Raw genomic sequence first — 115343 nt, 5'->3', positions numbered from 1 at the left:
CGAAGGCGACGCCCGCCGCAGATCTGCGGCTGGCCGTGGAAGTTCTCCGCGCCGACCTGGCTCTGAAGCTCAGCGACTTCACGCCGCTGGTGCACCAGGGCTTCGTCCGCACGATGGTGTCATTCCGCGGGCTGTTCCGGCCGGCGGTGATCGACTACGCCGCGGGCGAGAAGACGCTCACGGGCGGCAAGCTGTTCGTCGGCGCCATCTGCGTCACGAGCTATCTCCGGGGCCGCGTCGGCGACGCGCCGAACGTCGGCGTCTGGCTCCCGACCTCGCTCGGCGGGGCGCTGGCGAATCTGGCCATCGCCTTCCTCGGCCGGGCGTCGGTGAACCTGAACTACACCGCCGGCGCCGGCGCGGTCGCGTCCGCGGCCCGGCAGGCGGGGCTGAAGGTCGTCGTCACCTCGAAGCGCTTCCTGATGCGGTTCCCGCTGGAGCTACCCGACGACATCCAACGCATTTACCTGGAGGACGTGCTGGCCGCGGTCACGAAGGGGCAGCAGACGCGCACGTTCCTCATGGCGCTGCTCCTACCGGCGTGGGTCATCGAGCGGTTCGTCCTGGGCCTGCACCGGCACAAGACGGACGACGTGCTCACCATCGTGTTCAGCAGCGGCAGTACGGGTGAGCCGAAGGGCGTGGTCCTGACGCACCGCAACATCGCGTCGAACGTGGACGCCGCGGTCCGCACCATCCGCATCGAGCCGACCGACACGCTGATGGGGGTGCTCCCCTTCTTCCACAGCTTCGGCTACACGGTGTGCCTGTGGGCCCCGCTGGTGGCGGGGGCCGCGGTGGTTTACTCGCCCGACCCGCGGGCCGCGAAGGACGTGGGCGCGATCGTGAAGAAGCACGCCGTGTCGATCCTGCTCAGCACGGCGACGTTCCTGCGCCTGTACCTTCGCCGCTGTGAACCGGACGACTTCCGTTCCATTCGCCTCCTCATCTGCGGCGCCGAGAAGCTGCCGGTGAAGCTCCAGGACGAGTTCCACGCCCGGCTCGGCGTCCTGCCGATGGAGGGCTACGGTTGCACCGAGCTGTCGCCGGTGGTGTCCACCAACCTGCCGGCCGTCACAGTCGGCGGCGAGACCCAGGAGTGCAACACGCGGGGGACGGTGGGCCGGCCGGTCGTTGGCGTCGCGGTGCGGGCGTTCACGCAGGAGGAGCGCGAGCCGCTGCCGCCCGGCACGGAGGGCGTGCTGTGCGCGAAGGGGCCGAACGTGATGGCCGGGTACCTCCACCAGCCGGAGAAGACGAAGGAGGCCGTGCGCGACGGCTGGTACAACACCGGCGACGTGGGCCTGGTTCGCGCCGACGGGTTCATCCAGATCACGGGGCGCGTCAGCCGCTTCGCCAAAATCGGCGGCGAGATGGTGCCGCTAGAGCGACTCGAGGACGAGCTTCACGACCTGTACGGCGGTACCGACCGCGTGTTGACCGTGACCGCGGTGCCGGACGAGAAGCGCGGCGAGCGGCTGGTGGTGCTGGTGGTCCCCGAAGCGGCCGGCGGCATCGGGGCGCTGCTGGGGCAGCTCCGGGCCCGCGGGCTGCCGAACCTGTGGGTGCCGGACGCCCGCGACTGCTACACCGTCGAGGCGCTGCCGACGCTCGGGAGCGGCAAGCTCGACCTCAAGCGCGTCGGCGAGCTGGCGCGGGAGTTAGCGAAAGTGTAGTAGCGGCTTCGCGTCGAGCGATTCGATGCGCCCGACGCGAAGCCGCAAGCGGCAACTGCCGTTAGAACTGCACCGCCATCTGCACGAACAGCCCTTCCAGCGACAGGTTCGCGGGCGTCGGCACGAACCGCCCGCGGCCCACGTCGTCGGAGAACCGCGGCTGGTCGATCAGCCCGAACCAGTGCGTGATCTCGTAGCCCGCCCGGAACGTGAACGTGCGGTACTGCCAGCCGCCGCCGACGCCGACGGAGGCGAACGGCACCACCTTCTGGATGTCGTAGCGGGTGTTGGCGAAGACCGCGCCGCCGTTGCCGTTCGCCTCCAGCAGCGGGTTCTCCGAGTTCCCCGTCAGCAGGCCGCCGTTGGCCCGGCCGTACAGGTGGAGGCCGTTCCACCCGGCCCACACCGCCTCGCCGCCGACGACCGGGCCGAAGCCCTGGAACTGCGACTCGGCCCGCACCTGCGCCTGCCGGGCGTCGATGCCGTCGTAGTAGGCGTTGAAGCTCTGCTGGATGTTGGCGAACCGCATGCCGCCGAGCATCCGCAGGGCCACGTGCTCGCCGACCACGAACCGCCGGGCGACCAGCGCGTCGTAAACGTTGTAAACGAGGTTCGCGTCGGCCGCGGCGAACGACACCGTGTCGGTGAGGCCGGGGCGCGTGAGCGTCGGCAGGAGCGCCTGGCCGGGGCCGGCGGTGACGGCGTCGAACGCGCTGCTGCGGAAGTAGGTGTACCCGGCCAGGACTTCCCAGTGCGAGTGGCCGAGGCGGTAGCCGAGCTCGGCGCGGACGCCGGTGCGCAGCTCGTAGTTCAGGCTCTGCACGGGGCCGTTGGTGACGAGCCCGCCGGCCGTGCTGGGGATGGCGAAGTCGAACGCCCCGCGCCGCGGCCGCAGTAGCAGGAAGTCGGCGCTGGCGTACCAGCCGCCCTCCTCGGGGTACGACGGCAGCAGGTTCCCCGGCGTCTCGTGGTGCCCGTCGTGGCCGCCGTGCCCGGTCGCGCCGTGGGCGGGTTCGTGGTGCTCGAAGCCGGGCGGCGTCAGGTCTTTGACGCCCGACAGGTTCGGCTCCGCGTGCGCCGGCGGCGCGGGCGGTGGCACGAGCGGAGCAGCGGGGAGCGTCTTGATCGGTGCTGCCGGGATGGTCGGCAATTCCTTGGGCGGGTCGGCCTTCGCGCCCGCCGGCATTAGCGGTTCGTCGGGGACGCCGACCCGCGCCGCGCCCGGCGGATACGCCCCCGGCGCGTGCGGCGCCTGGGCGTGGGCTTGCGCGCCGGCCCAGAGCAGCCCCGCCGCGACGACCAGCACCCGACCGTTCTCCCACGGCATGGGCCGCCCCCCGTCCAGGCACAGTTCCGACAGTTGAACCCCGCCCATACCGCCGGCCGGGAACGAATCAACCCCACTTCGGAAACGTGAGCCGCGAGACGCGGCGAACGCCAACCGGCGGTCGTCGGCCGCGCGGGAACGCGGTGCGACGGCCGCCGGCGGCGGGGTGTCGGGTTTCGGCACAGACGCGCCCTCCGGGCCGCACCCGTTAGCCAGGGGGTTTGCAGGTTCGACCCTGCGGCCAGTCGCCCGGACGACCGGCGCCCCCCGGCACCTCCTGAAGGAGGCGTACCGCGCGGCTCGCGTTGGGACCCACGGGTCGAGGCGGGGTTGACCGGCCACTCTTGTTGCGCGGTCCGGGCCGCGACGAACTCAGGCTTGAACCCCACCCGACACCTCATCCCCTACAATACGGAACGCCCGTTCACTATTCAAGCCCCGTCGCAACTTTTTCGACGCGCCGGTTCGCGCCAGCACTGATTCAGCCCCCGCCGCAGCGGCGGCGCGAAATCGGACCAAATCCGGGCCAGTCGTGGAACCCGGACGCGGGAGCTCCCACAATCGAGGTGCCATTCGCGCCAGGGATGCCGCCATGTCGTTCAGCGACCCGTTCGGAACGGGCCGGCCGCCGCCGCCCCCGCGGTCTGACCCCAACGCCACCCGCCGCGACGCCGACCCGGAACGGACCGTCCGCCGGCCCGGCAACGACACGCCGAGCCCGTTCCCCGGCCTCGGCGGGTTCGTCGTCCCCGGGTTCGAGGTGCTCGGCGAGATCGCCCGCGGCGGCATGGGCGTCGTGTTCGCCGCCCGCGAGTTGGCCCTCGGCCGCGAGGTGGCGATCAAGACGCTGCTGCCCGAGTTCAGCGGCGACGCGCTGGCCGCGGCCCGGTTCGCCGCTGAAGTTCGCACGACCGCCCGGCTGCCGCACCCGGGGGTGCCGCCCGTGTACCGCCTCGGCCTGCTCGCCGACGGGCGGCCGTTCATGGCCATGAAATTGATCCGCGGCCGCACCCTCGCCGCGGTGCTGGCCGCGCGCTGGCAGCGGCCGGCGTCGCGCTCCACCGACGACCTGGACATCACCGCCCCCGACTCGCCGGGCGCCCTGCAAATCCTGGAACAAGTGTGCCAGGCGGTCGGGTTCGCGCACGCCCGCGGCGTCGTCCACCGCGACCTGAAGCCGGCGAACGTGATGGTCGGCCCGTTCGGCGAGGTGCAGGTCATGGACTGGGGGCTGGCCCTGGACACGACGGCGCGCCAGCCCGACGACCTGGACCCCGTGCTGAACGCCGCCACCGGGCCGGACCAGGTCATCGTCGTGCACCGCTCGATGTTCGTGGCCGAGGGAACGCCCGCGTACATGGCCCCGGAACAGGCACGCGGCGGAGCGGTGGACGCGCGGGCCGACGTGTTCGCGCTCGGCGGCGTGCTGTGCGCCGTCCTTACGGGTCGCCCGCCGTTCACCGGCCGCGACGCCGACGACGTGCTGCGCCGCGCCCGCCTCGCCGACCTGTCCGACGCCTTCGACCGCCTCGACCGCTCGGACGCCGCCCCGGAACTGGTCGCGCTGGCGAAGTCGTGCCTGGCCGCGGACGCCGACGAGCGCCCGCCGGACGCCGGCGTCGTGACGAGCATCCTGATCGCCCACCGGACGGGCTGGGAGGAGAAGTTGCGCGAGTTCGACCGCGAGCAGGCCGCCGCAGTCGCACGCAGCGGCGAGGCGCGGAAGACGGCGTGGGCCGCCGCGCGGGCGGAGTACGAGGCGGCCGCCCGCGGCCGGATGTGGCGGGCGGTGGTGGCGCTCGCGGTACTCAGCAGCGCCCTCGCCGCCGGGTTGGCGCTGACGCACATGGCGCCCGAAGCGCCGAGCCGCGGCGCCGGGTGTTCGCCTTGACACCCGCACGACTACGGGTATAGGCGCCGGGTTCCGTGGGCTCTTGCCGCGGGTCTGGGGGTGCCGCATGGACGCGGGCGACAAGCCAGTTTCGATCCGCTCGGCCGTCGCCGGGCTGGCCGTGTTCGCCGCGCTCGTGGGCGGGCCGCTCGGCTTCTCGCTGTACGTCGCCGCCGCCGACGCGCCGCCCGGCAGCGCGCGCGTCGGCGGCGACGCTCCGCCCGGTGCCGCCCGCATCACCCCCGACCACCCCGTGACGCCCGCCGCGGCCGCCGTGCCGCGGCCGGTCGTGCCGCGCAACGTCATCCTGCCGCACGGCGACGGCACCCGCGACCTGCAGAACCCGAACTGGTCCACCGACCCGACCGACCCGTTCCCGATGCCGCCGGAGTGGGCCAACGTTCGGCTGATGGAGCAGACGGCGGCGGAAGCGGCGGCCAAGTCCGCCGGCTGCGTCGGCTGTCACCAGACGGTCGGCGACCCGCACTGCAAGCCGACGCTCCGCATCGGCTGCACCGACTGCCACGGCGGCAACGCCAGCTGCGCCGTGAAGGAACTGGCCCACGTCGCCCCGCGCAACCCGCACCTGTGGCCGGCCGGCGGGGCGAACCCGGTGCGGTCGTACACGCTGCTCAACCACGAGTCGCCCGAGTTCATCCGGTTCGTGAACCCCGGCGACTTCCGCGTCGCGCACATCGGCTGCGGCACCGCCGGCTGCCACCCCAAGGAAGTGCAGACGAACCGCAAGCAGATCATGGCCACCGGCTGCATGCTGTGGGGCGCCGCGGCTTACAACAACGGCACGCTCCCCTCGAAGCCCGCGCTGCTCGGCGAGGCCTACGGCATGGCCGGGGCGCCGCTGATGCTCAAGACCCACCCCGCGCCGTCGGAAGAAGAGCAGAAGCGCGGCGTGATCGCGGCGCTGTACCCGCTGCCGCGGTTCGAGATGAGCCAGCCCGGCAACATCCTCCGCATCTTCGAGCCGGGCGGCCGCTTCCTGCCGGAAATCGGCAACCCCGAGCGGATGGAAGAACCCGGCCGCCCGCGCACGCGCCTGAGCCTCCGCGGGCTCGGCACCAGCAACCGCACCGACCCCGTGCTCGTGAGCGCGAACAAGACGCGCCTGTTCGACCCGACGCTGAACATGCTCGGCACCAACGACAACCCCGGCGACTACCGCAGCAGCGGCTGCTCGGCGTGCCACGTCGTGTACGCCAACGACCGCTCGCCGGTCCACTCCGGGCCGTTCGCCAAGTACGGCAACCGCGGCATGACGGCGAACACCGACCCGATGATCCCGAAGAACCAGTCGGGGCACCCGATCGACCACAAGTTCACCAACAGCATCCCGGTCAGCCAGTGCATGGTGTGCCACACGCACCCCGGCACCACGGTGATGAACACCTACATCGGCTACATGTGGTGGGACGAGGAGAGCGACGCCCACCTGATGTACCCGGCGAAGCAGAAGAACCCGACCGGCGAGGAGCTGGTCCGCTCCATGCTGCGGAACCCGAACGAGTCCGCGGCCCGCGGGAACCTGTCGGACCCCGAGTTCACCGCGGAACTGTCGCAGCTGAACAAGCACACGAGCCGGCAGTTCTTCGGCGACTTCCACAGCCACGGCTGGGCGTACCGCGCCGTCTTCAAGCGCGACCGGCACGGCAACCTGCTCGACCACAAGGGCGCGTTCGTCGGCCCGCCGTCGCCCGAGTTGCTGGCCGCGGGCGTGGACTGGCCGAACAAGGCGCGGGAGTTCCACAAGGAGGAGAAGCAGAAGGAGTTCGCCGACCCCGTGGCCGGGCCGAAGGCGGCGGTGAAGGCGGAGGCGGCGCACAACGACTGCCGCAGCGGCATGCCCGTTCACCTCATGGACATCCACATGGAGAAGGGGATGCACTGCGTGGACTGCCACTTCTCACAGGACATGCACGGCAACAACCGCCTCCACGCCGAGGTCCGCGCCGCGACCGAGATCGCGTGCATCGACTGCCACGGCACCGTGGGCAAGCACGCCACCCTCAAAACGAGCGGCCCCGCGTCGTACACGTCGTCGGAGGAAGGCGGGCGGAACCTGCTGGCGATGAAGACGCCGTTCGGCAAGCCGCGGTTCGAGGTGCAAGACCTGCCCGGCGGCGGGAAGCGGTTCTTCCAGAACTCGTGCGTCGAGCCGGGTCTGCGGTGGGAGGTGGTGCAGACCCGCGACGTGATCGACCCCACGCACGCGCGCTACAACGCGAAGGCGGCGCTGGCCAAGACCGTCCGCTTCAACGCGAAGACGGGCCAGCTTGAGTGGGGCGACATGGACGCGCTGGAGGGCGGGGCCGAGTGCGCCGCCCACGGCAACAGCAACATGAGCTGCATCGCCTGCCACTCGGCGTGGAACCCGAGCTGCTTCGGGTGCCACCTGCCCCAGCGGGCCAACATCAAGGCGCCGAACCTCCACGCCGACGGCGACGTGGGGCGGAACTACACCGCGTACAACTTCCAGACCCTCCGCGACGACGTGTACATGCTCGCCCGCGACGGCGACGTGACCGGCAACAAGATCAACCCGAGCCGCTCCAGCTGCGCGATTCACGTCTCGTCGCAGAACGGCAACCGCGAGACGATCTACATCCAGCAGCAGACGGTGAGCGCCGAGGGGTACAGTGGCCAGGCGTTCAGTACGAACGTGCCGCACACGGTGCGCGGCAAGGGCGTCCGCGAGACGAAGCAGTGCAGCGACTGCCACCTGTCGCAGCGGAACGACAACAACGCCTGGATGGCCCAGCTGATGATGCACGGCACCGGCTTCGTCAACTTCGTCGGCAAGTACGCGTGGGCGGCGGCCGGCGAGGAAGGCTTGTTCGGCGTGAACGTGGCCGAGTCGAGCGAGCCGCAGGCGGTGTACGGCACCGACCTGCACCGCTACGCCTTCCCCGACCACTACCGCAAGCACGTCGAGCGCGGCGGCCTGCTGGAGTTCTCGCACGAGCACCCGGGCCGCGACGTGCTCACGGGGTTGGTGCGGCCGTTCAAGAAGTCCGAGGTGCTGATGGTGCAGAATCGCGGCGAGTTCCTCTACGCCGCGTGCGGCGACGCCGGCGTCCGCGTGTTCGACATCGCGTTCATCGACCACAAGGGCTTCGCCGAGCGCATCACGACGGCCCCTGTGTCGCCGGCCGGGCAGCGATTCTACTTGCCGTCGCGCTACGCCACCTACGTGGCGGCGCCGTGTACGCCGGCCGTGGACCCGACCCGCAAGATGAGCCCGGCGAACAAGGAGCAGCCGATCCACCCGCTGTTCGGCTACCTCTACATCTGCGACAAGTACGAGGGGCTCATCGTCACCGGCGCGGCCGCGACGCTCGACGGCAACCCGGTGAACAACTTCCTGAAGCGGGCGGTGACGTTCAACCCGAACGGCCTGCTGTGCGGGGCGCGGCACGCCCACGTCCACGGCACGCACCTGTTCGTGTCGTGCGACGCCGGGCTGGTCGTCATCGACATCGACAAGCCGACCGAGCCGCGGGTGGTGAACGTGGTCGGCGAGCCGTTCCTGAAGAAGCCGCGGATGGTGGCGACGCAGCTGCGCTACTGCTACGTCTGCGACGAGGAGGGCGTGAAGGTGCTGGACATCACCGACCCGGCGGCGCCGCAGCCGAAGTCGCTGATCCGCATGGGGGCCGACGCCCACAGCATCTACCTGGCCCGCACGTACGCCTACGTCGCCGCCGGGTCGCGCGGGCTGGTGATCCTCGACATCGTGAACGCGGCCGAGCCGAAGGTGGACCAGGTGTTCAACGCCGGCGGCTGCATGAACGACGTGCGCGACATCAAGCTCGGGATGACGTACACGAGCCTCATCGGCTACGTCGCCGACGGCAAGAACGGGATGCGGGTGGTGCAGATCACGTCGCCGGAGACGCCGGGCTACGAGGGCTTCAGCCCCAAGCCAACGCCGCGGCTGGTGGCGACGTTCAAGCCGCACGAGGGGAAGATTCTGAGCATCGCCCGCGGCCTGGACCGCGACCGCGCCGTGGACGAGGCCGGCAACCAGATCGGCGTGTTCGGCCGGGTGGGCGCTCGGCCGCTGAACGGCGCCGAGCAGCGGAAGATGTACCTGCGGAACGGCGTGCCGTGGTTCGTGAGCGACGAGCCGACGACGCCGGGGCTGTACCAGGAGCGCCGCCGGGTGCGTTGACGCAGTAAAGCCGGATCAACCACAGAGTCACAGAGGGCACAGAGGAAAGACACAAGACTGAGACAGTACATGATTTCAAACCATGTTTCGTCTCGGTCTTCTGTCTTTCCTCTGTGCTCTCTGTGACTCTGTGGTTAATCCGATTTCCGCCGCCTATCGCGGCCGCATCGGGTTCACCGTCACCGGCGTCAGCCCCGGGTCCGCGGCCGGCGGCACCACCGGCCGCACCTGCGCCGCCAGTTCGAACGGGTCCGGTAGCACCATCCGCCAGAACTCGGCCCGCACGACCGCCGGGTTCACCACGCGGTTCACGATCACCGCCCCGGCCGGCTCCGCCGACGGGTCATCCAAACTCGCCCGGTCCGGCACCTGCCTCGCCAGCGACGCCAGCGGCGGCGGCTGGGTCACGTCCGGCGCCCGCACCACCTCGACCGGCGGCACCGCGAACGACGGCCGCGCCGGTACGGCGTCGGCGCCCACGCCCAGGTCGAGCGGCACCCGCTCGGCAGGGGCGTGCGGCGCGAACCCGGCGGGCCGCTTCGGCAGCGCCGGCGGCGGCACGGCAGCCAACTTGCCGAGCGAATCCGGGCGGACGGCGGCCGCAGGAGCGCGCTCCTTCGGGGCGGCTCCGAAGCGATCGACCGGGAGCGGCGCGGGCGGCTGCGGGGCGACCACCTTCGGCAACTCCTTCCCTGCGGTGTCGGTCGGGAACGGGAACACCGGCGGCGGCGCGGGCGGCTGAGGTAGCGGCGCGGGCGGTTGCGGCGCCTGCGCCGCAACCGCAGCCGGCGCGGGTGCGACGGGTGCCACCGCCGGCTCCGCGACCGCCACGGCGGGCGACGGCGCCTCGCGACCGCACCCCAACGCGACGACGCCGACCGCAGCCGCCAACCAGTCGCGCGAACGGATCAAACGCATCTCGCCCTCCCGGGTCACGCAGTCGTCACATCTTAACCGGCGGGGGCGGGTCGGTGCCAGGGGCCGGCCGACAGTTCCCCCGTCAGCCCGGCTTGAATCGCCCCGCACCCCGGCCTATACGCCGCTGCTCGATCGACTCCCGACGACATCGATGCGACCGCGGCCGGGGGGCCGCGCGACCTCGGAGGCGCCGTGGTCAGGCGTTGGCTGGCACTCTGTTTCGGGGCGGTCCTCGCCGCCCCCGCCGCGGCGCAGCCCGGCACCGCCCCGGCGTTCCAGCCCGGCGCGGTCCGCGGGTTGCCCGTCGCCGCGCAGCCGGGCCAGGACTTCCCGCTGCCGACCGACGGCCTCATGGCGCCTGCCCCGGCCGTGCCGCCGCGCACCGCCTACCAGCTGCCGCCCGCCGTGCAGCCGCCGCCCGGCACGCCGCCGCGCACACGCGTCCCGGACCTGAACCTCCCCGAGGGGATGACCATTCCGCTCCCCGGCACCCCCGGGCGCAGCTTCCAGTTCGCCCGCCGCTACGGCCGCCTGTTCAACATCAGCAGCGAACAGCTCGACGCCAGCACCCAGCGCATCGTCTTCACGGGCGGCGTAATCGTCTCCGTGTCGCCCGGCACAGACAAGGGCGGCAAGCCGCAGCCGGCGATGGAGTTCGCCACCGACTCGGCCGTGGTGTGGGTCACCGGCACGAAGGTGAACAACGTCGCCGAGGGCTTCGAGGCCAGCCCCGAGACCAAGCGCGAGGTCGAGATCTATCTCACCGGCAACGTCGTCATCCGCACCGTGTCCGCCGCCGCCAAGGACACCGTCGGGCAGACACTGCGGGCCGAGGAAATTTATTACGACGTGGCCCGGAACCGGGCCGTGGCGGTGAACGCCGACCTGGAGATGGCCACCCGCCAGGCGCCCGACGGCGTCCACCTGACGGGCAAGGAAATCCGCCGGCTCGACCGCGAGAACTGGGAAATCCTCGACGGCTCGGCCTACTCCAGCAAGCTGCCGTCGGACCCCGGGTTCCAGCTCACCAGCACCCGCGCCGCGCTCCGCGAGCGGACCGTGCAGCCGACCAACATCTTCGGCATCCCGTACCGCGACTTCGACGGCAACCCGGTCGAGGCGCCGGAGCGCATCCTGACCATACGGAATGCCGTCACCCGGCTGGCCGACGTGCCGGTGTTCTACCTGCCGTACCTGAAGGTGGACGCGAACGACCCGCTCGGGCCGCTCACGGCCATCGGCCTCGGCCAGGACCGCATCTTCGGCACGCAGGTGTACACCACCTGGGACGTGTACAAGCTGCTGGCGCTGCGCCCGCCCGCCGGTCACCGGTGGCGGATGGACCTCGACTACCTCAGCGACCGCGGCCCGGCCGCCGGCACCAACTACGACTACACGCTGCCGCCCGACCCCGACCGCGGCTACTCGCCCGGCCGCGGGTTCTTGCGGCTCTACGGCCTGTCCGACGGCGGCGTGGACGTGGTCGGCGGCGGTCGCGGCGTGGAGCCGACGCACCCGGACTTCCGCGGCCGCGGGCAGTGGCGGCACCAGCAGGAGCTGTTCGGCGCCGACACCTACTTCCAGGGGCAGCTGTCGTACCTGAGCGACCAGAACTTCCTCGAACAGTTCTACAAGGCGGAGTTCGACCTCGGGCCGAACCAGGACACGTTCGCGTACCTGACGCACCGCTACCGGAACATGTGGGCCGCGGCGCTCCTGCAGCCGAAGATCGACCGCAACTGGATGACGCAGACGATGTGGCTGCCGCGGGTGGACGGCGCCATTACCGGCGAGTCGTTCTGGGACCTCATCAACTACAACGCCCGGGCCAACGCCGGGTACGCGATGCTGCGGCCGTCGCAGCAGAACCCGTTCGCCGTGCTGCCGACCGACCGCTACGTGGACACGGGCCGGTTCAACCTGAACCAGGAGGTGAGCGTCCCGTTCGACCTCGGCCCGGTGCGGCTGGCCCCCTACGGCACCCTCGACCTGGCGTACTACACGCAGGCCCTCACCGGCGACGACCTCGGCCGGGTGTACGGCGGCGGCGGCCTCCGTGCGAACCTGCCGTTCTCGCGGCTGTACGAGAGCGCCACCAGCGAACTGCTGAACGTCCGCGGGCTGTACCACAAGGCGAGCGTGGGGGCCGACTACTACTACGCCCAGTCCAGCACGGCATACACGAACCTGCCGCAACTCGACCGGCTCAACGACGACACCACCGACTACACCTACAACTACGCCCGCACCTACTTCCCGCAGAACCTCCCCGGCGCGGAGGGGTTGGCCCTGGCGTACTCGCCGGTGTACGACGCCCAGCGGTACGCCATCCGCCGCGTCGTGGACAACCGCACCGACACGCTCGACGACATGCACGTGCTGCGGCTGGAGAACCGCAACCGCTTCCAGACGAAGCGCGGCTACCCGGGCCTCGAGCACACGGTGGACGTGTTCAGCCTGAACCTGGGGGCGTCGTTCTTCCCGAACCCGGCGCGGGACAACTTCGACCACCCGTGGGCGTTCCTGGAGTACGACGGGCTGTGGAACGTCGGCGACCGGGTGGCGCTGATGTCGGCCGGGTGGGTGGACCCGTTCGACCTGGGCGCCCGCTACTGGAACGTGGGCGCCAGCCTGGACCGCCCGGACCGCACGAGCTTCTACGTCGGCTACCGGCAGACGGACCCGCTGAACAGCAAGGCCGTGACCGGCTCGGTGACGTACCAGCTCAGCCGGCGGTACTTCACGAACGTGGGCGTGAGCTACGACTTCGGCATGCAGCAGGCGCTGACGAACTCGTTCAGTGTGACCCGCACCGGGTCGGACATGACGTTCACGCTGGGGGTGACGTACAACGCCCTGGTGAACAACTTCGGCGTGCAGTTCCTGCTGGTCCCGAACCTGGTGGCGTACTCGGCACAGAGCCGGCTCGGCGGCGGCATCGGCGGGCTCAACCAGCGGTGACCGGCGCGGAGGGGCGGATGGAGCCGACCAGGCGCCGGCGGGCGTGGCGCGACAAGTTCCGCGAGGCCGCGCGCGGGGTGAAGCTCGGCGTCCGCGGGCACTCCAGCTTCAGCGTCCACTTCTTCTTCGCGGCGCTGGCGCTGACCGCCGCCGCCGTCCTCGGCCTCGACGTGTGGGAGTGGTGCGTCGTGCTGCTGTGCGTCGGCGGCGTCATGACCGCGGAGTTACTCAACAGCGCGATCGAGACGCTGTTCCACGGCCTGGACGCCGACGCGAAGAACCGCATCGTGGGCTGCCTGGACATCGCCGCGGGGGCGGTGTTGGTCGCGGGGGCGACGGCCGCGGTGGTCGGCACGCTGGTGTTCGGGCGGAAGCTGCTGGTCCTGTTCCACCTGCTGCCGGGGTAACGAAAAAGCCCGGGGACGGCCGTCCCCGGGCTTTCGTCCGCGGTCCCTTCCGGTCACCACGTCCACTGCATGCCGAAGTTGATGCCCTGGGCGAAGAAGTCGGTCGTGGTCAGTTGCGGCTGCGGCCGCGGGTACGGCAGGGGGGCCGGGTTGCCGGGCACCGCGAAGTTCGGGATGCGGGCGGCGTCGATGTTGGTGTCGATCACGTTCGCCGGCCGCAGCACGCTGCTGAGGTACAGGACGTTGTAGCCCACGAACACCCGCCAGCCCGGGGTGATGTGGTAGCCGAGGTTGATCCCCGCCTCCGGCATCACCGCGAACTTGTTCTGCGTGTACGTGCCGATGTTCGCCCCCGGCTGCGCGTACAGGCCACCGGCGTACTGCCCGACCGTGCCGTTCGGCAGCAGCCGCGACTGCCCGCCGTTGATCTCCGCCGTCTGCTGCACGGTGCCTAACGCGACCGTCGCCCGGCCGTCGACAAACCACCGCCCGCGGCGCACCTCGCCGGTCATCCCGAACTGGCCGCCGTAGAAGTTGTTGTCGGCGCGGAACCGGTCGGTAATCGTGCCCGGGGCGCCGGTGAACGGTGCCGTCGGCAGCAGCGCCGCAGTCTCGTTGATGGTCAGCGTCTCGGTGAAGTTCATGTACCGGAAGCCGGCCAGCCCGTCGACGCGGGCGCACGCGTTCCCGAACAGGAAGCGGCGGTAGTTCACCTCCGCGCCCCACAGCGAGTTCTCCAGCGTGACCGCGATGCCGCCGGCGGCGATGCCCGGGGCGGCGACCACGTTGCCGGTCGGGCCGACCGGCGTGTTCACGTTGTTGAACGGCAGGAACAGCGTCGGGTACTGCACCGAGTTGGCGGTGAACGTGCTGCCGTTCTTGAACAGGAAGAAGAACCGGGCGTCCACGCCGCGCCGCTGCTCGTCGGTGAACCAGTGGCCGATGCCGAAGCGGGCACCGCCGTGGAGCGTCTCGCCGAACGACCCGGCGAGGAGGTTCTGCTGCGCGAGGATGCCGCCGTTCCCGGACGGGTCGACGATCCCGGTGGCAGCCAGCGGCGGCAGCTGGGTGCTCTTGGTCCACCACATCAGGTACTCGCCGCTGACCCAGGTGCGGTCGCAGCCGAGGCCGAACAGCCGGCCGAGCGCCGGGAACGCGGGGCCGCCGGCGGTCAGCGGGGCGTCCATCACCGGCGTCGGGCAGCCCATCGGGCCGCAGTCGCCGGGCACTACGCCCTCCGGCCCCACCACGACCGGTGCCCCTTGCCCCACAATGAACGGCGTGCCCTGCCCGATCACGACCGGGTTCGCCGCCGCGCCGAGCCCCGCCGTCGGCAGCTGGTCGCGGCTCATGGTGATGCTGGGCGGGCCGCTCGTCTTCGGGGCGGCGCCCATCGGGCCGGGCATCGGCGCCGGGATGGCCGGCGCGCCGATGGGCGCAGGCGCCTGCCGGGGGATGAGCACCGCCGAAGCCGGGGTGATGCCCGGGTCGCCGACGGGCGCCCCGGCGACGCTCGGCCGGCCGAGGCGGGCGGCCCGCTGCACGGGGTTGGGTGAGGCGGCGGGGTTGCTGTCCTGGGCCAGCGCCGGGCGGCCGAACACTCCGAACGCGAGCCCGAGCCCGCCGAGCAGAACGCGGCGCATGTGAGCGGTCCTCCTGACACGTCCGCGGCCCCGGGGCTAGCCCGCTACCGCAGCGCGGGCCGTCCGCCCGCGACACGTCTTGTCGAGGATTCTTTTCGACCGCCGGACGTGGCTTCCCCCGCACATGGGGCTGGCCCAAATGCGGCTTCCTGGCGCGGGCGCCCTCCCAACCCGCACGACCTGTCCGACCCGGCAGGGTGGGGGGGCGTGGCGGGGGGCGCAACGGGCGCGATCGGCTCAAGCGGCGCGGGCGGGGCGGCCGAAGGAAGGGGCGTAATCCGCGAGACCGGGGCGACCGCCCCAAAGGAGGAGGCCATGGCCCCCCGCGCCGGCTGGAAAAAGGTGGCCGCGACCGTAACGGTCACGGCCACGTCGTTCACGTTCACCGCGAGCGCGGCCCAGGCGTTCTTCCCGCCGTGGTGGCCGACCAACCCGCCGACCACGATCTCACCGCCCGTGGTTCCGCCGCCTGTCGTGGTGGTGCCGCCGGTCGTCCCCCCGGTAGTCCCGCCGCCGTCGATCGTCCCGCCCACGGTCCCGCCCCACTGCGAGCCCAAGTGCTGGGACCCGTGCACGCCGAACGGGGTGCCGGAGCCGTCGACGCTCGTGGCCGGGCTGGCGGGCATGGCCGCAGCCGCCGGCTGGGCGGCGCGGCGCCGCAAGGCGGCGCAGTGATTCAGCACTCTGAGCCGGCCCCGTCCGGGACCGGCTCAGAGCGTCGACGTTCGCTACGCCAAGTCGAATAGCAGCACGGTGCCGTCTCCGGTCACCTCGACGGCGGCCTCCCCCTCCACCGTCACGGCGTCGCCGGCGGCCAGCGCCTGGCCGTTCACCGTTGCCGTGCCCGTCGCCAGGTGGACGTACGCGCCGCGGCCCGCGACCAACTCGTGCCGCACCTGCTCGCCCGTCAGCCTCGCTTGATAGAGTCGGGCGTCGGCGTGGATCGGTAGCGACCCCTCGGCCCCGTCCGGCGATGCCACCAGTTGCCACGCCCCGGCCGCGCCCGCGAACGGCTTCTGCCGGTAGGCCGGGGTGTGTCCCTTGCGGTCGGGCGTCAGCCAGATCTGCAGCAGGTGCGTCGGCTCGTCCGCAGACGGGTTGAACTCGCTGTGCAGAATACCGGTGCCGGCCGTCATCCCCTGCCACTCGCCGGGGCGGATCACCTCGCCGTTCCCCATGCTGTCGCGGTGCTGAAGCTGCCCCGCGAGCACGGTGGTGAGGATTTCCATGTCGCGGTGGCCGTGCGTGTCGAACCCGCCGCCGGGGGCGACGCGGTCCTCGTTGAGCACGCGCAGGGCGCGGTAGTGGTGGCGGGCGGGGTCGAAGTAGTCGCCGAACGAGAACGAGTGACGGGCGTCGAGCCAGCCGACCCGGGTGACGCCCCGGTCGGCGCCGCGGCGGAGAGCGGTCATCGCTGTGTCCTGGGAACGCCGCCCGAGACGGTGGACGGCACCCGAGGATACCGCCGCCGGGCCGCGCCGTTACACCACGAACGGCGTCAGCTGCTCGTCCGTCAGCGCCTGGTCGAAGTGGGCGCCGACGAAGTAGTCGCCGGTGTCCAGTTTCTTGACGTGGATCACGGTCATGCCGACGCGGAGGGAGTGGGCGTCGGTCAGCGTTTCGAGCAGGCCGGTGACGTGAGCGCCGGCCGCGGGCGGCTCGTTCCGCAACATGCTGACGCCGGTCCGCGAGATGTTCCAGATCAAGCCGATCTCGGGCGGGCCCTCAGAGTCGAGGCGGAACAGCGTACCCATGGCGGGCTGCCGGCGCGGGGCGATGCGGCGCTCGGCGGACGGGGGGGCGGCGGTCATCGGTGGGCCTCGGGGGTGCGCTGGTACTATCGTGACGGGTCGCGGCCGGACTGTCCAGCCGTGGCACGACGGATACGAAGCCTTTCCCGGAGGCCGCCGCGTGAAGTCCGTCGCCGTCGTGTTCCCGTTCGACCTGTTCGGCTCGGCCGGCACCGGCGCCGGCGCGCAACTCCTCGGCGACGCCGTCCGCGAGATCCTCGACGACACCGCCGCCGAGTCGCGCCCGTGCCGGGCCGCGGCGCTGACCGGAAAGGTGACCGTGCGCGAGACCGCGTTCGAGACGGTCGAGCAGGTGAAGGGCTGGCGGAAGCGCGGCCGGCAGCTGGCGCGGAAGGCGCTGGACGCCGGCGAGTTCCTCCTGTGGCTGGGCGGCAACCACCTCAGCGTGCTGCCGGTCCTGGAGGAACTCGGCCCGGAGACGCTCGTCGTGCAGCTCGACGCCCACCTGGACGTGTACCGCTTCCACGACACGACCGCAGAGTTGTCGCACGGGAACTTCCTGAAGCACGCCGACGGCCCGCTGCCGGCGCTCGTGAACGTCGGCCACCGCGACCTGTTCCTGACGCCCGCCGAAGTCGCCGAGACGTTCGCCGCGGCGCACTCCGCTGTGGACGTGGCGACGAAGCCCGAGCGCGTGCTCGCCGACGTGCGGAAGCGTGCCGACAAGGCGAAACGGGTGTGGATCGACCTCGACTGCGACGCCGTAGACCCGGCGTTCCTGCCGGCGGTGGGCCAGCCGCTGCCGTTCGGGCTGACGCCGCCGGCGCTGCTGGCAGTGATCGAAGCGGTGTGGTCGGAGAAGGTGGTGGGGATGTCGGTGAGCGAGTTCAACCCCGGCCGCGACGTGCGCGACGCGGGGCTGGAATTACTCGGCTGGCTGGTCGAGTACCTGCTGCTGCGGCGGCACGGCGGCTAGGGCACGTCCGGTACCAGCCCGCGCAGCTGGTATAGCTGGATGAGTGCCCGGTCGGCGACGCGCTCGCCCGCGCCGAGCTCCGCGACCGACACCGGGATGCCGGTGCCGTATCCGCCCTCGCTCACGGCCTGGACCGTCGGGAAGTACTGGTGGTAGTCGTTGCAGTACCCCAGCACGAACAGGTGCGGCAGCCGCGCCCGCCGCTTCAGACTCAGGGCGTGCTCGCAAAAGAACTCGCCGCTCAACCCCACGAACCCCACCCGACCGTCCAGCACCGCCGCCGACACCGACGGCCGCACGCCGTCGGCGTACTCGCGCTCGAAGAAGCTGATCAGTTCCGGGAAGAAGGCGTTGCCCAGCGCGCCACGGACGAACGGGTTCCGCACGTCCAGCACCGCCTTGAACCGCAGTTCTTCCCGCCGGGCGACCAGCCGCTCGCCCGGCTTCTCGAAGCGAACGTCCTTGAGAAGCGACAAGACGCTGTCACCAATCAGCCGGCCGAACTTGTCGCCGTCGGGCGCGTCCGGCGACAAGTTTGGGGACAGGTCGCCGGCCGCACCCTGGAGGAACAGGCACGGCGCGCCGCCGGTCGCGGCTTCGACGTGCCTTGCCATCGCCCCGGGGAAGTCAGCCGAGAAGCGCATCAGGCTCGCCGGCAGCGTCGTCGGGTGGGCCGCAAAGTTGACCGCGGTGGCGATCGGCTTCCCGCTCGTGTCTACCACGTGGAGCACCAGCAGTTCGCGGTCGACGGGTGCGTCCTTGCGGCGGCTCTGGCGGTTGCGGTTGAGCGGCACCTCCTCCGAAGTCAACGCGTACCGCGCCGGCACCCGCGCGGCGTCGGCCGCCTTGACGAGTTTGACGAGCGTGCCCTCCAACTCGCGGACGTAGGGGCGGTCCTTCGGCCAGGTGTCGAGTTCGAGGACGGGGCCGTGGTGCGTGTGCGACGCGACCAGGAACAGCTCGGCGAAGCTGTCCGTCTTCAGGCCGTCGCGGATTCGCGCCATCGACTCGCGCGTCGGCGCCCGACCCATGTCGAGGCTGACCAGCGCGATCTTCCCCTCGCCAGACTTCAGCACCAGCGCCCGAGCCTTGAGCGGGTCGCGGACGCCCTCCGACGGCTTGTCCTTGCGGCTGGCGTAGCCCCACATCGGGTAGCCGACCGGCGGCGTGACGTCGGCCGTCGCCGCGCCGGCCTCGAACCCGGCCGGCGCCGGGAGTGTTGTGCCGATCAGTACGGCGGCCGCGAGTGCGTTTCGCATCATCCCTCCGGGGCGGTGCCCGTCGTAGAACATACCCCGTTCCCTCTCCCGAGTGCCAGGAGTCTCCATGCCGGATGCGATCGTGTTCGAGGCCGCCGCGTTCGCCGCCCGCGCCCACAAGCACCAGCTCCGCAAGGACCGCGACACGCCCTACGTCAGCCACGTGTTCCGCGTCTGTCTGGTGGTCCGGCACGTGTTCGGCTTCGACGAGCCGGAGATGCTGGCGGCGGCACTCCTCCACGACACGATCGAGGACACCGCCACCGACTGCGACGACATCGTGGAGCGGTTCGGCCCGGTGGTGGCGGGCTGGGTGGCGGCGCTGACGAAGGACATGAGGCTGCCGCACGAGGAGCGCGAGGCCGAGTACGTGGCGGCACTGGCCGCGGCCCCGTGGCAGGTCAAGGTGTGCAAGATGGGCGACGTCTACGACAACCTCAACGACTGTGCGCACCTCAGCGCCGCGGGCAAGCGGCGGACGTGTAGCAAGTCGCGGACGTACCTCGACGCGGTGGCCGACGGGCTGCCGGAGAAGGCCCAGGCCGCGTTCGGGCTGTGCGAGAAGAAGCTCGCCGAGGTCGAAGCGGGGCTCGACGCCTCCCCGGCATGAGTCGCGCGATTCCGCGGCCGGCACCTTCCCCCCGCCCCGCCGGCCGGGGATAATGCCATCGCCCACCGGAGCCCCCGCATGACCCGCGTCACCCCCGCCGTGCTCGCCGCGGCCCTGCTCGCCGCCCCGGCCGCAGCGTGCCCGTTCTGCTCGCCGGCCGGCGAAACCCTCGCCGGCGAGGTCGGCCAGGCCGACTTCATCCTGTTCGGCTCGCTCGGCAACCCGCAGCGTGATCCGGCCGACCCCACCGCCTTCAACAAGGGGACGACCGACCTCACCGTCGAGCTGGTCATCAAGGACCACGAGTCGGTGAAGGGGAAGAAGGTGGTGACGCTGCCGAAGTACATCCCGGCCGACCCGAAGCAGCCGAACCTGAAGCACCTCATCTTCTTCAAGCTCTACAACGGCGTGCTCGACCCGTACCGCGGCGAGGGCGTTCCGGCCAACAGCGACCTGCCCAAGTACCTCAAGGGGGCCATCGCGGTCCGCGGCAAGGCCGCCGGCGACCGCCTCGCCTACTTCTTCGACTACCTCGAAAACCCCGACCTGGTCATCAGCTCGGACGCCTACTCGGAGTTCGGCTACGCCGAGTACAAGGAGGTCCGCGAGCTGACCGACCGGTGGAAGACCGACGCCGCGAAGCCGGCCCAGCTGCTGACCTGGCTGAAAGACCCGAACACCCGCGCTACCCGGTTCGGCCTGTACGGCCTGCTCCTCGGCCACTGCGGCAAGCAGGACGACGCCAAGGCGATCCGGGCGCTGCTGGACGACCCGATGCGGTCGTACACGAGCGGTCTCGACGGCGTACTCGCGGGCTACGTCATGCTCGACAAGCAGGCCGGGTGGGACCACCTGATGCGGCTCGTCGGCGACCCGAAGAAGGACTTCTCGGAGCGGTACGCGGGCCTCCGCACCGTCCGCTACTTCTGGGAGAACCGGCCCGACATCATCCCGAAGGAGCAGGTGCTGGCCGCGATGCGGGTGCTGATGGACCAGTCCGACCTGGCCGACCTGCCGATCGAGGACCTGCGCAAGTGGCGCACGTGGGAGCTGACGCCGGCGGTGATCGGCCTCGCGGCCCGGGAGTCGCACGGCGGCATCCCGATCGTGCGGCGGGCGATCCTGAAGTTCGCGCTGGCCGCCCAGAAGGCCGACCCGAACAACAAGGCCGCCGCCGACTTCGTGGCCGCCGCCCGCCAGCGCGACGCCCGGCAGGTCGAGTTCCTGGAGACGCTCCTCCGCGACGAGGAGCGGCCGGCGAACCCGAGCCCGGCCCCGGCTCCCAAGTCGTAACCCCGGCTTGACCGCGCCGGCCGGCCGGCGGTATGGCCGCCCCGATTCTACCCCGGGGTTGCCACCATGACCGCCCGCCGCGCCGCCGTCCTCGCCGTGCTGCTCGTCGCGTCGCGGGCCACCGCACAGCCCGTCGCCCTCGCCGAAACTCCCCGCCCCGGCGACGCCTGCCGCTACACGCTCGACCTCAAGCTCACCGGCCAACTCGTCCTCACCGAGAACGGCACCAAGCAGGCCGTGCCACTGTCCGCCACCGCCCGCCACCGCTTCGCTGACAAGACCCTCGCCGTCGCCGACGGCTTGCCCGCACGTTCCACCCGCTTCTACGACGAGGCGAACGCCAGCGCCACCGTCGGCGGCGAGAAGTCGGACCGAGCCCTGCCCGCCGACCGCAAGCTCGTTGTCGCCCGTCGCACGCCGGACGGAGTGTTCGCGGTCGCCCCCGCCGGGCCGCTGACCCGCGACGAACTGGACCTCGTCGCCGAGCACTTCGACCCGCACTGTCTTCCCGGCTTGCTCCCGGGGAAGATGGTGACCGTAGGCGACACCTGGGGTGTGCCCGACGTGGCGGCCCACACCGCGGGTCTGCTCGACAAACTCACCCGCCACACGCTCCAGGGGAAGCTCGTGTCCGTCGGGAACGGCACCGCCGCGTTCGCCATCAGTGGCACGATCGAAGGCGTCGAGAGCGGGGCGAAGGTGAGTCTGGTCGTGGACGCCACCGGTTCGTTCGACGTGTCGGCGGGTCGCGTGACCGCCCTGACGTGGAAGCAGACCGACGACCGCGCCGCCGGCCCGGTCACCCCCGCGGCGAAGGTCGAAGCGACGATCACACTGCGCCGCGAGTTCAACGGCGGCGTCCCGGCCGAGCTCGGGGCCGAGCTTCCCGCCGAGGTGCCGGCCGGGGCCACGAACCTGCGGCAGCCCTGCCCCAGCGGCCGCTACGAGGTGCTCCACCCGCGCGACTGGCACGTCACCGGGGCGACCGACACGCACCTCGTGCTGCGGCTCCTCGACGGCGGCGAGTTCGTCGCCCAGGCCACGCTCACGCCGTGGGCGAAGGCCGCCGCCGGGCAGCACGCCGCGGCCGACGACTTCAAGAAGGCGGCGGCCGCCGCCTCCGGCTGGGTGCCCGCCCGCGTCGTCGCCGACGGCGAAGTGCCCGCCGCGGAGGGCTATTGGGTGTACCGGCTGTCCGCCGAGGGGAAGGCACAGGAGGTGCCGGTGCTGCGGGCGGTGTACCTCGTGGCCGGGCCGACGGGCGATCAGATGGTCGTGACCGTCGTCGCGCCGGCCGATCGGGCACGGCTGTTGAACGGTCGGGACGCGGCGCTGGCGGGCGGCGTCCGGTTCGGCCGCTGACCGCTGCCATACCCGCGGCGCGGCCGGGTTGTTAAGGTAGAGGGAACGGGGTTCATCGGGCGCGACCGGGGCGGGCACACGATGCGGATCGGGGTCGTCAGCGACACCCACGACCGGGGGGAGGCGGTGAGCGAGGCCGTGCGCCTCCTCCTGGAGCAGCACGTCGAACTCGTCCTCCACTGCGGCGACATCGAATCCCCGGAAACGATCCGCCTGTTCAAGCCCGTCCCCACGCACTTCGTGTTCGGCAACTGGGACAAGGACCGGGCCCGGCTCGCGGCCGCGATCAAGGACGCCGGCGGCACCCACTACGACTCGTTCGGGTTCCTGGAGTTGGCCGGCAAGCGGCTCGCGTGGGTCCACAGCCACGAGCGCCACCAGCTGCGGCAGCTCGAGCACTCGGACTACTTCGACTACGTGTTCTACGGCCACACTCACGTCCGCGAGCAGCACCGCACCGGCAAGACGCTCGTCGCCAACCCCGGGGCGCTGTTCCGCGCAAACCCCAAGACGTGCATCGTACTCGACGTGGCGACCGGCGAGATCAAGCCGATCATCGTCCCCGTCCCGAAGCCGCCGATTCCGGTCATCGACGACCCGCACGGGTCCGTCGTCGCGCCGCCCGATTCCAACCCGGCTTGACCCCTCTCGAAAATCCCGCGTACCATCCGCCCCTGTTCCGGCGGCGGCCCCGGCGCCTTGCGCCACGGGCCGCCGACACGCAGGGAGGTGGTCATGTTCCGTCGGTTCGTCCAGCTCGCCGTTCTCCTGGGGCTCGTCGCCCCCGGCTCGGCTGAGGCCGGCCTGCTTCCTACCAAGGTGTCGGTCACCCCCGAGGGGCCGAACCAGTTGTGGATGTACGCGGTGATGCTCCCGGGCGGGTCCATGCTCAAGACCGGCGACTACTTCACCATCTACGACTTCGCCGGGCTCGTCGGCGGCTCGAACGGCCAGCCCGCGGGCTGGGGCTTCAGCACGGCCGCGGTCGGCCCCACGCCGGACCGCCTCGCCCCCGACGACAGCGCCGGCATTCTCAACCTGACGTGGACGTACACAGGGCCCGACTACAGCCCCGGCCAGACCGGCCTCGGGAACTTCTGGGCGGCCTCCGAATACGGCAGCAGCGGCGACGGGTTCTTCACCGCCACCACGCACCTGACGGAAGGCCCCCGCACCGACAACAACGTCACGTACACCGTGGTCCCGGTGCCGGCCCCGCCGGCCGTTCCGGAGCCGACCACGCTCGTCCTGGCCGGGCTCGGGCTGCCGTTCGCGGCCCTGGCCCGGAAGGTCGCCCGCCGCACCCCCGGCCGTTCCGGGGTTGTGGTTGACACGAAAGACGACCGGGTCTAAAAGCCCGCCGTCGTTAGGGGCGGTCGCCGGCGGACGGAGGGTATCCGGCCGCCGCCCCCGGCCGGGGATCGTTTCCCGGCCGACGCACGAGTCGCCTGTCACGGAGGGTTCTGCATGAGTCGTCACACCTGGATCGCCCGCCTGTTCACTGCCGCCGCCGCGGCCGTGGTCGCAGCCGGCACCGCCGCCGCCGGGATCATCCCGGCGTCCGTCACCGTCACCCCCGAAGCCGGGAACTTCCGGTGGCAGTACGCAATCGTGCTGCCGACCGACATGAAGCTCCAGGCCGGGGACTACTTCACCATCTACGACTTCGGCGGGCTGGTGAGCGGGTCGCAGTTCATCGACCCGACCAACTCGTCGGCCGGGGACTGGTCGATGGAAGTCCAGAAGGCCGGCCCGATCCCGGCCGGGCTCAGCCCGGACGACGACGCGAGCATCGACAACCTGGTTTTCCGGTACAAGGGCGGCAGCGCGCTCACCGGGCAGACCGGGCTGGGGAACTTCGGCGCCGTGAGCACCGTCGGGACCAGCACGAAGACCGACTTCACCGCCCAGAACCCGCAGTCGACGACCGGCGACCTGGACCGGAACATCATCGACACGATCGCCCCCGGCGTCCCGCCGGTGGTCGAGAACCCGACGGGCGTCCCGGAGCCGACGACGCTGCTGCTGGCGGCGATCGGCATCCCGGCCGCCGGCGCCGCCCGCGCCCTGCGGAAGCGGAAGGCGTGAGTCGTGAATCGGCTCGCCCGCGGAAGCGGGCGAGTGTCGCCCCGTGGAACCCCGCCCGTCCGGCGGGGTTTTTCGCGTTTCAGGATTACGGCGGCGCCCCGGACCCACTACCGCCGCCCGCGTTGGATGCACGGATTCCAGAGATTGACGACAGGGCGAGCGGCCGGCTCGATTTGGGATAACGTGGCGGGCACCGGCCCGTCGGGGCTGCCGAAGTTCCGCGACACGATCACGGGCGTGAAGCAGCAGCTAAAGCCCGGGGAGAACGACCTGACGTTTGATCTGGCGAAGTGAGGCGTCTGACCCGCCGCTGCGAGCGGCATGTCAACAATCGGGGCCGTCGAGGACGGCGGTCACCACCTGCTCCTGGCGGAACGGCTTGAACAGCACGTACCGCAGGCCGTCGCCGCGGGCCTTCACGATCGAGTGGGCCACGTCGTAGCCGAAGCCGGTCGTTAGCGCCAGTACGCTCCGCGGCCGCGCCGCCTTGAACCGACGGTAGCAGTCGTAACCGCCCATGTCCGGCGGCTTCACGTCGAGAAAGACGGCGTCGTAGGGAATGTCGCCGGCCAGGGCCAGGCCGGCCGTCGCGGTGCCGGCCGTCTCCACGGTCGCGCCGAGCCGCGTCAGCAACAGGTGCGCCTGTCGGCGGACGCGCTCGTCCGGATCGACCACCAGCACGCGACGGCCGACGAGCGGCGTCGCGTCGGGGGCGGGCACCGGGGGCGGCTCGGCCGGCGGCGCGGGGCGCGGCGTCATCTCGCGGCCGACGCGGCCGACGCTCTCCTTCACCAGCCGGGCGTTGTCGAGGATCTTCCGCAGGTGCGCCGCCGTCTCGGGGTCGGCGAACGGCTTGCCGATCAGCAGGCTGGCGCTGGCCAGCACCTCGTCGATCGGCAGCGCGATCTCCTTGTTCACCGCGGCGATCGACTGCGTCGCCGTGCACTCCTCCTGCGCCGTGAGCAGGTCGAGGGTGTTGAGTGCGGCGGCGACCTCGCGGCTGAACAGCTCGGTGAACTGGAGGTCGTCCGGGCCGAAGGCGTTCGGCCGCGGGCTCTCCACGTTCAGCGTGCCGACCACCTCGCCGCCGGGCACCTTCAGCGGCACCGTCATCGAGCTGCGGGCGCCCTCCGCCCCGCGGATGTACAGCGGGTCGTCCGCGGCGTCGTGGCACAGGTAGCTGGTGCCGGTGAACGCGACGTGCCCGGTGACGCCGTTGCCGGTCGGCCGGGCGTACAGCACGCGGCCGGCCGCCTCGGCCGTCATCCCGTCCTCGATCAGCGGCCGCAGCTCGCCGGTGCGGCGGTCGAGCAGCCGGACTTCGATCGTGTCGTAGCGGAGGAGGTCGTGGATCAGGCGGCGGAGGTTCAGCTTCAGCAACTCGGCCCGGCTCGGCGTGTTCATCTCCGCGAGCTGGTCGGGGTCGAGCGCGGCGAGCTCCTGGCCGGCGGCGTGGAGGGCGTCGAGCTTCTGTCGTTGAACCACTTCCTCGGTGACGTTCCGGATGACGACGACGAGCAGCGGCGGCTGGGAGTCGGGGACGGGGCGGACGTCGGCCTCGTAGTACCTCGGGTCGGGGTCGGCGGGGCAGCGGAGGCGGAACGACAGCGGCCGGCCGGCGCGGGCGGCGGCGAACGGGTCGGCGGCCGGGTCGGCGGGCCGCGTCAGGTCGGGGCCGACGACGCGGGCGCCGCCGAGCGCCTCGAACAGCGGCCGGCCGACCGGATCGGCGGGGCACGCCGCCGACACGGTGAAGGCGGGGTTCGCCCACACCACCGTGCCGCCGAGGTCGAGGACGGCCAACCCCTTGTCGACGTGGGTGAGAACGAGTTCGTCCCTGCGGACGCGCTCCAGCAATCCGGCGGCCGTCGCGGCGGAGGCGACGATCGCCTCCACGCCGCCGGCGCGGATCCGCTCGGCGACGAGGGCGGGGTCGTCGGCGATGGCCTCCACGTCGGCCCCGTCGAGGGTGCCGTTCAGGTGGGCCGGCTCGGGGCCGATCAGGAGCAGTCGCGGGCGGGGGCTCAACGCGGCCTCGGGACGGGACGCAGGCGTGCGGGACATTATACCGGTAACCGAGGGAACGGCTCAACCCGGCGGCGGCGGCGAAACCGCGGCGGGCGGCCGCCGCGGTTACCCAACCCATACACTCACCCGGTCCCTCCCGGAGGCGTGATGCCGTCCCTCGCCCGCCGCGAGCGCGTCCCCGAGCTGATGGACGACCCGGCGCTCGACCCGGCCGAGCACCGCCGCGCCCTCGCGGGGCTGGCCCGGTTGAACCGCGTCAGCGACTCGCCCGGCGTGCTGTGGCCGGCGGTACGGGAACTCGCCCGCGGCGGCCCCTTGCGCGTGCTCGACGTGGCCACCGGCTCCGGCGACGTGCCCCGGGCGCTGGCGGCGAAGGCGGTGCGGGCCGGCCTGCCGGTCGAGGTCGCCGGCTGCGACATCAGCGCGACCGCGATCGACGCGGCGAAGCAGGCCGCGCCGGGGCTGACGTTCTTCGTCCACGACGTGCTACGCGACCCGCTGCCGGCCGGGTTCGACGTGGTGACGTGCTCGCTGTTCCTGCACCACCTCTCCGACGACGACGCGGTGACGCTGCTGCGGCGGATCGCGGCCGCGGCGGGGCGGCGGGTGCTGGTGAACGACCTGGCCCGGTCGCGGTTCAACTACGTGTCGGTGTGGGCGGCGAGCCGGCTGCTGACGCGGTCGGCGGTGGTGCGGTTCGACGGGCCGGCGTCGGTGCGGTCGGCGTTCACCGCGGCGGAGGCGGCGGGGCTGGCGGCGCGGGCCGGGCTGACGGGGGCTGCGGTGCGGGGGCGCTTCCCGTGCCGGTTCTTGCTGCAATGGGAGCGGACGACCCCGGCATGACAACGCTCGACGTTCCCGTCGTCGTGATTGGCGCCGGCCCCGCCGGCAGCCTCGCCGCGCGCGAGCTGGCCCGCCGCGGCACCCGCGTGTTGCTCGTCGATCAGGCGACGTTCCCGCGGCCGAAGGTGTGCGGGTGCTGCCTCAACGCCGCGGGAATTGCCGCGCTGGACGCCGTGGGGTTGGGCGGTGTGCTGAGCCAACTCGGGGCGGTGCCGCTGCGGCGGGTGAAGCTCGCGGCCGGCCGCGCCGACGCCGACGTGCCGCTGCCCGGCGGTGTGGCCGTGTCGCGGGACGCCCTCGACGTGGCCCTGATACGCGAAGCGGAAGCGGCGGGGGCGACGGTGCTCACCGGCGTGCGGGCGAAGGTGGACGACGACGGGCGGGTGACGCTCGACGGGTCGCGCACGGTCGCCCCCGAAGTCGTCGTGCTCGCGTCCGGCCTGCCGACGCGCACCGACGCCGCCGCCGGGTCGCGGCTCGGCGCCGGTGTCGTGCTGCCGGCCGACGCGGTGCCGGCGTTCTTCGCCCCCGGCACGATCTTCATGGCGACCGCCCGCGGCGGATACGTCGGCCTCGTCCGCCTCGAAGACGGCCGCCTCGACCTCGCCGCCGCGTTCGACCCGGCGTTCGTGAAGGCCACCGGCGGTGTCGGCCCGGCCGCGGCCGACGTGCTGAAGACGACGCGCTGGCCGCTACCCGCCAGCGTCGCGGACGCGGCGTGGAAGGGCACCCCGACGCTGACGCGAACGCCGAGCCAGGTCGCCGGCCGGCGGACGTTCGCGGTCGGCGACGCGGCGGGGTACGTCGAGCCGTTCACCGGCGAAGGAATGGCCTGGGCGCTGGCGGGGGCCGCGGCGCTGGCGCCGATTGTGCAGGAAGCAGCGAGCGGGTGGACCGAGGCGCATGCCGCGGCGTGGCGGGCGGCACACGCCCGCGTGGTCCGCGGCCGGCAGGGCGTGTGCCGCGCCGCCGCGCGGGCGCTCCGCTCGCCGACGTTCACCCGCATCGCCGTCCGCGCCCTGTCGCTCCTCCCCGTGCTGGCCCGCCCCGTAACCGCCGCGCTGAACCGACCCACCGGACGCCCCGCATGAGCTTCGCCATCCACGGCCTCGGCACCGCCAACCCGCCGGACGCCGTCACGGCCGCCGACGGCCTCGGCCTCGCCCGGAAGCTAGCCGGCGCCGACGTGCGCACCTCGACGTGGCTCGTCCCCGTCTACGAGAAATCCGGCGTCGAGCGGCGGTTTCAGGTGATCGGCGGGGCCGTGGTGCGCGACGTACTCGACGGCGAGGACCGCGTGAGTTCGCCGTTCTACCCCACGCCGGCGCGCGACAACGTCGGCCCGACGACGGCCGAGCGGATGACGATGTACGCCGCCGAAGCCGGCCCGCTGGCGCTGCGGGCGGCGGCGCAGGCGGTGGCCGAGAGCGGCTTCGCGCCGGACAGCTTCACACACCTCGTCACGGTGTCGTGTACCGGCTTCGGCGCCCCGGGCGTGGACCTGGCGCTGATCCGCGGGCTGGGCCTGCGGCCGACGGTGGAGCGGACAAACGTCGGCTTCATGGGCTGTCACGGCGCGCTGAACGGGCTGCGCGTCGCCCACGCCTTCGCGGCGGCGCACCCCGGAGCCCGGGTGCTGGTGACGGCGGTGGAGCTGTGCAGCCTGCACTACTACTACGGCAACGAGGCCGACAAGCTGATCGCCAACGCCATCTTCGCCGACGGCGCCGCCGCGGTCGCGGGACAGTGGGAGGCGAGCGGCCCGCGTGAGCGGGCTGTTCCCCTGCAACTCCGCGCGTCGGGCTCGTGCCTCATCCCCGAGTCGGCGGCGGACATGGCGTGGACGGTCGGCGACAACGGCTTCGCCATGACGCTGTCGCGCCGCGTCCCCGGGCTGATCGCCGCCCACCTGAAGCCGTGGCTCGACGGCTGGCTGCGTGACAACGGGCTGTCACTGGCCGACGTGAAGAGCTGGGCCGTCCACCCGGGCGGGCCGAAGATTCTGGTCGCGGTGGAGGAGGCGCTGGGGCTGCCGCCGGCGGCGCTGGCGTCGTCGCGGGCGGTGTTCGCCGACCGCGGCAACATGTCGAGCCCGACGGTGCTGTTCGTGCTCGACAAGCTGCGCCGCGAGGGCGCCCCGGGGCCGTGCGTGGCGCTCGGGTTCGGCCCGGGGCTGGTGGCGGAGGCGGCGCTGTTCGCGTAGCGGCTGGAAGCCGGCCACACGTCAGCCGCCGCCCGTGATCTCCACCGACTTCTCGGTCGTCACCGGCCGGTCGCCGAGCGCGTCCGCGGCCAGCCGGAAGCGGAACCACGCCTGCCCCGGCCGCTCCGCCTGGTACGTGATCGTGTACACCCGCTCGCCGCCCGCCGACACTGCCTCCGGGCCGAACACCACCTTGCCGTTCTCCGCCCGCACCTGCGGCGTGGACTGCACGTAGCCCACCTCCGGCGGCAACTCCACCTCCAGGCGCACGTTCCGCGCCTCCTCGCCGCCGGTGTTCCGCACCCGCACCGTGACCGTGCCGTTGCGCCCCTTCGCCAGCGCCGCCGGGTCCGGCGTCTGCTCCCACACCAGCGCCGCGGTTCCCTGGAACACCGTCGCCAGTTCCTGCGAGTCGCGGGCCTTGCGGGCGTCGGCCGCGCTCGCCACCACCACCCGCCGGCCGCTCGTCGCCGCCTTCAGCCCGTAGCGCAGCGTCATCGCCTCGCCCGGCTCCAGCTTCGGGACCGTCCACACCACGGCGTCGCGGTACAGCTGCCCGCCGTCCGTCTTCATCGTCGGCCGGCAGTCCGCCGGCACGCTCCCCGTCACCCTCACGTTCGTGCTCGGCAGCGTGCCAGTGTTCCGCACCGTGATCTCGTACCGCGCCGATTCACCGGGATTCACGATCCCCTTCGGCCCGTCGAGCCGCACGCTCAGGCCCGACACCAGCACCTGCGTCCGCCCCTCGGTCTTTTCCAGAATCCCCTTCTCGGCGGTGACAACGGTGGTGCCCGCGGCCTCGCCGGCCTGCTGCGGGCTGACGCGGAACTCGACCACCTTCCGCTGTCCCGGCAGGAGCGTGCCGAGTTCCCACTGCCACTGGTTGTCCTCGGGCCGCGTCCGCTTCACGCCGGTCGTCACCGCCTGCACCTGGGCCGTGGCGGTGAGCGTCTCCACGATCTTCACCTTCTCGGCGGGCACCTTGCCCGTGTTCTCCACGAGCACGCGCACGGTGAACGGCTCGTCCTTCACCGACTGCTTCGGCGCGCTGCGGGTGATTTTGAGGCCCGGCCGGGCGATCCGCGTCGTGGTCGCCTCGCCGTGCTCGAAGCGAACGTAGGCGAGGTTCTTCACCTCCTTCGCGTCGGCCTTGGGCTTCAGCACCAGCTCGATCGTCTTCGACTCGCCGCCCTTCAGGGTGCCGAGCGACCACGTCAGCTGCTTGTTCTTGTCCGGCGCCTCGTCGAACTGCGGCGCCGCCTTCACCACCTGCTCGATGCCGTCCGGGATCGGGTTGCGGATGGTGACGCGGTGGGCGTCCGCCGCGGAGCTGTTGGTGACGGTGAGGACGTACTTGATGTCGTCGCCGGGCGGCGAGTCGGCGGGCACGCGGACCTGCACCCGCACGACGGGCGGCGGCGGGTCGGCGACCGGCCGCGGCAGCGTCACCGGCTGCGTCTTGTCGAGCGACACCGGTTGCTGGAACTGCGCCGGCACGACGTTCGGGTCGGTGATGATCGTGGCGGGCTCTTCGGGGAGTTCGAGCGGCGGCACGTCGGCGGGGCGGACGGGGAACGGTTCCGGCTGCGCGCGGAGCGTGGTGGCGAGGAGTGCGAGGGCGGCGGTGGTGGCCGCGAGTCGCCGCAACGTGGGTGCCGTCATGGTCTTCCTCCGCCGCCCGGCCCGCCGGGGTTTCCCGGTCGCGGCGGGGGTATAGCGTCCCGTGGGGAACTGGGGAAGACGAGTTGCCGGGGGCGGCGGAACGCTCAAAACTCGGGCCGATTCCATTGTGTGTACGGCTCCCCCCTGGGGGGTCGCGGCACGCATTGAGTCTGTGCCACAAAAGAGCGTTGGAGCCGGCCGCCGCGGCCGTGCTGAACGGCGGGCCCGGCGGCGGCGTATTCGTTTGTAGGTTTCGCAGGAGGCAGTGATGACAGACCACCTTCACGACGCGGACGCGCCCCGCGCCCACGCCGCTGGCGAATTCCTAACCGTTCTCACGGTCGGCGTGCTCGGGTTAGTCGCGCTCCAGATGTCTCACAACGGCCAGCTTGGTTACCTGCTCGCCTCGCCTTTCCACCCGCTCGTGACGGCGAGTGGGTGGGCGCTCCTCGGCCTCGCGGCGGTGCGGGCGGTGGCCATCCGGCACGACGGGGGTGGGCACCACCACAACTCCGACTGGACCTACACCCGCCTCGCGGTGCTTTGCCTGCCCGTCGCGTTGTTCCTGTGCGGCGTGCCGTACTCGGGGTTCAGCCAGGCGCGCATTCAGAAGCTCCTCGGCGGCGACGACGCGGTCACGGGTTTCCTGTCGCCGCCCTACACGGACGGCACCGTGACGGCGTTCAACGAGTTGGCCGCCGGCGCCTCCGACGAGGCAGAACGGGAGCGCCTGCGCGGGCGGACGGCCGTCGTATCCGGGCGCGTGTCGCGGATCGACGACCGGCAGTTCACCGTCTACCGGCTCAAGATGACGTGCTGCGCCGCGGACGTGGTACCGGCTAAGGTGCGGGTCGTGCTGGAGCGCGGCACGCTGGGCGGCTTCGGCGAGGGCGACTGGTTCGAGGCGACGGGGCGGGTTCAGTACGTGCCGGCGCCTAACTCCAAGCACTTCATTCCGGTGGTTCTGGTGGCCGACGCCGCGGGGTTCCGCCGCGTCGCGCCGGCGGGTGAGTACGACTGACGAGCGGGTCACCCCGTTCGTCCCCGCGTCAGCCAGTACAGCAGCGTCTTCATCTCGAACGGCTTCAGGTCCGGCTTCAGCGACAGGATGCGGGCCGCGATGCCGGACAGGTGCGGCGTGGCCCAGCTCGTCGCCGGCTCGCGGGCGAACGGGCCGAGGTAGCCCTTGCCGTGCGCCTGGAACTCCACGTGGTCGCGCAGCCGGTACGCGAACCCGAGCGGGTCGTCGAACACGCCCTTGTCCACGGACACCAGCGGCGTCGTGAACACCGCCGGGTAGCTCCGCGTCAGCGGGTGCTCGTTGTGCGCCGCCGCGAACACCAGCACGTCGCGGAAGTACGCCTCCTCGATCGCCCGCAGCAGCGCCTGCCGCCGCGGCAGCTGCTGGAGCTTGTGCTCCGGCACCCCGAGCGACAGGTTGATGACCTTCACCTTCCACACCTCGATCGCGTGCCGCAGGGCGTGGATGACCGTCTCCACCTCGCACGTGCCGGCCGGGCCGAACACGTCGGCGGAGTACAGCTTCACCCGCGGGGCGACGGTGAGGATCACGTCGGCGACGGTGGTGCCGTGCGGGCTCGACTGGTGGCCGGTGTACGGCAGCGGTGCGGCGGAGTCGGCGCGAAACAGGGCGCCGTCGATGGGGTGGATGGGGGTGCCGGCGGCGCGGAACTTGTCTTCGAGGACGGCCCGCTCGACGCCCGAGTCGATGACGGCGACGGCGACGCCTTCGCCGGTGGCGCGGGGGTCGCGGAGGAGCCGGTCCGGGGTGATCCGGGCGAAGATTTCGTCGAACACCGTGGGTTCCCCGCCGGCCGCCATGCGGGAATTGTAGGGGCGGCGGCGGGCGCGGAGTTTTGCCGCTTGCGGCTTAGCGCTGGGCAGCGCTAAGCCGCAAGCGGCAACTGGTCAGAACAGCTCCTCGATCACGCGGCCGACGGGCGTCAGGCCCAGGCCGGTCAGCTGCTCGCTCGTCAGGCCCACGAGGTGCTGCACCGTCGCGTTCAGGTCGGCGGGCGTCAGCGGGGTGTCGGCGGGGCGCGCGGCGCGGGCGTCGCTTGTGCCCACGGTGCGGCCGCCGGCCACGCCACCGCCGGCCAGCACGGCGCTGTAGCAGCCCGGCCAGTGCTCGCGGCCGGCCTTGTCGTTCACCTTCGGATCGCGGCCGAACTCACCCACCGCCACCACCAGCGTGCTCCCCAACAACCCGCGCTCGCGCAGGTCGGTAATCAGCGAGCTGAACGACTGGTCGAGCCAGCCGGCGTGGCGGTCCTGCATGATCTGGAAGTTGCGGTAGTGGTGGTCCCAGCCGCCGTCGCCGGCGTCCTCCTCGGCCTCCACGTGGTCGCTCCAGTTCACCTGCACGAACGGCACGCCGCCCTCGACCAACCGCCGGGCTAGCAGGCAGCTCTGGCCGAAGCGCGTGCGGCCGTAGCGGTCGGCGAGCGCGGCCGGTTCCTTCGACACGTCGAATAGCGCCGCGGCGTCGGGGCGCGTGAGCATCGCCAGGGCGCGGGTGCGGTACTCGTCGAAGGCGCCGGCCGCGCCCAACTCCTGCGCGCGGGATTCGAGCCGACCCATGCCGGTGAGCAGCGCAGCGCGGTCGGTCATGCGCTCGGGCGTGAGGTCGGGCGGCAGTTGCAGCGCCGGCACCTTCGTGCCGGTGGCCGGGTCGTAGACGAGGCGGAACGGGTCGAACGCGGCGCCGAGCGGGCCGCCGCCCTCGCCGATGATCGCCTTCTTCCCCTGGTGCAGCTTCCCGCCGACGACGAAGAACGGGTGCAGGTTGGCGGCGTCGGCGCGGCGGCCGACGGTCCGCGCCTTCGCCACCACGGAGCCGAGCGCCGGGCGCGGCGAGCCGCCGAGGGGCTTGCCGTCGAGGCCGGTGCCGCCGGCGCCACTGCCGGTCAGGCCGATGGTGCCGGCGATGCCGTGGTCGGTGGACTGCGTGGTGAGCGTGCGGACGACGGCGAGGTGGTTCGACACCGCGGCCAGCTGCGGGAACAGCTCGGTGAAGCGGCCGCCGGGGATGCGGGTGGGGATGGTGCCGAACGGGCCGCGGTACTCGAGCGCGGCGTTCGGCTTGGGGTCGAACGTGTCGAGCTGGCTCGGCCCGCCCCACAGCCACAGCAGGATGACGGCCTTCGCCGCGCCGGGGGTGTGGCCGGAGGTGCCGGGCGGCCGGGCGCGGAGGAGGTCGGCCCACGACAGGCCGAGCGCGGTGCTGCCGCCGACCTGGAGGAACGCCCGGCGGTGCAGCGTCTGGCACGTCCGGGCGGTCTGGCGGCCGACGAGGAGCATGGAGAGGACTCCGGCGGGGTCGTTTCATTATCCCGATCCGCGGCGGGGGAACAAGCGCGACCCTGTTGCGTTCCGCGCCGGATCGCGGATGATGGCCGGCAACCCCTCCCGAGGTGTCCCATGTCCGGCCCGTACCAGCCCGACCGCCGCCAACTCCTCGCCGCCGCCTGCGGGGCCGCCGCCACCAGCGCCGCCGCCCAACCGCCGGCCCCCGCCAAGAAGTACCCGTTCAAGAAGTCGATCAACCAGTGGGCGTTCCCGTACCCGGAGCGCATGAACCTCGAGGCCTGCCTCCGCCTCGCCAAGGCCGCCGGGTTCGACGGAATCGAGCTGAACTACGACCTCGACAACGACCTCTCGCCGAAGAACGGCCCCGCCGAGTTCGCGCAGGTCCGCCGGCTCGCCGAGAAGATCGGTATCAGCATCAGCGGCGTGTGTTCGTTCCTGTTCTGGCCGTACCCGCTGAGCAGCAACGACGCCGCCAAGCGCGCCCGCGGTCTGGAACTCGCCGGGAAGATCGCCGAGTGCGCCCACCACCTCGGCACCGAGAACGTGCTGGTAGTGCCGGGCGCCGTTCACATCCCGTGGCGGACCGACCACGAGCCGGTGCCGAACGACGTGTGCGACCGGCGGGCGAAGGAGGCCGTGCGGGCGCTGCTGCCGGCGGCCGAGAAGCTGCGGGTGTTCCTGAACATCGAGAACATCTTCTTCAACGGCTACCTGATGACCCCCGGCGAGATGAACGCCTTCGTGGACTCGTTCGGGTCGGAGCGGGTGAAGGTCCACTTCGACACGGGGAACATCATGATGTACCAGTTCCCCGAGCACTGGGTGGCCCAGCTCGGCAACCGCATCAAGAACGTCCACCTGAAGGAGTTCACGAAGAAGGGGACCGACGTGAGCCTGGAGGCGTTCCGCCCGCTACTCGACGGCACGACCAACTGGCCGGCGGTGCTGGAGGCGCTCGACAAGACCGGCTACCGCGGCTACCTGACGTTCGAGTACTTCCACCCGTACCTGCACTGGCCCGAGGCGCTGATCCACCAGACCGCCGACTCGCTCGACCGGATGCTGGGGTTGAAAGGGTAGCTGGCGTCGCCAGTGTCCCGCTGCCCAAAAAGAAGGACAATACACCCGCCGCCACTTCACGCTGAACTGCCGACCGAAGCGGCCGAAAGGCTAGTATTTTAAGGGTTTTCGAGCTGTTGATTGGCGAGTTGAGCCCCGAGCCACTTTCAAACCACCGGTCTTTTTTCGGCCTCGCTGTCACACTTATTCGCAGCGAGGCGGTGTTACTCTGCAGCCACCGTCGCGGCGGGCTCCGTTAGACCGCCGCCCTGGACCGGGCCCGCCGTTCGTGCCGGCCAGCCGCGAGTGCCCGACACCGGGGCGGGCGGGGCTGCGCGTTCCACGGACCCGTCGCGGTGAGTGGACCCCGTCCGATCCGCCTGTCCCCGGCGGCCACCCCGGGGCTGCGGGCGTCTTCCCCCTCGCCGGTGGCCACAGAGGTGTCCCCATGATCGTCGCCCTGCTCCGCCGCCTGACCGGCGGCCGCCCCGCCCGGACGCGCCTCGCGCCGGCTCGATTTACCCCCGCCGTCACCGCCCTCGAAGGCCGGGATGTCCCGTCCGCGGCGGCCGTGCCGTTCCACGAGACCCTGACCCTCACCGGGGTCAGCCCGGCCGGCGTCGCCCACTACGAGGGGCGGGCCTCCCACCTCGGCCGCGTGTCCGCCGACCTGAACCTGGCCGACGACTCGTTCGTCAAGACCGTCGCCAGCGGCGACACCCTGGTCGGGTTCGCCACCCACGCCAGCGAGACCACCGGCACCATCACCTACACCGGCGGAACCGGCCGGCTGGCCGGGACCACCGGGCTGACCTCGTACGTCATCTCGGCCAACCCGACGACCGGTGAGGTCACCGTCGCCCTGACCGGCACTCTGTCGCTCGGCCATGCCGCCAACGCCGCGGCCGGGACGCACACCGTCCCGTTCCGGATCAACGGCACCGGTCCGGCCTTCCAGGGCGTGCCGCTGTTCCCGGGCGGGTCGGCCGACCACGAGATCACCTCCGGAACGGCCACCCGGCTGGGCCAACACACCGGGAGCGGGTCGTTCACCCTGGGGAGTCTGGCGGTTTCCGGGACCGGGGCGGTGACGGGCACCTTCCAGGGGTCGTTCGTGTTCGTGGCGGCGAACGGCGACCGGCTGGCGTTCACCTACGGGGACGGGTTTACCGGGGTGGTGACGGGCCAGATCTCGGCCGACGGCTCGGCCATCGAGGGGGTGGTGTTCGACGCCGTCTTCGCCTACGACGCGGCCAACAGCACCGGCCGGTTCTCGAACCTGTCCGGGGGGAGCTTCCGGATGATCGCCCAGTCGGACTCGATCCCGTTCGCCGGGGGCGCCCCCGGGTACACCGGCCCGTTCGTCTATTCCTGGACCGGGGAGGGGACGCTGGACTTCACCTCTGGCAAGAAGAAGTAACCCGGCCCCTCCGGCGCCCGTCCTGATCCGGGGCGGTTCTCGCCGGAAGGCGCACCTCATCACTGTCCGCGAGGCGCGGGTCCGGATCTCCCAGCAAGGGTTCCGGACCAAGTCGGTGGGGGTGACGACCCTCCGGGACCCGCGGCAGCCGACCAAGTCTCGACGAATTTCCCCGGCCGGCTGGGGGTGAGACCGAACGGCCGCGCCGGATCGATCACGCGGGCCAATCGCAATGCTGATGCTGTTCGTAGCCTGGTGAGCAACTTTCTCGCCTTCAGGGGGATAGCGTCTGGCACGAGGTTCGTGTGGGGGTATAGTGGAGCGATTCTGTATACCCCGCCCCGTCCGGGCGGGTCCAGGCTCACACTTTCCCCGCCGCGGAAGGTAGCGGTATGGCCGCTGCGCACCCACAGCCCGACTCGGGCGACACCCTCGGCCTGCTCGGCCGGGTCGAGGCCGGCGACGCCGCCGCTGCGGGCGAACTCCTGGCCCGCCACCGCCCAGCCCTGGTGGCGTTCGTCGGCGGCCGCCTGGACCCGGCCGTCCGGACCCGGGTGGACGCGTCCGACGTCGCCCAGGAGGCCCTGGCCGAGATGGCCCGGCGGCTGCCCGACTTCCTCGAGCGGCGGCCGATGCCGTTCCACTTGTGGGCCCGGAAGACGGCCTACGAGCGGCTTCTGAAGATCCGCCGGGCCCACCGAGCCGACTGCCGGGACGTCGGCCGGGAGGAGGGCGGGCTCGCCCCGTCGGCCGTCGCCCTGGCCCGGTCGCTGGCCGCCCCCGAGCCGACCGCGAGCGAGGCGGCCGAAGCGCGGGAAGTGGCCGACCAGGTGGCGGCGGCCGTTAAGGGGCTCGCGGAGGCGGACCGGGAGATACTCGTCCTGCGGCACGTCGACGGGCTGTCCCACGTCGAGGCCGGGTTGCTCCTCGGGGTCGACCCGGCGGCCGCCCGCCAGCGGTACGGGCGGGCGCTGTTCCGCCTCCAGCGGGCACTCCGGGAGTCGGGGGTCTTGGAGAAATGCGATGAGTGACCGCGCGGGCGACTCGGGCGAGTGTGGGGACGAGGTCGCCGACCTGCTGGCCGGGGTGGCCGACGACTACCTGGCCCGGCGGTCGGCCGGGGAGGATCCGGATCCGGAGGAGTACGCCGCCCGCCACCCGGCGCTGGCAGACGACATCCGCTGGACCCTGGCGGCCCTCCGGCTGGCCGCCCCCACCCCACGTCCCGAACCGCCACACCCGCCGACCGGATCGGCTCCCCAACGCCTCGAAGAGCTCGGGGACTTCCGCATCGTGCGGGAGGTCGGGCGGGGCGGGATGGGAGTGGTGTACGAGGCCGAGCAGGTGTCCCTCGGCGGCCGGCGGGTGGCCCTGAAAATCCTCCCGTTCGCGGCCGTGGCAGACCCCCGGCAGCTGCAGCGGTTCCGGAACGAGGCCCTGGCCGCGGCGTCGCTCGACCACCCGCACGTGGTCCGGGTCCACGGAGTCGGGTGCGACCGCGGGTTCCACTACATCGCCATGCAGTTCGTCGACGGCCGGACCCTGGCCGACCTCGTCCGCGAGCGGCGTGGGGAGGCGCCACCGACCGGCACACCGCAGCCGGCGGCCGCGGCGCAGGACCCGACCCGAAGTTTTGCCCCGGACACCACCGACGACACCCCAGAAGATCGTCCGCAAACCCCCGGCACGGCGTCATCCCGACCGCCGGCGGATGCGGCGTACGTCCGGCGGGTGGTGGAGTGGGGGATCCAGGCGGCGGACGCCCTGGAGCACGCCCACGCCGTGGGGGTTGTGCACCGGGACGTGAAGCCGGGGAACCTGCTGGTGGACGGCAGCGGGCACCTGTTCGTGGCCGACTTCGGGCTCGCGAAGCTGGCCGCCGATCCGGGGATGACGGGGACCGGGGACGTGATCGGCACCCTGCGGTACATGAGCCCGGAGCAGGCCGGGGCGAAGCACGACCTGGTCGACCACCGGAGCGACGTGTACTCGCTCGGGGCCACCCTGTACGAGTTGCTCACCCTCACCCCGGCGTTCGCCGGGCGCGACCGCCACGAGGTTCTGGCCCGGGTTGTGTCGGCCGACCCGGTCGCCCCCCGCAAGGTGGACCGTTCGATCCCACGCGACCTGGAGACGGTGGTCCTCAAGGCGATCGAGAAGGACCCGGCGCGCCGCTACCCGTCTGCCAAACAGTTCGCCGCCGACCTCCGCTGCGTCCTGGAGCAGAGGCCGGTCTGGGCGAAGCGGGCCGGGACGGCGGAACGCGTCGGCAAGTGGGCCCGGCGGAACAGTGCCGTCGTGATGGCAGCGTTCGCCTCGTTGGCGGTGGCTCTGGTCGTGCTGACGGGGGCGCTGGTCATCGTTCGGGGCGAGCGGGACGAGCGCGACCGCGCGCTGAAAGACCGGACCGACGCGCTGAAAGACCGGACCGACGCGCTCGCCGCCGAGCGTGAGGCCCGGAAGGCCGAGGCCGCCGCGTTGGGCCGCGCACAGGCCGACTTCCAGCGGTCCGATCGGGCCCTCACGATTTCGCTCGGCGTGATCGCGAGGCTCGGAGGTGCAAACGATCAAAAACTAGAAAAATTATTTGCAAATCCGCGCACGGCCCTCGACCTCAACTTGCAGATGGCTGCCGCACTGGAGGAGGCAGTCAGCGCCTACCCGGATAAAAGCGAGTATCCACAGAAGTTGGTGGCCTTATACAGCCAAATAACAAACACGTGCCGTGACCTGCGTAAGTTTGAGACCGGGGCGGAGGTCGGTAACAAAATGGCGGCGATGAGCGTTCGAACGCTGGCCGCGTGCCGACCCGGCGATCGTTACACTTACCTCCTCTCGGCATATTTGGGAGAGAACAACGTCGGAATGTGTCTGCACCAGCAAGGGCGTGGCGCCGAGGCCGAGGCGGCATTCCGCCGGGCACTCGCCCACCTCGAGCGAGCGGAGGCGGATATTACCAAGCCGGGGATGGAGACTAAGGTTAACAAGGCGGGGACGGAATGGTTCATGGTCCTGTTGGCTGGGCGGAGTAAGCTCGGGCTCGCGACCCTGATGGCCGAGCGCGGGGCGGCCACCGATGCCGACACGGCTTGCCGGGAAATCCTCGAGCTGATCAGCACCCAAGCAACGCGCCCGAAGGGTTTGGATTCGCAACTCTACCAGCTGAAGGCACAGACCCTGAATCTGATGGGCGAGATGTACACCTTACACGACCGGTACGCCGACGCGGCGGGGGCCTTCCGGGACGCACTCGAGAGCTTCGAGAAGACCCCCAATTCCGCGTACGGGCTCGGGTGGTTTCTGGCGACCTGCCCGGACCCCTGCTTCCGCGATCCCTCCCGTGCGATCCAACTGGCGAAGGCCGAGCTCGCCCGGGAGCCGGACAACCGTGTGGCTCGCCGGGTGCTCGGAGTTGCACTGGCCCAAAGTGGGGACTGGGCCGGGGTACACGAACTGTACGAATCCAAAGGAAGTAGCCACCTGAGTATGCCGTTGGATAGCGTGGAACTCTTTCTCCGTGCGCGGTGTCTCGAACGCGTCGAGCCGGATCGGTCGTTGGACGCGCGTCGTGCCTACGACTTCGCACTCGAGGACGCGGAGAAACACAACGCCCGCGACCCAGTACTGATCCGGGTGCGCGCCGAGGCGATCGAGGACTTTCGCGTCGCGGTCGCCCCGCCCCCGCGGCGGGTCATGGCACGCTTCACGCCGCCCGCCCCCGAAAAACTCCATCCGACGGCCCGCCAACTCGTCGGCGTCTGGTTGCACCAGGTCGTGGACGGAACACCCGTCCCAATCACCCTGCGAGCGGACGCGACGTCGATCATCGGACGGGCGACGGACCCGATGGGTCAGGGAAGTTGGTCGTTCGATGGCAAAACTCTGATCATGCGGTGGCCTGATGAGACCGCTCCCGGTGGGGAATGGGTCGACACCTGCCAGCTATCCGAAGACAGGAGTTCCTATAGCGGCACGAATCAAATCAACATCCCGGTCAGCGGGCGGAAGGAGGTCCCTCGTCCAAACAACTGATGCGGTGGGGCCGTGGGGTCGAACCCACGGTTCCCCCGGCAGCGACCACGGTGGAGACGCCACAGTTATCGAGGGCAGCCACGTTCCTCACCCGGAGCAGAGCGACGGCCGGGTTCCCACCGGACGAGGCCACCACTTTCCCGGACCAGGCCATTCACGGTGTGAGACTCACGGATTCCGGCTGACTTTCGCCTGACGGGTCTTCTTCCCCTCGTCGAGCAACCGGGCCGTGGAAACATGTGGGCTCTTGTCCTTGATCCGTCGGGTCGCCGTCCTCGTCGGCTTCCGGGGCGGCGCTTTCTTGATCCTCCCAAGGTCGACCTTGCCCGCCCACTCGCGGAGGTGGCCGGCCAACTCCGGGCTGGGCATCGGACCGAACGCCTCCCATTCCGACGCGGGCAGGGCGATCATCATCCCCGCGTACACCATCGCCCACTCCAGCGCCAGGTAATACCCCGACACCTCCTCCTGCACCTTCTTCTCACCATGCACCGCCCGCAGGGCCGCCTTCAGTACGGCCAGCACGTTGTACGCGGCCACCGCCACGCAGAACCCGAACAGCGCGGCCCTGGGGTACCCCAGGGTGTTCACCTCACAGTTCAAGGCGACTGTCAACTCGTGGAAGGCCCCCTCGATCTTCCACCGCTTGAGGTAGATCTCGGCCACCTTCTTGGCCGGCACCTTCGCCGGCAGGTTGGTCAGGATCTCCACCTCCGCGTCCCCGTCCGCGGTCGGCGCCCGCAGCCGCACCCGCACCTGCCGCAGGCGCACCAACCGCGCCCCACCCCAGCAGACCCAGACCCGCCGCTCGCCCACCCAGCCCCGGTCCGTCGCGACCTCGGCCCCGTACCCGGCTTCGGCCTCGACGCTCAGGTTCCCGTGGCGTCGGATGACGACGTAGGCCCGCCGGGCGGCCACCTCACACAGGAACTCCGCCGTGCAGAAGTTGCGGTCCGCGACCCACACGTCCCGCTCCCGCACCAGCGGCACAATCTGGTCGATCAGCGCCCGCTCCTGGGTGTGGGCGTCCTCGCACGGGACGATGTCGGTGACCAGCATCAGGGCCGGGTCGAGCACGACCAAACTCTGCCCGGGCAAGGGGCCGGCGGTGTGCCCCCGGGTGACGCCCAGCCGCCGCTGGGTGGCGGCCAGGTGGTTGCCGTCGAGGACCCGCACCCGGTAGCCCGGCAGCAGGCTCTTGCACCCCCCGCCCAGCGCGGTGATCAGCCCCTCGCACCGGCCCGACACGTGCGCGACCAGCCCCGCGGACACGCCCGTCTCGATGTTCCGGAGCTTGTCGTAGACGCACTTGAGGGTGACCGGGACGCGGTCCCGCAGGTGCCGGTAGGCGGCCTGGACGTGGAGGGCCTTGCCGCCGACCACCAGGGTCATCAGATCGACCGTCGTGGAGAACAGCAACTCCCGGGTGTACCCGCGCTCGGCGGTCCGGTCGAACAGCGCGTCGAGGGCCGAGGCCGAGAGGGCGTGCTCGATGGTCGCCCGGGACATCACGCTGAGCGGGCTCTCCTCTAGGAACCGCTCGAAGACCCCACCGAACAGCATGGGCGCGCCCTCTCCCTGGCTTGGCCAAGTCCCTGCCAGCGGACGGCTTACGACCGGGATGCGTCACCGTGAATGGCCTGCTTTCCCGGACCTATCACCTGCGCAACGCTCAACCCGGAACATTTCCCGAAGTCGCCGTCACACTTTCCCAAGGAAGGGCGGCTTACCGGCAGTCATCGTCGGCGTGAGAGTTCTCCGCCACTTCCGCGGGAACCACTGCCGCAGTGAAGCGCGACCGTCGTCGGTCGGCCGCGCCGCCCCCCGGCCCGTGCCGGACCAGCCCGACCACAGGAGTAAGCCATGTCCTCGCCCCGCCACTGGCTCCGCGCTTGGGTCGCGACCGAACCCGGCCCCCGGCCCGCCCGCACGCCGGCCCGCGCCCGGCTCAAGGTCGAGTCGATGGAGGACCGCACCGTACCGAGCAGCCTCCGCGGGGTCGTGTTTGATGACGAGAACCACAGCGGCACCCCGGATGCCGGAGAGGGCGGGCACCCCGGGTGGACCGTGTTCCTCGACGTCAACCGCAACGGAGTCTTCGACGACGCGGTGGAGACGTCGACCGTCACCGACGCGGCCGGGAGTTACACGTTCGACACGACGAACGAGGTCCCCGCCTTTGTCAACTCCACCACGGGCGAAGAATACGACCTCGTCGGGATCGTCCAACCGGTGGGCGCGGGCGGGCGGTACATGAACACCACCCCGACGCTCTCGTACGCCATCCGGAACAGCGATACCGAGCCGCCGGTGGAACGGAACTTCGGGGCGTATCTCGAGTCATTCGCCGACGCCGCTGTCCAGCCGGTCGGCCCGGAGGCCGCGGTGAACGTCGCGACGGCGGGAGTGCAGGGCCGTGCCGCGGTCGCGGCGGACGCGCTCGGCAACTATGTGGTCGTCTGGTCGTCCCTCGACAACCTGACCTCCACCATCCGGGCCCGGCTGTTCTACGCCAACGGGACCCCCCAGGACCCCTCTCCCGCGGGGGAGTTCGACGTCGGTACGTCGAACCGGAATGCTGCAAACAACCACCCCCCGCTCCACGTCGACATGACCGCGGACGGGCGGTTTGTGGTGGCCTGGTCGAGCTACAACTCCACGACCAAAACGAGCTCGTCGTTCGTGCGGGTGTTCGGGGCGGACGGATCCGGCGGGCCGGCGGTCACGGTCTCCGTCGGCGACGCCACGCACACGTCGACGGTGCGCGGGGTGGGGGTCGCGGACGACGGGCGGTTCGCGGTGCTGTTCAAGCTGGGGACGGCGAAGCGCGGGGGCTGGCAGCAGACGACCTACACGCTCAACGTCCAGCGGTTCCAGGCGGGTGGGGCGCTCAACGGCAGCGCCATTCAGGTCACGACCCAGAACCTGGTCAACGCCGTGGGCAGCCTTGCGATGGACGCGACTGGCAAGTTCGTCGTCGCCTGGGAAGACCACGTGAACGGTCAACACCAAGTCTACGCCCAGCGGTACGACGCGGCCGGCAAGAAGCTCGGCACCAAGCTGGCCTTCACCGCCGGGTCGGTGCTCCCCACCGCGTCGGTGGCGATGAACGCGAGCGGGCAGTTCGTGATAACGTACTCGACGGCAGAGACGACGAGCGTGGCCCGGGTGTTCCGCGCGGACGGCACCGCGGCCTTCGCACCGGTTACCGTGGCGGGGGACGCGGCCGTCGCGATCGACGGCGCCGGGAACGTGACCTTCACCTGGACGTACAACCGGTGGTCGAACTCAACCCCGCACGGGGAGATCCGCGTCCAGCGGCTGTCCGCGACCGGCTACCTCTGGGAGGAGCTGATCGTCAACACGACCACGCAGGGGGCACAATCGGGCTCGACCGTGGCCGCGACCGAAGCCGGGAAGTTCGTGATCGTCTGGGAGGGCTACGGGCCGGGCGACGACTCCGGCATCTTCATGCAGCAGTACCAGCCCGCTTGAGCCAGCCCCCGTCGACAGACCGAAACCGCGGCAAGCAACCAGCCGTCAGCCGACGTGCACCCCGTCGGCCAGCACCGCCCCGCCGAGCACGTCGAGGTCGGGCGCCGGCGCCTCCCCGCCGCCGGTGAAGTCCTTGCCCAGGTACAGCCGGCAGCGGGGCGGGCCGGCCCGCCCCGCTGCCGACGGCCTCGTCGGCCCGTGCGTCGCCCTCGGCGCTCGTTATCGCGACGCGGGCGCCACCCCGGTGGTTCTACACTCCTGGCGAATCCATCGGGATCGAATTTTCGTATGATATATCCGCCACCAGATATTCGGCACGAGCCGACGGGGGCAGCCACACGGAGAGCGCCTGATGGGGAAGAAGAAGCCGGCGACCAAGGGCCACCAACTCCACGAGCCGAGCGCCGAGGGGTTGGGGGCGGCGCAGGCGACGGCCGCCGGGGCGGCGTTCGTCTGGCACTCCGGCCGGCTGACCGGGATCGGGAGCTACGAGGGCGTCGGCGGGCGGGGGGTGACAATCACGTGGGACGAGGGCGGGGCGACGTCCCACGTCGGCGGCATCAGCGACGCCGAGTGGGAGGTCTTCAAGCTCGCGTTCGTGTCCGGCGGCCGGGTGGCCGTCCTGAGCGACCTGCCCGACTGGGAGTGGATGTACGACTACCGGTTCCTGGAGGCGTTACGGTAGCCGCCCGCCCGGACATCCAGCTCCGCCCGCCCGCGGGCGGGCTCGACCAGCACGTCCGCGCTTCGCACCACCTCGGGCTTCGACAGGTCGGAAGACAGGGCGGCCGCCGGGTTATCGACGACCGGCGGGCGGGTGGCCCTCTCGCCCGGTCCGTTCCGACCTCGGTTCGTCACGTCGTGCCGGGTTCGCTGTCCTCGTTTCGAAACAACGGCAGCCGGACGGTGAACTCGCTCCCCTTGCCCCGCCCCTCGCTCCGCACCTGGACCGTGCCGCCGTGAAGGGTGACCAGCTCCTTGACGAGCGGCAGGCCGAGGCCGAGGCCCCCTTGGGAGCGGTCGAGGGACTCCGCCTCCTGGGTGAACAGGTCGAAGATTCGGGGGAGCACGTCCGGGGCGATCCCGCACCCGGTGTCCTCGACCCGGAACACGGCCTCGTTCCCCTCGACGGTCGCCTTTAGCCACACCTCACCGCCGTCGGGGGTGTACTTGATCGCGTTGGTGAGCAGGTTGACGACCACCTGCTGGAGCCGGTCCGGGTCGGCGCGGACGATCGTCCTGGTGGGCAGGAGGAGCACTTTCAGGGTTTGGCACCGCTCGTCGGCCGCAACCCGGCAGGCCGCCGCCGCCGAACTCAGCACGCCCTCGAAGTGAGCCGCCTGGAGCTGGAGGCGGACCTTCCCGGCCCCGACGCGGGTGAAGTCCATCAGGTCGTCGACCAGCCGCCGCATGACCGCCACCTGCCGCTCGATCATCTGGACCGGGGCGACAACCGACGCGGCGGCCGGGGTCATCCGGAGGATCTCGACGGCGTTGGCCAGCGGGGCCAGCGGGTTTCGCAGCTCGTGCACCACCGTCCCGAGGAACACCCGGAGGCGGTGCGACGAGTTGGCCAGGGCGTCGATCTGGGCCTTGACGTCCGTCCGGTCGCGGAGCACTTTGCTGAACCCGACGATCGTCCCGGTCCCGTCCCGGAGCGGGGTCAGCACGCCGCCGGCCCAGAACCGGAAGCCGTCCTTGCGAAGTTGCCAGCGGTCGTCCTCGGACCGGCCGTCGGCGGCGGCCACGGCCAGCTCGTGGGCGGGCACCCCGCGGCCCCGATCCTCGGGCGTAAAGATGAGGTCGAAGGGCCGACCGACGACCTCGGCCGCGGTGTACCCGAGGACGTACTCGGCCCCGGCGAGCCAGCCGACGACGACTCCGGTGGTGTCGATCAGGATGAGGGCGTAGTCCTTGGACTGGTCGAGCGCGAGGCGGAGCAACTCTTCGGTGGTGACCAACATGCCCTCCGTGGGCGGTTCGATCCGTGCGGACCGCCGCTTCGTCCCTGACCGCATGAGTTTATTCCACCGTCGGGGTCGACACAAGTCGGCGGCCGGCGCCCGGGACCGGTGGGGGTCCGTCGCCTCGTTCGACCCGACTCCGCCGGCGAGCGAATCGGGCGCGGGGATGGCTCACTCCCCGGCAGGTCGATCCGGTCGACCGACCTCCGCCTGGGCGTCGATCAGCCTGACCAGCTCGCGCGGGTCGACCGGCTTGACCAGGTGTTGGTCGAATGCCTCCGCGATGCGGCGCAAGGCGTCCTCGTTGTTCATCGCCGTGACCGCGATCAGCACCGGAGGTTCACCCGCCCACGACGCGCGGAGGCGACCGGCGAGTTCGTCGCCGTCCATCCCAGGCATGTTCAGGTCGATGAGGCAGACGGTCGGGCGGAACGTGGCGGCCAGCCGGATCGCGCCCGGGCCGTCGTAGCACGCCCGGGCGTCGTACCCGTGGGTCCGGAGCAGCATCACCTCGGAATCGGCGAGGTCGCGGTTGTCGTCGACGCACATCACGCGGAACATCGCGGTCCCCGCCGGGCTAGTATTCGGACTCAGTCGCGTCGAATCGGATCTCTCCACCCGGGGTCACGTCGCATCGAAGTAGTATCGCGCACGCCCCGGGAGCGCGCGGCTCGGGGTCGAACCGCCTGACCCGGACGTGACCGCCCCGAATCACGAGCATCGTTGACATCCCCGGCCGACTCACCCGTGCTTGTCGGCACGGACCGCCCACCCGGTCGGCCCGACCCGGGCGGCCCCGCCCGCCGGGTCGAGCGCGAAGTCCGTGTTGCAGCGCGGGCGCCGGCTCGGGTACGCCTGCACGACCGGCGCCGCCTCGGTCTCCCCACCCGCGTGGACTGGTTGGAGCACTTCGGACCGGTTACCGTCAGGAGGCGACCCGCGGCGTTCCGGTTACGCGGGCGGCGAGCGACGGCCTGCAACCATCGACACCACCGCCAGGATCAGAAACACCACGAGGAGGACCTTCCCGATCCACGCCGCCTCGCCCGCGATCCCGCCGAATCCGAACAGGGCGGCGATCAAGGCGACGATGAAGTACCCGATAGCCCAGCGGACCATTGCGACACCTGGTGGCGAGCAGCGAAGCGTGCTCGGTGCCATGTGTACTGCAACTGTCGAACCGCAAATCACCTCCCGACACGTCGGGGCCAATAATAAAGCCCCGGCCGGCCGTCGTGGCCTGCCGGGGCGTAGTGCGGTCGCACTCGACCAGTCCTACTTCGCCTTGTCTTCCTTCTCCTCTTCCACCGCGTCGGCGGCCGCGACCGCGTCGATCACGTCCTTGGCCTCCTGCGGGCCACCGGCCAGCCGGGCCAGCCGCCGTACGGCGGCGACCAGGGCGTGGTGGACGTCGTAATTCGCGGCGGCCTGACTGAGCTTCGCCGGGTCGTATTTTCGCGCCACAAGCGTCTCCGCGGGGGTAAGAGGGACATGGTGTTATACGAGGGCACGCCGGCGTTCGACGCGAACCTTGGGGCGGCTTCGCACGCCGGCCGGACCGCCGGATTCGTCTGGTAACCGGCGGCGTGGAGCGATTCGTGCCGGCACACGTACACTGCCGCGATCCGGCCAACGGTCGCAAGCGGCCCTCTGGGTGTGTCGGGGGAGCGCATGAAACTTCGTGTGATTTGGGATGTCGTGCGGGAGGCGGGTGAGGCGTGGCTGGACGACCGTGCCCCGCGGATCGCCGCCGCCCTGGCGTTCTTCAGCGCCCTATCCATCGCGCCCCTCCTGGTCATCGCCCTCGCCATGGCCGGGGCCGCCTACGGCGACCGGGCGCGGGGCGAGGTGGCCGCCAAGCTCACCGGGCTCGTCGGGGAGGAAGCAGCGGCGGCGGTCGGGGAGATCGTCGCGAACGCCCGCTGGCCGGAGGCCGGGGTCGTCGCCATCGTGGTCAGCCTGGTCACGCTGGTGGTCGGGGCGACGGGCGTGTTCGTCGAGCTCCAGGAAGCGTTGAACGACGTGTGGGGGGTCCGGCCGAAGCCCGGCCGGCCGGTCCGGACGTTCGTCCTCGCCCGGGTGGCGTCGCTCGGCATGGGCGTCGCGATCGGGATCCTGCTGCTCGCCTCGCTGGTCCTGACGACGGCGACCGAGGCCGCGGGCCGCTACGCCGCGGGCACCGTACCCGGCGCCGAGCTGGCCGTCCGGGGCGCGAACCTGGTGACGCTGTTCGGGTTCGAGGCCGCCCTGTTCGCCATGCTCTTCAAATTCCTTCCGCACACCAAGCTGCACTGGCGGGACGTCGGGGTCGGCGCCCTCCTGACCGCGGTCCTGTTCACCGTCGGGAAGGTGCTGATCGGGGTGTACCTCAGGCACACGGTGGCGCTGTCGGCGTTCGGGGCGGCGGGCTCGCTGATGGCCTTCCTGGTCTGGCTCTACTACTCGGCGTTGGTGTTCGTGTTCGGGGCCGAGGTGACGAAGGTGACGGCGCGGCGAGGGGGCCGGGCGATCCTCCCGACTCGTAACGCAGAGGCGGTGAAGGGTTGACGGGATTCCGTCTCTCCGGCTCCTCATCCGACACCACAGTTCCGACACAGTGCTCCCGGTCGGGGTCGTTCCTGGGTCGGGGCGGCTGCTCCGGCCGGCGCCCCGCCCGAGGGCACCCCGTGGCCGATCACTTCTCTCCGCTCCATCCGGCCGAGATGACCACTGCCGAGCGGGTCCGCGACATCTTCGGCCGCTACCACCGGCACGGGTCGCTCCTCCCGGCGGTGAAGGAGCTGGCGCGCCGGGAATGGGTCGCGAAGCGATGGGTGGACTAGACGGGCCGCGTGACGGGTGGGACGCCGTTCGCCCGCTCGGCGCTGTACCAGTTGCTGACGAATCCGCGGTACGCCGGGCGGGACGTGGTGCAGACGTCAGCCCACGAACACGCCGCCGGTGAAGCCGGGGAACGCGTCGAACGACGCCACCGCGTCGGGGGTGCCGCTCGGTGCCAGTGCCGCCCCCAGGTACGCCGTCACGCGGCTGCCGGCGCCGGCGCCCGCACCGGTGATGATGTCGGCCCGCGCGTCGGCGTCGAGCGCCCGCGCCGCGACGCGGACGCCGCCGCGGTTGTTCACGTCGCCGGCGAAGAAGTTCGCCAGAACCGCCGCCCCGTCGGTGCTGCCGGCGCGCAGGTCGGCGCCGCTCTTCACCAGCACGCGCGGGCCGCCGCCGGGGCCGCCGCCGCCGATCAGGTCGGCGAACCCGTCGCCGTTCACGTCGCCGACGGCCAGGTACGCGCCGTTGCGGAGCGCCTGCTCGAACAGGAAGAAGTCGTTGAACAGCTTCGTACGGGCCGTGGCGAGCGTCCGGCCGTCGTACCCGGCCACGCGCGGGCCGCCGCCGAACCCGGCGCTCACCAGCAGGTCGGCGAACCCGTCGCCTGTCACGTCGCCCACGGCCGCGCGGGCGCCGCCGCGGAAGTTGGCGTCGTCGATGCCGAGGAAGTCGGCCAGCGAGCCGAACCCGCTCCCGTCGAAGACGCGGACGCGCGGCCCGCCGTTCTCGTCGGGCGTGACGACGAGCTCGGCCCGGCCGTCGCCGGTGATGTCGCCGGCGGCCACGAACACGCCGCCGGTGAACGTCTCGAACGGGTAGATGCGGAACAACTCGGCCCCGGTCACGCCGTCGAGCACGAGCACCAGCGCGACCACGCCGGGGCCGGTGCCGACGGCCAGGTCGGCGACGCCGTCGCCGGTGAAGTCGGCCCCGGCGACGCGGACGCCGCCGGCGAACCCGGCCCCGAACGGGGTGGTGTTCGACGCCTCGGAGCGGTCCGCGTTGAACGTCCGCGCCGCGGTCGCGCCGCCGACGGCGAACCCGCCGCCGGCCAGCCCGAACCGCACGGCCTCAATGTTTGTGTAGCTGAGGTTCCCGACGGTACCGCTCGGCGTCGGCGCGCCGCCGGGCGGGGTCATCACGCCGGCGACGAACAACGTGTCGCCCGGCGCAGCAGTCGGGTCGCCGCCGTCAACGCTGACGAGGCTGTCGGCGTCGGGCAGCACGGTAAACGTGTCGGGGGCGGCGCCGCCGCGGAGGAACGTGCCGCCGGCCTGGAGCCCCGTGGCCGTCGGGGCGTAGGCGGTGTCCATCGCGGCCATCGTGATGGCGTCCGCGGCCGCGCCGCCGTTCACGACCGCCGCCACCGTGGGGTTGCCGAACCGCGTCGGCGTCAGGGTCGGCCCGGCGAGGAGCGACCGGCCCGCCTCGGCGGCGCCGAACGGGTCGCCGGCCCCGCCGTCGTCGGCGAGTTGCACGCCGGGGTTGGGCGTCGCCGGCAGGTTGAAGATGACCGTCCCCGGGCTGCCGTCGAGCCGCACGCCTTCGAGGTTGCTGAAGTCCACGGGTGTGACGCCGGTGGTGGGCTGCACGGTGCCGCGGCCGCGGGCGGCGTGCGTCACCGTGGCGGTGCCGCCGGTCGGCGCCCCGAGGTTCAGCAGGTCGGTGTCGTCGCCGCCGCGGATCAGCAGCGCCAGCCCGGCGGGGACGACGCCGCCGATCACGTCGAACCGGTCGTTCCCCTCGCCCCCGTCGAAGGCGAGCGTCGGCGTGCCCCCGACGCCGCTCGACGCGACGAGGACGAACTGGTCGTCGCCGAGGCCGCCGAACAGCGACACGGCGGTGGTGACGGTGTTGCTGGCGTAGGAGAACGTGTCGCCGCCGCTGCCGCCGAGGACGTCCAGCCGCGTCAGCTCGCGCACGTCGTAGGTGATGGTGCCGGCGAACAGCCCGGCGACGGTACCGGTGAAGTTGAAACTCGACACGTTCACCGCGTCGGCGGTCGCGTCCGCGGTGTCGTCGGCGATGACGGTCACGGTGCCGCCGTCGGCGTCCACGAACACGTTCTCCAGCACCTGATTGAGGCCGGCGGCGGCGCTGCCGACGCGGACGACGTTCGCCCCGCCGTTCGTCTCGACCGCCAGCGTGTGCCGCGACGACAGGACGTTGAACGTGTCGGCGCCACTGCCGAGGAGGACGGTGATGCCGAACTCCAGGGTGCCGACGTTGACGACACTCAGCCCCGGGGCGGTGATGGTGTCGGCGGTGTACTCGTAGGTGCGGCCGGCGGTTTCGAGGCTGTCGTTGATCTGGAGGCTGTCGCTGCCGGCGCCGCCGGCCGAGAGGAAGAACGTGGCGAGGAGGCTCGAGGCCGACCGGGTGCCGTCGCCGATCCGCAGCGCGTCGTCGCCGCCGCCGAGGGTGGTGATCTCGACCCGCGACGCGGCGGCCGCGGGCAGCGACTGCGTGTCGGGGACGCTCGTGTCCCAGTCCAGGGCGCTGGCCACGCCGGGGTCGCCCGTCCGGTTGTGCGACAGGGCGCCGCCGAAGGCGCTGATGACGAGCGTGTCGGCGGCGCCGTCGCCGACGAGGGTGGCGGTTGTGCCGGCGGCGTTCAGCGAGAACGTGAACGCCGGCGTGTCGCGGGCTTCGAGGCGCTGCACGGCCGGGCGGAAGAGGGTGGCGGACATGCGGCCGGCTCCGGGGGTGGCGGGCGAGGGGGTCTCGCGTCACCCTTCCGTGCGCCGCCACGGGCCGCGGCACGTCACCGGCGCGGGATTTTTCCCGCGGCGTCGCGGACGCGCGTCGCGTCGAGGTGGCCGGGCACGGCGGCCAGCACCGCCGCCGCGTCGGCCGCCGCGGCATCGAACTGCCGCAACTGCAGAGCGGCGCGGGCGCGGTACAGGCGGGCGTCGAGCCGCGTCGGGTCGAGCCCGAGCGCCACGCCGGCGTGCAGCAGGCTCTCGGCGGGCGTCTTCGACGTGGCCGCCAGCCGGGCCCGCGCCCCCACGTCGAGCCAGTTCGCCTCCGCGGCCTTCACCGCCTCCGCCCACGGCCGGCCGAGCCGGTCCACGCCGACGAACTCGACCCGCCACCCGGCCGCGGCCGGCCCCTCCGCGGGGATCGGCGGCGTGTCCCAGTCCAGGCCCAGTTCCGAGAGCCCGCGGCGGAGCCGTCGCACGTCCCACGTCACGACGCCGCTCGTCTCCAGGTCGGTGACGTAGAGCCGGCCGCCGTCGGCGGAGAAGGCGCGGGGCTGAAACTTTCCCAGCCCCGGCAGCGGCAGTCGCGCCAGCTCGGCGCCGTCGGCCGGCCGCACCAGCCGCACCTCGCCGTGGCCGCCGACCGCGAGGATGTCGCCGCCGGGGGTGAAGGCCCAGCCCACCGCCGACGCCGCGCCCGGCAGCGCCGGCCCGTCCGCCCACGTGCCGACGTGCCACACGCGGAGCCCGCCGCCGCCGGTGACGAGCCACCGGCCGCACGGGCTGAACCCGACCGGGCACAGCCCCGGCACGGGGAACGAGTACACCGGCGCCCCCGTCCGCGCGTCCCACACGCGGGCGCCGCTGCTCGTCGGGCTCTCGCCGCTGCCGGTCGCCACCCACCGGCCGTAGGGGCTGACGGCGCACGTCCGCACGAACTCCTGCGGCCCGGTCGGGGCCACGAGCCACGGCGCGGCGGTGTGCAGCACCACCGCCCCGGCGGAGTGGTTCGGCACGGCCACCACGCGGCCGTCGGCGCTGGCCCCGTGTGTCTCGGCGCCGCCGGACACGGGTGGCCCCAGCCACTCGGGCGGGCCGAACCGCGTCACCCGCGCCGCCGCGTCGTCGGCCCGCGGCCACCGGTGCGGGCCGTCCGTGCCGGACGTGAGGAGCAGACTTTGGCTCAGGAGGAACGGCCGGTGACCGGACTTCAGCCGGCCGCGTTCCTCGCCCGTGTCCGGGGCCAGCGCCGCGGTGCCGCGGTCGCCGGACACGAGGACGAACCGGCCGAGCGGGTCGGGCGTCGGGTCGTGGCCGGCGGCCGGCGGCCGGCCGAGCGCCTGCCGCTCGCGGCCCGGCTCGCACCGCACCACGCGCAGCGTCGACGGCGTGGCCCCGTGGACGAACAGGCGGTCGCCGGCGGCGGTCATGCGGTCGTGGTCGGGCCACGCCGCCGGCAGGGTGAGCAGCTGCCGCCCGCCGCGCCAGTCCCACACGCGTAGCAGGCCGAGCCAGTCGTTGCTGAACAGCCGGTCGCCGGCCGCGTCGAACGCCACCCGCCCGCCGTCGGCCCGGTGCCCGTCGAGGACGCCGAGCGCGCGGCCGCCGGGCACCTCGAGCAGGCGGACGCGCCGGCCGGTGAACACGGCCACGACGCGGCCGCCGGGGTGCCACGCCACGCTCTCCGCGGCCCCGGTCAGCGGCAGCGTCTCGGCGTAGTCGGCGCCGTCCGCCGCGCGGACGTGCAGCACCGCCGGCCCCGTCGGGGCACAGCCGACGGCGACGAGCCGGCCGTCGGCCGACAGCGCCGACCCGCCGTGCGCCCGGCCCGGCAGCGGCCACGACCACACCTCACCCGTCGCCCGGTCCCAGCTGCGCAGCGTCGCCCCGGCGACGAACACGAGCCGGCCGCCGTCCGGGCTGAAGTGCGGCGCCCGCGCCGGGTCCATGCCCGCGGCGAACAGCGGCTTCGGCGTCGCGCCGTCGAGGTGGAACACGCGGCCGGCGCCGCCGCTGTCCACGACGGCGAGCGACCGGCCGTCGTCGCTCAGCGTAACCCGCACCGGCTTCCCGCCGCCGGGCAGCGCGCACACTTCGACATCGTCGGCGACGCGGCGCACGCTCACGGCGCCGGACTGGTCGGCGCGGGCGTACCGCTCCAGCTTCGCGTCGGCGGCGACGTGCCGCGTGCCGGGCGGGTAGCCGTCCCACTCGCGCTCGACTTCCAAGTCGGGCAGCCCGAGCACGGCCACGGCCACGTCGCGGAAGGCGGCCCGGTCGGCGTCGGTGAGGCCGAGCTCCCGCGCCGCGCCGAGCGCCTCCCGCAGCAGCGCCAGGCTCGCGGTCCGCTGGCCGGGCAGGCCGCCCTGCGCGGTCGCGTCGGCGCGGCTCAGCTGCGCCTGCCACAGCTGCCGGCGCGTGTCCTTGCGGGCGGATTCGGAATCGTTCAGCGCGTCGCGCAGCCGGACGGCGAACGCCGACGCGCCGACGGCCACGGTCAGCAGCAGCACGGCGACGACGGCCAGCAGACCGGCGACGGCCGGGTTCCGCCGCGCCCACCGGCGCCCGCGCTCGACCCGCCCCACCGGCCGCGCCGCGACCGGCTCGCCGGCGAGGACGCGCTCCACGTCGCGGGCCAGGTCGGCGGCGGTGTCGTACCGGCGGGCGCGGTCCTTCTCCAGCGCCTTCATCACCACCGCGTCGAGGTCGCCGCGCAGCTCCGGCCGCAGCCGGCCCGGCGGCGGCGGGTCGTCCTCGCGCACGGCCCTCAGCAACTCCAGCAGCCCGGCGGCGCCCGGCCCCGCGGCGCGGATCGGCGGCACGCCCGTCAGCAGCTCGTAGAGCAGCACGCCGAGGGCGTACACGTCGGCCCGGGTGTCCACGTCGAGGGCGCCGCCGGCCTGCTCGGGGGCCATGTACTCGGGCGTGCCGACGAGCACCCCGCGGCCGGTGCGGACGCCGTCGCCGGCGTCGAGCCCGGCCGGCTTGGCGATGCCGAAGTCGATCACCTTCGGGGCCGGCGCCCCGTCCACCTCGGCGACGAGCACGTTCGCCGGCTTCAGGTCGCGGTGGATGACGCCCTTCTGGTGCGCGTGCTGTACCGCCCGGCAGACGGGCACGAACAGCGCGAGCCGCCGGCGGACCGCGAGCCGCCGGGCGTCGCAGTACGCGGTGACGGGCTCGCCGGCGACCAGCTCCATCGCCAGGTACGGCAGCCCGTCGGCGACGCCGGCGTCGAACACGCGGGCGATGTGCGGGTGGTCCATGACGGCGAGCGCCTGCCGCTCCAGCTCGAAGCGGGCGAGCAGCGCCGCGGGGTCGAGGCCGGGGCGGATCACCTTCAGCGCGACGGGCCGACGGACGGGGGCGGTCTGGTCCGCGGCCCACACCTCGCCCATGCCGCCGGCGCCGAGGCGGCGCACGAGCCGGTAGCGGACCGCGAACGTCCCGCCGGCCACGAGCGGGCGCACGGGTCGAACTGCGGCGTCGAGGATGCCGGCACCGGAGTCGGCGGCGAGGAGGCGCTCGACGCGCGCCCGCAGGGCGGCGTCGGTGCCGCAGGCGTCGGCGAGGAAGGCGGCGCGGTCGGCCGGCGTCGGCCGGTCGAGGGCGGCCAGGAACAACGAGGCCTCGTCCATTACACACACATGCGCCGCCGGCGGCCGCGGCACGTCACGCGCCGGCCGAGTTTTCGTCGTCGGCCATCGCCGCGTGCAGCCACGCCCGGGCGTACCGCCAGCCGCGGTCCGCGGTCGACGGCGACACCCCCAGGCACTCGGCGGCCTGCGGCAGGGTCAGCCCGGCGAAGAACCGCAGTTCCACCAGCTTCGCCCGCTCCGGGTCCACGGCCGCGAACCGGTCGAGCGCGTCGTGCAGCGCCAGCAGGTCGTCGTCGGACCCGCCGGCGGCGAGGGCGTCGAGGTCGGCGTACTCGCGGCGACGGTCGCCGCCGCGCTTCTCCCGGCCGCGGGCGCGGGCCGCTTCGACCAGGATGCGGCGCATGGCGGTGGCGGCGGCGCCAAAGAAGTGGCGGCGGTTGGCGAACGTGTGCCCCTCGTCCACGGCCAGCCGCAGGAACGCCTCGTGAACCAGGGCGGTGGGGTCGAGCGTGTGGCCCGGTTGCTCGCGGGCCACCTGCGCGGCGGCGAGGGTCCGCAGCTCGGCGTACACGGCCGCCCACAGCCGGTTGCCGGCCCCGTCCTCCCCGGCCGCGACGGCATCCAACAGGCGGGTCACGTCGGCCATGTGTTCAGGATACTTGACCGGTGGGCCACCGCAACGGGTCGCCCCGCCCACCGGGCGACCCCGGCGAGCACTACCGCGCGGCGAGTCCAAGTAATTCGTCACCCCCTGTCTTCATTCGGGCCGGACTCTGCCCGACCCCGCGCCCGCCTCTTCACGAAACCGCTACCAGACATTTCACGTTTCTTCATGCCACCCCCGTAACTCACCCCCGACTCGCCATGTTCCCTGCCTTCTCACCCCGGACCCGCCGCATGAGCCGCCCGCCCGCCCGCCTCCGGTTCGAGCCGCTGGAAGACCGCGCCGTACCGGCCGTCGCCTTCAGCCGCGTGTTCAGCTACGACGTGGGCGGCAGCGCCGCCGCCGAGATCAGTGCCTTCGACCCCGGCTCCGACCGGCTGTTCGTCCTCAACGCCGAGGCGGGTGCGACACGGGTCGAGATTCTCAGCCTTGCCACTCCGGCGACGCCGGTCGACGTCGGCGACCTCACCGCCGCCCTGATCACCGACGCCCCCGGGTTCACGGCCGGCATCCCGAACAGCGTGGCGACGAGCAACGGGCTCGTCGCGGTGGCGTTCGAGGCGGCCGTCCGGCAAGACCCGGGTCGCGTCGCGTTCTTCACCGCCGCCACCGGCGCGTTCGTCGCCTCGTACCCGGTCGGCGCCGTACCCGACATGGTCACGTTCACCCCGGACGGGTTGCGGCTGGTCGTCGCCAACGAGGGCGAACCGAACAACTACACGTCGGCGGCCAACAACGACCCCGAGGGCTCGGTCACGATCGTCACCCTCCCCGCCGCCGGGACTGCCGCCGGCGCGACGGTAACGACGGCCGGGTTCACGTCGTTCAACGGCCAGGAGGCGGCGCTGCGGGCGCAGGGGATCCGCCTGTTCGGCCCGTTCGCCACCGTCGCCGAAGACCTCGAGCCCGAGTACATCGCCGTCTCGCCCGACTCGACGACCGCGTACGTCACGCTCCAGGAGAACAACGCCGTCGCGGTCGTGAACCTGGCAACGGCTACGGTCACGCAGCTCCGCCCGCTCGGCCTGAAGGACTACAGCCAGAACATCGCCACCGTTCGGAACTACGACTTCGACCCGGCCGACCTGCCGACCGTCGGCACCACCGCCCCGTCGGCGACGTTCCCGGCGGGCCAGGCGATCAAGCTCGGCGGGTTCTCGGGCCTGTTCTTCGAGGGGACCGACCCGGTCAGCGGCAACCTGAAGTTCATCACCCACACCGACCGTGGGCCGAACGGCGAACCGGTCGACCTGATCCCCGGCACCCCAGGGAACGAGCGGCCGTTCGCGCTGCCGACCTTCCAGCCGCGGCTCGTCCGCTTCGAGCTGAACCGCACGACGGGCGCCATCACGCTGACGGGTCAAATCCTGCTGACGAAGGCTGACGGCTCGCCACTGACCGGCCTGCCGAACCTCCAGGCGGGCGCCCAGGCCACGCCGTACACCGACGAAATCCCGATCGACCTGTTCGGCAACCAGCTCCCGAACGACGCCCTCGGCGCCGACCTCGAAGGGGTCGTGGTCGCCGCGGACGGCTCGTTCTGGATGGTGGACGAGTACCGCCCGGCGATCTACCACTTCGACGCCACCGGGAAGCTGATCGAGCGGTTCGTGCCGCAGGGGACCGCCGCCGCGGTCGGGCAGCCGGCGGGCACGTTCGGCACCGAGGCACTGCCGGCCGTGCTCGGCCAGTTCCGCCGCGCCAACCGCGGGTTCGAGGCGGTCGCGTTCGACCCGGCGGTGAACAAGCTCTACGCCTTCGTGCAGACCACGCTCGACAACCCGGACACCAGCAACGCCGGCGTGCGGAACAACGGCAACGTCCGCGTCGTCGAGTTCGACGTGGGCACGAAGGCGGTGACGGCCGAGTACGTGTACGTGATGCGCGACACGACCGCCGCCGGGACCGCGAAGACGGACAAGATCGGCGACGCGGTGTCGCTCGGCGGCGGCAAGTTTATGGTCCTCGAGCGCGACGACCGCACTGGCGCTGACTCGAACAAGCTCGTCTACGAGATCGACCTCGCCGGCGCCACGAACATCACCACCCTGCCGAACCCGCTGACCGCCCCGGCCGCGGTCGCCGGCCAGACGATCGAGCAGCTCAACGCGACGGAGCTGGCCGCGGCCGGCATCGTGCCGGTGAAGAAGACGCTGACGGTGAACGCCGCGGCCGTCGGGTACACCGGCGTCAGCAAGCCGGAGGGGCTGGCCCGCATCGACGCGACCACGTTCGCGCTGCTCAACGACAACGACTTCGGCGTCCTCGCCCAGGCCATCGCCGGCGACGGCACCATCCCGCTGAACCCGAACCCGGAGCCGATCCGCCTCGGGCTGCTGTCGTTCGCCACCAGCAACGGCCTCGACGCCAGCGACCGCGACCTCGGTCCGGCGTTCACCGCCGGGCGCGTCAACATCCAGAAGCAGCCGGTGTTCGGCATGTACATGCCGGACGCCATCGCCACGTACACGGTCGGCGGGAAGACGTACTACGTCACCGCGAACGAGGGCGACGCCCGCGACTACACCGGGTTCGCCGAGGAGGTCCGCGTCGGCGCCGGCGCGTACGTGCTCGACCCGGCGGCGTTCCCGACCGCCGCGACGCTGAAGCTAAACCAGAACCTCGGCCGCCTCACCGTCACGACCGCGAGCGGCAACACCGACGGCGACGCCGAGTTCGAGCAGATCCACACCTTCGGCGCCCGGTCGTTCTCGGTGTGGGACGCGGCCACCGGCGCCCGCGTGTCCGATAGCGGGGACGCCCTGGAGCGACTCACCGCGCTGCTCGGCCCGGCGCGGTTCAACGCGGAAGGCACCCCCGCCACGTTCGACACCCGCAGCGACAACAAGGGGCCGGAGCCCGAGGCCGTGGCGGTCGGCGTCATCGACGGCCGCACGTACGCCTTCATCGGCCTGGAGCGGTTCGGCGGCGTCGCGGTGTTCGACGTGACCGACCCGGTCGCGCCGCGGTTCACCGACTACCTCGACACCCCCGGCGACCTGGCGCCCGAGGGGCTGTTCTTCCTGTCGGCCGCCGACAGCCCGACCGGCCGGGCCGCGGTGGTCGTGTCGAACGAGGTGAGCGGCACGGTCACGATGTACGACGCCGCCCCCGGCGCGTTCACGCTGCAGCTGCTCCACGCCTCCGACCTCGAACCGGGCATCGCCGCCGGCGACGACGCGCCGCGGTTCGCCGCCGTGGTGGACTATTTGGAGCGCGACCTGTTTACCGCCGGCGACCCGCGGAAGCAGGCGTTTGCCGGCAGCGTGCTGCTGTCGTCCGGCGACAACTTCATCGCCGGCCCGTTCTACGCGGCGAGCGGCGACCCGAGCTTGAACACGGTGCTGAACTCGAACCCGACCGGCACCAACGGCGACGTGGCGAGCCCCGGCCGGGCCGGCGTCGAGATCATGAACCGGATCGGGTTCGACGCCTCGGCGCTCGGCAACCACGAGTTCGACCAGGGGCAGCGCGAGCTGCGGAACGTCATCCAGCCGCAGGCCGGGCAGACCGGCGGCGCGAACGCCCCCGCCCCGGCCCGGCAGTGGCGCGGGGCCACGTTCCCGTATCTGTCGGCGAACCTGACCTTCACCGGCACCGACCTGAGCGGGTCGATCGCCCCCGCCGGCGTGAGCACCACCGGCCTCGCCGCCGGCCGCATCGCCCCGAGCGCCATCATCGACGCCGACGGCGACGGCCCCGGCACCGAGTTCGTCGGCGTCATCGGCATCACCACGCCGCTGCTCGCCAGCATCTCGTCGCCGGGGAACGTCGGCGTCAGCCCGACCGGTGTCACCGGGAGCCTGACCCCGGCGCAGCTCCAGCAGCTCGCCGGCATCGTGCAGGCGCAGGTGACGATCCTCGAAGGGCTCGGCATCGACAAGATCGTCCTCCTGTCGCACCTCCAGCAGTTCTCGGAGGAACAGGCGCTGGCCGGGCTGCTGAGCGGCGTGGACGTCATCATCGCCGGCGGGTCCGACACGCGCCTCGCTGACAACACCGACGTCCTCCGCGCCGGCGACGCGGCGGAAGGGCCGTACCCCGTCACCGCGACGGGCGCCGACGGCAACCCGCTGTTGCTCGTCAGCACCGACGGCAACTTCTCCTACGTCGGCCGGCTCGTGCTGACGTTCGACGCGAACGGCGTGATCCAGACGAACGCGCTGAGTGCCGACGTGAACGGCGCGTACGCCGCCGACCAGGCGGGCGTCGAGCGGCTGTACGGACCCGGCGCCGTGGCCGAGGTGGTGAGCACGAAGGCGGCGGCGGTGAAGCAGGTGACGGACGCCATCGACGCCGTCATCACGCTGAAGGACAGCACGCTGTTCGGCCGGTCCGACGTGTACCTGAACGGCCTCCGCGCCGAGGTCCGGACCGAGGAGACGAACCTCGGCAACCTGTCCGCCGACGCCAACCTCCTCGCCGCGCAGCAGTTCGACACCAGCGCCGTGCCGACGACCGTGTCGATCAAGAACGGCGGCGGCATCCGCGACTCGGTCGGCACCGTGGACAGCACGACCGGCGTGCGCGGCCCGACCGCGGCCAACCCGGACGCCGGAAAACTCGCCGGTCAGGTGTCGGACCTCGACATCGAGAACGCCCTGCGGTTCAACAACACGCTTTCGGTGGTCACCGTCACCGCCGCGCAGGTGAAGGTGCTGCTCGAGCACGCCGTCGCCGCGACCGGCCCGGGACAGACGCCCGGCCAGTTCGCGCAGGTCGGCGGCATCCGGTTCAGCTTCGACACCGCCGGCACGGCCCAGGTCATCGCCGGGAACGCCGGCACGGGACTGGCCACCGTCACCCCCGGCACCCGGGTGCGGAACGCCGCGGTCGTGGACGCCGCCGGGAACGTCGTCGACGTGCTGGTGCAGGACGGCGCCGTGGTCGGCGACCCGGCGCGGCTCGTCCGCGTCGTCACCCTCAGCTTCCTGGTGGAGGACGGCGACAACGACGGCCGCGGCGGCGACAACTACCCGTTCCCGACGTTCCGCACCCAGAACACCCCCGCCGTGTTCGACCGGGTAGACCTGTCCGAGGGCGGCGCCCCGCTCGGCGAGCAGCGCGCCGCCGAACTGTTCTTCCAGCAGAACTTCCCGGCCGGCGGCCCGGCCTACGCCGAGGCGGACACGCCGGTCGCCCGCGACACCCGCATCCAGAGCCTCGCCGCCCGCGCCGACACGGTGCTGCTCGGACTCGTCGTTCCGGCCCCGGTCACGACGGCCGAGGACACGCCGGCGACGAACCTGGGCGTCGCCCCGACGGCCGAGAGCGGCACGGGCGTGACGCACGTGCAGGTGACGAACGTGGTCGGCGGGGTGCTCGGCCTCGACGGCGACATCCTCGTTCCGGCGGGCGCGGTCATTACGATCGAGCAGGCGGCCGCGCTGCGGTTCGTCCCGGCGGCGGACTTCACCGGCACGGCATCGTTCCAGGTGCAGGCCGCGACCGCGGCTGACCCCGCGGCACTCGCCGGCGTCGTGCAGACGGTCACGATCACGGTGACGCCGGTGAACGACGCGCCGGCCGCCGCGGCCGACGCCTACCCGGTCGCCCCCGGGTCGCGGCTGACGGTCGGGTCGCCGGGCGTGCTGTCGAACGACACCGACGCGGAGGGGACGGCGCTGACGGCGGAACTCGTCGCCGCGATGCCGGCCGCGCAAGGGGCGGTGGCGCTCAGCCCGAACGGGTCGTTCGTGTTCACGCCGGCGGCCGGGTTCGCCGGCACCACGTCGTTCACCTACCGCGTGTCCGACGGGGTCGCGGTCTCGGCCCCGGCCACGGTTACCCTGACGGTCGCCGCGCCGGCCGACCCGGTTCCGGCGCTCATCGACCCGACCACCGGCGCGCCGCCGGCGGGGTTCGTGGCGTTCCCCGGGGCGAACGTCCCGGTCGGCACCGCGCTCGGCGACGTGACCGGCGACGGCACGGCCGACCTGGTGGCGGGTGCCGGCGTCGGCGGCGGACCGGTCGTGAAGGTGTTCGACGGGGCGACGGGGGCCGAGGCGCGGGCCTTCTTCGCCTACGACCCGTCGGTCCGCGGCGGGCTCACCGTCGCCGTCGGCGACGTGACCGGCGACGGCGTGGCCGACATCGTGACGGGCACCGGCCCGGGCGGGGCGCCGCACGTGAAGGTGTTCGACGGCCGGACCGGCGCCGAACTCGCCAGCTTCTTCGCGTTCGACCAGGAGTTCCGCGGCGGGGTGAGCGTGGCGATTGCCGACGTGAACGCCGACGGCAAGCTCGACGTGATCGCCGGCGCCGGGTTCGGCGGGGCGCCGCACGTGAAGGTCTTCGACGGCGCCGGCGGGGCCGAGTTCGCCAGCTTCTTCGCCTTCGACCCGGCGTTCCGCGGCGGGGTGCTGGTCGCGGCCGGCGACGTGGACGGCGACGGGGCGGTGGAGGTGGTGGCGGTGGCCGGCGACGCCGGCGCCCCGCACGTCCGCACGTTCGACGCGACCGGCCGCGAGGAGCGGAGCTTCTTCGCGTTCGACCCGGCGCTCCGCATCCGGCTGACGGTCGCCGCGGCGGACGTGGACGGCGACGGCATCGACGACATCGTGGTCGGCCCGGAGGCGGGCGCGACGCCGACCCCGCGGGCGTTCGACGGGGCGACCGGCGACCCGCTCGACCTCACGCTCGCGGCGATCCCGGTCGATTGACGATTCCTGTCCGGGTTGTGCGCGTCAGGGGTCGGGTCGGACGCGTACAGCCCACTTGTTGTCTCGGTCGCCGACGAGCACTTCCACCCGTACCTGCACTGGCTCGAGGCGCTGATCCACCAGACCGCCGACTCCCTCGACCGCATGCTGGGGCTGAAGCCGTGGTCGTGGAGAGCGCCGCGGGTGTGCCCAGGCGCTTGACTTGGGTCGCCGGGCCGGGTCTGATGCGGTGCCGGCGGGACGGGCCGCCCGGCAGCGAGGAGTCGCTCGACACTCATGGCCGATCTCGCTACTGAGCCCGAGCCGGCACGACCGACCGGGCACCCGGGGTGGGTCCGGGTCTGTCACTGGCTCGTGACCGTCAGCTTCCTGTCGCTGACCGTCAGCGGCTACGTGATCCTGATGTGCCACCCCCGCCTCTACTGGGGCGACGCGGGGAACGACCTGACGCCGGCGCTGTTCGAGTTGCCCATCAGCCGGAACTACCGACACGGCGGCTGGGAGGTGCACGGGGCGTTCGCCCCGGACGGCGACGGGCCGGTGAGCGCCACCCGCACCTACCTGACCCTCAACCAGAACAGCTGGGCACGAAGCCTCCACTTCCTGGCGGCGTGGGGCCTCGTCGTGCCCGGCACCGCTTACCTGGTGGCGGGCGTGTACACCGGCCACTTCCGCCGCCGCCTCTGGCCGGGTGACGGCGAACTCACCCCGGGCCGCCTCTGGCGGGACGCGGCCGACCACCTGCGGCCGTGGGCGCGGCCGGCCGGCAGCGGGTACGGCCTACTGCAGAAGTGCGCCTACAGCGCGGTCGTGTTCGTGGCGCTGCCGGTGGTCGTGCTCTCCGGGCTGGCGATGTCCCCCGCGATCACCGCCGGCTACCCGGTCCTCGGCCGCGTGTTCGGCGGCTTCCAGTCCGCCCGCACGGTCCACTACTTCGCCGCCGTCGTCCTGGTCCTGTTTCTCGTCGTCCACACGGTGATGGTCGTCCGCTCCGGGTTCCGGCGGCAGGTGCGGGCCATGACGATCGGGGGAACGAAATGAGCCGCGGGCGCCTCCTCAGCCGCCGCAACGTCCTCCTCGCCGGCGCGGCCGCCGCGGGCGGCCTGTTCCTCCCCCGCTGGGCGAGCCGCGACCTGCCGCCGACGTACGGCAACCTCTTGCGGATGGGCGACAACCTCACCTACGTCTCCCACCGCCTCCTCCTACCGGGGCAGGCGCTGGCGCGGGAGTACGGCCCCCGGGACATCACCTCGTTCCCGGTCATCTTTATCGACGACCGCTACCAGACCAACCCCGACCACCCCGTGCAGAGCGAGAAATACCGCCGGGATCACGCGGCCGGGCACCCGGACTACAAATTGACCGTCGAGGGGCTGGTCGCCCGCCCCCGGACGTACACGCTGGCCGACCTGAAGCGGTTCCCCGCGCGGACGCAGATCACGCGGCACACGTGCGAGGAGGGCTGGGCTGCGATCGGCGGCTGGACCGGCGTGCAACTGAACCGGGTGCTGGAACTGGACGCGGGCCTCCTCCCGGACGCCCGCTACGTCACCTTCCACTGCAAAGACGACTACGTGGACAGCATCGACCTGCTCGACGCCCTCCACCCGCAGACCATTCTGGCCTACGGCATGAACGGCGGCGCCCTGTCGGTGCCCCACGGGGCGCCGGTGCGGCTGCGGGTGGAGACCCAGCTGGGCTACAAGAGTATGAAGTACGTCGAGAAGATTGTCGTCACGAGCGAACTGGACGACGGCGGCGAGAAGGGGAACATCCAGAACGGCTGGGCGTGGTACGCGGGCATCTGAGCGCGGCCGCCCCCGCCCGAACGATTCACCGAGGGAGCGTGGCCGATGCCGCTGAGCGAACCCGACGCCGCCCGCCTGGACGACTACCGCTTCCAGCACGGCCCGGACGCGGGGAACCTGTCGCTGGTGCTGGACCAGCTGACGGACGCGATCACGGCGGTGAACCAGCACCTCGTCTACTACCGCCTCGGGCCGGGCTCGCGGCTCACGCCGCCGCCCGACCTGGCAGGCATCCTGGCCGTGCTGACCGACTCGAAGACGCTGGTGCAGGAGACACTGCTGCGGCTGAAATCCGCAGATTAAACCGGGTGGACCGGCTGGTTCGGGCCGAAGACTTCAACGGCTGCCGCAATGGCGTCATCGAACTTCTTGAAGTTGTCCGAGGTGCTGTCCAGCTTCGCCAGCGTGAACGTGCTGTCGTTGCCCAAGTCCTTGATCGACCCGCCTAACGAGAACAGCTTGTCGTTGCACCGTAAGAGCCGGTCGTGGAACCCGCCGTCGGTCATCAGCCGGTAGCCGGTCGGCCCGCGTTCCGCTGCGTAGAGCTTCGACACGGCCATGAAGTCTGCGTACCGCTGCTCTTGCTTCTTTCCTTGGCATTTGCTTTCTGGGTAGGTAATAAGCGTGACGACGGCGGACTTCGGCACTTCAACCAGATAGCGGGCAAAGAGTGTCTGGTCAAAGTAGCGGTCCATCCACATGACTTGTCCGTTCGCCGTCGCACATAGGTCACGCACCAGACAGTACGTCGAGAACGGCGTTACCGCATCGTGGATGGTCGAGTCGATGGGCGTCGGGATGGAGCAGAGGGCTTCCATCATGATTCCGTGGGCTGCGGGAGCGTGGTCGAATAAATCGCCGCCCTTCTCCCCGTAGGACCGGTTGACCAAGCCGAAAAGCGTCGTCAGAACCTTGTTCAGTTCGGCAAGGTAGTGGTGGTGGGGCTCCCCCTTACAGAACCGCTCAATTTCGCCGCTGAAAGTCCTGTGCTCAGCATAGAACCGGGCCGCAATCCTTTGCTTCTCCTCGGCATCGTATCCTTGTGGGGTTGCTGCGACCTTCAGAACCGGTCCGAAGAACTGTCCGAGTCGGTCGAGCATCACGGCCTGTTCACGTTTCCGGTTCATCTCTTGGGCCTCAGGCGGTTCCGGTTTCTTCGTTGGTTCAGCGGTATGACAATCCAGATGGGGGTATCGGTTCGGCTCACCATCTCTCACGCCCGTACGCCAAGTTGGATCAGGTCGCCGGTGAAGTTCGGGCGGTCGCCGGTCCAGTCGCCGACCTTGCCGCCGCCGCCGTTCACGCCCGACGCCAACCCCCGCGTCAGCACGTACCAGCAGAAGTAACAGTGATTGCTCGTCGCGCCCGGCAGCGCGGCCGGGTCGCGCGCCAGGATCTCCTCGCGGATCGCCGTCAGGCCGTCGCGGAACACCTTCCCCACGTACGGGTGCTCGCGGCCGGCGCGGATCACCTCCTCCGCCGACTGCGTGTGGACGTTGCCGATCGTCAGCTGGTCCAGGTCGGACGCGAAGCCGCAGCACGGCTTCACCTCGCCGCGCGGGTTCACGATCAGCGCCTGACCCGGGCCCTCGCAAAAGTCCTCCGCGAACCACTCGCCGTCCCACGGGTTGCCCGGTAAGCCCTCGGCCCGCTCCACCGTCGCCAGGTGGTTCCAGCACGCCGTCATCGTCAGGTCGTCGCTCACCAGCATGTAGCGGCCCAGCAGCTCCGACCACTCCACCACGGCGTCGAGGGCCGCGGCCAGGCGGCGGATGGGCTCCAACCCCTGGTCGGGGTGGCGGCTGGCGTAGCTCAGGCTCAGCACGTTGTCGCGGCCGAACACCCGCCGGCCGACCCGGCAGTACGTCGCCAGTTTGTCGATGTCGAGGCCGTGGAACTTGTCCACACTCAGGCCCAGCTTGCCGGTGAAGCCGGCGTCTCGCAACTCCGCGAGAGTCGATTCCAGGTGCGGCTCGTCGCGGAACCAGACGCCGTTGCTCATCAGCTTGTCGAAGCGGAAGCCGAGTTCGGCGGCGCGTCGGGTCAGGGCGACCAGGAACTCGGGGTACAGGAACGGCTCGCCGCCGGTGAAGCCGAGCACGCCGATGTCCGCGGCGTGCGCTTCTTCCAGGAAGCGAAGCCCGACGGGGATCGGCAGGCGGTCGGTCCACTCGATCGGCACGCAACAGTGCGGGCAGCTCAGGTTGCACTGGTACGTGCCGGCGAACGACAGGTACGTCGGGCGGAAGCCGCGGCCGGCGTCGGAGGCACGGGACCGCGAGCGGGAAGTGTCGGACATCGTTTGGACATGATACACGCCGCCGCTTGCGGGGTAGCGCTCCCCATCGCTACGCCGCAAGCGGCGGCGTTAGAACCGGCTCCGTCGCTCGTCCCCCCGTGTTACCCCCGGACGATTTCTCCTTGTGGGTAGTCCGGGGAACTGACACAATCTCTACGGGCGGCCGTCGGCCGCCGGCTGTCTCAGGAACGGGATGCGCCGATGCACCGCGGTTCGGTCCTCCGCCTCGCCTCCGCCGCCCTCCTCGCCGTAGCCGTCGGCTGGCTCGCTAGTTCCGGCGACCGCCACGCCGCGGCCCAGCCCGCCGCCAAAAAGGCCGCCGACAAGAAGGACGAGAAGGAGAAGGACACCCGCTCCCGCCGGGCCGTCGCCTCGCCGTTCAACTTCAACGTCGTCCGCGACGCCGGCCCGCGCCTCAAGGCCGCCCGCGACTACCTCGGGTTCAAAGAGATCCCCTGGAACACCGTCTGCCCCCTCGTCCAGAACATCCTCGACGGCCCCGACTCCTTCTACGACCCCGACGAGGACGACCCCCGCGGCGCACTCGCCAACAAGAGCTGGGGCGGCGTCCAGCACGAGGCCGAGCAGATTCTCGCCAAGTTCCCCAAGGAAGGACTCGAGTTCTACCAGCAGTCCTACGGCCAGACGGCGGCAAAGGTCCTGACCGACGCCGTGCAGAACGGCTACGACGTCGAGGGGCTCAAGGCCGTCACCAGCAAGTACTTCTACACGAAGGCCGGGGCCGAAGGGGCCGTGCTGCTCGGCTCCATCCAGCTGGAGCGCGGCGACTACGCCGACGCGGCCCGGCACTTCGGCCGGCTCATGACGCGGCCCAGCGGCGACGACTACCTCACCCCGCGCGTCCTGTTCCGGGCCGCCACGGCGTTCAAGCGGTCGCCGGAGAAGGAGCACCAGGCGCTGTACGCCGCGGCCGCCGACAAGCTGCAAAAGGCGACCGCCGCCACCGGCCTGACCATCGGCCGCAAGACGTTCACCGCCGAGCAACTCCGCGCGGAGCTGGAGCGGCCGGTCGGCACGGTCGAGCTGTCGGCGGCGGTCGGGCAGTTCGCCACCCACCGCGGCAACGCCCAGCGGAACCCCGCGTCGGACGCCGGCCCGCCGTTCCTGCTGAAGATGTTCTCGGTGGACATGCTCGACCCGAAGAAGGCGCCGGGCGAGGAGTGGATCACCCGGCAGCTCGAGTACCTGTTCGCCCGGGAGGACGCCACCCGGACCAACACCACGTTCCCGCTCCCCGGCTTCTTCCCCGTCGCCACCACCGACGTGCTGTTCCTCCGCCAGTACGACGGCGTCCGCGCCGTCGCCCTGCGCGACCAACAGGCGCACGGGCAGGTGGTGACCGCCGGCCGCGACCTCTGGGTGTCGCCGTCCACGTTCGGCCTCACGCAGATGACCGGCGACCGGTTCGACCCGGACCCGCTCCAGACGAAGGAGATGCGGACGAAGGTGGAACAGTGGTGGACGGCGTACCGCAACCAGGCCGCCGCCGCGTACCTGGCGGAGAACCCGCTCGTCGGCTCGCTGACGCACGACGGCGAGAACGTGTACTTCGTGGACGACATCGCCCTGCCGCCGCCGCCGGCCGTGCAGAACCCGAACATGGCGTTCGGCGGCATCGACCCGAACGCGGCGCAGATGCCGAACCGGATGAAGCTGGCCATCGAGTGCGGGCTGCTGGTGGCGGTGAACATCAAGACCGGCAGCCAGGTGTGGACGCTCGGCCGGACCGAGTCGCAACCCGGCCTGCCCCAGACGATCCCGCCACCGCCGCTGTCGGAGGAGGAGGCGGACAAGAGCACGAGCGCGTTCCACCTGTGCCAGAACGCCGTGTTCCTGGCCCCGCCGCTGGCCGTGAACGGCCGGCTGTACGTCCCGATCGAACAGGCCGGGTACATCCGGCTGCTGTGCCTCGACCCGACGACGCTGGTGCAGCCGCCGGGCTGGCGGGCGTCGGTGCCGGCGCTGGTGTGGCAGGTGAAGCTCGGCCGGGCCGGGGCCACCCTCGCCGGGTCGCCGGCGCGGCGCACCCAGGGCGCGTTCCTGGCCGCCGGCGACGGCATCCTGGTGTGCCCGACCAACTCCGGGGCCGTCGTCGGCATCGACCTGATGAGCCGCCGCATCCTCTGGGGGCACGTCTACAAGGAGAACACCGCCCCGCCGCCGAACACGAAGGTCGGGCCGGGCGGCGGGCCGATCATGATCAACGGCCGCGTCCCGCCGCCGGACCCGCTGCCGAAGGAGCGCTGGCGGGCCTCGGCCCCGGTGATCGCCGGCGGCCGCGTCCTCGTGAGCGGGTTCGACTCCGACGGCGTGGACTGCCTCGACCTGCGGACCGGGGCCCTGCAGTGGCGGGCGGCGCGGGCGTCCAGCGACCTGTACGTCGGCGGCGTCCTCCAGGACACGCTGATGATCGTGGGGAAGAACGAGGTCCGCGGGTACAAGCTGGCCGGTGCCGGCACCCGCGAGGCCGACTGGACGCTGGCGCTGGGCACCGCCTCGCCCACCGGCCACGGCGCCGCCGGGAAGAGCGCCTACTTCATCCCCGTCCGCCACGACTCCGGCGACGCCAAGCCGAAGGCCGACGGCAGGGCCGCCCCGGTCCTCGAAATCTGGGCCGTCACCGCCGACGGCAAGGTGTCGTCGAAGACCCAGGCCCGCGCCCCGTCCGACACGGCGGTCCGCTTCGGCATCGGCAACTTGGTGTTCCAGGACGGGCTCGTCGTGGCCCAGTCCGCGGCCGAGGTGTCGGTCTACCCGCAGCTCGACACGAAGCGCGCGGAGATGGACCAGAAGCTGAAGGCCAACCCGAACGACCCCGAAGGCCTGCTCGCCCGCGGCGACCTGCTCCAGGACGACGGCAAACTCCGCGAGGCGGTGACGGACTACAAGGCGGCGGAGAAGAACGCCCCGGCCGACCCGGCCGCCGCCGAGCCGCTCCGCCGCCGCATCCGCGAGCGGCTGTACCGGGCGTACACCGAACTGCTGCGGCAGAACTTCGCGGCGTCCGAGGGCTTCCTGGACGAGTACGCCGCCCTGTGCGAGAGCTTCCTCGAACCGAACGAGACGCCCGAGAACGCCGAGGAGCACGACGCGAAGGTGCTGGAGCGCCGCCGGCTGTACCTGTCGCTGCTGGCGAAGGGCCGCGAGGGGCAGGGCCGGCTGGACGAGGCGTTCGACAACTACATGCGGCTGTCCAAGCTCGGGGCCGACCTGCTCCAGCCGGACCCGGACGAGCCCTCGGTGCTGCGCCGCGCGGACGTGGCCGCCCGCGGCCGCATCCAGGCGATGATCGCCCGCGCCGCCCCGGACGCCCGCAAGGGGCTGGAGGGGCGCGTGGCCGCCGAGTGGGACGCGGTCAAGGGCGGCACCGACCTGGCCCGGCTCCGCGACTTCGTCGGCGTGTTCGGCCCGTACTTCCCCGCCGGCGCCGAGGCCGAGCTGCTCCTGGCCGACCGCCTCACGGCGACGAACGACGACACCGCGGCCCGCGAGGCGCAGCTCCACCTGCACCGCGTCCGCACCACGTCCGCCGACCCGAAACTGCGGGCGCGGGCGACCGCCGAGCTGGCCGGCCTGATGGTCAAGGCCGGGCTCCTCGACGAGTCCGTCCGGCTGTACCTCCAGCTCGGCACCGAGTTCAAGGACGTGCCCGTCGTGACCGGCAAGACGGGCGCGGACTACCTCACCGACCTGCTGACCGACCGCCGCCTGCTGCCCTACCTGGAGCCGGCTCGCTACCCACTGCCGACGCGGGTGCGCGTCGAGGACAAGTCGGGCGGCGGCGGCGGGGCGGGGCAGAACCTGCCGTCGAGCGAAGTCGTGCCGGCGGGCGAGTTCCTGCCCGAATTCCAGAAGGTGCGGTTCGCCCTGGAGATGAACCCGCAGACCGGCGCGTGGCAGCTCACCGGCTACGACCGCACCTCGGACGCGGCCCGGTACAAGTTCGGTGACATCGCCCAGTTCAACGTCAGCCAGAGCGGGACGCAGCAGAACACCGGCCGGGTGTTCCACGCCGGCGGCCGCGTGCTGGTGGCGCAGGTCGGCCCCACCGTGTACGGCTACGACCTGTCGAAGAAGGGGAACACGGCCGCGTGGAAGGTGTCGCTGACCGGCGACCTGCCCCAGAACAACGGCTACCAGGCGATCGCCCGGAACGCCGACGAGATCGAGATGATCTTCCACCAGGACGGCACGAAGTTGACGATCCGCACCACCGGCGTGGCCGTCCGGCCCGAGTACGCCTGCGTGCTGACCCGCGACGGGCTCGAGTGCTTCGACCCGGCCGACCGCAACCGCAAGTTCTGGACCCGCCGCTACGTCCCCGAGCGGACGCACGTGTTCGGCGACGACCAGTACGTCGTTCTCGTCGAGGTCGGGGCCGACCGCCGGCCGACGGGCGTGCGGGTGCTGCGGGCCGGCGACGGGGCCACGGTGCCCGGCGCCCCGGACACCGCCGAGGCGCTGGCCGCGGCCCGGTCGTACAAGGTGTTCGGCCGCACGGCACTCGTCCACGAGGCCGACGACGACGGCAAGCAGGTGCTCCGCCTCCTCGACCTGTCCACCGGCAAGGACGTGTGGAAGCGCGAGTACGACGACAAGGCCGTCGCGGTGAAGTCGCACGACCCGGCGTTCTGCGGCATGGTCCGCGGCACCGGCGAGGTGGACCTTCTCGACCCGCACACCGGCCGGCCCGTCGGCACCTTCAAGATCGACGCCGACCGCGTCGCCGACCACCTGGGCAAGTGCCGCGGGGCGCAGCTGTTCGCCGACGCAACGCGGTTCTACCTGGTGCTGGACCGCGACCGGAACGCCGGCGGGCTGGCCGGGCGGTTCGTGAACTACAACAACGGCCTGACCCTGCGGACGGCGGCGGTGGACGGCCCGATGTACTGCTTCGTGCGAGCCACCGGCGAGCGGGCGTGGTACGCCGACGGGCACTTCGAGAACCAGGTGCTGATCGTGGACCGGTTCGCCGACCTGCCGGTGCTGGTGGCCGGGCAGTGGGCGCTGCGGCCGGGCGGCGGCCCGTACGAGTTCCGGGCGGTGGTGGTGGAGAAGGAGCGCGGCCTGCTCCGCTACGCCTCGACGCAGCCGGACCAGATGCAAATGACGTTCACGACACTGACCGTGGACCAGCGGAACCGGTCGGTCGAGTTCTTCCGCCCGCGGAACGGCCAGGCCATGCGGGTGGTGGTGCTGCCGGACGTGGGGAAATAGGCTCGCGGCTTCGCGCCGGACACCGCGAAGCCGCCCGCGGCTAACCTGTGACCACCTGCGCTGTTACAAAAAGACTCGCCGGTCGTCCTCCTTCCAACCGCCTCTCCGTCGCGCGAACCCCCGCGGAGGCCCGCTCATGGACCGCCGACTGTTCCTCGCTTCGCTCGCCGGCAGTGCCGGCGGTCTCGCCCTCCCCGCCCCAGCCGCCGCACAGGGGCGGAAGCCGTCCGACGTGGAAGCCTGCGTCGACCGCGGGCTGGACTACCTCAAGCGCATCCAGAACGGCGACGGGCACTGGGAGGCCCAGGGCGGCCAGTACCCCACCAGCATGACCGGCCTCGCCGGCATGGCCATGCTCATGGAAGGGAGCACCGTCCGCGAGGGGCGGTACAGCGACCAGATCCGCAAGGCCGTGAACTGGTTCCTGGCCCCGCAGCGGGTCCGCGAGAACGGCCTCATCGGCGACCCGAACAACCCCACCGAGACGCAGCGGTACATGTACGGGCAGGGCTTCGGCACGCTGTTCCTCGCCTGCTGCTACGGCGAGGAGGAGGACGTGGCCCAGCGGAAGCGGCTGGAGGCGGTCGTCACCAAGGCCATCGACTTCATCGCCCGCGCCCAGACCCGCAAGACGCACCGCAAGGCCGAGGGCCGCGAGGTCGAGATCGGCGGCTGGGGCTACGTGTCCGCCACCGACAACAACAGCTTCGACGAGGGCTCGGTGACGATCACGCAGCTCCAGGCGCTGCGGGCGGCGCGGAACGCCGGCATCAAGGTGCCGAAGGAGACGATCGACAAGGCGCTGGCGTACCTGGAGGCGTGTACGACCAACGACGGCGGCATCGTGTACAACTACACCGGGAACTCGGCCAACGGGCAGGGCCGCCCGCCGCTGACGGCCGCGGCCATCTGCTGCGGGTTCAGCGGCGGCCAGTACCGCGGCGAGTTGCCGAAGAAGTGGCTGAAGAACTGCCAGCGGCACATCTGGCCGACGGTCGCCCGCGGCCGGGTGGCCCACGACGAGTACCAGACGTACTACTTCGCCCAGGCCATGTACGCCCTCGGCGACAACCGGTGGGCCGAGCTGTTCCCCGACGAGCCGGCCGAGACGCGGCTGACGTGGTCGAAGTACAAGGAGGCCATGTACCCGTACCTGATGGAGGCCCAGAACCGCACGGACGGCAGCTGGCAGAGCGGGTTCGTCGGCAACGTGTTCTCGACGGCCGTGAACCTGACCGTGCTCCAGCTGGAGAAGGGCATCCTGCCGATCTACCAACGGTAGGCGAACCGGCGGCGTCAGCCGCCGGGTGTCGCTACTCAAACCCCACACCCGGCGGCCGACGCCGCCGGTTCGCCAAGCACTCACCCCGAAGGCACCGCCACCGATGAGCCAAGCCGAGCTGGCCCAGACCGACCTGGACGCCGTCCGCAAGCTGAAGACGGCCTTCGACGACATCAAGCGGCAGCTCAGCCGCGTCATCGTCGGCCAGGACGAGGTGATCGAGGAACTGCTGATCGCCATGTTCAGCAAGGGGCACTGCATCCTCGAAGGGGTGCCCGGCCTCGCCAAGACGCTCATGATCGCCACGCTGGCCCGGTGCCTGTCGCTGGACTTCAGCCGCATCCAGTTCACCCCCGACCTGATGCCGTCGGACATCACCGGCACTCGCATCATCGAGGAGGACTCGGAGACGCGCCGCCGCGAGTTCAAGTTCCTCCCAGGGCCGCTGTTCGCCAACATCGTGCTGGCCGACGAGATCAACCGCACCCCGCCGAAGACGCAGGCCGCGCTGCTGGAGGCCATGCAGGAGAAGCAGGTGACCGTCGGCGGGCAGCGGCACAAGCTGACGAACCCGTTCTTCGTGCTGGCGACGCAGAACCCGATCGAGCAGGAAGGGACGTACCCGCTGCCCGAGGCGCAGCAGGACCGGTTCATGTTCAAGGTGTTCGTCAAGTACCCGAACTTCAAGGACGAGTTCGAGATCGCCCGCCGCACCACGGGCGTGGCCGTCGAGGAGATCACGCCGGTGCTGGACGGCCAGCAGATCATGGACATCCAGCACCTCGTGCGCAAGGTGCCGGTCGGCGACCACGTCATCCACTACTGCCTGGCGCTGGTGCGGCAGACGCGCATCGGCGAGCCGGGGGTGCCGAAGTTCGTGAAGGAGTGGCTGAGCTGGGGCGCCGGCCCGCGGGCGGTGCAGAACCTCATCCTGGGGGCGAAGGCGCGGGCGCTCTTGTACGGCCGGCCGCACGTGACGACCGAGGACGTGAAGGCGCTGGCGTACCCCGTGCTGCGGCACCGCATCCTGACGAACTTCACGGCCGCGTCCGAGGGCGTGACGACGGACACGGTCATCAAGAGGCTGCTGGAGGAGACGCCGGAGAAGGACGGCGAACTGCTGAAGGACGAGCGGTTCAAGAAGATTTTCGCCTCGTAGTTGGTTGTAATTTGTCAGTCGGGATTTGGGCCGGGATGTCACGCGCTCCCGGTCACCTGCCAAATTCCCACTCACCAGTTGCAAATTGCGACCCGCCGAACACCAACGACGAAGCGCGAAATGGCACGAGAACAAGACCCGAGAAGGTTCTTCGACCCCAAGACCATCGCCACCATCGGCCAGCTCGACCTGCGGGCGCGGTTCGTGGTCGAGGGGTTCCTCGCCGGCATGCACAAGAGCCCGATCTTCGGCCAGTCGGTCGAGTTCGTCCAGCACCGCGAGTACGTCCCCGGCGACGACCTGCGGCACGTCGACTGGACGGTGTGGTCCAAGACCGACCGCTACTACATCAAGCAGTACGAGGCCGAGACCAACCTGCGGTCGTACCTCGTGGTGGACGCCAGCGAGTCGATGCTGTACGGGGCCGACAAGGCGAAGAAGGCCGGCACCCTGTACAAGTACGACTACGCCGCCACGGCCGCGGCGTGCCTCACCTTCCTCACGGTGAAGCAGCAGGACTCGGTCGGGCTCATCACGTTCGACTCGGACGTGCGCCAGGTGCTGCCGCCGCGGAGCAGCCAGAACCACCTCGACGCGGTGGCGAAGGCGCTGCAGGTGAGCAAGCCGCGCGAGAAGACGAACCCGCTGAAGATCATGCAGCGCGTCGCCGAGTCGATGCCGAGCCGCGGCATGGTGACGATCTTCTCCGACCTGCTGTGCGACCGGGAGGCGCTGTTCAAGGGGCTCGAAATGCTCCGGCACCGGCGGCACGACGTGATCGTGTTCCACGTGCTGGACGACGACGAGCTGACGTTCCCGTTCGGCGGGATGACGAAGTTCGAGGGGCTGGAGGCGCAGCCGGACCTGCTGTGCGACCCGAAGGCGCTCCGCGACGGCTACCTGGAGGCGCTCGAAGAGTACCTGACGGAAGTGCGCCGCGGCTGCACCCGGATCGGCGTCGAGTACCAGTTGGTGCGGACCAGCGACTACCTGGACGCGGTTCTGAGCCGGTTCCTGTACCAGCGGATGTCGTCGCGCGCCAGCCCGGTGCGACGGTAGAACAAAACGGAGGCTTAACCACAGAGTCACAGAGGGCACAGAGAGAAGACCGAAAGCCGAGGGGATACTCGGCTTGAAAGACAACTTGCTTCGACTCTGCCTTGTGTCTTCTCTCTGTGTCCTCTGTGACTCTGTGGTTAACCCGGCTTTCGAGATTATTCGCCGATGGAAGCGCTGTTCACCCACCCGCTGACGATGGCCGCCGGGGCCGCGCTCGTGAGCGCGCCGGTCATCATCCACCTCATCAACCGGATGCGGTTCCGGCGGGTGCGGTGGGCCGCGATGGAGTTCCTCCTCAAGGCCCAGAAGCGGATGCGGCGGAAGCTCATCATCGAGCAACTGCTGCTGCTGTTCCTCCGCTGCCTGCTGGTGTTCCTGGCCGGCGTGCTGTTCGCCCGCTTCCTCGGCTTCGGCACCGACGAGCGCGAGGACGCCCGCGCCACGGCCCACGCCGTCGTGCTGGACGACTCGCCGAGCATGGGCGAAGCAATTCTCGCGGAAGGCCGGCAGACCACGCCGTTCGCGGAAGCCAAGACCCAGATCACCGACAAGATCGCCCCCGCCGCGGCGCAGGCGAACACGCCGCAGTCGATGGACGTGCTGGTGCTGTCGGCGCTCGACACGCCGCGCGGCGTGGACCGCCTCAACGACGCCACCATCGGCGACCTGAAGGACTACCTCCGGCCGCTGAACCCGTCGCCGGTGCGCGTCGGCCTCGCCGACGGGCTCCGCAAGGCGAAGGAGCGGCTGGACGCGAAGGGCGACGAGGTGGCGAAGGTGATCCACGTCGTGTCCGACCTCCGCGCGCTCGACTGGGCCGAGGACGGCGACGCCGTCAAGCAACTGCTCACCGAGTACACCGCGGCCGGCGTCCGCGTGAACCTCATCGACGTGGCCTACCCCGCGCGCCGCGACCAGGACCGCCAGCCGCGCTCCGGCGACAACGTCGGCATCGTCGAGTTGCGGCCGCGCTCCCGCGTCGCGGCGCGCGGCCAGCCGATCGACCTGGAACTCCGCCTGAAGAACAGCGGGGCCACGGAGGCGCGCGACGTGCAGGTGCGGTTCCTGCTGCACGGCAAGCAGAACCTAATCCCCACGACGCAGATTCCGAGCATCCCGCCGTACCAGGAACGGACCACGGTCGTCACCGTCCCGGGCATCGAGATCGGCGAGGAGGAGGCGAAGGACGCGGCCAAGCGCTTCAAGGTGATTACCGCGGTACTCGCCAACCAGGAGCCCGGCGGCATCGCCGCCGACAACGTGCGGCACGCCGTGGTCGAGGTTCGCCCGCGCCTCTCCGTGCTGGTGCTGGAAGGCCGCGACCAGCTGCGCGACAGCCCGAAGGGCGACGGCTTCTACCTGCGGCGGCTGTTCCAAGATGCGTTCGGCGGCATCGAGTGGGTGGACGGCTCACCCGCCGACCTGGACCGCCGCGACCTGCGGCCGTTCTCTGCGGTGTACCTCATCAACGTGCCAGCGGTCACCGAGTCTCAGCGCGAAAAGCTCGAGGCCTACGTGAAGGGCGGCGGCGGGCTGGCGTTCTTCCTCGGCCCCGACGTGCGGCCGGCGGCATACCGCGACCAGCTGTACCGCGGCGGCGCCGGCGTGTTCCCCATGCCGCTGCCCGACGAGCCGAGCAAAGCGCTCACGCCGGAGCAGAAGCTCGGCCGGCAGCTGGTGCTGTCGAAGCGCGTGCTGACCCGCGACGGCGGCGTGAAGCAGCACCCGGCCGTCAGTGGCATGTACCAGGGAGAGCGCGGCGGCGGGAAGGACGCCGAGATCGAGCGCTACTTCCTGTTCGCCAACATCGACCGGTACTGGCCGGTGAAGCGGTTCGGCAAGTGGCGCGAGGATCAGAGCGTCCGCGAGCTGTACTGCCTGCCGAACGACGCCAGCGTGGCCGAGTTCGAGGGGCCGGTCCGCGACGCCCTCGACAAGATGAAGGCGAAGGCGAACGAGCCGAAGTTCGAGAAGTACCGCCAGTACCTCGACCCGCTCGACCGCCGCGTCCGCGAGACGGCCGCCGGCACCGCCCCGCTGGCGTCGCTGGCGACGTACCTCGACCGCCTGCTGTGCGACCAGATCAACGACGGCGACCCGAGCGAGCCGGTGCTGCGCGAGTTCTGGGGCCAGCCCGAGATGACGGACATCAAGGGCGAGGTGCAGCGGCTGCGGGACGCGGTGAAGTACGGCGACCCGCTGTACCTCGTGAAGGACTTCGGCCGCGGCCGCGTGGCGGTGTTCACCACGGACGCGGGTGGGGCGCACGCCAGCGGGTCGTGGACCGACTGGCCGGCCGGTACCGGGGCGCCGGCGTGGCTGGCCGTGATGGCCGAGTTGCACAAGTACCTGTCCGGCGGCCCGGCCGACGAGAACCGCTCGGTCGGCTCCGTCCTCGACGAGTCGCTCGACGCCACGCGCTACCGGCCGGCCCTGTCGCGGTCGGTGCTGTCGATCGACCTCGCCACGGCGCTGGCCGGCCGCGACGCGGAGGTGCAGGTGGGGAAGGCCGAAGTCGAGACCATGACGCAGAACAAGGACGCGCTGGCGTTCCGGTTCGGGAAGGCGACGGAGCCGGGCGTGTACCTGTTCACGCTGACGGCGCTGAGCGGCGCGAACAACGACTTGGAGCGGCCGGAGGTGCGGGCGCTGCCGTTCAACGTGGACGCGACCCGCGAGGGCGACCTGCGCCGCGCGGCCCGCGACGACCTGGCCCAGCAGGCGCCGGGCGTGCCGGTGCGATCGCCCGACGACACGGCGTGGATCACGAACTTGAAGCAGAAGCGCGACGACTTCAGCACGCGGCGGTGGCTGTACCTGTTCATCCTGCTGGCGCTGGTCGCGGAGCAGGCGATGGCGGTGCGGCTGAGCCGGCACACGCGGCCGGAGGACACGGAGCTGCTAGCCCCGAGCGCCGCCGCGGCGTTCGCGCGCGGCACGCCCGCGGCGGCGGCGGCGCCGCCGCCCGAAGAGCCGGCGGCGGTGTAGGCCCGGGTTTGGCCGCTTGCGGCCAAACCCCGAAGCCGACAGACATTCGAGACCCGACCGAGCCCACGATGACGCCGACCGAAAGCACCCGCGAACTCGTTCTCCTGCGGCTCGACCAGCCGTTCGGCGAGTTCCTGTCGTCGCTGCTGCCGCAGTCGGCGATGCAGGCGATCCTGTTCTACCCGCTCGCCGCCGCCGCGCTCGTCGCGCTCGTGGTGTGGGTCGGCCGCCGGATCGTGCGCGGCCCCAGCCGGCCCGGCCCGCTGTGGACGGCCTGTGTCCTCAGTTGGGTCGCGTTCGGGCTCGTGCTGCTCGGCGTGTTCTTCGTCAACGACTCGTTCCCGGCCGCGGGGAATTTCGCCGGCGAGATCGCGGCCGGGAAGAAGCAGCAGAACACCGTCCTGTGGCTCGTCTTCACCGCCGCCGTGTTCACCGTCGGCACCGGGTACGCGCTGGCGATGTACAACAAGGACCGCGCCGGCACCCGCTGGTACTTCGCTGCCGCCCTCGCGGCCGTGCGCGTCTCCGTGTACGCGGTGCTGTGCCTCGTCTTCCTGCTGCCGGCGTTCCAGACCTACGAGCGCACCGAGAAGCGATCCCGCGTCCTGGTCGTCATCGACGTGTCCGGCTCGATGCACAAGGACGAGGACGCGAGCGGCGCCCCCGGGGCCAAGCCCAAGAGCCGCGTCGGGCAGGTCATCGAGTTCCTGACCGACAGCCAGGCCGACTTCCTCGGCAAGCTGCTCGACAAGAACCCGGTGTTCGTCTACCGCTTCGGCACCCGCGCCGACGAAGACCCGCAGGAGTTCCAGAAGGGCAACCCCGCCTGGGCCGCGGCCGACTGGGACGCCTTCGCCAAGTACGACTTCAAGCCCGTGCTCCTGAAGGGGCTCTCGCCCGAGGGCACGGAGGCCGTGAAGACCTCGGCCCCGTGGAACGGTGCCGCGCCCGGCACGCCCGAGTGGGCCGCCGGCTGGCTCGCCCGCGCCGAGGACGAGGCGATTCCGAAGAACATGCCCGAGCCCGACCGCGAGGCGCTGAAGCAGAGCCGCGGCCGGCTCGAACGGCGCCTCGACGTGGCCCGCACCATCGCCGCCGGCACCAACGTGCCCGCGTCGCTGCTGACGCTCGTCAACCGCGAGGCGGCGAACATGGTGCAGGGCGTCGTCGTGTTCACCGACGGCCGCTCGAACCTGGCGTCGGACTCCGCGTACGCCGAACTGCGGGCCCGCGCCAGCCGCGAGAAGGTGCCGGTGTTCACCGTCGCCGTCGGCGAGGACCGCGTGGCCGCGAGCATCGCCGTGTCCGACGTGCAGGCGCCCGGCAACACCCCGCCGGACGAGCCGTTCAAGGTCGTCGTCGAGGCCGACGGGCAGAACCTGGCGAACACCGAGACGGACGTGTTCCTCGACCTGTTCCTGCCGAACCGCAACCCGGAAACGGACCCCGCCGACCACACGCTGCAAGGGAAACTCACGTTCCTCCCCGGCGACCCGCCGCACGGGCAGGCCGAGTTCGTGATCGACCCGGCAAAACTGCCGGACAACCTGACGACGGAGCCGAAGGAGGGCACGAGCGCCACCAAGCGGCAGCTGCGCGAAGGGGCGTGGTCGATGCGCGGCCGCATCCCCAAGCACAAGCTCGAGTCGGCGGCCGCGACGGAGCACGTCCGCGTGCGGCCGAACGTGCAGGTGGCCCGCAAGCCGCTCCGCATCCTGCTGTGGGCCAGCGGCCCGACCCGCGAGTACCTCCAGCTCAAGACCGTCCTCATCCGCGAGGCGCAGGAGAGCCGGGCGGAACTGAGCGTGTGCCTGCAGAACGAGGCCGGCGAGAAGGGGACCGCGGTGCAGGACGTGCCGCCGGAGCGGCTGCTCGCACGCTTCCCGACGAAGCTCGACCTGGCCACGAAGGGCGGCGCCGACCCGAAGGAGCGGTTCAACAACCTGAACGAGTACGACCTGGTCGTGGCCTTCGACCCCGACTGGTCCGAGGTGTCGGCCGAGCAGGCGGACATCCTCCGCCGCTGGGTGCAGGAGCAGGGCGGCGGGTTCGTGTACGTCGCCGGGCCGCTCCACACCTTCCAGCTGGCCCGCGTCGAGCCGAACAGCCGGCTCAGCCCCGTGCTCGAAGTCCTGCCCGTGGTGCCGGAGGACATCATCGTCATCCGCGCCCGCGGCACCCCGCGCACGCCGCGCCGGCTCGACCTGAAGCCGCCCGAAGAGTCCGACGTGCTGAAGCTCCTGGACACGCCCGGCGACCCGAAGGCGGGGTGGGAGAAGTTCTTCACCGACCGCGAGAAGTACGTCGCCAGCCCCGACCTGAAGGTCGAGCTGTACCCGCGGCGCGGCTTCTTCAGCGCGTACCCGGTGAAGGACATTCAGGAGACGCGGCGCAGCTCGAAGGTGCTGGCCGAGCTGATCGACGAGGACGACAAGGGCGACCGGATGCCGCAGCCGTGGCTCGTGTCGTCGAACCCCTCCGCGGCGTGGCGGTCGCTGTTCGTCGGCAGCGGCGAGCTGTACCGGCTGAACGCCTTCGACCCGCCGGAGGGGAAGGAAATGTACAAGCGGGCGTGGGTGCAGCTGATGCGCTACGCCGCCGCCAAGCGCGACACGAAGGCGGCCCGCGGTCGGCTGCTGCTCGGCGAGGTGTACACCGCCGGCAACCCGATTCGCGTGCAGGCCCGCGTGCTGGACCCGACCGCGAAGCCGTACCCGGTCGGCGGCATCGACCCGCGGTTCAAGGTGATCCGGTTGTCCGCCGAGAACCAGCCCGAGAAGGAGTTCGGCCCGTTCCCGCTGGCCGCGCGGCAGGGTGCGACCGGGTTCGACGGCTACTACCAGGGTCAGTTGACGCCCGACCCGCGCGAGATGCCGCCGGGCGAGAAGCGCTACCGCGTCGTGATCGACGTGCCGGACAGCGCCGGCGAGACGATCGAGGGCGAGTTCCAACTGCGGGCGTCGAACCCGGAGCTGGACAACATCCGCCCCGACCCCGCGGCGCTGATGGGCGTGGCGACCGAGTTCGACGGCGACAACGGCGTCGCCGCGCGGGTGACGAACCCGGACGCGAAGGCCCGCCTGATCCGCGAGCTGCCGCGGGACGGCGGCGTCTCGAAGCTGGCGTTCAAGCTGACCGACCGGGAGCTGCTGGGGCTGATCCCCGAGTGCATGGGGAACCGCGAGGTGACCGCCGAGAACCGCGGCAAGGCCGACGACCTGTGGGACCGCGGGTTCGAGGTGCCGCTGCCGCCGTCGGACCGGATCGCGTCGTGGTTCGGCCGTCCGCCGTACACGGTGAGTTACGTGCTGCTGCTGGTGGTGCTGTTGCTGTGCGTCGAGTGGACGGGCCGCAAGCTGCTGCGGCTGGCGTAAGGCGAACGGCCGGCGTGAGCAGGCTGGTGGGGGTGCAGGTGCCCGGACCAACGACCAGCGGGCTCACGCCGGCCGTTCGCTAGGAAATGTGAATCAAGCGGTTACCGACATGCCGACCACGCCGACCACCGCCGACCGCCTCGACCCCGAGGTGCTCCACCCGCTCGACCGGCTCCGCGGCACCATCCGCCGCTACGTCGTGATCGAAGGGCTGTTGTCGGCCGCGATCTTCCTCGCCGCGTGGTTCGTCGCCGCGATGGTGATCGACTTCGGCGCCTTCAAACTGCTGACGTGGGACTGGGCGCTCGACGCCCCGGCGTGGCTCCGCGGCGTCGCCCTCACGGCCGGGCTGCTCGGGCTCGCAGCCATCGTCGCGTTCCGCATCGCCCGCCGGCTCACCACCGAGTTCACGTACCCGGCGCTGGCCCTCGTGCTGGAGCGCCGCTTCCCGCGGGTGCTCGGCGGCCGGCTCATCACCGCCGTCGAGCTCGCCGACATCGAGGCGCAGGAGAAGTACGGCTACTCCAAAGACCTGATCCGCGAGACGATCCGCGAGGCCCGCGAGCGCGTCGGCACGGTGCCGGCGTCGGACGTGTTCGACTGGGGCCGCCTCCGCAAGCTCGCCGGCATCGCCGTGGGGCTGGTGCTGGCCGTGGTGCTGGTCGGGTACGTGTCCTACGCCTTCACGGCGAAGTCGCTCAATCCGTACCGGTACGGCTGGAAGCTGGCCCACGTCACCGGCGTACTCGCCGAGCGGGACGTGCTGATGATGAACACCGCGTGGCCGCGGCGGGCGCACCTCGAACTCGTCGGCTTCCCCGGCGACGAACTCCGCATCGGGAAGGACGCCGCCGAGCCGACGGTCCGCACGAAGGCGTACCGCTGGGTCGTCGCCGACCGCGCCGCGCCGATGGGCTGGCGGCCGATGCGCTGGGCCGACATCACCCCCGCCCTCGCCGGCGGCGACGTGCCGACCCTCCCCGACGCCGCCTTCCGCGCCGCGGCCGAGGGCGGGTTGAGCGGCGAACCGGCGGAGTGGCCCGTCGATCAGGTGATGGCCGTCGGCATGGAGGACGCCGCGAGCCGGGCCAAGCTCAGCGAAAAGCTCGGCGAGGCGTACCTGCCGCTCCAGGCCGACCTGGAGCGCGTCTTCCTGGCGCTCGAGGAGCAGGCCGGCAGCCCGTCGATGGGCCGCACGCTGCGGAAGCTCGACCTGCCGGCGCGGGTGTCACTCGCCTACGCCGGCCAGCTCAAGACCGGCGACGTGACGCTCGCCCCGCTGCCGAACCAGGAGTACGCCGCGCCGGTGCCCGACCTGAAGGAGTCGGTGCGGTTTGTCGTCCGCGCCGACGACTTCCGCACCAGCCCGCGCGACATCACGCTCGTGCCGCCGCCGGTGTTCACGAAGCTCGTCCGCACCGAGTACCAGCCGGCGTACCTGCACCACGCCCCGCCCGCCGGCGAAGGCTACCCCGCCCTCGCCGGGCTGCGGCAAACCATGCCGGAGCGGCCGCTGTCACTGACCGGCGACCGCACGCTGTTCCCCGTCCCCGCCGGCACCGAGCTGGTGCTCACCGCGACAACCGACATCGACCTGACGGCCGCGTACCTGGCGCCGAAGGTGGGCGTGCTGCCGTGGGCCGTGCCGGGTTCGTCCGCGCCGGTGCCGCTGGACATCGCCGCCGACAGGCGCACCGTCAGCGTCGAGTTCCGCGGCGACTACCGCTTCGGCGCCGGCCGCACCTTCGGCCACCACTACCTCGACGCCGACGGCTGGGTGCGCGTGGAGCCCGTGTCCACCCCGGCCGTGTTCGAGTTCGACCTGGTCGTGGAGCAGGCCGACGGCGTGAAGGCGCGGCGGCCGGTGGTGGTGCAGGTGGTCGAGGACGCGCCGCCGGTGGTGGAGGTGGCCCCGGACGTGATCCGCAAGGTGGGCACGAACTACCTCGTCACCGCGCGGGCGAAGATTCCGTTCAACCCCGAGAGCTTCGTAAAGGACGACCAGGGGCTGAGCAAGGTGACGTTCGACCTGAGCTACTGGGCCGAGGACTCGGACATCGGCCGGGCCATGCGCACGCAGCTGGCCCTGCGGCCGCTCCTGTACATGCCGGCGCCGTCGCACACTCTGCCCGTCGTCGTGGCCCCGGCGTTCCACGCGGTCAAGTTCCGCGAGCTGGACAAGGGCGACAGCCGCAAGACCGCCAGCTTCGGCCTCCGCCAGTTCTTCGACGTCGCCGGCGGCCTGCGCCACGACACGCCCGCCGACTTCAAGAAGCACCTCGGCGCGTGGGTGGACCGGGAGGGGCAGTACGCCGTGAAGCGCGTCGAGCTCAAGAGCCCGGACCGCGACTTCTTCGACGTGGACGTGCTGAAGCTCGGCGTGAAGACAAGCGAGGTGCAGACCCGCTACCGCATCGACCTGACGGTGACCGCCACCGACACGAACTACGACGGCGGCCCCAAGACCGGCGCGACGCAGGAGCCGATCCGGCTGCTGGTCGTGAGCGAGGGCGACCTGCTGGCGGAGATCAACAAGGAGGAGGAGACGTTCGCCGCCCGGCTGGACGACGCGCTGGCGAAGCTGGCGGCCGGGCGGCGGAAGTGGGAGTACGTGCGGACAGCGAACTCGGGCATGACCGGCGGCCTGGACACGGTGCGGGTGCGGGCGCAGGACGCGACCCAGGACGTGGCCAAGGCCAAGGACGTCGTGGGCTCGATCGTCCGCGAGTACCGGCGGATTCACACCGAGTGCAAGGTGAACGACGTGACGCCGGTGACCCGCGACCGATTCGGCACGTTCGCCAACCGGGTGGACCGCGTCATGGGCGAGAACCCGCCGGGCGTCACCGAGGAGGAGCGGCGGCAGATCGCGGCCGGGCAGCTGGCCCCGAAGGCGACGTTCCCCGCGGCCGAGAAGAAGCTCGACACCGTGCTGGCCGACTACGCCAAGGAGAAGTGGGGCGACGCGGCCCAGGTGTCGGACGCCGAGGTCACCCTGGCGGCGCTGGAGGCGGAGGTGCGGGTGATCCGCACGGCGCTCGGCGAGTTGCAGACGAAGGAGCGGCTGCGGGCGATGCTGGCGTCGGTGATCGAGCAGCGCCGGCGGCTGCAGGACGAGATGCGCGGCTGGCGGATCAAGGTCGAGGAGGGGCTGACGAAGAAGGAGCCGGAGCTGCTGCCGCTCGGCCCCGTGTTCCTGGCGAAGGGCGAGACGAAGCGGCTCCGCCAGGGGCTGAACTGGCGCCTCTTCGACAAGGACGACCTGACGGTGCGCGTGACGACGAGCGACGCCGAGGGGGTCAGCGCCCCGGCGATGATCCGCCTGAACTTCGAGGACGTGTCGCTGACGAACGCGTTCGAGTACGAGGTGCGGGCCGGCACGAAGGTCGGCGACTTCGTGCTGACGCTGACGCCCGAGGTCGGCGACCCGGTTCAGGTGAGGGTGCAGGTGAAGTAGCCGGCCGGGGTGAGCCCCGGGAGTCCGGCTCGGGGTTGAGCCCCGAAGGGGCGGCAGCCAGTAGCCCAGGGCGTAAACCCTGGGAAGCCATCGGCGGAGTTCGTGGGGTCACGCCCCGGTGACACCGCTTACCTACCCAGGGCTTACGCCCTGGGCTATCGGCTGCCGCCCCTTCGGGGCTTCGGACGGAGTGGAATAATCGCCCCCACGGCGGTTGGCCGTCGCCGGGTCGCTCGTCTACTGGTTACGAGGTCGCACCCCCCGCGTGCGGAGGTTCCGTGATGCCAGCCCGGTCGCTCTGGTCGGTCGCCGCCTTCGGCCTGTTCGCCATCGCCGTCGCGTCGGGCCAGCCGCCGCGCCCCGCCGGCAACCCCGGCGACGGCATCAAGCGCACGAACGAGGAGAACTTCAAGCTCTACAAGAAGTTCGCCGACGACCTCCTCTCGCTCGCCCAGAAGTGGGAGAAGAGCGACAACCCGGACGAGAAGGCCCGGGCCAAGAGTCTCCGCGCCGCGCTGAAGCTCGGCGAGGAGCGCGGCGTCGAGAACCTGTTCCGCGGGGTGCTCGCTGCCGTACAGGGGGCGAAGGCCGGCCCGCAGTTCGACGACCTCATCGCCAAGGACGCGACGCTGCTGCGGGCGCTGGAGGAGATTCTCGAGACGCTGGAGACGGAGGACGAGTCGGACCGCATCCGCCGCGAAATCCTGACGCTGAAGGAGTTCATCAAGGAGGCACAGCGGATCAAGCGCGATCAGGAGAACCTGCTGGCCCGCACGAACCTCCCGAAGTCGGACGCGAACAAGCTCGCCAAGGACCAGGCGAACCTGGCCAAGGAGACGCAGGGGCTCGCCAACAAGCTCGGCAAAGACGACCCGAAGGCGGGCGAGCCGAAGCCGGGCGCCGGCGAGCCGAAGGACGGCAAAGGCGAGCCGAAGCCGGGCGAGAAGGCGGGCGACAACGCCGCCGAGCCGAAGACCGGCGGCGAGCCGAAGCCGGGCGACCCCAAGGCCGGCGAGCCGAAGGCCGGTGAGCCCAAAGCCGGCGAGCCGAAGGCGGGCGACCCCAAGGCCGGCGGCGACCGGCCGATGGGCGACCCCAAGATGGGCGAGCCGAAGGCCGGCGGCGACCCGAAGGCGGGCGAGCCGAAGGGCGGGATGCCGATGGCCGGCGAGCCGAAGGCGGCCGGCGAGAAGAAGGGGATGGGCGACGGCAAGGGCGACAGCAAGGCGCCCCCGAAGGAAGGCGGCGGGGAGGCGAAGCCCGGCCCGCCGTCGCCGGGGATGCCGATGGGCGGGATGCCGCCGCCGCCGAGCCCCGGCGGGGCCAAGCCGCCGCCCCCCGGCGGGGCCAAGGCGCCGCCGAGCGGCCCGCGCCCGCCGAACCCGAACAACCCCAACGACGAGGCGCGCCGCAACCTCGAAGACGCCGTTCCGCCGCAGGACCAGGCCAAGAACGACCTGCAGAAGAACGACCGCGACAACGCCTCGAAGAAGGAAGACGAGGCCATCAAGGCGCTCGACCGGGCGCTCGCCGAGTTGGAAAAGCGGCTCCAGCAGCTCCGCGAGAAGGAGATGTTGAAGAAGCTCGAAGACCTGGAGCGCCGCGTCACCCGGATGCTGCGGATGCAGGTCGAGGTGTACGAGGCGACCAAGTCGATCGACACGACCGTGACCAAAAACAAGGGTCAGAAGACGACCGCCGACATCCAGAAGGCCGGCATCGAGGCCGAGAAGGAGGGCGAGATCGCCAACGACGCCGGCAAGGCGTTGCGGCTACTCGAGGGCGAGGGGAAGGCGGTGGTCTTCGCGGGCGTGCTCGGCGAGGTGCAGAAGGACATGCTCTCGATTCAGAAGCAATTGAACGGCGCGAACACCGGCGCCGACACGCAGCTGGTCGAGGAGCAGGTGATCGAGCAGCTGCAGCGGATGCTGGAGGCGCTGAAGAAGGCGCAGAACGACCTGAAGAACCCGCCCCCGCCCCCGCCGCCGGGGATGCCGCCGCCGCCGAACGACAAGAAGGACCTGATCCAGCTGGTCGAGCAGTTGAAGTTGCTGCGCGACTTGCAGCGGCAGGTGAACGACCGCACCACGGCGTTCGGCCGCCGGGTGACGGGCGAGCAGGCGATGGACCCGTTCATCCAGGAGCAGCTGCGGATGCTCGGCGACCGGCAGCGGGTGCTGCAGAACATGCTGAACCGGATCGCGGAGCAGTTCAACCAGTAGCGGCGTTGCTGGTACTGAGCCGGCCCCGTAAGGGGTCGGAGCGCCCGGCGCTCCGACCCCTTACGGGGCCGGCTCGGTTTGCTACACGTCCAGGAACCGCTGGAGGAACGGCCGCAGCGTCTCCTCCGGGTACAGCACCCACGAGTAGTCGCGCCGCCGCAGCACCGCGTTCGCCGCCGCCTCGCTCCGCATCCGCTCCAACTCCGCTTCCGCCCGCGGTACATGCTCCCCGACGAACGGCCGAAGCCGCTCGGTCGTAACTTGCAGCGCCCGGAACCACGCCCGCCGGTCCGCGTGCGCCCCGTTTGGTGGCTCGGCCGCGACCAGCGCCGCCCGCTCCGCCACGATCGCCGCGACCTCGGGGCGGTGGGCGTACTCGGCCGTCAGGTGCCGCTGCGGGTTCCAGTGCAGGTCGCGGACGAGCCGGGCCTGCCGCTCGGCGTCGTCGGCCGTGGCGGGGAGCCCCGGCAGTGGCAGGTGGAGCGTCGCGGAGAGCACCTGGTACGGCGGCGGTTCGAGGCCAAAGTAGTCGCGGATGATGGCGTCGGTCACCTCGTCGTACTTCCCGCCGCCGATGCCGTGGATGAAGAAGTCGCCGAGGCACACCCGGGCGAACAGCGTGAGCGTGAGGGCGCGCGGCCGAAGCTGCTTCGGGTCGCTGGCGGCGGTGGCGCGGGCGCGGCGGCCGTCGACCCCGGTGCGAACCCAGAACGGCGCCTCGCCCTCGGCCAGTTCGGGGGCGGGGTGGTTGGCGCTACTGATGCCGTTGGCGACGCGGTAGGCGCGGATGGCGGCGTTGTACACATCGCGGAACCGCGGCAGGTCGGCGAGGACGTGGGCGGCGAACCGGCGGAACGCCTCCGTCTGTGACAGCCGGCTGACGCTCAGTTCGTGGTTCGTGCAGCCCCAGGCCCACTCACGCCCGACGCGCATTTCGGTGAATGCCGCGCCGATGTGTTCGGCCTTTGCCGGCCACAGCGCCGGGAGCAACGGCGCGTAGTTCCAGTACTTCGTGACTTCGCCGACCCGCTCGGGGAACGTGCGAAAGCAGTCCGGATCGAGGACGCGGCGGTCCTCGTAGGCCACCTCGCCGTCGAGACGGTCGAACGGGATCGTGTCGGCGACCGCCTTCGGCCCGCGCCCGGCGAACAGGTACGGCACCCGCAGCGACGGTGTCTTCAGGGTGTCGTTATCGACGATGAGGTTGAAGGGCACTCCGCCGAGCCGGCGGGCGATCCCATTCAGGGCGAAGTTCTTCACCCACACGCCGGGGTGTGACAGTTCGGGCTGATGTCCTGCGAGCAGAAGTGGTTTATTGGGCAAGGACTCGGGGACAGCCCATTCCGTACCGACCGTCAGTTCCCAAACCTCGCGCCGCGCCAGCACTCTCAACTCGCAGAGCGGCAGACCGCCGATCACGATATCTCTGCGGTCGAGCCGACGGCGGTTCTCGGCGACCAGCCGCGGCACCTCGGCGAACGGCGGGTCGGCCAGCACCTCCCCGTTCCCGGCGGGCGCCCGGAAGCGGCGGCTCATCCGCACGACTCCGAACACGCCGCCACCGGCAACTCGTCGCGCTCGGCGTCGGCCAGCACCCGGCGGTAGTACGCCAGCCGTGCCTCGGGGTCGTTCATCACGCCGCCGAACGCGCGGGTCGGGTCGAGGTACAGCCGCGGCACGCCGATCTCCTTCACCCGCAGCCCCTGCCGCGCCGCCTGCACCCACAGCTGCAGCGGCATCCCCCAGCCGTCCTCGGTAATCCGCAGCTTCTCCAGCGCCTCGCGGCGGTACGCCTTGAAGCCGCAGAAGGCGTCGGTGATGTCCAGGTGGTAGCGGTCGTTCAGTTCGGCGGTGACGCTCGCGTTGATGAACCGCCGGTCGGTGGGGGCCGGGGTGTCCTGGCGGAAGTCGCGGTAGTAGCGGCTCCCGGACACGACGTCGGCGTCGTGAATCGCTTCGAGCAGCACCGGGATGCGGGCCGGCTCGTGCTGGCCGTCGCAGTCCATCGTCACGAGCACGTCGTACCCACCGGCCAGCGCGAATGCGAACGCGCTCTGGAGGGCGGCGCCGTAGCCGCGATTTCGCGGGTGGTCCACGCGGAGGATGCCGGGCTCGCGGTCGAGCAGTGCGGCGGTGCCGTCGGTGGAGCCGTCGTTGACGACGAGGATGTCGGGCGCGTACCGGCGGGTGCGGGCGAGCACGTCGGCGACGTGCCGGGCCTCGTTGTAGACCGGGATGGCAGTCAGGGTGCGCATAGGCGGCCTTCCGGGCGGCGGGACAGGTTCCCCATTCTAGCGGGGTGCGCCGGGGGTGAGCAAACGTCGAACCGCCAAATGAAGTACCGCGCGCCGCGGCGCCCCTTACTCCGGCTCCCCGACCCGCGCCGCGGTCACTCGGACGGGGTAGTCCTCCGGGTCGGTGCGGTTGAGCGTCAGCGTGCCGGTCACCTTCACCAGCCCGGCCCGGCGGCCGAACCGCACCCCCGGCGGCAACTCGACCGCCACCACCCGCGCCGGGTCGGGCGTCTCGCAGAACCAGCAGCCGACCGGGTACTCAAGCAGCAGGAAGGAGCCGAACTGTTCGGCGTCGCCGGGCGGCTGCACGAACCCGGTCAGCACCACCGGCTTGCCGTCGAGGGCGAGGAGGTGCCGCGGGAAGGCGGGTTCCTTGCCGCCGAGTTCCGTCTCGGCCAGCAGCCCCCACGGCAGCGGGTTCGGCCGGTCGGCGCGGACCGGCGGCAAGACCGACGTGTCGAACCGGCGGGCGAGCGGTCGCGCGGAGCGGAAGACGATCGTGCCGCGGTGCCCGTCGTGACCGGGCTGGCGCGCCAGGGCGTCGGCCGCGGCGCGGTAGGCGGCGCGGTGCGCCCGCAGGTCCGGCGCCGACAGGTTGAACTCGGTGACGCAGCCGTCGAGGATCGCCGCCGCGGTGCGCACGTCGCCGTGGGCGTTCGCCAGTTCACCGAGCAGCCAGAGGAGGCGGCCGTCGGCCGGGAGCGCGAGCGTCAGAGATTGGACGATGGCCACGTCGTCGGCCGGCAGTTTCGCCCGCTCGGCAGGGTCGAGCTTCTCCGAGAAGCGGACACCGAACAGGTCGTCGGGGGCGGTCGGCCGCTGGGCGGCGCGGCCCTCAGCGAGCCGTAGGCGGACGAGCTTCAGGTGGAACTCCTCGGCGCGGCGGAGTTTCTCCGGCGCGAGCCGGACGGCGTCGGCGAGGGCGGCTGCGGTCTGGTCGAGGTCGCCGGCCAACTGCCACGCGGTGCCGAGGTTCGCCGCCGTGCGGAAGTGGTCCGGGAACCGCCGCGCGGCCGGCCGCAACACCGCGACCGCGTCGGTGGCTTTCCCGACGCGCAGGAGCGCGGCGCCGAGGTCGGCGGATTCGTCGGCGGTGAGCGGCCGGTCGAGTTTCTTCAGGCGGTCGGCGGTCGCCAGGAAGTCGGCGCGGAGGGAATCGACGGGCCGGTCGGTCGCGGCCGCGCGGAGGGCGCGGTGGTCGGGGAGAAAGCCGGCCCAGCGGCTCGGCAGCGGCGGCGGGTCGGCGGCGGCGTCGTACACGCCCGCGGGGGCCGGGGCGGCGAGAAAAACGGCGACGAGAGGCGCGAGGAGGCGCATGTTCACGACCCGTACAGCTCGCCGACGCGGGCCGCCTGCTGGCGCTCGGCCAGCCAGTCGGCCACCTGCTTCGTGTCGGCCACGAGCGCGTCCACGTCGGCCCGCTCGGCCGCCAGCGCCGCCGACACCTCACCCGGAATCGGCCGGTACACCCGCTCCAGCTCGGCCTCCAGCCGGCCCGTGAGCCCGCGCCGGAATTCGCCGCGGATCGCCGGCCAGCGCACCGGCAGCAGCAGCAGCACCAGCAGGTGAATCACGATGATGACGACCAGCGGGACGAGTCCGATCAGCGCCAGCCGGAAGGCACTGATGTCGGTGTTGCCGACGACGAAGAAGTCCCACAGGAGCACGGCCGCGGTCGCCACCAGCGCCAGCTCCGGCAGCGTGTTCGCGGCGAACCCCAGGGTGCCGCGCACGACGCGCCGCCAGCCGGTCGGCTGCACCGCCTGCCGCTCCACCTCCGCGAGTGCGTCGATGACCGCCCGCGTCGCCCGGTCGCGCCAGTCGAGCCGCGACACGGCCGCGGTCCGTTCCTGAAGCAGCGCCACCGGGAAGCCGCGCTGGTCGGCGTCCACGAGTAACCGGCTCACCAGCGCCGCCGACCGCTGGTCGAGCACGCGCTCGCCGGCGGCCTTCGCGCAGTCCTGCACGAACGCGCCGAGGTTCCACTCAACCGGCGTCTCCATCCGCCCGCCGAGCAACCGGCCGGTGATCGGGTTGCGGTCGCGGATGCGGCTGCCGGCGTAGCGGAACACGTTCGTCAGCCGCAGGTACGCCGCCATCAGCCCGCGGAACCGCTGCTGCCCCTCGACGCTGAAGTGGTGCTCCACCTCCGTCTGGTACGGCTCCAGCGTGCCGACCAGTACCTCGGCCTGCACCCCGGCCTCCTCCGCGAGCACATCCCCCCACGTCTCGGCCACCTTCGCCGCCGCCTCGCTCAGGTCGGGGGGCTTCGCCCCCGCCGCGGCCCGCTCCACCTGCCCGAGCAGCTGGCCGACGCCGCGCGCCTTCACCGCCTCGATCTCCAGCCGCGTCAGGCCGAGTTCGAGCCAGTTCCGCAAGAGCGTGAACTGCTCGCCGTCCGGAAGCCCGGCCGGCGGCGCCCCGCCGGACTCGACCCACGCCCGCGCCGTCGTGCGGAACAGCAGCGGGTTGGCGAACCCCTCGTCCTTCAGGTCGCGGATCAGGTCGTCGTCCGGGCGCACCCCCGACTCGTTGGTCAGGCAGCGGTCCCATTTGTTCAGCACGAACGCGAACGCCCGCCGCCGCCGCTGCTCCTTGAACAGCTCCCAGCCGAGCTGGTCGTGGTACTTTTCCTGCGAGCCGACGTACAGCACCACGTCGGCCACCGGCAGCAGCGCCAGCAGCTTGTCGCGGTTGGCGGTGTCGTTGCTGTCGAGGTCGGGGGTGTCCACGAGTACCTTCTGCTCCAGCCCGGGGCGGTCGTGCTGGGCCAGCCGGCACAGCCGCAGCGCGGGGTCGAGGCGGTCGGTGCGGACGGACTGGTGGAAGTAGACGACCGGGTCGCGGGTGGTGGGGCGGGTGAACGACGACTGTGCGATCGGGGCGCCGGCGAGGGCGTTCAGCAGGCTACTCTTCCCGACGCCGGTGCCGCCCATGAGCATGACCACGAGAAGCGGCTGCTCCACGTCGAGGGCGGTGGCCTGCCGACCGAGGTCGGTGGCGAGGCCTTCGAGCTCGGCCCGCTGGAGCATGGTGAGCGGGTGGGCGCGGCGGGCGTCGAGCCAGGCGCGGAGCCGGCGGTCGAGCCCGCGCAGCAGCGGCGCGAGGGTGCGCAGGAGCGGTTCGGGGGCGGCGTCGGTCATGCGCATGGTGTAGCGGAAACGGCCCCGGCGGCGCCCGACTACGCCACAGCAAAGCGGTCGAGTCGCGGGCAGAGATCATCCACCCGTCAGTTCTACGATTCGCACGCCGCCGGCCGGCACCGCCAGCCGCAGGTCGCCGGGTGCGAGCGGCGCGTCCGTGAACCACTCGCGCGCCGCCGTCACCGGCCGCGCCGTGCGGATCGTCACCGACCGCGACTGGCGGTAGTCCGTCGGACCGACGCCGTGTTGCAGCCGCGTCGGCCCCGCGGGGTTCAGCAGCGTCACGAGCCAGCCGTGCTCGGTGCGGTTCAGCAGCCACTCGACTTCGCCAACGACCTCGACCGGCAGCAACCCCTGCCGGGCGTGGGCCAGCACGAGCGCCACCAGCGGGCTGGCGGTGCCGTCGATGCCGAGGCCGAGCGGTACGCCGAGCACCACGAGCCGGCCCTTGCCGCGGTCGAAGGCGCTGGCCACCGCGGCACCGTTGCCGGCCTTCGCCAGCGGCGTGCCGCCTTGAATGGGGCGGAAGCGGTAGCGTTGCGTCGTCACGTTCTCGCCGTGCCACGTCAGCGCCGCGTCCTCGGCGACGGTGCCCAACTCCGGCAACTTCAGCGCGGCGACGCCGGGGCCGCTCAGCTGGCCGTCGGTCACGACCAGGGTGCCGCCGGCGTCCACGTAGGCGGCCAGCTTCGTCCCCCACTCGGCGCTCAGCGTCACCTCGCCGGCCAGCACCACGACGGGGTACTGGTCTACCGCGTCGCGCTTCGTCGGCGACGTGACCAGCACGTCGAACACGTTGCCGAACACGCCGGGGAGGTAGTTCTGGTTGAGCGCCGTGTTCGGCTCCGCCTCCTTCGGGCCGTAGGGGTGGTAGGCCACGCCGAACCACTCCTTCAGCATCCGGGCGTGGCGGTCAAAGCGGAGCACGTCGGGGTTCGCGGCGGGGTCGAAGCCGAAGTACGCGGGCTGGTACCCGTTCGGGTCCCAGCCGTGGGCGTGGTCGAGCAGGAAGGCGATCGGCGTGAACGGGGTGCCGCGGTCGGGGTGCGTCTTCGTCACCGCCAGGAACTGCTCGACGAGGCGCCCCTTCGGCGAGAGCTGGATCGGCTGCCGCGGGGTGGAGCCGCCGCCGGGCGTCCAGAACTCGTCGAACCCCTGCTCGTGGTAGAACAGGGCGGACCCGGCCATGTACTCGTGCCACAGGTCGAACTTGTACCACGTGCTGCCGGCGCCGGAGAAGGCGTCGTAATAGTTGTCGTAGACGTGCTTCGGGTGGGCGTAAGTGCCCTGCTCGGAGTACATGGTGGCGGCGTCGCCGAAGTTCGAGGAGCGGTACGTCGCCCACAGGCCGCCGTACTGGCGCGCGCCGCCGCGGAGGAACGCCAGCCGCATTCCCAGCGCCGGAAGCACGGTCGAACTCTCGTAGCCGACGGTGCGGGCGCCCCACTCGCGGGCGGCGTGAGCGAACGCCGTCATCTCCGCCGACTGGCACGGGATGTAATCCGCGTAAGGAACCGCGCCCGGCTCGCCGAAGACGGCCGTCTGCTTGGCCGCGACGCCGGCGCGGAACAGCTCGGCGTGTGCAGCCAGCGCCTCGGCACGGGTCTTGGCGGTCTTCAGCTTCTCGGCCAGCGCCTTGCCGTCGAGCGGGACGGCGTGGCCCAAACTCTCGCCCTGGATGTTGCCGACGTAGCGGTCGCGGTGCTTCGCCCAGTTCTCCTTCGCGCGCGGCGTCAGCGCCTTGGCGTCGATGTAGTTCCCCATGTTCGCGAACGGCCGCGTCGGGTTGGCGTCCAGCCAACCCGCAACGGCGGGGTTGTCCAGCACGTTCGGACCGCCGCCGTGGAACGCCGGCACGATCAGCGGGTCGGAGAAGATCGGCACGTCGGGGCGGCCGCCGAACGCCTTCTTGAACGCCGCCAGCTGCGCCGCCTCGGTGTGGAACGGCACCAGCATCCGCTTCGGGTCGGCGGACGCCAGCTCGTCCTCCCACGCCTTGCCGACGTTCCACAGATAAAGGAAGCCCTTGTCACGGAACGTGGCCGGCTTCCACGCCGCGGGCGTGCTGAAGGAGCGTGCCCGCGGCGACAGCGGCTCCGGGGCCACTTTCGGGTTCGTGCGCAGCGAGTCGAGTAGCGCCCAGGTCGGCCGAGTAGGCTTATCGCGGTGGTACGGGTGGTACGCCTTATCGGTAGTGAGGCAGAAGCAGTCGATCTGCCGGTGCCCCGGCTGCTTCGCGTGGGCGTGCAGGGTCAGCTTCGCCGGCCCTTTCACGAGCGGGATCGGTTTGGAATCCCAGACGAACGCCCACTTCCACAGCAGCTTCAGTTCGTCGTCCTCGTCCACGTCGGGGCCGGGCCTCTCGCCGAAGACGACGCGCCGGGGCGCTACCCCCGGCTGCTCCACGGTGACGGCGAACAGCTCGGTCTGCGCCCGCCAGTCGCGGTAGCGCACCCACAGCGTCCACTCGCCGGCCTCGGGCAGCTCGATGTCGGTGCTGGCGCTCGCGGTGGCGTCGTCGGGGCCGCACGCGATGCTGAGCCAGCCGCTCTCGCCGCCCTGCGTCCACTCGGGGGCGATGCCGGGGCCGGACAGCGCCCAGTGGCCCGTGGTCTTGCCGCCCATGTCGGGGAAGCAGTGGCCGCGGACGCCGGCCAGGTGCTCGGCCTCGACCCACACAGATTCCGCGGCACGAGCCGCGACCGGGGCGAGTAGGGCGAACGCGATCAAGACGCAGCGCATGGGAGTGCCTCCGGTAGGGCCCGATTCTCGTCGCGTCATGCGACCGCGACAAGGAGCTGGTTGAGAGGTCGGGCGGGGTGAGAGGTAATGAGCCAGGGTGTTGTTCTTGACCGGCCCGCGGCAAAAGTGTACATTTGTATATAACCCCACATCTGGGCGGTGTCAAACCCTCCGACCGGTTTTCCCGCCCGGCCGACCGACGGGAGCAGAAACCGGCCCCACCCGGAGCCGGGAAGCGGGTAGACTACCCGCATGCCAACCGCGACCCCCGACGTGCTCCCCAACACCGACACCGACACGCAGACGCGCCGCCAGCCGCCGTACGCCGTCGTGCTCCACAACGACGACCTGAACGGCTTCGCGTTCGTGATCGGCGTCCTGCGCGTCGTCTTCGGGTACGAGATCGAGCGGTGCGTCGAGCTGACGCTGGAGGCGCACGAGAAGGGGAGAAGCGTCGTGTGGATCGGGCCGCTGGAGGTGGCCGAGCTGAAGGCCGACCAGATTCACTCGTGCGGCCCCGACCCGGCCGCGAAGGACAAGGGGGCGCAGCCGCTCGGCGTGACCGTGGAGCCGACGGCGTAGCCCCGCGCCTTGTCGCCCGCCCCGCCGCCACCGATATCAGTCCCACCCTACCCGGAGGCCGCCGTGCCGACCGACCTCACCCGCCGGGCGTGGCTCGCCGGCACCGCCGCGGCCGTCGCCGCCACCCCCACCATGAGCCAACCCACCCCCCCCCTGCCCTTCAAGTTCTGCCTCAACACCAGCACCGTCCGCAACGCCGAAGGGCAGTCGCGGCCGATCGTCGAACTGATCGACATCGCCGCGAAGGCGGGCTACTCGGCCATCGAGCCCTGGATGGGCGAAGTCGAGGCGTACACCCGCGGCGGCGGCACCCTCCGCGAGCTGAACAAGCGGTTCGCCGACGCCGGGCTCGAAGTGCCGGACGTGATCGGCTTCGCCGAGTGGATCGTCGAGGACGCCGACCGGCGGCGGAAGGGGCTCGAACAGGCCCGCCGGGAGATGGGGATGGTGGCCGAGCTCGGCGGCCGGCGGATGGCCGCGCCGCCGGTCGGCGCCACCGGCGGGCAGAGCAAGCGCGACGACCCGAAATTCACGCAGTCGGTCATCGACCTCCTCGCCGCCGCCGACCGCTACCGGGCGCTCGCCGACGTCGGCCGCGCGGCCGGGGTCACGCCCGTGGTGGAAGTGTGGGGCTTCTCGCGGACTCTGAAGCGGCTCGGCGAGGCGGTGCTGATCGCGGCCGAGAGCCAGGCGCCCGGTGGGTGCGTGCTGCCGGACACGTACCACCTCTACAAGGGTGGCTCCGACGCCGCCGGGCTGGCGCTGCTGAGCCCGGCGGCGATCGGCATCTTCCACGCCAACGACTACCCGCGCATCGAACGCGACCGCATCACCGACGCCGACCGCGTGTACCCCGGCGACGGCGTCGGCCCGGTGCGCGAGACGTTCGCCCGGCTGCGGGCCATGAACTACACGGGATTCGTGTCGCTGGAACTGTTCAACCGGGAGTACTGGCGGCAGGACCCGCACCGCGTCGCGGCCACCGGTCTGGCGAAGATGAAGGCCGCGGCCGGGGCATGATCGAACTCGACGCCGTGACCGTGAGGCAGGGGGCGTTCGCGCTGGACGGCGTGAGCCTCGCCGTGCCGCCCGGCGCCTACGCCGTGCTCCTCGGCCCCAGCGGCGCCGGCAAGACGACGCTCCTCGAAGTGATTGCGGGCCTCCGCCGGCCGCGCGCCGGGCGCGTTCTCCTCCGGGGCACCGACGTGACGCGCCTGCCGGCTGCGGCGCGAAACGTCGGCTACGTCCCGCAGGACGCGGCCCTTTTCCGCACCATGACCGTCCGCGAGAACCTCGGCTTCGCCCTCGCCGTCCGCGGCGCCGACCCGGCCGCCCGCGTCGCCGAGTTGGCCGGGTGGCTCGGCCTCGGCGGCCTCCTCGACCGCCGGGCCGTCGGCCTCAGCGGCGGCGAGGCGCAGCGGGTGGCGCTGGGACGGGCGCTGGCGTTCCACCCGGACGTACTCCTACTCGACGAGCCGCTCAACGCCGTGGACGAGGCCGCCCGCGCCGCCCTGCTCGACCTGCTCGGCGGACTGCGACAGCAGCGGCGGGTGACGGTGTTGCACGTCACCCACGCCCGCGCCGAGGCCGACCGGCTGGCCGACGTGGTGCTCGAACTCGACCGCGGGGGTGTCGCCGTGCGGGAATCCTCGGCGCCGTAGAATCACCCCGCACGGGGGGCACGCCGATGTCGCGCCGGGCGTTCACACTCATCGAACTGCTGGTCGTCATCGCCATCATCGCGGTGCTGGTCGGGCTGCTGCTGCCGGCGGTGCAGAAGGTCCGCGAGGCGGCGGCGCGGGTGAAGTGCCAGAACAACCTGAAGCAGATCGGCGCCGCCTGCCACATGCGGCACGACGCCGAGGGCCGCTTCCCGCCGGCCGTCGCCCTCCGCAACAACCAGTGGTTCCACGGCTTCGGCGGGTTCGTGCTCCCCTACGTCGAGCAGCGCGCGGCGTTCGACCGCTACCGGTTCGACCTGAAGTACGACGACCCGCAGAACCAGCCGGCCGTGGGCGTGGCCGTGCCGGTGTTCGTGTGCCCGTCGGCACCCGGCGGCCGCGAGACGACCAATGCCGCCGGCGGGCTCGTGTACGGCGTCTGCGACTACTCCCCGATCTACGACGTGGACCCGAACCTCATCGCAACCGGGCTGCTGTCGCCGTGGAGCGGCGACCCCACCGGCGTGTGCGCGGTCGGCGCCGGGGCGCGGTTCGCCGACATCCTGGACGGCACCTCGAACAGCATCGCCGTCGCCGAGGTAGCGGGCCGGCCGGAACTGTGGAAGAACGGTCGGCGCGCCGGTGACATCCAGCCGTGTGGGTGGGCGGCGGCCAACGGGAACATCCCGATCAACCTCGACGGCTGGCTGGCCGACGGCTCCGGCCCGTGGGGGCCGTGCGGTGTGAACTGCACGAACACCCACGAGATCTACGGCTTCCACTTCGCCGGCGCGAGTGTGGTCATGGCCGACGGGTCGGTCCGGTTCCTGCGAACGGGCACCCCCATCACCGTGCTGGCGGCGCTGACCACCCGCGCCGGCGGCGAGGTACTGACGGGCGGTGAATGAAACGAAGAAGCCGCAACCCGTTGGGTTGCGGCTTCTTGTGTCGGAATGGGCGTTACTGGACTTGAACCAGTGACCCCCACAATGTCAATCCGTTTCGGCGTGTCCGGCTCTGTCCAGCAACGTCCGAATCGCCTGGAAATCCTAGTGGTTCCAGTGTCGGAGTGTCCGGGGGTGTCCGAGCCTATCCGGGCCATAGGCTGTCGATTGGCTGTCAACTCCTGCCGTATGCAGTCGCGTTCCGAGAGAGGCTACGCGGGAGCTTCCCGAGCTCCAGCGGCGCACGGCCGGAAATCATCCTCCACCACCGGTCGGTTTGGTAGGGGTCGAAGAGTGGAAGGTAGCCAATCAGGGGGCGCCCCCCGGCGCACATCGGACGCAGCTTCGCCCGCCACCGTAGTTCCTTTGGCACGACGGGGGGAACTAGCCCCGTAAAGTCACCGCAGAGCCGCGCGATGTAACCGGCGTCGTTCATCATCCTGACTAACCTCTCCCAGCCGCCGTCTCGAAGCCTGCCGCGCAGCAAGTTTTGGAATTCCCGCCCTAGGTACTCGTCGTTCTCGACCGCGATGATTCTCGTGGTAATCCCTCCAGCTACCCCGTCGTACGACCGTTGCGAATGCTCGCGACCTTCGCAACGCCATTCTAGGCACGCCGGCTACGCGCCATTGGGTTTTGCAGTTTGCGCGCCCCTCAACGCCCCACGGCGCGTTCCTGCCGCCACGCGCGGACGGAGAAGGAAACGTTCGCTGCGACGATGACGGCGGACAGGGCGATGGTCATGGGGACGGCTTCCGTGCGGCTGGATGCCGTCGAACGCGGCGAGTGGCCGGAATTGCGCGCCCCGATCAACGGCGCATAGCTGAGCGGCCCGCGGCGTGATACCGTGGAACGATGGACGAAGCTGCCTTCCTCTACGCGATACTTGACAGCCTCGACGATGACACGCCTCGGCTGATGTTCGCGGACTGGTTGGACGACTTCGCCGAGCGTGTTCGCTGCCGGGTTTGCTTCAAGCGGAAATACTCTCGCAACTGCCGCATGTACGGGTGGGAGCGCTACGTCCCGAACAGCCCCGCGCGCCGCGCGGAGTTCATTCGGGTTGCCGCCCTCCGGGGTGAAGGTAAGACGTCCAAGCAGATCAGCACGGTAACCGCAATTAGCTTCCTCACGGTCCGTCACTACCTTGACGGCGCCCCGCAACCCAATTGAGGGTTGCACGGGTGTGCTATCTGGCTAGAATCACAGTTTTGGAGAGATGGCTTTTCGATTGCAACGGGGTGCTGTCATGGAAGTGGTCATCGGGGTAGCAGTGTTTGCGGGGACAGTCGTCGCAATTATCGCTGGAGTCGTGATTCACCACACAAACAAGATAAGCAAACTGAAAGCGGCTATTTGGGCGAAGAGAGTAGATCTTAGCAGAAGGCTGGAAATCCTGTTCACGGTTCAGCCTTGTTTTAAGTGCTATGAGTACACAATGGGACTAATAGAAGTTAGCCCGAACTGTCGATCGATACGCTACCAATGTCTCCATTGTAAGAAGAAGTCGCAGGCGCCCGCCGGCTCGCCGGAAGCTGTTGGTATTGCCGTACTGATTACTGATATCCACTCGCTTGCGGGAAAGTACAACAAGGAAATGGAGGCGTTCGGTCGAAAAGACAGGATGGAGGAAGGCGTGGCAGGCGTGGTGTTTAACGCTCCAGTGCCACCCCTGCCCTACGAACAGACGAGTCGAACCCCGATTCCCGAGGCAGTTAGGAGTGAAGTATGGCGGCGTGACAAGGGGTGCTGCGTTCAGTGCGGTACTAAGCAGAACTTACAATTCGATCACATCATTCCAGTGTCGCAGGGCGGCGCTACTACGGTGGCAAACCTCCAGTTGCTGTGTCAGCCATGTAACGGAGCGAAAAGCAACAAAATCTAGGCACCGGGTTCGCGTTCGGTTCGCGCGTCATGATCAGCCCCGGCCCGCTGCGGATGGCCGCGCCGCGGCGCGGTGTTCCGCTGTGGGCGTGGATCGTCGCGGGCGTCGCGATGGTGGGCGCTGGTTCCGCCGCGCGCGCACTGGTGATCTACCTCGCGACCGGCAAGCCACGGGATCAGCAGCAGGACGGAACGCAGGCGACGGCAGGAGGGGGTAATTTGGGCGCGGGCGATTTGGATAGCGGCTCCGCGACCGGGCAGGGGGCAAAGGGGAAGGCGGGAGCGGGCGCCGGGCGAGCCCTTGCCCCCGACGAGCATTGGGACGCCGGGCCGTCGTCGGTCCAGTTCCGCGGCGCGAGCGTCAGCGGCGACGACTTCATGGTATTCGTCGCAGTCCGGGTCGCCGATCCGAAGGAGAAGGTGACGTTCCGGTCGTGGCGCGACCCGCTGCTCAGTCGGACGAAGGTGAAGCTGACCGACAACAACGGGACGGTGTACCACCCGAAGGGCTTCGACCTCGCAACCGAGATGGCGTTCGCGGCGGCCGGACAGCAGCTTGCGGGCAAGATCGGGATGGGGGCCGGCGCCGTTTACTCGAATCGGCCGCACGGCGACCTCCTGCTGTTCGAGAAGCCGACGCCGGCCGCGGAGTACCTCGACCTCGACCTGGACGGCTCGCACGTCGAGCAGCGCGACACGATCCGCTTCCGCGTTCCGCGGGAGGTGTGGGCGTCGGCACTGAAGTTGAAGGTCGAGAACTCCGCGCCGCAGCCGAAAACCGCTCGCCGGCCGGGCGACAAGTATCGAGCGTGCGGTGGGTACCATCGCCGATCGCTCAACTATCGCACTGGTATTGAGCGGCTGCCGAAGTCGAACCGCGTCGCCTCGACGCCGGACATATCGGAGCTTGATCGTTCCGTCAGTTTCGGCGACAATTCTCCTACAACACGAACGGGCACCGGTAGGAGTCGCCTATGTCGGAAGGCGTGCTAATCGCGATCATTGACACCGCGGGGACCGTCGTCGGCGCGCTCGGCACGGCGATCGTGAGCAGGCGAACGCATGGTGCAACCGCCACGCCCGCCGTCACTACGACGGCCGCGAGTGAAATCATGCAAGCGGACAAGCTGCCGGCACTAGGCGAGACGATCGACGCTCGCGAGCTGCGGATTCTCCGGGCGCTGTTCGGCGAGCCGAAGGGACGCATCCTCGAAGCGTACCAGGGGGAGCTACTACAAGCCGGCGCTCGCCGCGACACTGAAGAAGGGGTGGGTGCGGCTCGACGACGCGAAGTACCGGCTCACCCAGGCCGGCGCAGACGTGTGCCGGAAGTACCTGAAGCAGATGATCGCGGTCTGGCACCCCGGGCGGTGATGTGGAGTGGATTCATATGCAGTTGGTCATGTTTCGCGAAATGAGGACGAGGGGAAAAATTGTGCCGAGTGTTCATTTGCGCTTGTTTTGATGCGTTTCTGGATGTCATAGGCGGGATTTGCTTTGACAGTAAGAGGTGGGCCGAGTACTCTAGGCAGTTACGAGAATCGCCCAGGATAGTCGATTGAAGACGGTTGGTTGTAAAACACGCAAACACGGTGACATATGGGGGACGCGAATGTGCTGTGTCAGCAAATCCTAACCGAGTTTGCGCGGCTGGGATATGCGATCGCAGACACAGTGTTAGAGGGCGATTTCTGCATTGTATGCGGCGAGAAGCAGGCGGCTTTTGGACAGGTTGAGCGAGTTGTAGGTATCGGGCTTGGGCCATTGGGGCGATCAGCGGCAATTCGGTCTAAGACGATCAAAGATGTGGGCAAAGCAGTGGGGCGAAAAAAGGGAATTGTGCATGTCATCATTTTGTTATCATCCAATGAGCTAAAGCTTAGCAAGTCAGATCTGCTGGTTATTAGTCGAGCGACAAGCTGTGGCAACATCTCTACGGTTCAGGCAGGCAAGAATTTGGGTCAGAGCCCAGTTGCGGTAACTGAGGGGGATAAGGGAGAAGCCCTTGCTTACAGTGATGCGGCGCAAAGTTTGCTCGATAATGCCACGCTGATGGATGCGCTAACGCATACTAGTAGTCGTAGGATAGATTCATTTTATACCGATATTGATTTTGCATTAGGGACTCGTGCCCATAGGTTTCTTGAGGGTAACATTAAATCGGGTCGAGCTGTGCTGGAGCTACAGCAGCCGGAATGGCATCATCTCCGCGGAGTCGATGCGTCGGTATATCAGTTAATAGGGGTTCACGTCATTGAAGGAGATTCGGATCGTATAGAGAATAACTACCAGGGTGAGGTAGATGAGCAGTCGCGTATTCAAAAAGAAATCAAACGCGCGCATTCGGAGGTGCTCGGCTTGCGTTTAGAGTGTGCACGCTTGCTACAAGAATTAAAGCTTGCTGCGAAAGCAACTGAAGAGCCAGGGCAGGAACTTGCCAAAGTAAAATTCACGAACTTGGTCGATGCGATTGTTCTTGCTGTCAACCAGCAAGATTGGCACTTGATTGGCTCGGATGGAAAATCGTTGCGATTGGCCGATAAAGATAAAATTCTTATGAAGGATGTGGCCTTGCTGGCTTCGATGCCCGAAGACGGACTTATTGATGTCGCGACGAATTATGTCGCCAAGAGCGGTAGGCGCCGAGAGGTTGAGGCCCAACTCAAAGGCTACCGCGAAGCTGTTGTTGCCCCAATTATTAGCGTAACCGTTGAAACTGCGCCCCTGGTTGAGCACATCTTAGTCGGGCGCGAGGCACTTAGGCGTAGAATCGAAGCATTTAACACTCGTCCTCCGCAGCATGACGAGTTGTCTTCATTTCTGCGGGACTTTCATCATTTTACACGTGGCGTGATGGTTGCACTCTCGCACGAGATAATCAGCTCGAAGGTGGCCATAGAGGCGTCGCCTACCTATTCTTACTACGACCGCCCTTACCGGCTCTCTCTTTCAATTCACGAGGTTCTTAAGACCGGCTCCAATCTAGTTGTATATGGCGAGGCCGGCGCGGGCAAGACCACAAGTCTTCAGATGTATGCTACTAAACAACTGGCAAACTATGTACTGGGACGGCGCTTTGCCCTGTATATACCGTTGAACAGGCTTCTTCATGCTTGGAAAGAGAGGGAAGAATTGTCGCGAGATACAGGGCCGGTGCCAGTGTTGGAATCGGGTGTGAAGTGTTTTCTGGCCTCATTGGCGAGCGACTTGACGGCAGTCCATCTCGACGCGCTGTTCTCAAGCGGTAGTGTGTCTTTGCTATTTGACGGCATTGACGAAGTTATTAAAGTGGCGCCCTGGATCGTGGATGCAATTGTTCAGTTCTCACGAAAGTACCCTGCCGTTCAGGTTGTTGCTTCCTCGCGCGTCTCCGATGCGAGCTTATCAAAAAATGGCTGGCTTGAGATTACTTTGTTGCCTTTTACCGATGAACAGCGAGATCAGTTCTTTTTGCTATGGTTTGGTGGTGATCCGCACAATCGTGTAAAGGATATTACTGCCCACTTGCAAGCGCACCGAAAGGTGGCAGCGATAGTTCGCAATCCGCTTCTGGCAACAGCATTATGCGTCCTTGCTGAGAAAAACATACCTCTGCCAAATAGCGAGATTCGGCTATATGAGGAACGATTTCGCTTGTTGCTGGGGCACTACGATAGTCACAAGCAAGTTAGTCGTATTACTACACACCATAGAGACCTAGAGACTGTTGCGCGTTCGATCGCTCATGAAATGCATGAGCGAACGCGTCGATATATGTCTAAAGAGGCAATGTATAAGATTGCAGAGGACGCGATCGCATCTTATCATCACGGCAAGAATGCAAGAGAGATGGCTGCAACAGCTGTCGATGAGCTCATTGATCCATGCAATATATTGGTCCCAATGACCGCTGCAGGTGAATGGGGCTTTGGACATTTGCGATATCAGGAGTACTTGGTAGCAGTTGAGCTTAATAGTGCTCGGTCGAGGCGGGTAGGTGATCATATCGGCGAGCCGTGGTGGCATGACGTTTATGTCCTTTTTGCTCAACTCGCTGGCGATCTTGAGTGGCTGATTACCTATCTTACCGCTCAAGGTCGTCTCACGAGAGGTCTCCGTACAATTACGGCAATGGTTCAACAACAGCCTCCGGCTGTCAGGCAGCGAATGCAGCAACTTATCTCTCGCAATCGTCGAACCGATGGCAAATTCGCGGATTTGCTCGCAAACGACGCGGCTACCGACGCCGCTGGTATCGAGGAGGAAATGGATTATTATAGATGAACAAGCATGTTTTCCAGCGTCGAATGGTGTGCGCTTCCATCTCTTTTGCGAGGGGATTTGATGGCTGCTACTCCTCCAGTCTCTGCGGCCTCTATTGCATCCCAGGGTGACATCGGAAGTGTCGCCGACTTGCTAACCCTGCTGTCTGCAATTGCAGTCGACTCGGACCATCCATTTTGGTATCGAGGCCACGACGACGCCGCGTGGACGCTTACTCCATCGCTGGCTAGGAACCCCGCCCATCTTGATGCCGAACTTGACCTCATGGCTCGCTTTCAGCAAGATGCATCGCTGCTCCTGCAACGTCCTGTCACCTCCGATTGGGACTGGCTCGCGCTGATGCAGCACTACGGATGTCCAACTCGCCTGCTCGACTGGACGGAGAGCCCTCTCGTTGCATTATTCTTCGCCGTTTGCAATCCCCTTCGGTTCGATCGGGACGGTGCGCTCTGGCTGTTGAACCCATTGAAGCTCAACGAGGCCTCGAATCTTTATCCGAAGTATTCAAAATACATTCCTTATTATGGCGATCCCATTCTTGCTCCATTTCTCCCTGGTAACGTTCGTGGGGCCACTACGCTAAGCTACCCTCCTGTTGCGATCACCGCAATTCGCAATTCCCCCCGCATGCAGGCGCAACTCGGCACTTTCACACTTTTGCATAAGCAGCCAATCGCGGTCGAGCGTGTGGCCGATGGGTCGCATGTGCGCAATTATCGCGTTCCGCGTGAATCCAAGCCTAACATTGTTCGCGAACTGCAGCTGCTAGCAATCAACAAGCATAATGTCTTTCCTGAGCTCGCGAACATTGGCGAACGACTTAAGACGACTCTGCCTTGATCTAGCACCATTATTTGGTCATTATTATCATTTGATTGGCACGCATTGTGGTTATTCTCGATCAGAATATACATTGCAGATGCAAACTGCTTCAATCGATCAACAATCATCAGCTACCATACCTTCCGGCACTGCATCTATATTACAGGAGGTATGTTGATTCGTGGTCTCGATGATTAATGCACTCGCGGCGAGCTGCGCTTCAAGGGCCGCGATGCGGGGCAGGACTTCGCCCATTTCCCAGACTCGCGAAAACCAGTCCAGAATCGCGACTGACGCCCGGATGCGGTCGCCGTCTCGCGTCGTCTCCCCGTCGCGCACTGCGACCAACCGCTCAACGGACTTTTGAACTTCGCCGACCGCCTGGGCGACGAGCGGCCGGACCTCGGCCGCTCGTGCTTCGGTCAACGCTTGCCGGACGGGTGCCGCCTTGAGCCGGCGGTAGATGGTGTGGACCGAAACGCCAAGCTCGGCGGCGATGACGGTCGGCGTCTTCCCCGCGACGGTGCCGGCGACGATGTAGGCGTCGCGGGCATCCAGCGCGGCGCTGCTCTCGATTTCTTGCATGGTCGTCTCTGTGTTGAGTGGTCAGTCGTGGAAGCGCTCTGCGCCAGTTCCTTCCCGGTCGCTTCGAGGATCGGCCTTTGCGACCGGGAAGGAGCCCGGAGGGTATCGCCGCGTCAGTTACGCACAAATGCGGTCTTGCCGCGTAGTGACGCCTCCTGCATCGCTGCCAGTGCCGCTTCCTGACACCCGGACATCAGGCGTAGGCGCTCGGCGGGGTCGTTCGTCTTCGACGCGACCAGATGCCCTGCGGCGATCACCATCAGATCGAGCACTTGGTCGGTCGTGTAGCGCAGCCGGCCACTCGTCAGGATCGCGTCCATTGCGGTACGGCAGACGTGATGGAGCTCCTCGCGAAACTCGGCTGAGAGCGTCGCTTGCAACCCGCCGGCTTTGATGTCCTCCACCGACACCGGCTTGCTGCTGAGAACCACCGTCCCCGCTGCGATCGCGGCGGCAAACACTTCGGCGGCGATTTCTTGGAGCATCCGCCCTAACCGGGCGCGTTTCGCGCGGTCAGTGACGGTTGTGTCCAGATATAGTTTCGCCGGCGTAGTCATCGCGGCCGTCACCGCGTCTTTGGTCACAGCCGCCGGCGCCAACTCTAGAAATTCGGCCAGCCCCCGCGTGCACAGCCGGCGGAGCGTTTCGCGGATTGGATCATTCACAGTAACTCTCCTTCAGTATGCCCCGCCCGTTGCGGGCGGGGTGATTCGATTTCGGCAGCGTCGGCCCGTCCGGCGCCGCCCGCCCACCCCACTACCGCTCCACAGGTGGGTTGGGTTTGGGTTGGGTGTGTGGACTAAACTGACAAGACTGAAACAGACTGATCTAACTGACGTAACTGACAAATCTCAAACCTCACCCCCCTGTGGAGCAGTTTGGGCGGCCTGGGCAGTCTCGTCTGTTCCGTCAGTCTGGTCAGGGCTGCCGGTTGAGGGACAGACTGCCGGGGCGTCGTCGGGGTGCGGTGGACGGGGGTTGCCGTCTGGACCGACCCACGCCCACCACTTGCCGCCTTCGTTCAGCGGTCGCGTCCACAGCTTGTCCGGGTTGCCGGCCGGAAGCTCGCGGAGCTGCTTCTTCGCCTCCTTCACGACTTTCGCCGGGAAGGCGCGGCCGGCCGCGCTGTCCAACTCCGCGACCGGGCGCGAGTGAGCGCCGAGGAAGTCGCGGATGATGACCTTGCAGGCGTCGAGCTGCCCCGCCGGCCGGCGACCGCCGGGGGCGGCTGTCGCGGCGTTGGCGTCGATGTCGATCGGCTCGGGTTCCCACGTGGTGCGGACGAGCTGCTTGGCGATCGTCTCCCGGTCGTCCGGCTTGAGGTCGGGAAACTTGTTTCCAAGCAACGAGTGAGCGGCGTCCAGCGGCGCGACGTTGATCCGGTACGCCCGCCCCTTCAGGTCGCCGGGGAGGACGTTGGCCTTCAGCGGGATGAATAGCTTCCGGGTCGCGTCGTCCCGGTCGGGCGTCACGATGTACGAGAACCGCACCGCGTTGACGTAGCCGGCGCTCCCGCCGACGCGCTGGACGGCCGCCACGCCGACGTTTTTGTTCAGGTGCTTCACCATCAGCACCGTCGCGCCTGTCTCGTTCGCCAGCTCCGACAGCGGGCCGAGTAGCGACCGCAGTTCGGCGTCCTTGTGCTCGTCCACGCCGGCGCGGCCGACGAACGCGCCGGCCGGGTCGATCACGATGAGCTTCACGTCGCCGATCTTCTCGACCATCTCGCGGAGCTGCTTGGCGTGCGACAGGTCGAAGTCGAGGACGCCGCCGTCGGTGAGTTTGAGCCCGTCGATCCGGTACACCTTCGACAGGTCGGCGCCGAGTGCGAGCAGCCGGGGCACGATCGTCCGCTCCCAGTCGTCCTCGCACGCGATCAGGATGCACGAGCCGACGACGCCGTCGGGGTAGTCGAGGCCGAGCGGGCACTTGCCGGTCGTGATCGCCGCGATCAGGTCGAGCGTGATGAGTGACTTCCCGTGCCCGCCCTCGCCGGCGATCATCCCGAGCATCCCACTGGGGATGAAGCCGGGCACGAGAAACGTGAGCGGCTTGGGGATGACCCCCGCGAGCGACGAGAACACGAGCTTTGCGTCGGCGCCAACGCCCGCGTCTTGTCGTGGGCGCGACCGCGTGCTGGTCATCGGGCGGTTCTTGAGCAGCTCGCCTACGGGGAAGCGCTCGTCGGGACCGCGGAAGATGAGCCAATCAACCTTGTACGCGATTGCCGGTTCGGTCCACGGCTTGTTCGGCGGCACAAGGCGCGAGTTGACGTGATCCACGAACACGCGGATCACCAAGTCGCGCGGTAGCTGGAAGCCATAAACGAGCGCGCCGAGAATCTTGACTGTCGTCGCGTCGCCGCCCTCGCCGTCGATTGGCAGGTCGGCATCAGGGATCGCATTCAAGTTGGCGCGTGCCCGTTTTTCCGCGACCGTGAGCGCGTCACCGCTGAGGGCGTGCGGGTTCACGCCGCACAGGTAGTGCAATTGATCGTCGTCTTCGGTGTCGTCGTCGGTGTCGTCGTTAGGCGTTGCCGGAGCCGTCGGGACGGCCACCGTGGCGGCGGCTTTCTTCGGCCGCTTGGCGCTGGCCGTCTTCGTCGGCGGGCGGCAGTCGCAAGCGGCGGCCAAGTCGCAGACCGCCCGCCACAGTGCCAGGGCATCAACGACGGTGGGAGTGCCGCGCTTCCCCCCTTCCCACTCGCGCACTTCACCCGATTCGTGGATCGACGGTGGGGCGACGGCTTGCGAGCCGGACGCCTTGAAGTCGATAACGTGCTTCCCGCTCTTCGGCCGCGTGAAGTATGTGCCCGTCATCCCCGGATGCCCGTACCGTGCGAGCATCATGGGCGCAGTTTTTGGTGCCTTACTCCGCAACCACTCGGGGATCGTGTTAGTGGGAACGAGATACCACCAGTGAGCGCGCGGCTTGCTCGGCCGGCCGTCGGACATGCCCGTCGGCGGGAGGAAGTCCGGCGCCAACGCCAACGCTTGCGCGTCGTCCACGTCAACGCAGACGAGTGAATGGCCGGTCGGTGCGGACACTTGACCGCACACAATGCCGATGTTGTGTTTCGGCCCGATTTGGTTCGGCGGGGTTCCGCCAAGTTGCCACCCGGAATAGGTGACGCTCTTTTCTGCGGGATCGACGTTGCAAATCGCCAACTTGTCCGCGCAATACTCGACAGCGGCGACTTGCACGGGGGTCAAGTCGGCCAGAGCGTCGGGCGGCGTTGTCGTGCAGTCGTTGGCGAAATTTTCGTGACAAGTATCATGGCATTTGGGCGCAGAGGCTGCTACAGTATCCATGTTGGTTCCTGTTCTTCACCGCGGCTCGGGTCACTACCCCGGGCCGCGGTCATTTTCAGACCGAAGCCTTCGCCGGCGGCGACATTCAAACGGATTATGAGCGGTTACGAGTGGAGGCCAAGCAAGGGCGTCAGTGACACCCTTCCGGCCGGCGGGTTGGTACGGGCTACCTCGGGTCAGCTATGGGCCGTGGCCGGGACCAACCCTCGTGCCAAGAGCATGACCAAGCACCGCTTGGGAATGAAGCGGCGCCCTTTCAACTTCACTACATCAAGTTCCCCTGCCCGGATCATCTCATAAGCCTGTGACCGAGATAGCCCGTACTGGCGTAGCTCATCGCGCTTAAGAGGCACTACCCCATCGCTGACCTTCTCTTCGGCAGTCATATCTGACCTCTGGTTCGGGCCCGATATCCCCGGGCTGGATGCTGGTGGCCACCTGGCGACATTGTTGACTTACACTGGAAAACTTGGCCCGTCAAGGTTAGAATCCAATTAAGGCATGATTCAGTGTTCGTGCTCGCTAATCGCGCCAAGATAAATTTTCCGAGGGCATTTTCAGAGATAAATCTTGGCATTCCGGCCACCGAGTCGGTCGCTGGAACCGCTCAACGTTTAGCTGAAACTCAGATTGCGCGACGAATCGCGATGCGCGATAATCAACAATCGCGACTGTAACTAGACACAATTCACGAGGGAGAGACGATGGCACGCAAGCGGCGCGGACGGGGCGAAGGCGCGATCATCCAGCGAGGCGACGGCCGATGGGCGGCTGAAATCTCGCTAGGCGTGGATGCGACCGGGAAGCGGCGGCGGAAGACGATTTACGGCACGTCGAAGAAGGACGTTGCCGAGAAGCTGCGGAAGCTCCAGGCCGAGAATGACGCCGGCCGGCTCGTCGAGACGGAGCAACTGACGACCGGCGAGTACCTGACGCGCTGGCTTCACAACACTGCGAAGGAGAAAGTCCACGACGGTACGTGGGAGCGATATCGTCAGGTCACCGAGTTGTACCTGATCCCGACGCTCGGCGGAATCAAGTTGTCGAAACTCGCCCCTCTGCACGTCGAGCAGAGCTACGCCCAGATGGTGGTGGGTGCGAGCGACCGGAAGGTGGCGTCCGCTTGGACTCGTAAGACGGCCGGCATCGTGCTGTCGCTCGCGCTCAAGCACGCGGTTCGCATGAAGCTCATCCTGCACAACCCCGCCGCCGACGTGGCGAAGGCGCGGCCGGTGGCCCGCGAGATGGTCTTCCTCACCGAACTGCAAGCGCGTCTCTTCCTCGACGCCGCGAAGTCGCACCGGCTCTCCGCGCTGTACGCGCTCGCGCTCGGCTCGGGGATGCGGCAGGGGGAGATGTTCGGTCTCCAGTGGGCCGACATCGACTTCGATAAGGGAACAGTCGATGTGAAACGCTCTCTCAGCTGGGTCAAGGGGAAGCCTGTCCTGAAGGAGCCGAAGTCGAAGGCCGGGCGGCGGACAATCGTCCTGCCCGCGTTCGCGCTCGCCGCGCTCAAGGAGCACCGCACTGCCGCGCTGAAGGCCGGGTTCATCGCCGCCCCCGTCTTCTGCACGCTCGCAGGCACGCCGATGCCGAAGAGCAACTTCATCCGCCGCGTCCACGCCCCGCTCGTCAAGCGGGCGAACGCGCTCGGCGTGAAGCGTGCTGCGGACGCGGGGAGCGACAGCCCTGTCCAACTCCCGGCCGGCGTGCGGTTCCACGACTTGCGGCACACGCACGCTACGTGCATGATCGCGGCCGGGCACTCGATCAAAGCTGTGTCCCGGCGGCTGGGGCACGCCGACATCGGGATCACGCTGAAAACTTACGCCCACGTCATGCCGAACGACGACGACAAACTCGCAGCCGGAGCGGACGCCCTGTTCGGCTGAGTTTGGCTGTCAATAGGCTGTCAACGGGGGCAAAAATGCCGTCACCCCAGACAAACGAAGAAGCCGCAACCCGTTGGGGTGCGGCTTCTTGTGTCGAGTGGGCGTTACTGGACTTGAACCAGTGACCCCCACAATGTCAATGTGGTACTCTAGCCAGCTGAGCTAAACGCCCGACACCCTCTTTTTACTCCCGCCGCCGCCCGCGTCAACCGGAATCCCGCCCGCCCTCCTCCCCGCCGGGCCGTATACTTCACCCGAACAGCCTGGGAGGGAACGGATGCCGGAGTGGCTCAGCGGGGCGGTCAGCGCCGACGGTGACATCGCGGCCGACAAGCTCGCCGTGCGGCTCGTCCTGTCGGCGGTGCTCGGCGGGGCCGTCGCCTGCGTCTACGCCCTCACCCGCAAGAAGACCCGAAGCGAGGCGGCCCCGTTCTCCGCCACGCTGGTGCTGCTCACCGTCCTCATCGCCCTCGTCACGCAGGTCATCGGCAACAGCGTCGCCCGGGCGTTCAGCCTCGTCGGGGCGCTGTCCATCGTCCGCTTCCGCACCGTCGTGGACGACACCCGCGACACGTCGTTCGTCATCTTCGCCGTCGCCGTGGGCATGGCCGTCGGGTCCGGGTTCCCGGCGCTGGCCCTGGTCGGCATCCCGGTCGTCGGCCTCACCGCCGCGGTGCTGGCGATGTGGGGCGGCACCGGCGCCGTGGCCCACCCGGCCAAGCTGGTGGTACGGCTGCCCAACGGCACCGACCCGCAGCCGGTCCTCGCCGCCGCGTTCGACAAGCACCTGCGCGAGGCGAAGTTCCAGGCCGCCGACGCCGCCAAGCAGGGGTCCGCCGTCGATTACACGTACCTCGTGCGGCCCAAGGCCGGCGTCGCCCCGGTGACGCTGATCGGCGAGCTGAGCCGCGTCGAGGGCGTGCAGAGCGTCGAGTGGCGCGAGCCCAGTTGAAGGGGGAGACAACTCGTGATCCGTTTCGCGCTCCTGCCGGCGCTCGCGGCCGCCGCCACTCTGGGCATGCCGCCGGCCGCCGCGCAGAAGGCCAAGACCGCCGCCGAGGAGGTGGACGCCTTCTTCGCCAAGGGCGAGCCGGTCAGCATCACACTCGACGTCGGCCAGAAGGAGGCCGACTCGCTCCGCCGCGACCACCGCAAGTACGTGCCCGTCACCGTGAAGGAGAACGGCCAGACGTTCAAGAACGTGGCGGTCCACCTGCGCGGGTCCGCCGGCAGCTTCCGCGGGTTCGACGACCGCCCCGGCTTCACCCTGAACATGGACAAGTTCGAGGACAAGCAGCGGTGGCGCGGCCTCGACAAGTTCCACCTCGCCAACTCGGCCCAAGACCCCAGCTACCTGTCCGAGCTGGTCTGCGGCGAACTCATGCGGGCCGTCGGCGTGCCGGCCGCGCGGATCGGCCACGCCGCGGTGACGATGAACGGCCGGAAGCTCGGCTTCTACTACCTCAAAGAGGGGTACGACAAGGACTTCCTGAAGAAGCACTTCAAGAACAGCCACGGCAACTTCTACGACGGCGGCTTCCTCCAGGACATCGACCGGCCGTTGCAGCTTGTCTCGGGCGAGGGCGACGTGAAGGACCGCGGCGACCTGAAGGCGCTGATCGCGGCGGCGCGCGAGAACGACCACAAGCGCCGCATCGAGCAGCTGTCGCGCGTCCTCGACCTGGACCAGTTCATCAGCTACATGGTGATGTCGGCGATCATGTGGGACTGGGACGGCTACCCGTTCAAGGCCAACAACTACCGCATCTACCACGACCCGGAGCGGAACAAACTGATCTTCATCCCGTCGGGGATGGACCAGATGTTCGGCGAGCCGAACGGCCCGGCGCTGCCGGGCTTCGGCGGCTTCGTCGCGCGGTCGATCATCGAGACGCCGGAGGGGAGGCGCCGGTACTGGTCGCGGATGCGGGAGGTGATGCGGACGGTATTCGAGCCGGCCCGGTGGGTGAAGCGGTTGGACGAGGCGGAGGCGAAGATTCGGCCGGCGCTGGCGGCGGTGGACCAGGGTGCGGCGAACGGCCTGAAGGGGCAGGTGGACCGGCTTCGCGAGGGGATCCGCCAGCGGCACCGGCACATCACCGCGGAACTGATGCGGGTCAAAGAATGACGAGCCCGGGGCCGAAATGATTTTGCCGCCGCGCCCCACCGGGTCGCGGCAACATGTCACGTCGTCAGGCCGACGTCCGTCACGATCACGTTCGGCGACCCACCGCCCGCTCACCGCTTCTGCCGCGCCCACCAGGCCCGCCACGCGCCCGCCGCCGCCGCCCGCTGGCCCGGCCCGGCGTCCGTCGGCGGGCCGTGGTCCTGGCCCGTCAGGCTCCGCAGCCCCGCCCGCGCCGCGCGCACCACCCGGTCGTCCTCGTCGTTGATCCGCTCGATCAGGTCCGGGATGTGGTCCTTGTCGTCGCGCATCGCCGCCGCCAGCACCGCCCCGCGCCGCACCTCCGGGTCCGAACTCGCCATCAGCCCCTTCAGCGTCGCCGCCGACATCCGCGCCAGCCGGTCGGCCAGCGCCTCGCGGGCCGACTTCTTCGCGTCGCCGTCCAGCCGGTGGACGGCCGCCGCCAGCCCGGTCGTGAAGTCCGACCCCTTCGCGTCGCGCGCGTCCGACAGCGACTTGGCGAACCCGGCGCCGTTCGCCGCGGCCACCAGGTCGGTCGCCACCTTCCCCGCGGCGCCAGGCGGCAGCGGCGCCGCGATCGGCACCGGCAGCGGGTTCACCGGCACCACCGGCCCCTTCGGCGCCGGCCCCGCCTCGACGGGTGCGGCGGCGCCGGCCCGCAACTCGCTCCCGGAGTCGCCGCGGACGCGCCGCGACAGGTCGCGCGCCAGGTTCGCCTTGCACAGGAACAGCACGGCGAACGACGTCTCCACCTCCGCCCCGTACTCGCCCGGCCAGGCGCCGTCGGCCGCCTGGTGGGCGATGATGTAGTCGGACCCGCCCGCGTACCAGTCGACGCCGCCGATCTTGTCCACCCCGAAGAGCACGCCGACCCGCTCCAGCGACCACAAGCTGTACAGCTTCTTCAAGTCCTGGTGGCCCGCGCGGAGGGCGGCTCCGAGGTAGCCGAACCCGCGGACGGCGGCCTGGTCGCGGACGTCCAGCGGCCGCTTCGGGCCGGCCGCCTTGCCGTCCGGCCGCGGCGGCGGGTTGAAGAACGGGTCGTTCGTCTTCGCCGGCGGCTCCCCCTTCGGCGCCTCGGTTTTGGCCCGCTTCTCCTCGCGCCGGCCGATGGCGGTGGCGATGCCGAGGAGGCCGGCGCACGTCATCGCCGGGGAGCCGGCCACGCCGACCGTGTCGGCCCCATAGGTCCAGCTGCCGTCGGGCGCCTGGGTGGCGTGGAAGCGGCGCTCGATCAGGTCCAGGGCGCCGTCGGCGGGGAGGCCGTACTTGCGGCACGCCCAGGTGGCGAGGATGCCGAACTGGGTGTTCGAGTTGTCGCCACCCTCGGCCTTGGCCGGCCCGCGGGCGTTGA

81 protein-coding genes and 1 tRNA gene (2 of these 82 cut by a window edge) are annotated in these 115343 nt (G+C 70.4%); 51 read left to right on the top strand and 31 right to left on the bottom strand.

Annotation, left to right across the window (positions count from 1 at the left end; translation table 11 throughout):
* Window positions 1-1676, top strand: the 3' portion of a protein-coding gene (locus tag ETAA1_RS07285; protein ID WP_145235711.1) for an AMP-binding protein. It extends 427 nt beyond the left edge of the window; only the last 1676 of its 2103 coding nucleotides appear in the window; the start codon falls outside the window, past its left edge; it ends in the stop codon at window positions 1674-1676.
* Window positions 1677-1737: 61 nt separating this feature from the next.
* Here the strand turns inward: ETAA1_RS07285 and ETAA1_RS07280 are convergent, their stop codons facing one another.
* Complete coding sequence (locus ETAA1_RS07280) at window positions 1738-3003, bottom strand: Lpg1974 family pore-forming outer membrane protein (RefSeq protein WP_145235709.1); 1266 nt, start codon at window positions 3001-3003, stop codon at window positions 1738-1740.
* 592 nt (window positions 3004-3595) lie between these two features.
* On the opposite strand from ETAA1_RS07280, the gene ETAA1_RS07275 reads away from it, so the two are divergent.
* On the top strand, window positions 3596-4894 hold the full coding sequence (locus ETAA1_RS07275) for a serine/threonine-protein kinase (RefSeq protein ID WP_145235706.1): 1299 nt from the start codon (window positions 3596-3598) through the stop codon (window positions 4892-4894).
* A gap of 67 nt (window positions 4895-4961) precedes the next feature.
* Window positions 4962-9080, top strand: coding sequence for an LVIVD repeat-containing protein (locus tag ETAA1_RS07270; protein ID WP_202920727.1), 4119 nt, complete (start codon window positions 4962-4964; stop codon window positions 9078-9080).
* A gap of 153 nt (window positions 9081-9233) precedes the next feature.
* Here ETAA1_RS07270 and ETAA1_RS07265 read toward each other — a convergent pair whose 3' ends face one another.
* Complete coding sequence (locus ETAA1_RS07265) at window positions 9234-9998, bottom strand: hypothetical protein (protein ID WP_145235703.1); 765 nt, start codon at window positions 9996-9998, stop codon at window positions 9234-9236.
* A gap of 192 nt (window positions 9999-10190) precedes the next feature.
* Between ETAA1_RS07265 and ETAA1_RS07260 the strand changes: the two genes are divergently transcribed.
* Window positions 10191-12959, top strand: a complete 2769-nt coding sequence (locus tag ETAA1_RS07260; protein WP_145235700.1) for an LPS-assembly protein LptD — start codon at window positions 10191-10193, stop codon at window positions 12957-12959.
* A 17-nt stretch (window positions 12960-12976) separates the two neighbouring features.
* Entirely contained in the window at window positions 12977-13366 is a 390-nt protein-coding gene (locus ETAA1_RS07255; protein WP_145235697.1) for a diacylglycerol kinase, read from the top strand.
* A gap of 53 nt (window positions 13367-13419) precedes the next feature.
* Here ETAA1_RS07255 and ETAA1_RS07250 read toward each other — a convergent pair whose 3' ends face one another.
* Window positions 13420-15009 carry a BBP7 family outer membrane beta-barrel protein gene (locus ETAA1_RS07250; RefSeq protein ID WP_145235695.1) on the bottom strand — a complete coding sequence of 530 codons (1590 nt, stop codon included), beginning with the start codon at window positions 15007-15009 and terminating at the stop codon, window positions 13420-13422.
* A gap of 315 nt (window positions 15010-15324) precedes the next feature.
* On the opposite strand from ETAA1_RS07250, the gene ETAA1_RS07245 reads away from it, so the two are divergent.
* A complete protein-coding gene (locus ETAA1_RS07245) occupies window positions 15325-15684 on the top strand; it encodes a PEP-CTERM sorting domain-containing protein (RefSeq protein WP_145235692.1) in 360 nt (119 codons plus the stop codon).
* Between the two features lie 53 nt (window positions 15685-15737).
* On the opposite strand, the gene ETAA1_RS07240 is transcribed toward ETAA1_RS07245, so the two are convergent.
* Both ETAA1_RS07240 and ETAA1_RS31620 read right to left on the bottom strand, forming a co-directional pair.
* Complete coding sequence (locus ETAA1_RS07240; protein ID WP_145235689.1) at window positions 15738-16421, bottom strand: pirin family protein; 684 nt, start codon at window positions 16419-16421, stop codon at window positions 15738-15740.
* Between the two features lie 69 nt (window positions 16422-16490).
* Window positions 16491-16820, bottom strand: coding sequence for a PilZ domain-containing protein (locus tag ETAA1_RS31620; protein ID WP_202920726.1), 330 nt, complete (start codon window positions 16818-16820; stop codon window positions 16491-16493).
* Window positions 16821-16920: 100 nt separating this feature from the next.
* On the opposite strand from ETAA1_RS31620, the gene ETAA1_RS07230 reads away from it, so the two are divergent.
* Window positions 16921-17736, top strand: a complete 816-nt coding sequence (locus tag ETAA1_RS07230; protein ID WP_202920725.1) for an arginase family protein — start codon at window positions 16921-16923, stop codon at window positions 17734-17736.
* Here ETAA1_RS07230 and ETAA1_RS07225 read toward each other — a convergent pair.
* Window positions 17733-18995 carry a hypothetical protein gene (locus ETAA1_RS07225; protein WP_145235682.1) on the bottom strand — a complete coding sequence of 421 codons (1263 nt, stop codon included), beginning with the start codon at window positions 18993-18995 and terminating at the stop codon, window positions 17733-17735. The genes ETAA1_RS07230 and ETAA1_RS07225 overlap by 4 nt on opposite strands.
* Before the next feature lie 67 nt (window positions 18996-19062).
* Between ETAA1_RS07225 and ETAA1_RS07220 the strand changes: the two genes are divergently transcribed.
* From ETAA1_RS07220 to ETAA1_RS31615, 7 genes are all read left to right on the top strand, one after another.
* Window positions 19063-19605, top strand: coding sequence for an HD domain-containing protein (locus tag ETAA1_RS07220; protein WP_145235679.1), 543 nt, complete (start codon window positions 19063-19065; stop codon window positions 19603-19605).
* A gap of 78 nt (window positions 19606-19683) precedes the next feature.
* Window positions 19684-20898: a hypothetical protein gene (locus ETAA1_RS07215; protein WP_145235676.1), complete on the top strand. Its 1215-nt coding sequence runs from the start codon at window positions 19684-19686 to the stop codon at window positions 20896-20898.
* Between the two features lie 66 nt (window positions 20899-20964).
* Entirely contained in the window at window positions 20965-22260 is a 1296-nt protein-coding gene (locus ETAA1_RS07210) for a hypothetical protein (RefSeq protein ID WP_145235674.1), read from the top strand.
* Between the two features lie 81 nt (window positions 22261-22341).
* Window positions 22342-22902 (top strand): metallophosphoesterase family protein, encoded by a 561-nt coding sequence (locus tag ETAA1_RS07205; protein WP_145235671.1) that lies wholly within the window; start codon window positions 22342-22344, stop codon window positions 22900-22902.
* 93 nt (window positions 22903-22995) lie between these two features.
* Window positions 22996-23613, top strand: a complete 618-nt coding sequence (locus ETAA1_RS07200) for a PEP-CTERM sorting domain-containing protein (protein ID WP_145235668.1) — start codon at window positions 22996-22998, stop codon at window positions 23611-23613.
* Window positions 23614-23727: 114 nt separating this feature from the next.
* Window positions 23728-24348 carry a PEP-CTERM sorting domain-containing protein gene (locus ETAA1_RS07195; RefSeq protein ID WP_145235665.1) on the top strand — a complete coding sequence of 207 codons (621 nt, stop codon included), beginning with the start codon at window positions 23728-23730 and terminating at the stop codon, window positions 24346-24348.
* Window positions 24349-24492: 144 nt separating this feature from the next.
* Window positions 24493-24642: a hypothetical protein gene (locus ETAA1_RS31615; RefSeq protein WP_202920724.1), complete on the top strand. Its 150-nt coding sequence runs from the start codon at window positions 24493-24495 to the stop codon at window positions 24640-24642.
* Window positions 24643-24672: 30 nt separating this feature from the next.
* Here the strand turns inward: ETAA1_RS31615 and ETAA1_RS07190 are convergent, their stop codons facing one another.
* Window positions 24673-26376 (bottom strand): response regulator, encoded by a 1704-nt coding sequence (locus ETAA1_RS07190; RefSeq protein ID WP_202920723.1) that lies wholly within the window; start codon window positions 26374-26376, stop codon window positions 24673-24675.
* 147 nt (window positions 26377-26523) lie between these two features.
* Between ETAA1_RS07190 and ETAA1_RS07185 the strand changes: the two genes are divergently transcribed.
* Genes ETAA1_RS07185 through ETAA1_RS07175 form a run of 3 tightly spaced genes read left to right on the top strand, consistent with a single transcriptional unit; the run spans window position 26524 to window position 29422 of the window.
* Window positions 26524-27219: a methyltransferase domain-containing protein gene (locus ETAA1_RS07185; protein WP_145235659.1), complete on the top strand. Its 696-nt coding sequence runs from the start codon at window positions 26524-26526 to the stop codon at window positions 27217-27219.
* On the top strand, window positions 27216-28310 hold the full coding sequence (locus ETAA1_RS07180) for an NAD(P)/FAD-dependent oxidoreductase (RefSeq protein WP_202920722.1): 1095 nt from the start codon (window positions 27216-27218) through the stop codon (window positions 28308-28310). Before ETAA1_RS07185 ends, ETAA1_RS07180 begins: the two co-directional genes overlap by 4 nt.
* Window positions 28307-29422 carry a type III polyketide synthase gene (locus tag ETAA1_RS07175; protein WP_145235651.1) on the top strand — a complete coding sequence of 372 codons (1116 nt, stop codon included), beginning with the start codon at window positions 28307-28309 and terminating at the stop codon, window positions 29420-29422. Before ETAA1_RS07180 ends, ETAA1_RS07175 begins: the two co-directional genes overlap by 4 nt.
* A 21-nt stretch (window positions 29423-29443) precedes the next feature.
* Here ETAA1_RS07175 and ETAA1_RS07170 read toward each other — a convergent pair whose 3' ends face one another.
* The gene (locus ETAA1_RS07170) at window positions 29444-31084 is read right to left on the bottom strand and encodes a DUF11 domain-containing protein (RefSeq protein ID WP_202920721.1); all 1641 of its coding nucleotides are present in this window, start codon (window positions 31082-31084) and stop codon (window positions 29444-29446) included.
* 268 nt (window positions 31085-31352) lie between these two features.
* Here ETAA1_RS07170 and ETAA1_RS07165 point away from each other — a divergent pair, with 268 nt between their 5' ends.
* On the top strand, window positions 31353-32105 hold the full coding sequence (locus tag ETAA1_RS07165; protein WP_145235645.1) for a hypothetical protein: 753 nt from the start codon (window positions 31353-31355) through the stop codon (window positions 32103-32105).
* Between the two features lie 8 nt (window positions 32106-32113).
* Here the strand turns inward: ETAA1_RS07165 and ETAA1_RS07160 are convergent, their stop codons facing one another.
* Window positions 32114-32902 (bottom strand): S8 family peptidase, encoded by a 789-nt coding sequence (locus tag ETAA1_RS07160; RefSeq protein WP_238389389.1) that lies wholly within the window; start codon window positions 32900-32902, stop codon window positions 32114-32116.
* A 111-nt stretch (window positions 32903-33013) separates the two neighbouring features.
* Window positions 33014-34405, bottom strand: a complete 1392-nt coding sequence (locus ETAA1_RS07155; protein ID WP_145235638.1) for a DUF1501 domain-containing protein — start codon at window positions 34403-34405, stop codon at window positions 33014-33016.
* 120 nt (window positions 34406-34525) lie between these two features.
* Between ETAA1_RS07155 and ETAA1_RS07150 the strand changes: the two genes are divergently transcribed.
* The 4 genes from ETAA1_RS07150 (at window position 34526) to ETAA1_RS07135 (ending at window position 40925) form a co-directional block, all read left to right on the top strand.
* Complete coding sequence (locus ETAA1_RS07150; RefSeq protein WP_145235635.1) at window positions 34526-35494, top strand: sugar phosphate isomerase/epimerase family protein; 969 nt, start codon at window positions 34526-34528, stop codon at window positions 35492-35494.
* A 427-nt stretch (window positions 35495-35921) separates the two neighbouring features.
* Window positions 35922-36893 carry a hypothetical protein gene (locus tag ETAA1_RS07145; protein ID WP_145235632.1) on the top strand — a complete coding sequence of 324 codons (972 nt, stop codon included), beginning with the start codon at window positions 35922-35924 and terminating at the stop codon, window positions 36891-36893.
* A 392-nt stretch (window positions 36894-37285) separates the two neighbouring features.
* Complete coding sequence (locus ETAA1_RS07140) at window positions 37286-37924, top strand: RNA polymerase sigma factor (protein WP_145235630.1); 639 nt, start codon at window positions 37286-37288, stop codon at window positions 37922-37924.
* Entirely contained in the window at window positions 37917-40925 is a 3009-nt protein-coding gene (locus ETAA1_RS07135; protein ID WP_145235627.1) for a serine/threonine-protein kinase, read from the top strand. The genes ETAA1_RS07140 and ETAA1_RS07135 overlap by 8 nt, the downstream gene beginning before the upstream one ends.
* A gap of 168 nt (window positions 40926-41093) precedes the next feature.
* On the opposite strand, the gene ETAA1_RS07130 is transcribed toward ETAA1_RS07135, so the two are convergent.
* Window positions 41094-42488 (bottom strand): transposase, encoded by a 1395-nt coding sequence (locus ETAA1_RS07130; protein WP_145233609.1) that lies wholly within the window; start codon window positions 42486-42488, stop codon window positions 41094-41096.
* A 300-nt stretch (window positions 42489-42788) separates the two neighbouring features.
* On the opposite strand from ETAA1_RS07130, the gene ETAA1_RS07125 reads away from it, so the two are divergent.
* Window positions 42789-44420, top strand: a complete 1632-nt coding sequence (locus tag ETAA1_RS07125) for a hypothetical protein (RefSeq protein ID WP_145235624.1) — start codon at window positions 42789-42791, stop codon at window positions 44418-44420.
* A 352-nt stretch (window positions 44421-44772) separates the two neighbouring features.
* Window positions 44773-45105, top strand: a complete 333-nt coding sequence (locus ETAA1_RS07120; RefSeq protein ID WP_145235623.1) for a hypothetical protein — start codon at window positions 44773-44775, stop codon at window positions 45103-45105.
* Between the two features lie 169 nt (window positions 45106-45274).
* Here ETAA1_RS07120 and ETAA1_RS07115 read toward each other — a convergent pair whose 3' ends face one another.
* From ETAA1_RS07115 to ETAA1_RS07100, 5 genes are all read right to left on the bottom strand, one after another.
* On the bottom strand, window positions 45275-46384 hold the full coding sequence (locus tag ETAA1_RS07115) for a sensor histidine kinase (RefSeq protein ID WP_202920720.1): 1110 nt from the start codon (window positions 46382-46384) through the stop codon (window positions 45275-45277).
* A gap of 171 nt (window positions 46385-46555) precedes the next feature.
* A complete protein-coding gene (locus tag ETAA1_RS07110) occupies window positions 46556-46945 on the bottom strand; it encodes a response regulator (RefSeq protein ID WP_145235617.1) in 390 nt (129 codons plus the stop codon).
* 180 nt (window positions 46946-47125) lie between these two features.
* Window positions 47126-47293, bottom strand: coding sequence for a hypothetical protein (locus tag ETAA1_RS31610; protein WP_202920719.1), 168 nt, complete (start codon window positions 47291-47293; stop codon window positions 47126-47128).
* 42 nt (window positions 47294-47335) lie between these two features.
* Window positions 47336-47503: a DUF1328 domain-containing protein gene (locus ETAA1_RS07105; protein ID WP_145235613.1), complete on the bottom strand. Its 168-nt coding sequence runs from the start codon at window positions 47501-47503 to the stop codon at window positions 47336-47338.
* A gap of 156 nt (window positions 47504-47659) precedes the next feature.
* Window positions 47660-47848: a hypothetical protein gene (locus ETAA1_RS07100; RefSeq protein WP_145235610.1), complete on the bottom strand. Its 189-nt coding sequence runs from the start codon at window positions 47846-47848 to the stop codon at window positions 47660-47662.
* Window positions 47849-48055: 207 nt separating this feature from the next.
* Here ETAA1_RS07100 and ETAA1_RS07095 point away from each other — a divergent pair, with 207 nt between their 5' ends.
* Together ETAA1_RS07095 and ETAA1_RS31605 are read left to right on the top strand one after the other, a co-directional pair.
* Complete coding sequence (locus tag ETAA1_RS07095) at window positions 48056-48931, top strand: YihY/virulence factor BrkB family protein (protein ID WP_145235607.1); 876 nt, start codon at window positions 48056-48058, stop codon at window positions 48929-48931.
* A 119-nt stretch (window positions 48932-49050) separates the two neighbouring features.
* Window positions 49051-49206 (top strand): hypothetical protein, encoded by a 156-nt coding sequence (locus ETAA1_RS31605; protein WP_202920718.1) that lies wholly within the window; start codon window positions 49051-49053, stop codon window positions 49204-49206.
* A gap of 96 nt (window positions 49207-49302) precedes the next feature.
* Here the strand turns inward: ETAA1_RS31605 and ETAA1_RS07090 are convergent, their stop codons facing one another.
* The 3 genes from ETAA1_RS07090 to ETAA1_RS07080 form a co-directional block, all read right to left on the bottom strand.
* Entirely contained in the window at window positions 49303-51897 is a 2595-nt protein-coding gene (locus tag ETAA1_RS07090; protein ID WP_145235603.1) for a beta strand repeat-containing protein, read from the bottom strand.
* Between the two features lie 74 nt (window positions 51898-51971).
* Window positions 51972-55532: a WD40 repeat domain-containing serine/threonine protein kinase gene (locus tag ETAA1_RS07085; protein WP_202920717.1), complete on the bottom strand. Its 3561-nt coding sequence runs from the start codon at window positions 55530-55532 to the stop codon at window positions 51972-51974.
* A 49-nt stretch (window positions 55533-55581) separates the two neighbouring features.
* Entirely contained in the window at window positions 55582-56154 is a 573-nt protein-coding gene (locus ETAA1_RS07080; RefSeq protein ID WP_145235597.1) for an ECF-type sigma factor, read from the bottom strand.
* Between the two features lie 251 nt (window positions 56155-56405).
* On the opposite strand from ETAA1_RS07080, the gene ETAA1_RS07075 reads away from it, so the two are divergent.
* The 5 genes from ETAA1_RS07075 to ETAA1_RS07055 all read left to right on the top strand — a co-directional run bounded on the left by ETAA1_RS07075 (window position 56406) and on the right by ETAA1_RS07055 (window position 64945).
* Window positions 56406-62834, top strand: coding sequence for a choice-of-anchor I domain-containing protein (locus tag ETAA1_RS07075; protein WP_202920716.1), 6429 nt, complete (start codon window positions 56406-56408; stop codon window positions 62832-62834).
* A 15-nt stretch (window positions 62835-62849) separates the two neighbouring features.
* The gene (locus tag ETAA1_RS07070; RefSeq protein WP_145235591.1) at window positions 62850-63035 is read left to right on the top strand and encodes a hypothetical protein; all 186 of its coding nucleotides are present in this window, start codon (window positions 62850-62852) and stop codon (window positions 63033-63035) included.
* Window positions 63036-63110: 75 nt separating this feature from the next.
* On the top strand, window positions 63111-63875 hold the full coding sequence (locus ETAA1_RS07065) for a cytochrome b/b6 domain-containing protein (RefSeq protein WP_145235588.1): 765 nt from the start codon (window positions 63111-63113) through the stop codon (window positions 63873-63875).
* Complete coding sequence (locus ETAA1_RS07060) at window positions 63872-64642, top strand: molybdopterin-dependent oxidoreductase (RefSeq protein WP_145235585.1); 771 nt, start codon at window positions 63872-63874, stop codon at window positions 64640-64642. Before ETAA1_RS07065 ends, ETAA1_RS07060 begins: the two co-directional genes overlap by 4 nt.
* Window positions 64643-64687: 45 nt before the next feature.
* A complete protein-coding gene (locus ETAA1_RS07055) occupies window positions 64688-64945 on the top strand; it encodes a hypothetical protein (RefSeq protein WP_145235583.1) in 258 nt (85 codons plus the stop codon).
* On the opposite strand, the gene ETAA1_RS07050 is transcribed toward ETAA1_RS07055, so the two are convergent.
* The gene (locus ETAA1_RS07050; protein WP_145235580.1) at window positions 64942-65769 is read right to left on the bottom strand and encodes a hypothetical protein; all 828 of its coding nucleotides are present in this window, start codon (window positions 65767-65769) and stop codon (window positions 64942-64944) included. The two genes, ETAA1_RS07055 and ETAA1_RS07050, sit on opposite strands and share 4 nt — an antisense overlap.
* A gap of 86 nt (window positions 65770-65855) precedes the next feature.
* Window positions 65856-66941, bottom strand: a complete 1086-nt coding sequence (locus ETAA1_RS07045; RefSeq protein WP_145235577.1) for a radical SAM/SPASM domain-containing protein — start codon at window positions 66939-66941, stop codon at window positions 65856-65858.
* A gap of 201 nt (window positions 66942-67142) precedes the next feature.
* On the opposite strand from ETAA1_RS07045, the gene ETAA1_RS31600 reads away from it, so the two are divergent.
* From ETAA1_RS31600 to ETAA1_RS07005, 8 genes are all read left to right on the top strand, one after another.
* On the top strand, window positions 67143-72179 hold the full coding sequence (locus ETAA1_RS31600) for a hypothetical protein (protein WP_202920715.1): 5037 nt from the start codon (window positions 67143-67145) through the stop codon (window positions 72177-72179).
* 136 nt (window positions 72180-72315) lie between these two features.
* Window positions 72316-73461, top strand: a complete 1146-nt coding sequence (locus ETAA1_RS07035) for a prenyltransferase/squalene oxidase repeat-containing protein (protein WP_145235574.1) — start codon at window positions 72316-72318, stop codon at window positions 73459-73461.
* Window positions 73462-73564: 103 nt separating this feature from the next.
* Window positions 73565-74620, top strand: coding sequence for an AAA family ATPase (locus ETAA1_RS07030; RefSeq protein WP_145235571.1), 1056 nt, complete (start codon window positions 73565-73567; stop codon window positions 74618-74620).
* Window positions 74621-74740: 120 nt separating this feature from the next.
* On the top strand, window positions 74741-75679 hold the full coding sequence (locus tag ETAA1_RS07025) for a DUF58 domain-containing protein (protein ID WP_145235568.1): 939 nt from the start codon (window positions 74741-74743) through the stop codon (window positions 75677-75679).
* A gap of 165 nt (window positions 75680-75844) precedes the next feature.
* Window positions 75845-78667, top strand: coding sequence for a BatA domain-containing protein (locus ETAA1_RS07020; RefSeq protein WP_145235565.1), 2823 nt, complete (start codon window positions 75845-75847; stop codon window positions 78665-78667).
* 68 nt (window positions 78668-78735) lie between these two features.
* Window positions 78736-82041: a hypothetical protein gene (locus ETAA1_RS07015; RefSeq protein ID WP_145235560.1), complete on the top strand. Its 3306-nt coding sequence runs from the start codon at window positions 78736-78738 to the stop codon at window positions 82039-82041.
* Between the two features lie 109 nt (window positions 82042-82150).
* Window positions 82151-85498, top strand: a complete 3348-nt coding sequence (locus ETAA1_RS07010; protein ID WP_145235558.1) for a hypothetical protein — start codon at window positions 82151-82153, stop codon at window positions 85496-85498.
* Between the two features lie 281 nt (window positions 85499-85779).
* Entirely contained in the window at window positions 85780-87720 is a 1941-nt protein-coding gene (locus ETAA1_RS07005; RefSeq protein ID WP_145235554.1) for a hypothetical protein, read from the top strand.
* An 81-nt stretch (window positions 87721-87801) separates the two neighbouring features.
* Here ETAA1_RS07005 and ETAA1_RS07000 read toward each other — a convergent pair whose 3' ends face one another.
* The 5 genes from ETAA1_RS07000 to ETAA1_RS06980 form a co-directional block, all read right to left on the bottom strand.
* Complete coding sequence (locus tag ETAA1_RS07000; RefSeq protein ID WP_145235551.1) at window positions 87802-89256, bottom strand: hypothetical protein; 1455 nt, start codon at window positions 89254-89256, stop codon at window positions 87802-87804.
* Complete coding sequence (locus tag ETAA1_RS06995; protein ID WP_145235549.1) at window positions 89253-89975, bottom strand: glycosyltransferase family 2 protein; 723 nt, start codon at window positions 89973-89975, stop codon at window positions 89253-89255. Before ETAA1_RS06995 ends, ETAA1_RS07000 begins: the two co-directional genes overlap by 4 nt.
* Before the next feature lie 105 nt (window positions 89976-90080).
* Entirely contained in the window at window positions 90081-91331 is a 1251-nt protein-coding gene (locus tag ETAA1_RS06990) for a DUF3299 domain-containing protein (RefSeq protein WP_145235547.1), read from the bottom strand.
* Window positions 91332-91333: 2 nt separating this feature from the next.
* Window positions 91334-93157 (bottom strand): GTPase, encoded by a 1824-nt coding sequence (locus tag ETAA1_RS06985; RefSeq protein WP_145235545.1) that lies wholly within the window; start codon window positions 93155-93157, stop codon window positions 91334-91336.
* A 75-nt stretch (window positions 93158-93232) separates the two neighbouring features.
* A complete protein-coding gene (locus ETAA1_RS06980) occupies window positions 93233-95899 on the bottom strand; it encodes a hypothetical protein (RefSeq protein WP_145235542.1) in 2667 nt (888 codons plus the stop codon).
* A 252-nt stretch (window positions 95900-96151) separates the two neighbouring features.
* Here ETAA1_RS06980 and ETAA1_RS06975 point away from each other — a divergent pair, with 252 nt between their 5' ends.
* From ETAA1_RS06975 to ETAA1_RS06935, 9 genes are all read left to right on the top strand, one after another.
* On the top strand, window positions 96152-96481 hold the full coding sequence (locus tag ETAA1_RS06975) for an ATP-dependent Clp protease adaptor ClpS (RefSeq protein ID WP_145235539.1): 330 nt from the start codon (window positions 96152-96154) through the stop codon (window positions 96479-96481).
* Between the two features lie 63 nt (window positions 96482-96544).
* Window positions 96545-97501 (top strand): sugar phosphate isomerase/epimerase family protein, encoded by a 957-nt coding sequence (locus ETAA1_RS06970; RefSeq protein ID WP_202920714.1) that lies wholly within the window; start codon window positions 96545-96547, stop codon window positions 97499-97501.
* Entirely contained in the window at window positions 97498-98142 is a 645-nt protein-coding gene (locus ETAA1_RS06965) for an ATP-binding cassette domain-containing protein (protein WP_145235536.1), read from the top strand. The genes ETAA1_RS06970 and ETAA1_RS06965 overlap by 4 nt, the downstream gene beginning before the upstream one ends.
* Window positions 98143-98168: 26 nt before the next feature.
* On the top strand, window positions 98169-99050 hold the full coding sequence (locus ETAA1_RS06960) for a DUF1559 domain-containing protein (protein WP_145235534.1): 882 nt from the start codon (window positions 98169-98171) through the stop codon (window positions 99048-99050).
* Window positions 99051-99941: 891 nt separating this feature from the next.
* Entirely contained in the window at window positions 99942-100259 is a 318-nt protein-coding gene (locus ETAA1_RS06955; RefSeq protein ID WP_145235531.1) for a TIGR02996 domain-containing protein, read from the top strand.
* Window positions 100260-100335: 76 nt separating this feature from the next.
* Complete coding sequence (locus tag ETAA1_RS06950) at window positions 100336-100971, top strand: HNH endonuclease (protein WP_145235528.1); 636 nt, start codon at window positions 100336-100338, stop codon at window positions 100969-100971.
* Between the two features lie 53 nt (window positions 100972-101024).
* Window positions 101025-101963 carry a hypothetical protein gene (locus tag ETAA1_RS06945; protein WP_145235526.1) on the top strand — a complete coding sequence of 313 codons (939 nt, stop codon included), beginning with the start codon at window positions 101025-101027 and terminating at the stop codon, window positions 101961-101963.
* A 621-nt stretch (window positions 101964-102584) separates the two neighbouring features.
* Window positions 102585-105233, top strand: a complete 2649-nt coding sequence (locus ETAA1_RS06940) for an NACHT domain-containing protein (protein WP_145235525.1) — start codon at window positions 102585-102587, stop codon at window positions 105231-105233.
* A gap of 6 nt (window positions 105234-105239) precedes the next feature.
* Window positions 105240-106073: an FRG domain-containing protein gene (locus tag ETAA1_RS06935; RefSeq protein WP_145235523.1), complete on the top strand. Its 834-nt coding sequence runs from the start codon at window positions 105240-105242 to the stop codon at window positions 106071-106073.
* A 99-nt stretch (window positions 106074-106172) separates the two neighbouring features.
* Here the strand turns inward: ETAA1_RS06935 and ETAA1_RS06930 are convergent, their stop codons facing one another.
* The 3 genes from ETAA1_RS06930 to ETAA1_RS06920 form a co-directional block, all read right to left on the bottom strand.
* Window positions 106173-106640 carry a helix-turn-helix domain-containing protein gene (locus ETAA1_RS06930; RefSeq protein ID WP_145235521.1) on the bottom strand — a complete coding sequence of 156 codons (468 nt, stop codon included), beginning with the start codon at window positions 106638-106640 and terminating at the stop codon, window positions 106173-106175.
* A 113-nt stretch (window positions 106641-106753) separates the two neighbouring features.
* Window positions 106754-107305: a hypothetical protein gene (locus tag ETAA1_RS06925; protein WP_145235519.1), complete on the bottom strand. Its 552-nt coding sequence runs from the start codon at window positions 107303-107305 to the stop codon at window positions 106754-106756.
* A 186-nt stretch (window positions 107306-107491) separates the two neighbouring features.
* The gene (locus tag ETAA1_RS06920) at window positions 107492-109951 is read right to left on the bottom strand and encodes an AAA family ATPase (protein ID WP_145235517.1); all 2460 of its coding nucleotides are present in this window, start codon (window positions 109949-109951) and stop codon (window positions 107492-107494) included.
* A 788-nt stretch (window positions 109952-110739) separates the two neighbouring features.
* Here ETAA1_RS06920 and ETAA1_RS06910 point away from each other — a divergent pair.
* Entirely contained in the window at window positions 110740-111843 is a 1104-nt protein-coding gene (locus tag ETAA1_RS06910) for a tyrosine-type recombinase/integrase (RefSeq protein WP_202920712.1), read from the top strand.
* 98 nt (window positions 111844-111941) lie between these two features.
* On the opposite strand, the gene ETAA1_RS06905 is transcribed toward ETAA1_RS06910, so the two are convergent.
* A tRNA-Val gene (locus ETAA1_RS06905) sits at window positions 111942-112015 on the bottom strand.
* Between the two features lie 105 nt (window positions 112016-112120).
* Here ETAA1_RS06905 and ETAA1_RS06900 point away from each other — a divergent pair.
* Window positions 112121-112795 carry a DUF4956 domain-containing protein gene (locus ETAA1_RS06900; protein ID WP_145235505.1) on the top strand — a complete coding sequence of 225 codons (675 nt, stop codon included), beginning with the start codon at window positions 112121-112123 and terminating at the stop codon, window positions 112793-112795.
* A gap of 15 nt (window positions 112796-112810) precedes the next feature.
* Window positions 112811-113971, top strand: a complete 1161-nt coding sequence (locus ETAA1_RS06895; RefSeq protein WP_145235503.1) for a CotH kinase family protein — start codon at window positions 112811-112813, stop codon at window positions 113969-113971.
* Between the two features lie 110 nt (window positions 113972-114081).
* Here ETAA1_RS06895 and ETAA1_RS06890 read toward each other — a convergent pair whose 3' ends face one another.
* Window positions 114082-115343: the 3' portion of a HEAT repeat domain-containing protein gene (locus tag ETAA1_RS06890; RefSeq protein ID WP_145235501.1), read on the bottom strand. It continues 559 nt past the right edge of the window; the window shows 1262 of its 1821 coding nt (coding positions 560-1821); the start codon falls outside the window, past its right edge; the stop codon is at window positions 114082-114084.

It is taken from the genome of Urbifossiella limnaea (assembly GCF_007747215.1).
Classification (GTDB): domain Bacteria; phylum Planctomycetota; class Planctomycetia; order Gemmatales; family Gemmataceae; genus Urbifossiella; species Urbifossiella limnaea.
This window is presented reverse-complemented; position numbering and strand designations above follow the sequence as displayed.

Excerpts from the sequence above, each read along its gene's own strand:
- ETAA1_RS07280 (WP_145235709.1), bottom strand. The coding sequence starts at position 3,003 with ATGCCGTGGGAGAACGGTCGGGTGCTGGTCGTCGCGGCGGGGCTGCTC.
- ETAA1_RS07275 (WP_145235706.1), top strand. The coding sequence starts at position 3,596 with ATGTCGTTCAGCGACCCGTTCGGAACGGGCCGGCCGCCGCCGCCCCCG.
- ETAA1_RS07270 (WP_202920727.1), top strand. The coding sequence starts at position 4,962 with ATGGACGCGGGCGACAAGCCAGTTTCGATCCGCTCGGCCGTCGCCGGG.
- ETAA1_RS07265 (WP_145235703.1), bottom strand. The coding sequence starts at position 9,998 with ATGCGTTTGATCCGTTCGCGCGACTGGTTGGCGGCTGCGGTCGGCGTC.
- ETAA1_RS07255 (WP_145235697.1), top strand. The coding sequence starts at position 12,977 with ATGGAGCCGACCAGGCGCCGGCGGGCGTGGCGCGACAAGTTCCGCGAG.
- ETAA1_RS07250 (WP_145235695.1), bottom strand. The coding sequence starts at position 15,009 with ATGCGCCGCGTTCTGCTCGGCGGGCTCGGGCTCGCGTTCGGAGTGTTC.
- ETAA1_RS07245 (WP_145235692.1), top strand. The coding sequence starts at position 15,325 with ATGGCCCCCCGCGCCGGCTGGAAAAAGGTGGCCGCGACCGTAACGGTC.
- ETAA1_RS07240 (WP_145235689.1), bottom strand. The coding sequence starts at position 16,421 with ATGACCGCTCTCCGCCGCGGCGCCGACCGGGGCGTCACCCGGGTCGGC.
- ETAA1_RS31620 (WP_202920726.1), bottom strand. The coding sequence starts at position 16,820 with ATGACCGCCGCCCCCCCGTCCGCCGAGCGCCGCATCGCCCCGCGCCGG.
- ETAA1_RS07225 (WP_145235682.1), bottom strand. The coding sequence starts at position 18,995 with ATGCGAAACGCACTCGCGGCCGCCGTACTGATCGGCACAACACTCCCG.
- ETAA1_RS07220 (WP_145235679.1), top strand. The coding sequence starts at position 19,063 with ATGCCGGATGCGATCGTGTTCGAGGCCGCCGCGTTCGCCGCCCGCGCC.
- ETAA1_RS07215 (WP_145235676.1), top strand. The coding sequence starts at position 19,684 with ATGACCCGCGTCACCCCCGCCGTGCTCGCCGCGGCCCTGCTCGCCGCC.
- ETAA1_RS07210 (WP_145235674.1), top strand. The coding sequence starts at position 20,965 with ATGACCGCCCGCCGCGCCGCCGTCCTCGCCGTGCTGCTCGTCGCGTCG.
- ETAA1_RS07205 (WP_145235671.1), top strand. The coding sequence starts at position 22,342 with ATGCGGATCGGGGTCGTCAGCGACACCCACGACCGGGGGGAGGCGGTG.
- ETAA1_RS07200 (WP_145235668.1), top strand. The coding sequence starts at position 22,996 with ATGTTCCGTCGGTTCGTCCAGCTCGCCGTTCTCCTGGGGCTCGTCGCC.
- ETAA1_RS07195 (WP_145235665.1), top strand. The coding sequence starts at position 23,728 with ATGAGTCGTCACACCTGGATCGCCCGCCTGTTCACTGCCGCCGCCGCG.
- ETAA1_RS07185 (WP_145235659.1), top strand. The coding sequence starts at position 26,524 with ATGCCGTCCCTCGCCCGCCGCGAGCGCGTCCCCGAGCTGATGGACGAC.
- ETAA1_RS07180 (WP_202920722.1), top strand. The coding sequence starts at position 27,216 with ATGACAACGCTCGACGTTCCCGTCGTCGTGATTGGCGCCGGCCCCGCC.
- ETAA1_RS07175 (WP_145235651.1), top strand. The coding sequence starts at position 28,307 with ATGAGCTTCGCCATCCACGGCCTCGGCACCGCCAACCCGCCGGACGCC.
- ETAA1_RS07170 (WP_202920721.1), bottom strand. The coding sequence starts at position 31,084 with ATGACGGCACCCACGTTGCGGCGACTCGCGGCCACCACCGCCGCCCTC.
- ETAA1_RS07165 (WP_145235645.1), top strand. The coding sequence starts at position 31,353 with ATGACAGACCACCTTCACGACGCGGACGCGCCCCGCGCCCACGCCGCT.
- ETAA1_RS07155 (WP_145235638.1), bottom strand. The coding sequence starts at position 34,405 with ATGCTCCTCGTCGGCCGCCAGACCGCCCGGACGTGCCAGACGCTGCAC.
- ETAA1_RS07150 (WP_145235635.1), top strand. The coding sequence starts at position 34,526 with ATGTCCGGCCCGTACCAGCCCGACCGCCGCCAACTCCTCGCCGCCGCC.
- ETAA1_RS07145 (WP_145235632.1), top strand. The coding sequence starts at position 35,922 with ATGATCGTCGCCCTGCTCCGCCGCCTGACCGGCGGCCGCCCCGCCCGG.
- ETAA1_RS07140 (WP_145235630.1), top strand. The coding sequence starts at position 37,286 with ATGGCCGCTGCGCACCCACAGCCCGACTCGGGCGACACCCTCGGCCTG.
- ETAA1_RS07135 (WP_145235627.1), top strand. The coding sequence starts at position 37,917 with ATGAGTGACCGCGCGGGCGACTCGGGCGAGTGTGGGGACGAGGTCGCC.
- ETAA1_RS07130 (WP_145233609.1), bottom strand. The coding sequence starts at position 42,488 with ATGCTGTTCGGTGGGGTCTTCGAGCGGTTCCTAGAGGAGAGCCCGCTC.
- ETAA1_RS07125 (WP_145235624.1), top strand. The coding sequence starts at position 42,789 with ATGTCCTCGCCCCGCCACTGGCTCCGCGCTTGGGTCGCGACCGAACCC.
- ETAA1_RS07120 (WP_145235623.1), top strand. The coding sequence starts at position 44,773 with ATGGGGAAGAAGAAGCCGGCGACCAAGGGCCACCAACTCCACGAGCCG.
- ETAA1_RS07115 (WP_202920720.1), bottom strand. The coding sequence starts at position 46,384 with ATGTTGGTCACCACCGAAGAGTTGCTCCGCCTCGCGCTCGACCAGTCC.
- ETAA1_RS07110 (WP_145235617.1), bottom strand. The coding sequence starts at position 46,945 with ATGTTCCGCGTGATGTGCGTCGACGACAACCGCGACCTCGCCGATTCC.
- ETAA1_RS07105 (WP_145235613.1), bottom strand. The coding sequence starts at position 47,503 with ATGGTCCGCTGGGCTATCGGGTACTTCATCGTCGCCTTGATCGCCGCC.
- ETAA1_RS07095 (WP_145235607.1), top strand. The coding sequence starts at position 48,056 with ATGAAACTTCGTGTGATTTGGGATGTCGTGCGGGAGGCGGGTGAGGCG.
- ETAA1_RS07090 (WP_145235603.1), bottom strand. The coding sequence starts at position 51,897 with ATGTCCGCCACCCTCTTCCGCCCGGCCGTGCAGCGCCTCGAAGCCCGC.
- ETAA1_RS07080 (WP_145235597.1), bottom strand. The coding sequence starts at position 56,154 with ATGGCCGACGTGACCCGCCTGTTGGATGCCGTCGCGGCCGGGGAGGAC.
- ETAA1_RS07075 (WP_202920716.1), top strand. The coding sequence starts at position 56,406 with ATGAGCCGCCCGCCCGCCCGCCTCCGGTTCGAGCCGCTGGAAGACCGC.
- ETAA1_RS07065 (WP_145235588.1), top strand. The coding sequence starts at position 63,111 with ATGGCCGATCTCGCTACTGAGCCCGAGCCGGCACGACCGACCGGGCAC.
- ETAA1_RS07060 (WP_145235585.1), top strand. The coding sequence starts at position 63,872 with ATGAGCCGCGGGCGCCTCCTCAGCCGCCGCAACGTCCTCCTCGCCGGC.
- ETAA1_RS07055 (WP_145235583.1), top strand. The coding sequence starts at position 64,688 with ATGCCGCTGAGCGAACCCGACGCCGCCCGCCTGGACGACTACCGCTTC.
- ETAA1_RS07050 (WP_145235580.1), bottom strand. The coding sequence starts at position 65,769 with ATGAACCGGAAACGTGAACAGGCCGTGATGCTCGACCGACTCGGACAG.
- ETAA1_RS07045 (WP_145235577.1), bottom strand. The coding sequence starts at position 66,941 with ATGTCCGACACTTCCCGCTCGCGGTCCCGTGCCTCCGACGCCGGCCGC.
- ETAA1_RS31600 (WP_202920715.1), top strand. The coding sequence starts at position 67,143 with ATGCACCGCGGTTCGGTCCTCCGCCTCGCCTCCGCCGCCCTCCTCGCC.
- ETAA1_RS07035 (WP_145235574.1), top strand. The coding sequence starts at position 72,316 with ATGGACCGCCGACTGTTCCTCGCTTCGCTCGCCGGCAGTGCCGGCGGT.
- ETAA1_RS07030 (WP_145235571.1), top strand. The coding sequence starts at position 73,565 with ATGAGCCAAGCCGAGCTGGCCCAGACCGACCTGGACGCCGTCCGCAAG.
- ETAA1_RS07025 (WP_145235568.1), top strand. The coding sequence starts at position 74,741 with ATGGCACGAGAACAAGACCCGAGAAGGTTCTTCGACCCCAAGACCATC.
- ETAA1_RS07020 (WP_145235565.1), top strand. The coding sequence starts at position 75,845 with ATGGAAGCGCTGTTCACCCACCCGCTGACGATGGCCGCCGGGGCCGCG.
- ETAA1_RS07015 (WP_145235560.1), top strand. The coding sequence starts at position 78,736 with ATGACGCCGACCGAAAGCACCCGCGAACTCGTTCTCCTGCGGCTCGAC.
- ETAA1_RS07010 (WP_145235558.1), top strand. The coding sequence starts at position 82,151 with ATGCCGACCACGCCGACCACCGCCGACCGCCTCGACCCCGAGGTGCTC.
- ETAA1_RS07005 (WP_145235554.1), top strand. The coding sequence starts at position 85,780 with ATGCCAGCCCGGTCGCTCTGGTCGGTCGCCGCCTTCGGCCTGTTCGCC.
- ETAA1_RS07000 (WP_145235551.1), bottom strand. The coding sequence starts at position 89,256 with ATGAGCCGCCGCTTCCGGGCGCCCGCCGGGAACGGGGAGGTGCTGGCC.
- ETAA1_RS06995 (WP_145235549.1), bottom strand. The coding sequence starts at position 89,975 with ATGCGCACCCTGACTGCCATCCCGGTCTACAACGAGGCCCGGCACGTC.
- ETAA1_RS06990 (WP_145235547.1), bottom strand. The coding sequence starts at position 91,331 with ATGCGCCTCCTCGCGCCTCTCGTCGCCGTTTTTCTCGCCGCCCCGGCC.
- ETAA1_RS06985 (WP_145235545.1), bottom strand. The coding sequence starts at position 93,157 with ATGACCGACGCCGCCCCCGAACCGCTCCTGCGCACCCTCGCGCCGCTG.
- ETAA1_RS06980 (WP_145235542.1), bottom strand. The coding sequence starts at position 95,899 with ATGCGCTGCGTCTTGATCGCGTTCGCCCTACTCGCCCCGGTCGCGGCT.
- ETAA1_RS06975 (WP_145235539.1), top strand. The coding sequence starts at position 96,152 with ATGCCAACCGCGACCCCCGACGTGCTCCCCAACACCGACACCGACACG.
- ETAA1_RS06965 (WP_145235536.1), top strand. The coding sequence starts at position 97,498 with ATGATCGAACTCGACGCCGTGACCGTGAGGCAGGGGGCGTTCGCGCTG.
- ETAA1_RS06960 (WP_145235534.1), top strand. The coding sequence starts at position 98,169 with ATGTCGCGCCGGGCGTTCACACTCATCGAACTGCTGGTCGTCATCGCC.
- ETAA1_RS06955 (WP_145235531.1), top strand. The coding sequence starts at position 99,942 with ATGGACGAAGCTGCCTTCCTCTACGCGATACTTGACAGCCTCGACGAT.
- ETAA1_RS06950 (WP_145235528.1), top strand. The coding sequence starts at position 100,336 with ATGGAAGTGGTCATCGGGGTAGCAGTGTTTGCGGGGACAGTCGTCGCA.
- ETAA1_RS06945 (WP_145235526.1), top strand. The coding sequence starts at position 101,025 with ATGGCCGCGCCGCGGCGCGGTGTTCCGCTGTGGGCGTGGATCGTCGCG.
- ETAA1_RS06935 (WP_145235523.1), top strand. The coding sequence starts at position 105,240 with ATGTTTTCCAGCGTCGAATGGTGTGCGCTTCCATCTCTTTTGCGAGGG.
- ETAA1_RS06930 (WP_145235521.1), bottom strand. The coding sequence starts at position 106,640 with ATGCAAGAAATCGAGAGCAGCGCCGCGCTGGATGCCCGCGACGCCTAC.
- ETAA1_RS06920 (WP_145235517.1), bottom strand. The coding sequence starts at position 109,951 with ATGGATACTGTAGCAGCCTCTGCGCCCAAATGCCATGATACTTGTCAC.
- ETAA1_RS06900 (WP_145235505.1), top strand. The coding sequence starts at position 112,121 with ATGCCGGAGTGGCTCAGCGGGGCGGTCAGCGCCGACGGTGACATCGCG.